Raw genomic sequence first — 115,343 nt, 5'->3', positions numbered from 1 at the left:
GCTGACGGCTGACAAACTTGCCGTTTTCGTCCCGGAACTTCACGATATTTTTAGCCAGCGTCCCGTTGATGCCCGATACATAAGAAAGCAGGGAAGCCGAAGCCGTGTTCACATCGACGCCGACATGGTTAACCGCCGATTCTACGACAAATGTCAAGCTTTCCTCCAGCCGCTTCTGCGTCACATCATGCTGGTATTGCCCGACGCCGATCGCCTTGGGCTCGATCTTCACGAGCTCCGCCAGCGGGTCCTGGAGCCGCCTGGCGATGGAGATTGCGCTGCGCTCGGATACATCCAGATCCGGGAACTCCGCCTGTGCCAGCTTCGATGCCGAGTATACGCTGGCTCCGGCTTCGTTGACGATCAGGTAGGCCAGCTTGCGCGATTTCACTTCGCCGATCAGCTCCGCTACGAACTGCTCCGTCTCCCGGGAAGCCGTTCCGTTGCCGATCACGATCAGCTCTACGCCGTAGCTGTCAATCAGACGCTTAAACACGGCCTTCGCTTCAGCTACTTTGTTGTTGGGCGGGGTCGGGTAAGTGACGGCGATCTCCAGCATTTTACCGGTATCGTCGATGACAGCCAGCTTGCAGCCTGTCCGGTAGGCCGGATCGACGCCCAGCACGACCTTGCCCTTCACCGGCGGCTGAAGCAGCAGATTGCGCAGGTTTTCCGCAAACACCTCGATGGCCTTCTCTTCGGCCTTATCCGTCAGCTCGCCGCGCACCTCGCGTTCGATCGAAGGTGCCAGCAGACGCTTGTACGCATCCTCGATGACGGCTGTTAACGCGTCACGCGTGACGGACGGTCCTTTGATAAGCTGCTTGCCGATGAAATCGTGAATGCGCTCCGCCGGCACGTCAAGCGCCACCTTCAGCACCTCTTCCCGCTCTCCCCGGTTGATGGCGAGTATACGGTGAGGCGGCAGCTTGCGCACAGGCTCCTGGTAGTTGTAATACATCTCGTACACCGATTCCTGACCCGCCTTGCGCTCCTCTGTACGCACAATCCCCTGCTCGAACGTATAACGCCGCACCCAAGCTCGGATTTTGGCGTCGTCGGCTACCTGCTCGGCTATAATATCCATCGCGCCTTGAAGCGCCTCCTCCGCGCTTTGTACGCCTTTATCCGTATCGATATACCGGGCGGCTTCGGCTGTCAGATCGCCTTGTCTGGGCTGGGAAAGCAGCCACTCGGCGAGCGGTTCCAGCCCCTTTTCCTTGGCTACGCTCGCACGCGTCTTGCGCTTCTGCCGGTAAGGACGGTACAGATCCTCAACCTCCTGTAGCTTGCCCGCCTGCTCGATGGATGTGCGAAGTTCGCCCGTCAGCTTGCCCTGCTCATCGATCAGACGCATGACCTCCAGCTTGCGGCTCTCCAGATTGCGCAGATACGTCAGACGCTCCTCGATATCGCGCAGCTGGTTTTCATCCAGCTCCCCGGTCATCTCCTTGCGGTACCTCGCGATAAATGGGATCGTATTCCCTTCATCCAGCAGGTCCACCGTCGTTTTGACCCGTCCTCCGCCGATCTGCAGCTCAGCTGCAATCTGCTTGACGATCCGCTCCTGAATTGCCGCTTTTCTTTCGTCGGTCAGCTCTATGGACGCCGCAGCCGTTGTTTCCTCCGCCGTCAGTTGTTTCCCTTGCACGCTTTGCTCTTTCGCCATCCGTCCGTCTCCTCCCGGGACCGAGAATAAGTACTCCCTTAAGTGAAGTCAAGTCTTGCAGCGAATGCCTATTACTATCGGGAGGGTCCCCCTATTAACTGCCATTTACAAGCTATTCTTCCCGCTTACAGCAAAAAACGAGGGTATCAGACCCCCGCTCATGAACCGCACCCTCAGAACTCGATCAGCCCTACGCTAATCTGCAAAGCATCGTCGACCTTGCGCATCGTTTCATCGTCGAGATGTGTGATCTTGTCGGTCAGACGCTGCTTATCAATCGTCCGGATCTGCTCCAGCAAAATAACGGAATCTCTGTCAAACCCGTGCGCTTCCGCATCAATTTCAACATGCGTCGGCAGCTTGGCCTTCTGGATCTGTGCCGTAATCGCTGCCACAATAACCGTTGGACTGAAGCGATTGCCAATATCGTTCTGGATAATCAGCACAGGCCGGATCCCTCCCTGCTCCGAACCGACAACAGGTGAAAGATCCGCGAAAAAAACGTCGCCACGTTTGACAATCACGGGCTACACCCCGCTAACGAGACGGTCAAGCGTAAGATCCGCTTCTTCTTCCGCCTGGAAGGCTTCCGAGGCCATGTTGAGATTGATTTTCGCCATCTCCATGTACCCGCGCTGCATAGACTCCCTGAGATGACGTTTCTTGCGTTCGCCAAGGTACAGCTTCATCGCCTGACGGATGAACTCGCTGCGGTTCGAATTTTCCTTTTCCACCAAGTGATCGACTTCCTCAAGCAGATAGTCCGGCAGACTGATCATGATGCGCTTCGTGTTATGAGCATTGGCCACCTGTTCATGCACCCCCAAGAGACATACAAAAAGCTTATTTCCATTATGGCAATCTTCCAGTAAAAATATACAAGATCAATATATGCTTCGGGTATATCCATTATGCTATACCGTCCGTGATCTTCCCAGTATGCTACTCCTACATATTCGCGGCAAAGGAAGAAAATCCTCTCAGGTCTCCTTAAATTATGGAGTGGAAATTCCATCCAAGCGAGAGCCCTGCCGATCCTGCGTCGGCTTGTTCCCGATACGCCCCTTCTACAGGGGCAGCGCCCGTTTCCGGCTGCCGCTCCAATCAAGCCTCCTGCTCCCACAGATGGCGAAGCAGCGGGTTCACCGACCGCACCACCGAGCCGTTTTTCACATACACGCGAGGAACACGGTGAGAGATCATACAGACAATCTCATAGTTAACCGTGCCCAGCCAGCTTGCATGCTCCTCGGCTGTAATCGCCTCCCCTCCCTGCGTCCCCAGAATAACGACTTCTTCTTCTAGAGGAATATCGGCAAGACCGGTCACATTTAACATACATTGATCCATGCAAATTCTCCCAACGACCGGAACGCGCTGCCCTCTTATCAGCACCTGAGCCTTGCCTGTCAGCAGCCGGGAAAAGCCGTCCGCGTAACCGATCGGCAGCGTCGCGATCGTCTCTTCTCCCTTCGTCCGGTAGACAGCTCCATAGCTGATTCCCTCTCCTACCGGCACCTGCTTCACCATCACGACGCCGGTCTTGATGCTCAGCACAGGCCGCAGCCCGATCAGCGTCTTGTTTACTTCTTCCGAAGGATACAGGCCGTACATCGCAATCCCCAGCCGGACCATATTAAAGGTCAGCTCGGGCAGGTCAATGGCCGCCGCGCTGTTGCCCGCATGAATCAAGGGAAAGGTGATGCCCCGGTCCTCGAAATGGCGCACAACTTGAGCAAATCGGTCAAACTGCCCGCGCGTATGGGTCTTATCCCTTTCATCGGCACAAGCATAGTGGGTGAACAGCCCCTCCACCTCAATGCCAGGCGTATGGCGCGCACGCTCAATGAAGCGGACGGCCGCCTCCGTGTCCCCTATTCCCAGGCGATTCATGCCCGAGTCCATCTTAATATGAATACGGAGAGGACGCTGCGCGGCTCCTGGCGGCGCCACACGCTCCCATGCCTCCAATATGTCTTCCGTGTAGACGTTGAGCGCGATGTCCTGCTCCCAGGCTGTCAGCAGCCCTTCCGGCGGCGTATAGCCCAGAACCAGGATCGGAGCCTTAATATCGGCTCTGCGCAGCTCCAGTCCCTCGTCCAGGAAGGCTACCGCAATATATTCCACACCGCAGCTGAGCGCCTCCCGGCATACTTCTACAGCCCCATGCCCGTAAGCATCGGCCTTCACTACTGCCATCATCCGCACCGCTTCCGGCAGCGCTCCGCGAAACGCCTCCAGATTATGGCGCAGCGCGTCGAGCGATATTTCCACCCGCGTCGACCGGTAAAATGAATCCACTTCCTCCACCTTCTTCTGCCTCATTTGATGCAATATCCCCATGTTAATGCGCCTATCCGGGACTGTCAACCGATGGATCACTGATATATCGGTTATCCGTTCGGTCCAAGCGAGACCTATTTACCTGAACCGCCCCATCCATGTATACTTATTCTCCAAGTCCCTCATTTATTAGTCTTCAGGAAAGAAGGACATGCCATGAGCGAGCAGCTGCTTCGTTTGATATTGGAGGAAGTCAAACAAACCAATACCCGGCTCGGCAGATTGGAAGAATAAGCAAGCCCCGCAGTCCCAGAGGGAACCGCGAGGCCGTGATTTTCCTTATCAGAGCTATTTCCCCATCTCGCCTTGTACCGCCTGCGCCACCTTGATCATTTCCGTATCCGGAAGATCGCCTGTAGAGAGTCTGAACTCCACTCCGTCATATGTCCAGGTCAGCGTCTTCTTCGCATCACCCGTTACTACTCCCAGTGTGAAGCCCAGGTCCATAATTTCGCCCGGCAAAATTGAAACTGTCTTTTCCTTCGGACGCGACTCGATCAATGTATAGTTATAAGTGCCGGCGTAGCGAATCATCACCGCTTTATCCTCGCCCAGCTTGATCTCCGTCATATCCTGCTTCTTCACGCCGCTAGGCATATAATTAGGCTCGATGATGCCGAAGGAAAGCTGGTTGCTTGCTCCGCCTGCGCCAGAAGCCGATTTGCCTGCGCCCGTTTGCGTCGTACCCGTCTGCCCCGCTGGCGCTTGGTTAGTTCCAGTCGTGGCTTTGCTCGTCTCGGTTGCTGCTTTATCGCCGCTTGCATTGTCTTGTTTGCCCGTAGCTTGCGACGTGGCGCCTTGATTCGCTCCGCTTGTCGCCTTGCTCGATCCTGCTGCTGCTTTATCGCTGCTTGCATTGTCCTGCTTACTCGCAGCTTGCCCATTAGCCGCTGCCGTTCCCTTGTCGCCGGTGCCCGCCGCCCCTGCTTTATCTGCGGCCCCATGATCATGGCCGACCGTAGGCAGCGTCTTCATGCTCGAGCCCGTCATATTGCGCTGCATATCGAATTGATCCTTCTCGAACTTTGTGCCGAATTCAAACTTGTCAAACTTCACGATCACCATCACATTATTGTTCGCGTCGGCAACTTCCACATGCTGCGGAGCATAATTTTTCTTATCCAGCCATACCTTCTGACGGGCAAGCGAGCCGTTCTGGTAATTGGCCGCGACATCGAACACGTAAGAATTTTCATCCGTCGTGAACTGACGTTCATTATCCATCAGAATCGACTGGACCAGCGACTGATACAAATACACCTGGCCTTGATTTTCCGGCCAATCGCTTTGGAAGCGGAAGCTTTTGTTCAGATGAGGTGTGAGCACGAATACTCCATCATCGTTGCGCAGGACAATCTGCGTAATATCCTTCTTCGCGTTCGTGAGCGAGATCCGATAGTACGAATCCGCCATAAAGCATACCTCAACCGCATACTCTTGAGGCTCTGTGCCGGTATTCAGCGTCATTCGCCCTTCCGCATGATAGCTGTCCAGCTTGCCTACCACCCCATCCAGATCCTTCACAATCGAGCCTGCATCCTTCTTACCCACCAAGCCGCATCCCGTAAGCACCAAGCTCAGACACAGCATGACCGCCACCGCCCATTTGAACCGCCGCATAGCCTTCATCCCTCCACGCCATTATCAATTTGCATCTGATAACATGTCTATGTGGGGGGTTGTTCGATTATGCAGACAAGGTTGGACCTGGAACTAAAAACTCCTATAACCAATAGGCTATAGGAGTCAGTAAGCATTTTTATTGATAAAGCCATTGACAATGGTCTTCCAAATGATGCGGATATCGAAAAGAAAAGTCCAATTTTCAATGTAGAAAATATCGTACTTAATCCGGTCCTCAATCGACGTATCGCCACGAAGCCCGTTGGACTGAGCCCAGCCCGTAATTCCCGGACGAATATGATGCTTCACCATATACTTCGGAATCTCTTCCTTGAATTGATCCACGAAATACGGCCGCTCCGGCCGCGGTCCCACCACACTCATATGCCCGAACAGCACATTGAAAAACTGCGGCAGCTCATCCAAACTCGTCTTCCGGAGAAACGAGCCGAATTTGGTCTTGCGCGGATCGTTCTCCGTCGTCCATTTCGTATCGGAGCTGTCTTCACTTTGGACGCGCATCGAACGAAACTTGTACATCATAAAATGCCGTCTGTTCAACCCGACACGTTCCTGCTTGAAAATGACCGGTCCCGGCGACGTGAACTTGATCCCTAGGGCAATCAGAATCAATAACGGCGAAGTCATAATAATGGCCGCCAAAGAGAACGCTATATCGAACAGCCGTTTAAAGAACCGGTTGCGCATCTCGTCGAGCGGAATATCCCGGACGTTGATGAGCGGCATGCCCGCAAAATTATCGAAGTACGGCCTTGATGGCAGGAAATCGAAGTAGTCGGGAATAATCAGCGTCTTCACGCCGGCTTTTTCGCAGGTGTTGATGATTTTGCCGAACTTGGCATGCGCCTCAAGGGGAAGAGCTATCACAACCTCATCGATCAACATCGAGTCCATCAGGCCCTCTAAATCATCGATTGTTCCCACGATAGGACTATAGTGCTTATGCTCTAGCCCATGCTCGAGTTGATGGTCATCCAGAAATCCAGCGACTTCAAACCCGAGATCCGGATGCTGCTGCAGATTCTCATAAAATTGCCTCCCCAAGGTTCCCGCTCCAAGGATCAGAATGAACTGCTTGTTATAGCCCCTCTGACGCAAATGTCTAAGCGATGACTTTACCACATAGCGATAAAAGCTAGTCGCAAGAATGTTATTTATCAGAAAGAGCAGCAAGTACGATCGCGATACATGAACTTCCTTGAACACGAATAAGATACCCAACAGTATTAACAGACTGGCCACATGAATCTGAATGATCTTAAATACTTCGTAGGAGAACTGCTTCTTACGCTTGGAAGTGTAAAAGTTTGTATAATAGCTTATTCCCACAGCAATAATTCCATAAACGCAACTCCACAGCAGGTAATTCTTTATTGAAATGGGAGTATCGAACGGTATCCACCCGCTCTTAAACTTCAACCACCAGGAGAGTAAGAAGATCGCTTGGATCACCGTAAAATCAACCAAAACATACATCTGAGACAGAAATCCTTGACTTTGGCGAACCAATTCATTCACCTCGCGAATCTTAATTTGATGCAATTTCAAAACAGGAAATTCACGCCAACCCCGCCGGTAAACATTAGTATTAGCGACCCAAGATTGTGCTGCGAGAATGGAACAGAATCATGGCCCCACGGAACTAATAATTGATTAAGGAAGGCTTGCGGGTACTGCCGCGCCCTATGACTGAAAGATACTCGTTCGGGGATAGTAATCACTCACCCAACCGACCTGTTTGATCCGGCCCAATATCCTCGCTCTTCATAAGAAATCTTCATTCAGCATCCCAACAAGCTCGATGACCGCCCCTCTCACCAGCATGAACACACCGACTAGGCAGCTAAAATGGGCACGCCTTAAGCGGATCCAAGTAACTCATCTAATATTAATTCTAACGAAGGACCGAAGAAAAAGTTTTAATAATCCGAACGCATAATAAGTTGAAGCCGACGCAACCCGTGCTTACACGCGTTGTCCAGCGATCCATCCGGAAAAACAATTTGCAGCCAATTGCTCCGACCTCAGGGTGTTGGTCCGTGAACAGAGCATCATATCAAGCGTACCCAGGTGCACGGCCGTTTCAGAATTTATTGTTAATATATATATCTTTCTCTCGATGCCTTTATCCCTTTAATTTTGTCTTGGAAAAGCCGTACGCTACGTTATCGACCGGAATCACTCCATATTCGTACGTTATATGCGACGAAAACGGGTTAACCCCTAGTCTGGACACAAGCCACGTTCAGTCTTGAGATATTGCATTGTAGCGCAATTTGTTATGGTATTATCGTTCCTGCGGACACCATCCGGAGGCATTCTCTAGGTGGCCAGTCTCTAAGACTACCATGAATGCGGTCATTATTATAAATAGCGGTTAAACCGATCTACTTCGTTTTAAAGGTTTCCTCATAGTTCTCGAAACAATTACGCTTCGGCGTCTGATTGGGAATCCGTTCGTGCCCGATGCCAGCCTTCTCACAAAAGGCATAGAAGGCCTTACTAATAAATTGAGGGCCGGTATCGGTTCGAATGACCAGTTTGTCTTCTTGCGCAATTGTCGTTCAGTAGCCCCTTTCGAACGGTCAGCAGAATGTTATGAATGCTGCAAGCTTACCTCGATGGTACTCTACATGCATAGCCATATTTAATATCCAGCTGTCTTGTTGGTTGGGGCCGACAACCACCCGGTTGTTTGCCAACCTTCTTGGGCACAGGATTTGTGGCTTCTCGCTACTGGGTAAGGATGCCTATCTCCTTGCAGAGCCGATACACCTTCTGATTAATCCGTATTTTCGCCGTAACAAGATCGTCAATTTCCGATAGCCAAACGCTGTATAAGGACCGCGGATAAGGCGTCTTAAATATCCCTTAATTCGGTTATCTAACTAGTCGCGGGAATACCCTGGGATGGGTGAGCAGCTGCTCACCGGCTGCTGACGTTCTGAGTGCTTGAGGCATAGTGATAAGTTGAACGAGACACTCCACAGATACGCAATACCGTACGAACCGGATAGCCTAGGTCGATCCAATAGTAAGCCATTTCCATCTGGGTAATTATTTTTAACTAAATTTCGAAGGATGGTGTTTTATAATTCTTTCTCGCCTAACAATTTTACAGATTTGTTGTACTACGTTTGAAGCTCCTGAAGCTTGGGCATCCTGCTTGAGTTTTTCTGTTTCGTCACGATTTTTCGTCATGAGATTACTCACCTCATCCTGATACTGGCGGATCCAGTTGCTTAAGGTTTTAGGAGACATACCGTGCGGGCTCACACCTCTGTACAGTAACCGGACAGTACCTCCACTACAAACTCCTTCTTTACTTGAACTGGGCACCTAAACCGTCTTTTCATAGATACTTCCCTCCAGTAGTTTAAGTGTTACTGAAGTGGTTAAAAAGTGTCAAGTGGATTAGGGGCTAGCTGCGTGAGTTTTTTATTATTGTAGTTTACGAAAATCATGTTGAGTTCTAGCGCAAGCACCCTTCCCTTGTAATCTCGACAATTATTATACCATGAATCTATGAAAAAAGAGAGAATCGTAGACATTTTACAAAGAGCATTTAGAATCATATACTATGGCAATAGCGTATGAGGTGGTAGGATGAGTGGAATGGAATCGTGCGTTTGATAACGATTACTTACAATTATTTGCCGAATCCAGAGATGACGCTCTTGACTATAAATGTACTTACGATGACAATCAAAAGAACTGTTTAGCGATGTTATGAGGGATTAGATGCATACCTATGTCTAGCCAAGCGATTCGAACCGATCCCACGATAGGAGAGCAGAAGTCAGGCTCAAGAGAAAATTTTACGAGAAATTGAAACACTAACTAACAGCTGGTTTCTAAAGCAGCTGATGGGCAGCTTCTGTTATTCAATCTACCGTTTTTTAGAGGATAGCAGGAATGGCGTTCGTTGCTTGATCGTACCCCTTTGCTTTGATCGACTGAAGGTTTCCAATAAACCCCAACCAAGTGCCAAAAAGCTAATGTTGGCTTATTAGGGGATAACCGAAAGTAGCTATTACAGAGTCTGTAAAATAAATTGCGTAAACTCCCAAAACCAATACAATGGAATAAGAGGAAAGGTTGGGGAGCACACATGGGAGTATGGACAAAAGAGCAGCTGCGGGCGTTTACCAAAGAGAACCAGTTGGTGACGGCGCAGAATGCCCAAAATGCGTTGAAAAATCTGTTTGCCGAGACGCTGTAGGAGATGCTGGAAGCAGAAATAGATACGCATCTGGGCTATGAGAAGCATGACGCGAAAAGCAAACAGACGACGAACAGCCGCAACGGCAAGAGCCGGAAAACGGTCACCAGCGAATACGGCGAGCAGGAGATTGCCGTTCCTCGTGACCGGGAAGGCGCCTTCGAGCCGCTGGTCGTGAAGAAGCATCAATCGAATGTCACCGGCATTGAAGACCAAATTGTGGCCCTTTACGCCAAAGGCGTCAGCACGCGGGAGATCCAGGATCATCTGCAACAGCTGTACGGCATTGAGGTGTCGCCGACCCTCATCTCCAATGTCACGAACAAGATCGTTCCGCTTATCAAAGAATGGCAGAATCGGCCGCTGCAGAGCGTATACGCCGTCGTATTTCTGGACGCTATCCACTTTAAAGTCAAGCAGGACGGCGCGATTGTGAACAAAGCGGCGTACATGGTGATCGGCATTGATCTGGACGGGAACAAGGACGTACTGGGCATGTGGATTGGCGAGAACGAGTCGGCGAAGTTCTGGCTGATCGTCTTAAACGAATTGAAGAATCGCGGCGTTCAAGACATCCTGATCACGTGTGTGGATAACCTGACCGGATTCACCCAGGCGATCACGGCTTGTTATCCCCAAACCGAAATCCAGAAGTGTATCATCCACCAGATCCGGAATTCGACGCGCTATGTATCTTACAAGGATCTCAAGAAGGTCACCGCCGATCTGAAACCGATTTACAAGGCCGCCACGGAGGAAGCCGCAGTCGTGGAACTCGATCGCTTTGAAGAGGTCTGGGGTACGAAGTATCCGCTCATTGTGCGCTCCTGGCGCAGCAACTGGTCAGAGCTCTCCACCTTCTTCAAGTATCCGCCGGAAATCCGCAAGTTCATCTACACCACGAACATCATCGAGAGCTACCATCGGCAACTACGCAAGGTGACCAAGGGCAAGAGCATCTTTCCCTCCGATGAGGCACTGCTCAAAATGCTCTATCTCTCGACCATGGACGTGATCCGGAAGTGGACTGGCCGCGTCCAGAACTGGGGACAGATGCTGCTCCAACTCCCCGTCTTTTTCCCGGACCGCGTCGGGCAGCACCTTCGCTGACTCCCCCCCTAGGGGGGGATACCCTAAATGAGTTTACACAAAATTCTTGACAGACCCATTACAGACCCATCAGCGGCATCATAAGCTTTCATAGTAGGACGGCATTTCATTTTTGACCATCATTTTGATCATCATGAGACTGGTATGCCCTCGGTTAAATGCCTCCGAGTCTTCATAATCATGAGCCCAGCACTGTCAACCATAAAGTGTGCCACCTTGAACAAGGGAAGCCCTGCCGCGCTGTCGCGTTAAGGCTCCTTCTTCATGGGGTTCGCCTGCGTCTGAACAAAGTTATAGTCCGACATCAGATCAACATTCGTGGAAAAATCAGGAAGTAATCGCTCGATATCTTGCGAGTCCCTTGATTGTGAACACCTGCGAAGCCATTGTTTTCGGTATATCGGTATGAAACGAATTCGACCCGACCACATCGATTAAAGGGTTACTGTATAACTGTTAAAAATGTTATATTCACATCTATAATACAGTCTCTGCTATTATTTAAGAAACAATGTATACGCTGAAGCTATTTGTGGCATGATTCTTGGATTTTGTGTGATCATTTACTTTGCGATACAACAGCGCTAAGAGGAATTTGGCTAATTCCACAGCTTAGGTTGGAAAATACCACCTTTCCATGTACGTCCTTCAGTAAATCCTTGCCAAGCTCATAAAGGATCGTCTTCACAATTTACATATTCGTTCGCTCGTTGTTGCTCCCGATGTTATAAACATCGCCATCTACTTTTATGAAGAACGAGAGCAATCGCGCTGCAGTGATTCTAGATACATCTCATCTAGCATATTCTACCGTCTCCATACAACGGCAATGGCAGGCCATAGACGTTCGAACAGCGCATAGTTTTGACAGAAAACCGATCATCCCAAGATACGCACGTACATTCAGGATCGGCTACGCATAGCTAACTGCTACATTCCAAAGGGAACAGTGCCTTGAATTATGAGTAAGCGTCTTTGGTTTTCAAGAAAGTTATTGTTTCCCCCTAAATCGTTCTAAAAACCGATATCTATGTCTGAATGCATTAATTTCATGTTCTAGAGTTGAACATCTTTCTTCTAATTTCAACTTTTCTATCATTAAATTCTGTTTCTCCATATTAAGCACTTCTAAATCTTGGAGTGTTTTCACCTTCTCTTTTTCCAACTTATCTTTTTCTAAACCAAGGCGAATAACATTATCGCTTTGTACAGAAATATTATCTTTTAATGTTGTAATATCATCTTTTAATGCCGCAATATTTTCTTTTGATTCAGCGAGAGTATCTTGTAGTGAAGTAATCATTTGATCTTTCGTCAAACTCTGATTTTTTTCTAGTAATAATTCCTGAGATAAATCAAAATTTTCTTTTTCACAATTTAATTTCTGATTATATAAACTGACGTTTTCTGCTTTTAAAAGCTGAATTACTTGATCTACTCTCCCCATAATGCTTGGTACTAGGTTCTCTTTGTTGTTAATAAGTGACGGCCAAGTTGTGTCACTTAACTTTTTATTTTTTATTGCCCAAAAAGCTCCAAACGGCTCTTCAAGTTTCTGACCAATATTATTATGCGAATGAAAATTTTCGCAAGCAACAATGTCCCAAGTACCATCAAATTCTTCTGGAACCCATCCTGATCTATGCTTTTGCCACTCCGCACCATTCAAGCCCCAAGCATCTTTTCCGTCCTGCATAGTTTCATTCTCAACAAATCCAAGTGGAGTAAAGATCACAATTTGTTTTCTTGCAATTCGTTCTGTCCTTGCTAATAATTGTTTTCCAGTTTCTTTATCAAGATGTTCGATAACATCCAGTAAAAAAACGGTGTCAACTGATTCATCAGCAAAATGATTGACAACTGCCTCCCAATCATAGTTTAATACTACAAAAATAGTATTTGTTTTCTTATCGATTTTTTCATTCAGGATCTCTATATACTCTTGATATGGCTCGCAGCAAATGTAAACTTTGGGCAATATATAATCGTCATGTGGCACAATACCACACCCGATATCCAAAAGTACATCTACTTCAATAATCCGTTCAATTCCTTTTTGAAGGAATTCTTCCGGTTCTGTCCAAATAACATTTCTAATATCATTCATTTAATTGTTTCCTTTCGCAATTCATAGTATTTTCTGTAACTTAACCTACCTAGCTAATTGACATAGATTATGCGTTTCTGAAAGCAAACTGTATTAGATAGAATTTATGCTTTTGGAAAACTCTATTTCATGATTAAATTCGTTGATGTATAAAATTCGAAGAAGCTCTACTTTTATTAAGGCTTATACTTGATTCACCTCAATTTTTTTACATTTACAACTTGTTTTTGATTTTCACAATTATTTTTTTGATGGTACTTTTTAATCCATTTTCTTTTAGCGATCTCAATGTTAATCTAAACAATCGCAATGGCTTTGTTACTTTCCAGGATAAAGATTTTTGCATCCTTGCAATCTCTAGCTCATATAACTCTATATTATTATTGGTGGCTAAATAAACAATTTCAGTATTATCCCTATTTTGGTTGTCATTTTGGGGTTTTATATTGCTGTAAAAATGTATTTTTGAAGTAAATTTATCATATTCCTGGATAGCTTGTCTAATAAAGGATTCTTGATTCTTGACGGGGTACATAAATTCATCTTTTAAAAGTTGAGACAGCTCGAAATCACTCATCTCTAAAATGGCATTTATTAGTTTTCTCCATTTGGCAATTATTTTATTGGGTTCGTAATATAAGCATATTGACTTGGCATTGCCACTCATATTTTTTAGTAACTCATCATCTTTTAGCAATTCAATTGCTTTTTCAGCCATTGCAGAGAAATCATCCATTGGGACTATAAATCCAGACTCCCCATCTGAAACAATATCGTCCATACCCGAGCCTTCAAATATAATTGAAGGCAATCCATAAAAAGCAGTTTCAGTTACTACAAGACCAAAACCCTCGTGATGTGAAGGCGCTAGATGCACACAGCTGCTATTCAAATATGGTGTAATGTCTTTTATCCATCCTGTAAAAATAATTTTTGTATCAGGAATATCTAAGTTCCGAATTAATTTATTGTAGCTCAAATTTCTATTTGTGGAAGTAGGCTGTGATAAGTCATAAGATCCTACGATATATAATTTTGTTGATGGGATTTCTTTCAAAACTTCCGCGAAAGCATAAAGCAATTGTTCTAGTCCTTTTTGACTATCATCAAAACGACCAATAGCCACTAAATTTTTAGGTCTTTTTTCTATTTCAACCATTTCATTCTCGTTAAGATGGCTAATTGTAACTGGATTTGGTAATATAGCTGCATTAGAATTTAACAATGCATAGATATTAGCGCTAAAACTATTTAGCCAAATAGCTACATCTGCTTCTTCTAAGTATTTAGTTCTTGACGGAATATCTTTATATAATTCTTCTTTAATATGAGGTAAAAAGTAGAATTCATGATTCCATGCAATTGTTTTAATATTATACATACGAAGAACAGGGTATAGTCGTAAAAATACCTCATTACAGTTATGACTAATCACGGCTAAATCAATATTATATAACTTTAACCGCTTGGCTAGCTCATTCTCTGAATCTTTTGTAGTTACATAGGTATTATAATTCAAAATTTTTATATTATCAGAATACTCGTAACCACCAATTAATTGCTCGCCAAATAGATTAATTATAAATACATCGAAATGCTCACTTAACATACTTGCTACACTAAGCAATACTTTTGTCAGTCCACCAAGTTCTGTTAACGCACCGCTTAAAAATGCAATTCTTTTTTTATTATTTGTTTTTGTAACTTCGCTGCGATAAACATAATATTCTTTTTCTGTAACGCCCACACAACTTAGTAAATCTTGCAATAATTCTGTATTTTTAGGATTATTAATCATTTCGTCTCTTGCCGTCTCTATAAATTTAGAGAGAGAATATATGATTGCTTTTTCATATAATGTTACATTCTTAAGGAAATTATATATATTTTTATAAAAAGAATATTCGGAACCGTCTATTAAACATTTTTCTTCATAAGTTAGTTCCTTCATCATATTAATCCATAATTGATTACATTCTTCAACATGAACATTGACTAATTTTCTACTATCTTGTTGATCGTGTACACGTGATTTCACATGCAAGCCTTTATGAAAATGAATTTTTTGCCCCCTGAGCATCCGAAAGAAAAGATCATAATCCTGTGTTGTAGGTAAATTTGTATTAAAAATCCCTACACGTTCGAAGTGGCTTTTATGAATTAATATTGCACACCCATGAATAGCTCCACGCAATAATGGGTATACAGTATTCTCCAAATCCTCTATCATGTGATTATTCAAAGGATCTACGTCATATAAATATTCACCACTCGAATTTACTACTACGTATCCTCCCGTTACTAAAGTTTTTTTATCCTCTAATTTAGAGAGTATTTCAATTTGATTTTCAATTTTATTGTTTGTATATAAGTCATCATGACTTAGCCAAGAAAAATATTCACCTTTCATTTTTTCAATACCTAAATTTAGCGCACTCGCCACGCCACCATTTTCTTTTCTAAAGTATCTAATCTTATCACCATAAGACAATGCTATTTTCTCTGTTTGTCCATCATCTTTAGATCCGTCGTTAATTACGATAACTTCAATATTGTTATAAGTCTGGTATAACGCACTGTCAATAGCATCTCTCATATAATTCGAGCCATTATAAACCGGTATTATTATAGAAACAAGCGGATTGTACATCGTTTTTGTTTCCTCTCCGCGCAGAATAAATTCTTCTAAACTAGCATAATCATGATCAACTAAAAATCTTCTAAATTTAACTAAGTAAAAGCTATTATAATCAGTATGCGTAATAAAAAGTTGTTTTAGGTATGGATTTTTATCTGTTTGTAGAAACCTCAAATCTTTTATAATTTCACAAATAGACATTAGTATCTTAAAACTAAAAGAAGGATCTTTGATATTACGGATTGTTTCTATATAACTACATAATTGAACAAATAATAGCATAGCATATTCATCAGATACTTTTAATTCAGCTAATTTACTTAAAGTCAGTGCATATGAATTAGCAACATCTATTCTATTTTTGTAATCCAGTGAGCGTTCTAAAGAATTTTCGGATTGTACGTAATTGTAAAACAATTCAGGAATATAGACTATTTTGTTTGCACATGCTATAACAGGTATTACAGCCGGCACATCATCACAAGCGCCTTCATAAAAAGAATATTTTTTTATTAATTCGCTTTTAAAAAGCTTGTTACTTGCTGATGCAGCGGACCAATGACCAGCAATTATAAGCCCATCAAGCACTATTTCTTCCGCTTTTTGATTAAATTTTATTTGGTTAAAGTCTACATACGTGTTGTTTTCTAACAAAAATGATGTCTGAGTAAATTGTGGATACACTAGTGCAATATTCACACATGCTATATCAGCATTATTTTTCTTTATTACGTCATACATTTTTTTATAGTAATCTTCTGAGAGATAATCATCGGAGTCAACGAACCCAATATACTCACCGGTACATTTTGAAACACCAAGATTTTTAGTGTAACCAGCACCCCGATTAACATTGTTTGAGAACACCTGTATTTTACTATATTTGTTTTTATAATCATTTAAAATATTTAGTGTGTTATCTTTTGAACCGTCATCAATAACGACAATCTCAATATCGCTCAATGTTTGATTCAATATAGAATCTATACATTTTTTTATTGTCCTTTCGGATTCGTATGCTGCAACTACAACAGAAACTTTAGGCATTTTGTTATCCAACCTCACCAACTTAATATTATTTAATAATTATTCTTCAAATAGAAAAGAGATCGCTTATTCGTTAAACTTTTCCTTATAGATTGAATAAATATCGCGTGAGAATTTTTGATATTTTCCTTCTATGTTTTTTCTATTTTTTTCTGATGAACTATAGTAAAATTGTTCGTCATTTAACAATTTTACTATGTGTTCAACAAATTGCATTTTGTTCTCCGCAATAAAACATACATAATTGTTTTCATTTAAGTCTCTATGACTTTCAATATTGCTAGCTACTACAGGTAATCCTGCCGCGTATGCTTCCAATACGGAATATGGTAACCCTTCCCATTGCGATGTTTGGAGAAAAACCGTTGAGTCTCTAAGATATTCAACAGTTTTATCATTTGAAAGCCATCCCGTAAAGAATACATTAGTTTTCAGTTCACTATTCAGCTGCTCACATTCTTGTCTCAGTGAACCATCACCAACCCAAATTGCTTTAATTGTGGCATCAATTTTTTTGAGTTCAGCAATAATTTCGATAAACAGTTTAGGGTCTTTTTGGTGTTCCATTCTCCCTACACCGATCATTTGCTTTTTATATCGAAAAGAAAATTTTCTGTCGTTTTCATTTTGAAATGGTTTTATACAATTCTCTAATAAATAATGTTTATGAAGAGGACTTATTTTTTGTGCATACTTATATTCGCTTTTGGAACAAGCAATGATCTGACCATTTATTTGTGATAATATAAATTCCGCTAACCAGTATGTCATTTTTACTAATTTCATTTTATTTGTCATTAAAAAACTATATCCATGTGGAGTATAGAATACTTTAACTTTTGGAAACCAAAGTGAAACTAATCTTCCTATGAAACCTGCTATTGAGGAATGCAAGTGTATTACATCAGGTTTAATATTACTAATTTGTACATACAAAGCTTTCATACTTTGTATAAAACCATATTTGATTTTAATGTTTACCTCAATCAACGTAACTGTAGAAGGAAAAAGTTTGTCCAAATCTACCGGCGTATATTCTCGGTTAGGAGAATATATAATAAAATGTTTCACTTCCTCGCTGTTTCCAGCACCAACTACTTCTCGAAGATATTTTAAAACCCCAGAAGCCATAGTTTCTGTTACATGTAGAACTTTCATCTTGACATGTCTCATTCCATGCTAGCCATATACTCATCGCAAACTATTTCTGCTGGACCAACATTAATCAAGTGCCCCTTATTTAACCATGCAACGTGAGAGCAAATATCCTGTACTTCTTTAATTGAGTGTGAGACCAATATTACTGTTGCGCCGCTGTTCATTATTTCTTCCATTCTTTTCTCGCATTTTTTTTTGAACTTGTAATCACCGACTCCCAAAATTTCATCTGCAATTAAAATATCCGGTCTATTTACAGTAGCAATCGAAAAGCCCAGTCTTGCTACCATACCAGAAGAGAAATTTTTAATCGGCACATCAACAAAATCCCACAACTCAGCGAAATCCATAATTTCTTCGAACTTTTCTTTCATTTCAGCTCTGCTATAGCCAAGAATAGCCCCATTCAAGAAAATATTCTCTTTAGCTGTCAGTTCAAAATCAAAACCAGCTCCTAGCTCAATAAGTGGAGCTACCGAACCATAGACAGAAATGTTCCCAGTAGTTGGTTTTAAAACACCTGCAATAATTTTAAGGAGAGTACTTTTCCCACTACCATTTAAACCAACAATTCCCATCGACTCTCCTCTCTTTATATTAAAAGATACATTCCTCAGCGCCCAAAATTCCTCAAAGGTTAACTTTCCCTTAATAAAACGAACAAAATATTCCTTAATATTATCAACTTTTTCTCGACTTAGATTAAATAGCATGGAAACATCATTAATTTCAACAATATTCTCTGACAAAATGATCTCCCCCATAAACTAACTTAATCAAACATGCAATATAAATTTATTTTGACATTTATAGAAGGTAATCAAACCTCCTATTAGCGTCAAAATTCCTATTGTGAAACAAACCAAATTATCAGCAAGCCCTGGAAATTTACCCTCGATTATTACGTTGCGAAAAAAACTAATATAATAATACATTGGATTATATTCGAGTATCCATTTGAATTGATTAGGAATAATAGATGCTGGGTAGAAGATTGGTGTCATATAAGTCCACAAAAGAGTGAAAACTCCATATAAATGGTTAATATCTCTAAAAAATACCGTCATCGCAGATAAAATTAAGCTTAAACCGGTTGTAAATAAGGTTAAGTAAAAAATAGGTATAAAGAATAGAATACATGTTGCTTGGAATGGTGCCCCCTCTATAACCATTACCAATAGTAATGCAACAAAAGCAAACCCTAAATTCACCATACTTGATAGTACTCTAGACAAGGGAAATAAATATTTGGGAATATACACCTTTTTTATAAGACTGGCATTTGAAATAATTGACATAAGTGCTTGCGTTGTAGCCTCAGAATGAAAACTGAATAAGATGCTACCTGTAAGAAAATAAACCGGAAAATATGGAATATTTGTTTTAAAAAGTGAAGAAAATATCATTGTCATTACTAACATCATTAATAATGGGTTTAGCAATGTCCAAAGAAGTCCTAGTACGGATTTTCTGTAACGGATTTTTATATCCCTTACCACTAATTCTAACAACAAGTTGTTATACTTAAAAAAACCACTAAACATTATCAATAATTTATTCATAGTGATATAACCCCTTATGCTCTTTCACCCATACAGCCATTTCTTTGATCATATCAGGGTAAGTTGGTATTACATGATCAAAGTCGGTACGTGTATTAATAAGTGTTTTATCAACTACATAATTATCGAAAGGTACAATTTCTACGTTTTTCTTCTCAAACTCTTTCTGAAATAAACACAATAAATCGTACTTGTTGATTTTCCCATTTGGTGTTAAATGATACAACCCAGATATGTTTTGCTTGATAGCCGCATCAATGGCCTTGGAAAGCTCTATTGTTGTTACCCCATTCCAAATGGCTTCAGAATATCCCTTCGTGACTCCTTGCTGCTTCATAAACCAGTTAAATAAACCAGTTCCATTTACATCAGTATCTGGTCCAATGATGGACATACGGAAGGTTAGATCTTTTTCATTTACAACCTCACCTAAAGCTTTAGAACGGTCATACATAGTCATACCATCCGCAAATGAATCTTCTGTATATCCTCCCGTTGCTCCTGAGAATACGCAGTCCGTACTCAAATGTATTAACTTGGTTGGACAATCTTTGAAATGCTGTTCTAATTTACGGGGAAGGTAAGCGTTCAACTGAATGGCCAAATCCGGGCGAGCATCGGCTTCTTTTTGCAAGATCCCGATTGAATTTACAATCACGTCAGGTTTTATTTCTTCAAGCCATGCAATTAAACTATTGAAATCAGTTGCATCAATCTGAACATTTTTATCAGACGGTGCAATACTTCTAGACATCCGATAAACATTATAACCTTGCTCCTCAAGGAATAAGGCAATGACATGACCAGCCATTCCTGTAGCACCGAGTACAGCAACATTTTTCATAGTAATCTATCCCTCTACTGTTCTTTTTTCCAAACTGTTCGATTAATATAATCTGTGTAACTTAGAATAATTCTTACGACTTTTTTAGAAACGTTGTCTGTATCATAATCTTGAACGGTTTTTAACGGCTGTTTACTCTCGGCATATTGAGAAACCACAAGATTGATTGCATCTAAAACATTGGTTTTCTTCAACCCGGACATAACGAGAGTTCCTTCATCCATTCCCTCCGGCCGCTCATGCGCTTGTCTAATCGTAATGGCTGGGAAGTGCAATATGGAAGATTCTTCTGTAATTGTACCACTATCCGAAATTACACAAAAAGCATTTTGCTGAAGCTTTATATAATCAGCAAACCCTAATGGCTTCATTAATTCAATCAGTTTATGAAATTTAAAATTATCACGCTCAATCAATTTTTGCGTCCTAGGATGAGTGGATACGATGATTCTTTTTGAATAAGTTTCTGCAATCGCATTAAGGGATTCAACCAAATCGCTGACATTCTTAGGAGAATCTATATTTTCTTCACGGTGAGCGCTAACAACAAAATAGTCTCCATTATCGAGCTTTAATCTTGTCATCACATTACTGTTTTTTATATTCTCCCTTTGTCTTTCTAGTACTTCTTTCATAGATGATCCAGTTTTAATAATGGTTTCAGGTCTAATTCCTTCATCAATTAAATATCGACGCGCATGTTCAGTTAATGTCATATTAATGTCGCTTAGCTGATCAACAATTTTACGATTGATTTCTTCGGGTACCCTTTGATCAAAGCAACGATTACCGGCTTCCATATGAAATATAGGTATTTTGTTTCTTTTAGCTGAGATCACTGCCAAGCAAGAGTTGGTATCCCCATACAATAGAACGGCATCGGGCTTCATTTCTTTAAACAGTTCATCCGTTTTAATAATAACATTACCAATGGTTTCTGCTGCTGTGTTACCGACAGCTTCAAGAAAAATATCAGGTTTACGAATCCCCATTCCTGTAAAAAATATTTCATTTAGTTCATAATCGTAATTTTGTCCAGTGTGGACTAAAACGTGCTGTGTATATTTATCTAACTCTTCGATGACACAACTTAGTTTAATGATTTCTGGACGAGTCCCAACAATAGTCATAACCTTCATTTTAATAACCCTCACTATATGTCTTAGTTTTCAGTTCGTTCTGTATATAATCAAGATTTTTCAGCATTTCGACCATTTGATCTTTACTTAATCTCTCCGTATTGTGAGAGTTATAATCTTCTGCTTCTGTTATTACTTTTTCACCATCCACGAAAAACTTCCCGTAATTTAAGTCCCGGTCATCCATAGGAACTTTATAGTATCTCCCTAAATCAATTGCTTTCACATTTTCCTCACGCGTTAAAAGTGTCTCATACAATTTCTCGCCATGACGAGTTCCAATACAAGTGATGTCAGTGTTTGTATCAAAAACTTCTCGCATCGCCTCGGCCAATACCTCTATGGTAGCAGCTGGAGCTTTTTGTATAAAGAGTTCCCCACCCTTAGCGTGTTCAAAGGCGAACAAAACCAAATCAACAGCATCATCTAAAGACATCATAAATCTGGTCATTTTAGGGTCAGTGATTGTTATTGGCTGTCCTGTCTTGAGTTGTTTGGTAAACAACGGAATAACGGACCCTCGAGATGCCATTACATTACCGTACCGCGTGACGCAAATAACGGTATTGTGATTCACTCCCATTCTCGCCTTAGAGACAGCAATTTTTTCCATCATAGCTTTGGACATTCCCATAGCATTAATTGGATATACGGCTTTGTCTGTGGACAGACATATTACTCGTTCTACTTGATTGGCTATTGCAGCATTTAGAACATTTTCCGTTCCTAATACGTTAGTGCGAACTGCTTCTAAGGGAAAAAACTCGCAGGAAGGCACTTGTTTTAAGGCCGCAGCGTGAAAAACGTAGTCAACGCCTCCCATAGCTGTTTCTATACTTGAATATTCTCGAACATCCCCAACATAAAATTTAATTTTGGGATTTTTATATTCATTCCGAAGATCATCTTGTTTTTTCTCATCGCGGGAAAAAATTCGAATTTCTTTAATATCACTGTTCAAAAACCGTCTTAAGACAGCATTGCCAAAAGAGCCTGTACCACCAGTAATAAGTAGCGTTTTATCTTTAAACATATACTCACTCCTAAATTCGTAAAATTGATCCCAGCTAAAGATTTAAGGAATTAAGAAACAATTGATACATGCTTTGCCATTGCTAAGCGTCCCTATTTACCAAGCTTTCGTTTGATTTTAAGAATTGTTGTCGACAAACCTTCCTGGTTGACATTTTGAATAAGTCTTCGGATTAATTGTATTTTATTCCCACTCAACATGAATAAAGGCGGCTCTTTTTGACCAATTTGTAAGTGGTTTTTGCCCAACTTTAACGCTATCTCATTTGCCAGCTTCCTTGCATGTTGCTCCGCATTGCGGTAATTGGAATGTCTCTTTAGATATTGGGCTGTTCGATAATAGAAGAGATAAGAATCCCCTTCCATCTCCGACATTTCTTCTTCCTTTACCTGATCCAGCATTTGAATCCACAGCTTATCGCATTCTTCATCATGCTGAACATTTGTCCTTCCGTTTTGCATCGAATGAACACGGGATTGGACATAAAGTCCCGGACAAAATCTTACTTCAGCAATCCTGAACATTCTGAACCAAAGATCATAATCCTGAGTGGTGCGTAAACCTTCATTGAACCTACCCGATCGTTCGAAATGGCTTTTGTGAATTAACATTGTACAGCCATTTGCAAGGCCCCTAAATACGGAGAAAAGAGGGACATTTAGCTTGCTTGTCGGATATAACTTACCAAAATCCACGTCTCCGATTTTTTTAGATTTAGCATCTATTAATTCATAACCACCATATATAATGGTATCAATGTTATGGCTTTTTTGAAGAAATTCAACTTGCCGCTGCACCTTTTCTGGCTTATACACATCATCATGACTAAGCCACGCGAAATAATCGCCTCTCATTTGCTCAATTCCAAAATTAAGCGCCGAGGAAACTCCCCCATTTGTTTTTGCGTAATAACGTATTCTATTGTCATAAGATAAGGCTATTGATTCAGTTGCGCCATCGTCGTTCGAACCATCATTAATGACGAGAACCTCGATATTGGGATATGTTTGTGATAATGCACTATCTATCGCCTCTCTTAAGAAATTTGAGCCGTTGTAAACCGGAATAATTATGGATACTTTCGGGAATGAAGCCGCATCTATCATAACCCACCTGCTTTTTTCCGATTGTAATAAATGTCTTTAGCCCGTTTAAGCAAACCTTGCGGAATAATTCCAACAATAAGCGGCTTAACAACATATATATAGCCTGCCGGCAATAGACCAAGGGCTTTAAATCCTTTATATCTCACAAGTACCTCATCAATTCTAAAACGGTACTTTCTTCGTTTATACGCGGCCTTATCTTCCCGGACCAAGTACAACACTAGCGCAAGATTTGCCCCTTTACTGCCGTTAGCGTACAAACGCATAAACAAATCATAATCCTCGGTTCGTGCCGTCTCCCTAGCTACACGATAGCCACCTATCGCTACTAGAGCATTCTTGCGGAACAAGACTGAAGCATGAACAAACGGCAACACAAATAAAAAATCTTTATTCTTGGGGAAATTTTCATACGTCCTTCGTCCCCAAATACCTCTCTCATCGAACAAATCTGCACTGCTTCCAACAAAGTCATAGTCCTCGTATTGTTCAAGAAAAGCAACTTGCTTTTCAAGTCTATTTTCAGCGGAACAGTCATCGGCATCCATGATTGCTACATATTTCCCTTGGCTCAGAGAAATACATCGGTTACGTGAGGCAGCTGCCTTTAAATTTGTATCGTTTTTATAAAGCCTAATTCGACTGTCGCATTTGCAAATGTTTGCCAAAATATCATAGGTATCATCGGTCGAACCGTCGTCACAAATGATAAGCTCAAAATCAGCAAAAGTTTGCACCAATATGGACTGAATAGAAAGCTGAAGCACTTGCGCATCGTTCGTATTATACACACTCATAATAACAGAAACTGTAGGCATTGTACTTTCCCCTAAAAAAACATATTCAAAAAACCGACAATTATTTTATATTACTCCAACCGAGTGTAGCACTTTGAATACAAAATTTCTACCTCCATTTGTTACCCCTCTTGTTGTTCCCATTGGGTGTTAGAGATATATATTAACTTGAAGTTGATCTCTAAATAGAGTTAGCCCATTTGAGCATTTTCCTGCGGTTATCCGTAGAATAATCCACCACCTAACATCATTTGGCGTGACAAACAAAATATGATAAAATCTTGTAGTACATTATAGAAAGTATGAGACGGATAAGGAGTAATAGACATGGGTTATAAAAATCCCCGTAAAGGATATTATGGAACTAAAGATAAGACCACTTCTCCGAGCAGTTCCAATTCTCTTATTTTTTGGACTTTGATGATTCTTACATCCATATTTCTCTTTTGGGCACCTTTTCAAAGAGGATTATTTAACGGAAATCAAGCTGATTTTGAGGGCCCGATTTTTTCTTCATTGTTATGGACGTGTATACTTCTATTTTTGTTTTCAATTTATTTATTTTCCCAATGGAGGATAGAACATCAATCCGATCTTCTCGTAGTAGCAATATGGCTTATGCCGTTATCATATTTGATCTCTATGATTTCTGCAGCCTCTTCCACATTTGCTTTTAGTATGCTTTGCATTCAGATTGTATACGTTACCTTCTTTTTATTAGCATACTATATATCCAATAACAAATCAGGTCTTATACTTCTTAAAAATGTTATCATTTCCTCAGCATACTTCATTGTCATCTTCGGCCTCATGAACTGGTTGGGGCTGAAAGAGATCGCGTACAGTATAGTTAAATGGTTTATCTACAACCCTGGAGCTTTAAACTATTACAATCATGCGGTTTATTCTGATGAAAATGGCTCTCGACTCACTTCAGTATTTCAATACGCCAATACGTATGCCGGATTTTTAATTGCTGTACTATTGGTTGCTGTTTATTCTATCGTCACTTCTAAAAAATGGTACGCAATTGCCATTCATACAGCAATCATGGTTCCTATTATTATATCACTTTTACTGACCCTATCGCGGGGAGCATTAGTTGTTCTACCCGTTATAGTCATACTCGTTATTCCCTTTTTGAACATCTATAAACAAGCAACCTACTTGCTCCATCTTATTATCTCTTTTGCTCTAACCATCGTCATATTGAATAAGATAACAAACGCAGGGTTGCAATTAGTAAACGGATATGATGCTTCACTTGTGCTCGGCAGTTGGACAAGCTTACTTACCATCATTACAATTAATATTATTTTAGCCGTGCCTCTACAGCTATTCGTTCAGCCTCGGCTTGAGAAAGCTCTTACTAAGCTTCAACAAAAGCGTTTGTCCCAGGTCATGTTTCCGGTCGCCGTTGTTATCGTCGGATCCATCGGTGCCGTTCTGCTCCTGACCGATACCGGCTTAACCAAAGCTTTACCAGAAAACATCCGTACAAGAATTGAAAATATCAACTTCCAGCAGCACAGTGTCTTGGAACGAGGTACTTTCTACAAGGATGCCATCAAAGTATTTATCGACCACCCTGTTATCGGGGCCGGCGGCGGCGCTTGGTCAGCACTCTACGAGAAGTACCAGAACAACCCTTATACGAGCAGACAGGCTCATAGCTTCTATCTGCAGTATCTCGGGGAAACGGGTCTCGTTGGATCGCTCATTCTCGCTTGTATTCTTATTGCTATCTTTTATATCTATATCCGCAATTATTTGCGACAAACCGAAGAACAGCGCGAGCAACGGTTTATATTCTACATCGTAGCGATCGCTCTGCTCGTCCACAGCTCCTTGGACTTCAATCTGAGCTATGTGTACCTGGGATTGCTGGTCTTCTTATGCTTGGGAGCCATGGTGTCCGGTGACGCCATTGAAATTAAAACAAACTGGTTTCAAAAGGTAGCGACCTATAAATGGGCATTCCCTTCGGCCATGGCCTTGATCGCGCTGGTGATGTTCTTCACATCGGTTCAACTCGTCAACGCTAATCGCAGCTTTAAAGAAACGACGCGCCTACTGACCAACGGGGTGACTGACTATAACCAAATTATCGCGCCCCTGAACCAAGCGTTGGAGACGAGGCCAACTCAGCCCGAGTATGTGCAGCAGAAAACGGCCATTTTGTTCCAAGTGTACAACCAGACCAAGGATGAAAATTTTTATAACGAAGCCGTTAGCTTGCTCGATAAAGCACGGGCTAAAAATCCCTATGATTTCGGCTTGATCTCTCAGCGTATCCAAAGCTATTTGATGAAGGAGGACACGCAAGGAGCCTTGGATCTGACAACGGCGGAAATTAACAATTTCCCCTGGAAAGTGGAGCTTTATCAAACGGCCATTGATCTGAATACGCGCCTGGGTCTGCAAGCCTTCGATAAGAAGGACCAGGCGACTCAGGACAAATACTGGACGCAGGCGATCCAACTGTACTCAAAATTTGATGCCCGTCAGCAGACGCTCGCCAATCTTCCTAAAGAACAAGCTCAGGGCAACGCCTTCGCGGTTACGCCGCAAATGAGCATGTCCTTGGGACAAATTCATTTCCTCCAAGGTAAATACGATCAGGCGGAGGCTATGCTGAGATTTGGATTGAATGATAACCTGGGTGATGCCTTCACCCGTCAGTTAACCCGTTGGTATTTGGCCGCTCTGCAAAAGCAGGGCAAAAACGATCAATCGCTCTATGATAAGCTGATTGCATCCGATGCCAATGAAAAGAATGAGATTCAGCAGTTGTTGAACGTAAAACCATAAATAACCCGTCCTGAATACGAGAATGCAGCTTACCGATAGTGCGTTCTACTATGCCTCGTATGGTCAGAAACTTGGCTGGATACAGGTGTATACTCAGGAAAAACCAACAGCCCCTGCCCTCCAATCGGAGAAGCAGGGGCTGTTTCGTGCGTCTCGCCGTACTGCGGCTTAACCTTCCTCGCGACGGGCCACCCGGCCCACCAAAGTATACAGCTGCTGCCAGCCCGGCGACATATCGCGCAAATGAGGCGCCGCTTCGAAATCGAGCTCGCCCGACCAATCGACGGCCGTCTTTTTCTTCGCGGAACCGCGTTTTTTCTTGGTTTCAGCAGTGGATTCACCATTAGACTGGGACTTCGAAGAGTCAGCCGCCGCGGGGGCAAAGTCGCTGGACGTACGCGAACCTTTGCTTGCCTTGTTTTGAGACGTCGCCGCTAACGTGGAGCCTCTAGACATACGCAAGCCTTTGGTCGCCTCGTTCTGAGATGGGGCCTCGGTACCGACATTCTTAGGAGGCCTCCCCCGGCGCTTGGGAGCGTCCGATCCAGGAGCCGCGGATTCCCGAGTCTGCGAAGCCGCATCGGTTGCAGCGGTTGATCCCGTTACGCGAGCTGACTTAGTGCCGCCCGCTTGACTGTTGTTCGCCGACTTGTTGCCAGATACGGCAGCGCCGCCTTGGATCACTGTCAGTTTTGCCCCGTCGACGTCGTTGCTGCGGTTATGGCGGCGCTCTTTGGCTTTCATTTTATCCCGCTTTCGTTTGGACATTCTATCCACCTCCAAAGCTACGTTGCGCTTCGTATAACCCCATTTGCCGGATGTCCCTCGCGGACAACATTTGTAAATAACGGCTTTTCTGCCTATAAAGTGTGAAGTCCTCATCCACTAAAAAAACGATACAACCCGACACACATCCTGGTCTTTTACAAAAGTGACGAGCTTCTCCTCTACAGCTCTCACGTCTTCGCGATCCACTCTCGGCGCAGCGCGAACATTTCACGCAGCTCGTCTGTGGACATTTCGGTCACCCAGTTCTCGCCTGCGCCAACGATCTGCTCGCTGAGTCCGAGCTTGCGCTCGATCATTTCATCGATACGCTCTTCCAGGGTGCCGAGAGTGACGAATTTATGCACCTGCACATTGCGTTTCTGTCCGATGCGGAAGGCGCGGTCCGTCGCCTGGTTCTCCACAGCGGGATTCCACCAGCGGTCAAAGTGAAAGACATGATTCGCTGCGGTGAGATTAAGTCCCGTGCCTCCCGCTTTCAGGGAGAGGATGAAAATCATCCCGCTGGAGGGCGTGTCCGCTTTCGCTGCTGCGGAGGCTGCTGCAGCCCCTGCCTTTTTCTGCTTGGACACGGTCTTCACCCCAGCCTCTTCGCTTGCAGATTGTATCCGCTCCGAGGAGTTCTCTTTGGGCGCAGCGAGTTCCGCTTGAAAGCTCTCGATCATCTCGTCACGTTGTTTTTTCGGCACTCCGCCATGAAGAAACAACACTCGCTCTCCCCGCTCGCGCTCCAGAGTCTCCTTGAGCAGATGTCCCATCTCAACAAATTGAGTGAAAATCAGGCAGCTGTCGCCCTCCTCCCTCAGCTCGTCGACCAGCTCAAGCAGCCTCTCCAGCTTGCTGGAACGGTCCTGCCAGGCCGCCGAGGACGGCTCTTTAAGGAACAGAGCCGGATGATCGCAAATTTGCTTCAGCTTGGTCAGTGTGGCCAGAATAAGGCCTTTTTTCTCGATGCCGGCCATCGTATCAATCCGCTCGAGCATATCCTGCACGGTGTTTTCGTACAGCGCCGCCTGTTCCAGACTGAGAGGCACGTATACCTTCGTCTCTGTCTTATCCGGAAGGTCGAGCTGGATGGCCGGGTCCTTTTTCACCCGACGCAGCAAGAAGGGCTTAATCAGCTTCTGCACCTGACCCACCAGCTCATCCGCACCCCCCTTCTCGATCGGATTCACATACTTATGAGTGAAGCTTCCTAATGTGCCCAGATAGCCGGGATTTATAAAATCAAAGATCGACCAAAGCTCGGTGAGCCGGTTCTCAATCGGCGTCCCGGTCAGCGCAATGCGGTGGTGTGCATCCAGCTGCCTTACCGCGGCCGATTGCTTGGTATGGACATTTTTGATATTTTGCGCTTCATCTAACCCGATCACGTCCCAAGTTACGCCGGAAAGCTCTTCCTCGTCCATTTGAGCCAATGTATAGGAGGTGAGAACGAGATCATAACCTTGAACCGACTGGGCAAACGCATCTCCCTTCGCCCGCTGCGGACCGTAATGCAAATGCACACGCAGCGTCGGTGCAAACCTCGCTAACTCCTTCTGCCAGTTGCCCAGCACCGAGGTCGGGCAGATAAGCAGGCCGGGGGGACGGCCCTGTGCGCTGGCCGGGGTCAAGCTTGCCGGCGATACTGCCGCGGCTATCGGCGCTGCTTGGCTTGGAGTTGAGGCGACGGAGCTGTCTACCCCCGCTCTCAAGACCGCCTCTCTGTCCTTGCTAGGAGCCAGATTCGCCGAAACAGTCGTCTGACTATCGGGAGCTCCAGCCTCCGCCAATACCGTTTCTGCCTTACGGGGCCTTCCCGGCCGTCTCCGGCCTTTTCCTGCTTGGTTTGCCTGATCTGCCTGAGCCGCTTGATCTGCCTGTCCTGCTTGTCCTGCCTGAGTCGCTTGTCCTGCTTGATCCGCTTGATCTGTCTGACCTAACTGGTCTTCTTGGCTTGCTTGACCTGCTTGACCTGCTTGGCTTGCTTGACCTGCTTGACCTGCTTGACCTGCTTGACCTTCCCGTACCCGTTGCCCCTCCTGTCTCGCATGAAGCAAGTACCCGATAAATTGGATCGTTTTCCCAAGTCCCATATCGTCGGCCAGACAAGCGCCCAGACCGAATCTGCGCAAGAACAGCAACCAAGACATACCCTCCGACTGGTATTTCCTAAGACTTGCCTGAAGCCCCGCTGGAGCCTTCACAAGAGGGATACGGTCCGTATGCTGAAGCTGTCCGATCAGCCCTGCCATATGGCTGTTTAACTCCACTTCAATGCGCAGCCGCTTCTCCGCTTCCTCAGCCGTCGTTTCAGTCAGGAATTCCGATTGGGCAGTCTGCCCGGCAAGCTCGCTCTCCAGCAGATGAAGCTCCATAATCTCGCGGAAAGACAATCCGCCGCCCTTGCCTACCCGCTTCATAGCTTTCCGTACGGCCTCAATGAACACGGGGTCCAGCTGAATCCATTTGCCGCGTATACGCATGAGGCGTTTGTTCTCCGCAGCAAGACGGCTAAATTCAATATCCGACAAATCGGTGTCGCCTATCGCAATCTTCCAATTAAACCGGATCAGCTGATCGATCCCAAACAAGGATCCCGAGCCTGAACCGGCTGAAGAGGATTGCAGCTGCGCTCTCAAGCGAGGCTGTGTTCTCCGCAGCTCCTCCCACCAGGAAGGCAAAAATACCTGGAAACCGGCCTGCAGCAGCATAAGGCTGTCTTGCTCCAAAAACCGCCAAGCCTCATCGTCTGTCAGCCGGCCCTTGAAGGTGCTTTCAGAAGACGCGGATGCGCCTTCCACCAGCTCTGGAACCATGAGCGCAATACGCTCCAGATCTGCAGCCAGCTTGCGTTTCAAGGCAGCAGTCCATTCTGCCGGAATCCCTTTGCGGCTGGACACGGCTTCACACAGCTCCTGCACGGATTCGTCCTCCAGCTCCTGCTCGAATACGATCGCCGGGTTCTGCTTGTCCTGCAGCACCAAGCTCAGCGTCCACGCTTCTTCTTCCAGCATCAATTGCTGCCCGGTCTCATCCTCGCTGCTCTCTGGCTCAGCGAATTGCGGCTCGACCAGCTGCAGCGCCACACGAAACGGAATGTCGTCCTTCTTCCAGCCGATCGAAACGAGCCAGGCTTCCTCGTCGAATCCGACAGCAGCGCCTGTTACCGATGCGACTGCCGCTGCTGGGTCAGCAAGAATAAGTGCGTTGCCAAGAGCGGCATCGCCACCCTTACCCACGGCAGCAGTTGCAGCCTTAATTCCAGCTGTTCCGGCAGGCCCAGCAGCTTCACCAGCTCCAACTAATCCACCCTGTCCATCCGCGGCGTTCTCCCCGCCTGCCCGGCCCTTGCGGCGGTCCGTCTTCGTCCGCTCAATCTTCAACGCTTCCGCGTCCTCGCGGTAGCGCGCCAGCAAGGGCTCCTGCTCCAGCAGCCCGCTCCAGGCTTCCGCCAGGGCCGGCTCCTCCGCCAGCAGCTGCTCGACAGCAGCGGAGAACCAGCTGCGCAGATCAACGCCTTCAGGAGCTAGCCGCCGCTCCAGCCAAACCAGCGCCTCCTCCCGATCCTCAGGAAGCAGCAGCTTCCACTCCAGCTCCCCGCGCTGCCAAGCGACCGGATCAGGGCGATACCAGCCCTTGTCCAAAGCCTGCCGCAGCAATCTCGCCGCCGCTTGTGCGCTTTGCAGCGTCTCGCTCCATTCGACAGGCAGGTACAGCGACGCGCCAGGCTCGGCCAAATAGTCCAGCGCATCATAAGCAGACAGCCTTAACGCTTCGCTGCGTTCGGGAATCCCCTGATCCAGCAGCACGCCGTACATGGAGCGCTCATGCCAGGGAAACAGCCTGGAGCGCAGGCTGTCGGCCGCAAGCTGCCCGCCCCGGTCATCGGCGTCAGACCATAAAGCCCAGCCGCCCTCCGCCAGAGGCTTGCCTTGTATAAGATAACTTCTCGTGTTCAGCATCTAGGCTCCCTCCTTCCGCAGCACCTTGAGCTCTTCCTGCAAAGCGCGGAGCCTCGAATACTTCACGCTGACATGCTCCAGATACAGCTCCCACCGGTCTATCCGCTTCAGCTTGCCGTACATGGTTCTCAGCTTTTTCATCAGCTTGACGGCCTGCTTGTAAGCAACCCGGTTCTTCTCCGCGATCAGCTTCTCGACGCTGTGATGGAACCAGGGGAGCAGCAGATGCTTCTGCTTCTGCTCGATCGGCTTGTAATCACTGACGCGGAGCTCCAGCGGCGTGTAGCCGAATGCCATATGCAGGTCCACCCATTCCCGGAACCTTTCCTGAGCCATGAGCTGATCGAGATAATATGGAAAGCTGTTCGGCAGCAGTTCAAGCATGGTTTTCTCCCATGCCTCTCTGAGCTTGCCCATGTCAGGATGCTTGTCCAGCAGCGTCTTCCAAAATTCATAGTACGTCCTATCGGGCTGCCCCCACTGGCTCACAAAGATCGGCGCCATCCGCTCCAGCCATAGCTGCAACCGGGCCCATTGGGCCGCATGCTGAAAGGCATACAGAAACGGATATATACGTCCGTGCCCGCGCAGCTTGAACTGCTGCAGCCTACTCAGCCCCGCCTCATCTTCCCCCGCGTCGATATCGAACATAATCCGAGCGGTCAGCAGCTGATCGTGCTGGCCCGAGCTCACGCCTTCCTGCCGAACCGCACGGCTGAGACGGGCAATCTCGCGCTCGGCGGCAGCTTCGGTTTCAAGCAAGCCTCTCCATAAGGAGATGTACACAGGCATCCAGGGAACAAAACTGCTCGAAGCCGGGAAAGCGTGCACGGCCAAATAAGCGATTGTCTCCTGAAGACGCTCGGGGTATAAACGCCATGCCTCGGCAGGCTCCATCGAACGGATGACATGCACCAGCCGGTTATAAATCTGATCGAACGTGAGGGACAACGCTTCCTGCATCGTATAGTAATCATATCCGTAAGCGTACCGGTAACCGGCCCCTGACAGCTCGTCAAGCAGTCTCATGGCAAACAGCAGCGTATGCAGCTCATAAAGCTCTTTCAGCGCAGGAGGCCAAGCCGAGCCCGAGGGAGCCAGTCCTCCGTACACCGTATTGTACAGCGTTTCGATAGCCCGCGAGCCTGACAATTTTTCGGGAGGAAACCGGTGCCGAAAATAGCGATGCCAGTCCTCCACGCTTGAGGAGGGGCCGGGAGTCTGTGCCTTGGCCTTCTTCATAGAGACTGCTTTCGATGCGGGTCTCTCCCCCTGTCTCAAAACGGCTGACTGCGCTCCCGTAAAAATGCCCCCTGAGCCGCCCCATGCATTCCCTCCCGGTCTGAAAATTTGCTGCGAATCAAGACCTAGCTCCTCTTCAAGATAAATAAAGGCAAGAGCAGCAATATGCTCGCAAGCGCTCCTTTTATGGCAAGTACATTCGCTGTCCGTGAAGCTTTCGAATCCGAAGCTGGGCTGCTCGTAAAACCCCAGGCTTCCTTCGGGTTTGGATACATTACCATCTACAAATCCCTCATCCGGATCCAAAACATATTCAAGGACGCATCCCGTCTGATACAACTGCCAGCCCGTCTGCATCGCCGGAAGCGTAAAGTAGCTGTAAAAAAGCCGTGTCCAATCCTTTAAGCCGCATTCCTGCATGGTTTGTCCCACTCCTTAATGCTCGCTGATCTTGCTTGATCGATGCTGCATCTTTCCTTTGCTTCTTATGAAAATTATCATAACATAATCTCGTTTCACCGCGAATCCCTGCCGCACCAACGCCAAAAAGCGGCATCCGCAGGGGATGCCGCTCTCTAGCCTTGCCGTGGCCGGATGGATTAGAATCCGCCCATGCCGCCCATACCACCCATGCCGCCCATATCAGGCATAGCCGGTTTGTCCTTCTCTGGTTTGTCTGCGATCACAGCTTCGGTCGTCAGGAACATGGAAGCGACGGAAGCGGCGTTTTGCAGCGCGGAACGCGTTACTTTCGCCGGGTCAACGATACCCGCTTCGATCATGTTCACCCACTCGCCGGAAGCGGCGTTGTAGCCGACGCCTGTCGTTTCTTTCTTCAGACGCTCAACGATGACGGAGCCTTCTTGACCAGCGTTAGCTGCGATCGTGCGCACAGGCTCTTCCAGAGCGCGCAGCACGATGTTAACGCCAGTTTGCTCGTCGCCGGACGCTTGAACGGCTGCAACTGCGCCATATACGTTCACAAGCGCCGTACCGCCGCCTGCTACGATGCCTTCTTCAACTGCCGCGCGCGTAGCGTTCAGAGCATCTTCGATGCGAAGCTTGCGCTCTTTCAGCTCAGTTTCGGTAGCTGCGCCGACCTTCACGACTGCTACGCCGCCAGCCAATTTGGCCAGACGCTCTTGCAGTTTTTCTTTATCGAACTCGGAAGTTGTTTCTTCCAGTTGAGCGCGGATTTGCGAGACGCGAGTGCCGATATCCTTCTTGTCGCCTGCGCCGTCCACGATGATTGTGTTTTCTTTTGTGATGCGGACTTGACGAGCGGAACCGAGCTGCTCCGGACGAGTAGCCTTAAGCTCAAGACCGAGCTCTTCCGTAATAACTTGGCCGCCGGTAAGAGCAGCGATGTCGCCCAGCATAGCTTTGCGGCGGTCGCCGAAGCCTGGCGCCTTGACAGCAACGCAAGTGAATGTGCCGCGCAGACGGTTCACGAGCAGAGTCGCAAGCGCTTCGCCTTCCACATCTTCTGCGATGATCAGCAATTGCTTGCCGGATTGAACGACTTTTTCAAGGATTGGCAGAATCTCTTGGATGTTGCCGATCTTCTTGTCTGTGATCAGGATGTGCGGGTTATCCAGAACAGCTTCCATCTTGTCCGTATCCGTGATCATGTACGGGGAGATGTAGCCGCGGTCGAACTGCATGCCTTCAACCACTTCAAGCTCAGTTGCGAAGCCCTTGGACTCTTCAACCGTGATAACGCCGTCCTTGCCAACCTTCTCCATAGCTTCGGCGATCAGTTCGCCTACTTCGTCGTCAGCAGCCGAGATTGCGGCAACTTGAGCGATGGATTGTTTGCCTTCGATTGGCTTGGCGATGCTAGCCAGCTCGTTCACAGCCGCTTTGACAGCTTTCTCGATGCCCTTGCGGATAACCATCGGGTTAGCGCCAGCCGTTACGTTCTTCAAGCCTTCGCGAATCATCGCTTGAGCCAGAACGGTAGCGGTCGTCGTGCCGTCACCGGCAACGTCATTCGTTTTGGTTGCTACTTCTTTAACCAGTTGAGCGCCCATGTTTTCGAATGCGTCTTCGAGCTCAATTTCCTTGGCGATCGTTACGCCGTCGTTCGTGATCAGCGGGCTGCCGAATTTTTTCTCCAGAACGACGTTGCGGCCTTTAGGACCAAGCGTTACCTTAACAGCGTTCGCCAGAGCGTCGACGCCGCGAAGCATCGAACGGCGAGCTTCTTCACTGAATTTAATGTCTTTAGCCATGAATAAACCCTCCCGAATGGAAAATGTATGGTGCGGCGCGGTTCGATAAGCCTCCATTTGCCTGGAGCTTATGGAACTTGCACCTATATTGAACAGGTTCGAATATTTCTAAGTAAGGTTGCCAAGCTTAAGTATGAGGCGCAGTTTTGCAGCCTTAAGCCAATACGGCCAATACGTCGCTTTCGCGCATGATCAACAAGTCGCGGCCTTCGAATTTCACTTCGGTACCGGCATATTTGGAGAAAATGACACGGTCGCCTTCCTTGAGCTCGAGCGCTACGCGTTCGCCATCCTTGAGTGCACCGCTGCCGACTGCTACAACTTTACCTTCTTGCGGCTTTTCCTTCGCCGTGTCAGGCAGTACGATTCCGGATGCGGTCGTTTCCTCCTTAGCGATGGCTTCGATAACTACGCGATCACCCAATGGTTTGATCATGAGAAAATGCCTCCTTTAAAATGTGGTACGAGTTTCGATTAGCACTCGGTTGTCTCAAGTGCTAACAACACTATTTATGATAACCACTTCGCATTCATTTTGCAAGTGGTTTTACAATTTTTTAGGCGCCCTATCCATTGTCTCCCCGCCCCTTACCGAATATACCCGCAGGCTCCTTCAGCCGGAAAAGAAGGGTTTAACCGGCTTATCCATGTCTAAGCAGGCTTTACGCCTTACTCGGGCCTTACTCGGGCCTTACTCGCCATAATTCGCCGTGTATCACAGTATCTTGCCATAATACAGGGCATCCCCAATCATGGCACATACTTCCCGGAGCGGCCACAGGGTTCCATGGACACGACGAAGCTCCCGTCTGCACAGCAAAAAAGCCTGTCAATCGACAGGCTTCGGCACGGCTTCTTCTCTCCAGCTCTCATCTTGGAGCTGCTGCTTATGGTAAATTCTCGCCGACAGGTAAACGCTGAATTCATACAGGATAATCATCGGTACGGCCACGACGATGGCGGATATCGCGTCGGGCGGCGTAATCATGGTGGAAATGATGACTAGAATCAGGTAGGCGAAGCGGCGCACCTTGCGGAGCAGCTTCGGATTCAGCAGCCGGATTTTCGTTAGAAACATCACGACGATCGGCAGCTCGAAGACAAGCGCGATCGGCAAAATAATATTAAACATAAATCCGAAATATTGCGCAATCCCGTACGTTTCGCTAAGCTGCAGGCTTTTGGCGATGGAGGTAGTAAAAATAAAGGCCATCTGAAAAACGATAAAATAGCCGAAGGCCAAACCAAGCAAAAACATCAGAAACGCGAACGGCACGTAGAGCAGCGACGCCTTCTGTTCCACCTCGCGCAGCCCCGGCTTCAGAAACGCCCACAGCTGGTACAACGTAAACGGAAGCGTAATCAGCAGCCCCATGACAAGCGCAAAATTCATGTACATTTTGAGCGGATCCCAAGGGGAAAATGCATTCCAGTTGATGCCGCTCGCCGGAGGTACCGACTTGAGGAACGTAATCAGTGGATTGGCCGCGAACAACCCTATGGCCATCCCGACGATCAAGACGACGACGGTCCATATAATCCGCTTGCGCAGCTCCGTTAAATGCTCGACTAAAGTCATGCCCTCGTCCTGCAAAATTGCTCACCTGCCCTTTCCGTATCAGGACTTAGTCCGGCAGTCTCCTGGGGTTGCTCCGGGCCGCTCGCCCCGCTTCTCCTCCACCGGAGGAAGACGGCGCGTCCTGCAGCGGGGTCATCCCTCCCACAGGATCCGGGACCGGCGGCACTGCGGCCTCCGGTAGCCTGTCTCCCGCGTCTGAGCCGGCAACAGTCTCAGGCGCGCTATTGGCGGCAGACGCCGGCGGCGTCTGTGCGGACTGAGCAAGCGTTCCTTCCTGGACCGCCTGCTCGGCAGCCGTTTCGACCGCCTGCTGAGCGGAGGCGGCGGCAGCCTGCCGCTCGCCCTCTGCAGCCTCAGGAGTTTGCGCTGAAGACGATGCAGGCGGAGTCACGTCCTTGCGTTCCGCTTTGACAGGCTCGTCGCTGAGCAGATCGCGGGCTCCCTGTTTGAACTCGCGGATCGTTTTGCCCAGCGAGCGGCCAAGCTCCGGCAGCTTGGCCGGTCCGAATATGATGAGGGCGACAACCGCTATCAATATAAATTCGCTCGTTCCAATATTGCCTAACATGCAGCCTCCCCGACCCTTCTTCACTAACTTCCCCCACCAAGTGGGGCGCGGCTTCAAGCTACTGCACATACCAAACCGCGAGCAAGCATGCGTCTCTCCCGCTGCCGCCAGTTGTCTTGCGGTCTGCTGCGCCAGTCTCTAACAGTTCCGGAAGTTCTAACAGCTCTCATAGCTCTTACAGCTCTTACGGCTCTTACAGCTTTAACAGTTCTCTCAGCACTCTCAGCTTTAACAGTTCTAACAAAAGTTCTGACCAAACAGCTCTAACAGCCCTGCAGTCCCCCGTATCCAAGCTCCGAAATATCCTCGCGGACGATGACTTCACCGGCGCAAACGCGGGGAAGCAGCACATCGAATGACGTATACGGATCGTGCATCACACAGCCGGGCAGCCCCATCACGGGCACGCCGTCCAGATAGCCGATGAGCAGCATCGAGCCCGGCAGCATCGGGGTTCCGTAGCTGACGATATCCGCGCCCGCCTGCTTGATCGCGCCGGGCGTCCTGTCATCGGGATCGACCGACATCCCGCCCGTAAGCAGGATAAGATCCGCCCGGTCCTCCTCCAGAAAGCGGCGTATTTCCCGTGCGATGACGTCGCTGTCATCCGGAGCGAGCCGCTGCTCGATGATCTCCGAGCCCAGCGCCTCGACCTTACTCCTGACGACCGGGCCGAATTTGTCGGCGATACGTCCCTTGAACACCTCGCTGCCCGTCGTGATCAATCCGACCCGCATGCGGCGGAAGGGCTTCACCTCGATCAAGGGGGCTGTCGAAGCGGCTATGATCGCTTCCGCTGCGGCGACGCGCTCCTCTTCGATCACAAGCGGGATCACGCGAGTCCCCATCAGGGGCCGCCCGGGCAAGACGACAGCGTTCGAGCGGATCGTCGACATGATGATCTGATCCAAGCTATTAACCCGGTCAATCCGCTTCTTGTCGAGCTTGGCCAAGCCATGTATCGTCGACTTCAGGGTAATTTTGCCTTCGTGAGGAGGGGTAAGCTCAATATGGGGCCCTGCAGCAGCCTGTGCCAAGCGGAGAGCCGCTTCATCCTCGTGCAGGAAGCCGGATTGAAGCCGCAGCGTGTAGATATGCTCCTTGCCAATGCTAAGCAGCGCCGGAATGTCCTCCTCGCGGATGACATGGCCTTTCTTGAAGAGCCTTCCCTTGAACTGCCCGGGGAGAATTTGCGTCAGATCATGGGCCAGCACCAATCCGACCGCCTGCTCGACCGCTACTTCCTCCAGTATGCCGTCAAGCTTCTTCATCCCCATGCTCCCCTTCGCGCCCGGACAAAATGGCCAGCGCGTGCGGCAGCTGATCCATGATGGCGGACAAGTTCTCCGATACGCCCTTGGGGCTGCCAGGCAGATTCACGATCAACGAACGGCCGCGAATGCCGCATATGGCGCGCGAAAGCATCGCACGACGCGTCTTCTGCATCGAATACATCCGCATCGCCTCAGCGAGCCCGGGCACCTGCCTCTCGATGACCTCAAGCGTTGCCTCCGGCGTGACATCGCGCACCGCCAGTCCTGTACCGCCCGTCGTAAGGATGAGATCGGCTTTGAAGTAATCGGTCATCTCGATCAAGGCTGCCATAATCTCGTCCTTCTCATCGGGCACGATTCGATACTCGATAATTTCGCCATGCATTTCTTCTTCGATCAATTCCCGAATAACCTGTGCACTAGTGTCTTCCCGTTCTCCGCGCGATCCGCGGTCGCTTGCGGTCAATATCGCCACTTTCCAGCGCATGTAGCCTACTCCTCCCCATTTGGCATTCATCTTCTCCCGAAGCCGGAAGTCCGGTGAACAACGCGCGGCCTGCAGCCGATCGGGTTTCCACCCGCTGTTTTCCACTCCCTATCGGCTCTCCGGCCTCCTGTCCACCGGACCTCTAGCTCTACGCATCGTGCCGGTAATCGCCGCTCTTGCCGCCTGTCTTGGCCAGCAGCAGCGTCGGTCCGATCCGCATCGATTTCTCCGCCGCCTTGCACATGTCGTACACCGTAAGCGCAGCGGCGGACACGGCTGTCAGGGCCTCCATCTCGACGCCCGTCTGCCCCTTCGTCCGAACGGTCGCTTCTATGTACAGCTCTCCCTCGCCGTTATCGGTAAATGCAATATCTACACCGGTTAAGGAAAGCGGATGGCACATCGGGATCCAATCCGACGTCTTCTTGGCCGCCATGACGGCTGCCACCTGAGCAACCGCCAGCACATCGCCCTTCTCTATGCGCCCTTGACGAATCCGCGCAAGCGTGGACGGCTGCATTGAAATCGTCGTGCGGGCCGTCGCCGTCCGGACCGTCTCTCCTTTGTCGCTGATATCGACCATACGGGCCCGACCTTGTTCGTTGAAATGAGTCAGCCGCGGCTCGCCCGGCCCGGGCTGCGGCTGCTCATCCGCTTTGCGTCGTTCCTCCGTCATCTGATCTCTACGCCTCCCTCCAGGATGCGCCTGGACTCGGTAACCAGCTCGTTAATGCGGAAATCGAACAGTCCCATAGGCACCTCGTCGATAATCTGGGCATCGAAGGCAGCCGCTAAAATATAAGGCTTCGGCAAGCCTGTCCGCACATACTGCTGCATGAAGCGGTCGTAGAAGCCTCCGCCGTAGCCGAGCCGGCCCATCTTCAGATCGAAGGATAAACCCGGCACGAGCGCCACATCAATCTGGCGGATATCGAACAGCTGCGGAGCTTTGGCTACAGGCTCCCGGATTCCCCAGGTGCCGCGCTCCAGATCGGCATAGGATTTGATCTCATAGAGCTTAAGCTGCTTTTGAGCCGGGATGACCTTCGGCACGACGACGCGCCAAGGCCGCTTCCAGCAGGCCTCCAGCACGGAGGTGACGTCCACCTCGGACTTGACGGGCATATAAGCGAACAAGGTAGGCTTGCGCCGGACCGCAGGATCGGGAACCATAAGCTCCTCCAGCCTCGCGATTAGCTTGCGGCTGATCTCCTCGGACTTCCGGCGGCGTTCCTCCTCGCCGATATCGGATCGGACCGCCTCGGCTTGCCGCCTCAGTTCAATTTTTTTCTCTTTAATATTCATAAGAAACGGCCTCTTTTCACGAAGCGATAAAAACTTGGCAGTTGGGACAAGTTCCGTTTTGCAAATCAAAACGCCATTTTCATCAGTTTACAATAAATGTTCAATAAAAAAAAGCATCGGCCCGAAACCGCAGTCCCCCTGCCAGCCAAGCATGATCGGATGGACCGAAGGAGCCTGTCCGGCCCGGCCCGGTCCAGCTCAGGTGAGCGCTGGCCAGCAGCTGGTCAGCCGAGGCCCCGCCGACCAGCGTCGGGCCTACGGACTGCAAGGGCTCCAGCCGCAGGCTGTTGGCCAGTCCCTGAAGCAGCGGATCCTGGCGCCCGGTATTGAAATCGCCGAGCAGCACAAGCGGCCCCTGCACCCGGCTCAGCCTGAGCTCCAGCTCCGCCAGCTGCTTTTCCCTGGCCGATGCGGACGTGTCTAGGTGCACGGAGGCCACGGTCAGCTCGCCTTGGGGCAGAAGCACGGTGGCCAGCAGCAAGCAGCGCGGCTCCTTGCCTCCGCTGAGCCTGTAGAGCTCGCTGTCCTTCACCGGATAACGGCTCAGCAAAGCGATGCCGTACTGGGAGAGTCCGGAGCGAACCGCCGGCGCAAACAATACATGCATCCGCAGCGTCCTGGCCAGCAGGGCCGCCTGATCCTGCAGTCCGCTGCGCAGGCGGAACCTGTCCACCTCCTGCAGCGCGATAAGATCCGCCTTCTCTCCGGCGAGCTCGGCGGCTATAGAGGCAGGACGAACCCGGCCATCAAGGTTCTCCGCATGATGAATATTATAGGTAGCGATGCGTACGGTCGCGGCATCGTCGTCAGCGGCATAGACAGCGGATGCGGCCGGCGTGCCCGCCGCGCCGGGGCCGCCCCCATAAGGCATGTATAGAGGTTTGTCGCCCGGCGGGTGAAGCAAGGCGGCAGCGGCGGCCCAAGCCGGCAGCAGCGCCAGGAGCAGCAGCGCCCGCCGAATTAATCCCCAGCCGGCGGGCTGGCGAAGGATGTCTTTTGTCCGGTCAGGAATAGGGTGCATGAGCGCAGCGCCTGCCTCTCAAAGTGGAATTGTGCAAGGGAGGAAAATCTCAGCATAACGCGACATAACCGCTTCTGTAACCGGGGAACCGCTGGAAATCGAAAAATACCGCCGATTGTGCTACACTTATAGCATCTATGTGCAGCTACCGGCCGCACGTGTAACCTTGTCGCATCAGGGAGGCTTTAACCATTATGCTTTTGCAAGTCAGCAATATCGCCAAGAGCTACGGCGTCACAAGCGTGCTCTCTCATATAACGCTCCAGATCGAAGCCAGGGAGCGGATCGGACTGGTCGGCGTCAACGGAGCCGGCAAATCGACGCTGCTGCAGATTATCGCCGGCGAGCTGTCCTATGATCAAGGAAACATTTTTAAAGCCAAGGAAACGAAAATCGGGTATCTGAAGCAAAACTCGGGCCTTCACTCCGACCGTTCGATGTGGGACGAGCTGATCAGCGTATTCGCAGGCGTGCTGGAGACCGAGTCCGAGCTCAGACGGCTTGAGGCGCGCATGTCCGATCCCGATGTCCTGGCTGACGAGAAAAAAACCGAGGACACGATGCGCCGCTACGCCGAGCTGTCCGACAAGTTCCGCGCGTCCGGCGGCTACGAGGTTGAGGCCAAGGTACGCGGCGTGCTGAACGGCATGGGCTTCGGCCATATGGACCATGCCACCCCGGTACAGGCGCTTAGCGGCGGGCAAAAAACAAGGCTGGCGCTCGCCAAGATGCTGCTGGAAGCCCCGGATCTGCTGCTGCTCGACGAGCCGACCAACCACCTGGATATTCCGACCCTGACCTGGCTGGAGCAATATTTGCGCTCTTATCCGGGCGCTATTCTGGTCGTATCGCATGACAGGTATTTCCTCGACGCGCTGGTGGATGCGATCTATGAAATCGAGCGAACCTCCTCCAAGCGGTACACAGGCAATTACTCCCGTTACATCGAGCTGAAGCAGGCCAATTACGAGATAGAGCTGAAGCAGTTCGAGAGGCAGCAGGAAGAAATTGCGAAGATGGAGGAATTCGTACAGAAAAATATTACGCGCGCCTCGACGACCAAGCGGGCCCAAAGCCGCCGCAAGGCGCTGGAGAAAATGGATCGGCTGGACAAGCCGCTCGGCGACCTGAAGCGCGCCAGCTTCTCCTTCGAGGTCGAGGTGCCCACCGGCCGCGAGGTGCTCGACGTGCGCGGGCTGTCACTCTCCTATGATAGAGCCAAGCCGCTGGCCCGGAACATCACGTTCCAGTTGCGCCGCGGGGACACGGCGGCCTTGATCGGACCGAACGGCATCGGCAAAACGACCCTGCTGCGCACCCTCATCGGTCAGCATCAGCAGGACCGCGGAACGTATCAATGGGGAGCCAACGTGAAGATCGCCTACTACGATCAGGAGCAGACCGGGCTGAATCCGAACCAGACCGTGCTGGAGGAAGTTTGGAATGCCTTTCCTCATCTGGAGGAAGGAAGGGTTCGCACCGTGCTGGGCAGCTTCCTGTTCAGCGGCGAGGATGTGTTCAAGAAAATCGGCTCGCTAAGCGGCGGCGAGAAGGCCCGGGTCTCGCTGGCCAAGCTGATGCTGCTTAAAGCGAACGTGCTCATTCTAGATGAGCCTACCAACCATCTGGACTTATTTTCGAAGGAAGTGCTGGAATCGGCGCTGATCGATTACGAAGGCACGCTGCTCTTTATCTCCCATGACCGTTACTTCCTGAACAAGATGGCCGAGAATATGCTGGAGCTGTCGCCTGATGGCATCACGGCATACCTGGGCAATTACGATGATTACGTGGAGAAAAAGCTGGAGCTGGCCGAGATCGAACAGCAGCGGCTCGCCCAGGAAACAGCGAAGCGAGCAGCGGCTGGCAGCAGTTCCGCCAAGGGCGCCGAGAAAAGCGGAAGCCCCGGACACGCCGCAGATAACGGGCCTGCGAATTCCTATGAATCGGGCAAGCTGGCCAAGCGCGAGGAACGGAGCCGCCAGCGCAAGCTGGAGCAGCTCGAAGCCCAGATCGCGCAGCTGGAGGCCGACATCACGGAGCTGGAGGAGGCGCTGGCGCTTCCCGAGGTATTTAACGATTATGTGCTGGTCCAGGAGAAAAACGAGCAGATCGAAGCCAAGCGCAGCGAGCTCGCTTCCTGCTACGAGCAGTGGGAACAGCTCGCAGAGTAGCCGGTTGGGATCGCAGAAAGGAAATAAAAACGCCTGCAGCTGAAATGCCCGGCATTGTTAGACCTTATCTAACAGTTGGCGGGCAATTCGAGCCAGCAGGCGTTTTTGTTTGGTTGGGGTGGAGGGCCGCTCCCCCTGCTGCGTTATGACGCCCGGGATAATCGTCTACACCTCCGCTTCAGCGCCTTTTTCCTGCAGGCAGAGCAGCAGCAGAGGCACGCTGCCGTATACGATCATGGCCGCTGCGGCCACGATGCCGGAATCGTTGAGCACGAGCGCGGCAAGCGAGCCGAGCACATTGGCGCAGCACCCGTGCATCAGAAACGGGTAGCGCTTCTCCCACGCCCGAAGCCGGCCCTTCGGGCGCAATACGAGCGCGGCCATGACGAGCAGGCCGGTCAGCAGCACCTTGCTCCAGGCCGATACCTGGAGCAAATGAAGATTCATCGTCAGCTTGCGTCTGACGATAGCCGCGATGTCGTCCCAGCGGCCTTGCCGCAAGGACGCAAAGGCCCGTCCGATGTGGGTGCTGCGCCCCGCATCGGACGGCAGCAGGGCGCTGCCGGGCTCGGCGGCTGCGGCAGCCACTGCGGCTGCGGCAGAGCCGCTCTCCCCCGCCGGGGCGGGGAGAGCGGCGGCGTTCAGCAGCCACAGCCCTGCCAGCGCGGCGGCCACGGGCAGCGCCAGCGCCAGGCTGAGGCGGCGCCAGCGCAGCGGCCCGCCGGAGGCAAGCCGCGCGGCGAGCACGCCGAAGCCGGCGCCTGCGGCCAGGGCGCCGCCGGCGTTGGCGCCGACCGCCGGCGCAGCGAGCGCCGCGGTCGTCAGGCTGCCGACCGCGGCGGCCGGCCAGGCGGCAAGCCAGCCGGGCTGCCCCGGCGCAGCGGCCCGACGCGCTGCGGGCGCCGCTCCCCTTTTCGCCGCCAAACGAATCCATGCCGTCCTTGCGCTCACCTGGATGCCGCGCAGCAAGCCCCGCCGCCGGGCATCCTTTTTCCGCCTGCCGCCATGCACAAGCTCCAGAGCTGCGCTCAGGCCAAGCAGCGAAGCCCCGAGCAGCACCCCCATGCATTCGTTGCCGATGCCATAATAACGCGCTCCGATCATCGCATCGTAACCCAGTACCGAGCGCTTCATCAGCGGAGCCCCGAGCAAACCGTCGGCCACGATCAACAGCGAGACGCCGATTCCGCACAGCGCCAATATCCGGATCAGAGCTGACCGGCGCCCGGCTGCAGCGCTTGCCCTCCAGCTTGCCGCGCTTGCAGCGAGCACAAGCAACACAAGCCCGAATCCCCTCGCCCCGCTGCCATTCGCCCAGCCCAGCGCGATAAGCAGCGCCGGCATCCAAAGAATGGAGAGCAGCAACAGCTGCAAGCCTCTGAACAAGCCGCGGCTTCCGCCGAACAGCATCCAGGCAGCCGCTAGCCCCAGCAGCATAACCGCAATTTCATACACGGCAAGCCCGTACAGAAGCGGGGGCCTCAGCCGGTAAATGCCGCTTAACGAATCCATTTCGCCGAGCAGCCAAGACAATGCGCGCCCCTCTCCCTCTGCAGCACTCTGATTCATAGAGGAAGTCGGTGTGCCGCCCGGATTCCGGGCCAGGCTGCGAATCGGCTGCCCGATCATGTGTCGGGTTGCGGACAAGCCAAATTCGGCCAGCAGAGTTGGAGCCAGATCGGACGCTGCAACAATCCCTTCCCGATAGGTTGTAGCAGAGGTCATAATCCTCGGCCCGGTCCATATTCCTACAGAGTCATCCTCTCTGGATCGGCTCGGACTCCAGCGAAATACAGGGGTCAGCAGCTTTTTCTCCCGCACCGCCTCCGGATGGACGGCCGGACTGACGAGCCACAGCATATGACGCTCGGCCGGTCTTTGGCGGCTTCGGATAACGACAGCCGAACGGACAAGCGCCACCAACCGCTCGACTTCTGACAACGCCAGGCGCTGCTGATCCCCGGGTTTAACCACTTCCTCGTTCCCGGCCGCCCCGCTCTGTCCTGTGCCTGCATATGCACGAGCAAGGCCGTCGTACTCAAGCACATTCAAGCTGCCCTTAGCGAACGATGGAGCATCGCCTGCCCCGACCGGCCGTCTCGTACCTCCAGCCTGCAGCCAGCTTTGCCTCAGCAGCCGGGAAGCATCCGCAACCGTCGCGTAACCCCCGCCCGGCACATGGCCCAGCTCATCCGTCACCATCAAGGCGGCCTGCAGCGAACGGTTCTCCTCGCGGCTCCGGTCTGTGAAGCCAGCTCGCCCCAAGCTCCAAGCCGCAGCCCTCACTCCCTCATCCCTCAGCGCTCCCCCCAGCGTCCCTGGCGCCGAGCGGAATCCGCCCGTCTGATTCCTCGCCTGCAAGCGCTCTATGCCCGGCACCCTCCAGCCCCGATCTTCGGCTTTCCAACCGTTAACTTCCCCGATCGCCGGAAAGGCCCCTGGCATGGCACGTACACGTCCTTCCATCCCTGCCGCGTTAGTCTGATTAGCATGAAACCAGGGTCCGCCGCGACTTAAAAATTCGAAGCGTGCGGGACGCCGCCAGCCGCTTGCCCCTGCGCCCTTGGCCCGAACGGGAGCTCCTGCTCCCCAGGTGGCGTATACGGATGCAGTGCCTTTGTCCGAAAGCCTGACGTTCATAGCCGCAACATCGCTTTCCATGCTGAGGCTTCGCAATGCCGGATAGCGATCCAGCATTCCGGGCGCAAGCTCCAGAAACGACAACCCGGGCAGCGACAGGATCGTGACATGCGTCATGACGCTACCCCGATTCGGCTCCTCCGCTGCCAGACTGTTTCTTTCCGCTTCTTCAATGCCTCTCTCCGCTTTGTCGTCCGCCTTCTCTGCTTGTTCGTCCACTCTTTGGGCTTGTTCGTCTGTCCTCTCCGCTTGTTCGTCCGCACTCTGCGCTTGTTCGACGGCTCTCGCCGTCTCCGCCTGCCACACGCTGGCGCTGGCTGTCGAAGCCAGCAGCCCTCCCGACATGATTAGCAGCAGAACAACACGAACAACGTGCTTCACCTTCCGTCCTGCCTGGGTAATTGTAAGATATCCACTGTGCATAACTATCCTCGATTCAGGTCTCGGCCTTTTGACATGTACGATGAAATAACGCCCTATTCTCCGTACTTTTCCCAAATCGAAGGACATTATCCAGCATGTGTATAACCAAGGAAGGCAGTTCATATATCCACAGGATTATCCCCAGAAAAAAATGTCACTTTCCCTAGAAAATTCGGCGTTTTTTTCTTCATCCACAAAGTTATTCACATTATCCACAGCTTCATGTTAAAAAAGTTATTCAGCATCCCGGGAAAAATCCGCTATGCATCCCGCCTTATTTCATAGGCTTTTTTGAAGTTATCCCCTGTTATACACAAGCCCTGTGGATAACTTTTTCCACAGGGCTTGGTAGCTTCTTCTCTGTCGCTTATGGGGTCGAAATTCCAACTTCTGCCGCCGCCTCGGCTAGTCTCGCCTCATTGTTCGCTGGAGAGCTCTGCTGCTTCTCCCACTCCCTGGCCGCCTGGTTGCAGGCCGCCATAAATGCATGCGCAGCCGCCAATATAATATCGCGCTGGGCGGATACTCCCCGGTACGACTGCCCGTGAGCCAGCACGGTTACGATCGCTTCTCCGCTGGCTTCCTCACCCGAGGAGAGCGAGTACAGTTCCAAATCGGCGAACTCGGCCTCAAACGGCAAAGCCTGCTTGATGCCCGATACGACGGCTTCTACCGGACCTTCGCCCGTACCGATGTACACCTTCTCTTCACCCGCAGCTTCATCCCGGATCGTACACGAAGCGACGCGGTGCCCGGCATTGCCCGTAACCACCTGGACCGAGGTCAAGGAGTACGGCTCCATCACCCGATTCACCGCAGCTCCCACAAGCTCCAGCAGCTGATGATCATGCACAACCTTTTGCCGGTCGGCCATCTCCTTGAACGCCGCATAGAAGCTTTCCATCTGCTCTCCGTCCAGCTGTACGCCCAGTTCGCTGACCCGATGCTTGATCGCATGACGGCCGGAATGCTTGCCCAGAATAATCATGCTGCGCGGAATCCCGAGCGCCTCCGGGTCCATGATCTCGTACGTGTTGCGGTTCTTCAGCAAGCCGTCTTGATGGATGCCCGCTTCGTGCTGGAAGGCGTTGCGTCCGACAACCGGCTTGTTGAACGCGATCGGGAAGCTCATCGCCCGGCTGACCATCTGGCTCGTAGCGAAAATATGCTCGGGCTGAATGGCGGTTTCCGCGCCCATGGCATTTTTCCTTGTGTCAAGCGCCATTACCAGCTCCTCCAAGGAACAGTTGCCGGCGCGTTCCCCGACTCCGTTCACGGTCACCTCCACTTGGCTGACTCCGGCCTTGATCGCAGCCAAGCTGTTCGCCACCGCAAGCCCCAGATCATTGTGGCAATGGGCGCTGAAGCGAACCCGGTCCGAACCGCGGACATTCTTCATGACCCGGGTAAACATGGCCCCATATTCTTCAGGCAGCGCATAGCCTACCGTATCGGGAATATTGATAATCGTTGCGCCTTCTTCGATAACCGCTTCGATCACCTCGAACAGAAATTCATCCCCGGTCCTTGTAGCGTCCATCGGCGAAAATTCGAATTCATCGACAAATTGTCTGCCGTACGCGACCATCTCTCTGGCCAGCGCCACCACCTGCTCACGCGATTTTTTCAGTTGGAAATCCAGGTGGATATTGGACGAGGACAAGAACATGTGAAGCCTGCGCTTCCCGGCGTCCTGGGTCGCCTTGACCGCTGCGTCGATATCGATCTTCACCGCGCGGGCGAAGCCGCAAATCTCGACGTTCTGCAGCTCGCGCGAAATCTGCTGAACTGCCGCGAAGTCGCCGGGGCTGGAGATCGGAAAGCCCGGCTCGATCACATCGACTCCCAGCTTCGCCAGCTGGCGGGCAATGACGATTTTCTGGGCGGGCGTCAAAGTCGCACCCGGCGCCTGCTCCCCGTCGCGCAGCGTCGTATCGAATATTGTGATCGGTCTGTAGATTTGGGTTTGAGCTTGAACTTGATTTTGTACATGTTCCATAGTGAACAGTCCTCCTTGGGTTTGGGTTTTCTTTCTATGGGGACAGCATGTCGTTTACTGTTTAGGCTAACAAAAAAAGCCCGCGTCTCTTTGGAAATAAGAGACGACAGGCTTATAGGCCAATGCCGCGGTACCACTCTTGTTGGATCTGCTCTCCTGACAGTCGTGCACTACCGTCATAAGGCCGATCCCGCTTGAAACGTTGATCACGGAGACTGCTCCGTCGGAATCTGGGTCATAAACTGAGCCGTTGGCAGCCGTCAGCCTCGTGGGCCTTCGAGCTCTACGCGTCATCGTTATGCTCCGTCAATTCCGCCGCTCCCGGGCGAGCTTCAGTCGATTCCCCTGCTGCGTCGCACCACCCCGCAGCTCTCTGTTCAGGCGAATATCGCTTACTGTTCCCGTTCTTAGCGTGTATATTATTCAGTTGTCCGAGCGGGGCGCCCGCTGAAACCAAAAAAGCCCGCCGTCTCTGTAAATAAGAGACGACAGGCTGTTCCTATCGCGGTACCACTCTTGTTGACATTGCTTAAAATCGCCGGAGGCGATAACAATGTCCGCTCAAAGCCTGATCACGGTGGCGAACCGTCCAAACCTGCTGTCCCCTGAAATAAAGCGTGCAGCGCTGCGCGCAGGACGATCAGTCTGGCCGCTCCCGGGTGAGCTTCACCTTGTACCTATACTGCGTTGCACCATGCCGCAGCTCTCTGAGATAGGTTGCCGGTTACTGTTCCCGTTCGTTGCGTTTTGATTTGTTAGTCATTATATGCCGGCCCGGCGGAAATGTCAACAGGACGAATGGACGCATTTACGAAGCATGATTTCAGCCCTCGCTTACTTTTCCTGTCCGTATACCCGAATTTCCGCTACCTCAGCCCGGGCGCATCCGTTCGTCAGCTCCGCGACAAGCCGGATTTTCCCTGCAAGCATGTCTTCAGGCAGATGGTGTACCCGCTTGCGCTTGCGGTTGCCCTTCACGGCGACCACCGTCGTCCAGCCGGAGTCCTCCCGCCACAGCTCGATCCGGTAATCGCGAATAAGCTCCGGAATGACCTCAAACGGGGTTTTGATAAAGTGAAGATTGATCAAATATTCGTTGACGTCGTCGTTAAAGGTGACGTGTATCTCCCGGACTTGCACCGGCTGCTCCCAGTCCAGCTCGAGCCAGGCTTCCTCCCCGGACCGGAGCGGCTCGGATGCCCACATGTGGGGCGAGCCGTACGGCCGGCTGTACCCATCCGTTGCTCGGTGCGGCGCGTAAGCCTCCGTCTCTTCGGCCAAGCGGAAGCAAAATGGCTGCCGGACGAGCGATTTCATGCTCCATTGGATCACCGGCTGGTCGAGCCGCCGGTCTTCGAGCCCGGAATCGACTTCGGCATGCGCCGAACGGGCGAAGGACAGTACCCCCGTTAACGGCTCATCCGACACGTGCAGCGCCGCATCCGGGTTCGCTTTGATAATCAGGAAGCCGTTTTGCGGCCGCTCCGGCCTCCAGGCGATCGGCAACGTGATCCACTGGCGCTCACCGGCAGACACTCCGGCGCGCGCCGCAGCAACCAGCGTATGGGGAATATAATTTTCCGCCAGCCCCGTATCCCAAAGCTCGGCTTCGACGACGGTCGCGGCCGCGGCGTCGACCAGCAGCTCGATACCGTCGATATGGGGATCGATCGGCAGCAGCAGAGCCGCATCGGTATGAAGCGGGAACAGCCGGCAGGAGCGCTCGACACGAAGACGTCGCAACGTGCTGGAGGCTGCAACCGCCGCCCCTCGGGCCCAATCGGCCGGGTCGATATGGCGGATGCCGATGACGGCCGCATCCTGACGCAGCAGCGTCTGCTGCAGCCGCTCCATATGGCCTTGAGCCAGCTCTCTGGGCGTCAGTCTGAGTTCCGCGCACAAGGCCGCGCCTGTCCCGGCGGCTTCGCCCATGACGGCGCAAGTCGCCATTACCCGCGTCGTGCCGAACGCGATATGCGTGGCGCTGATGTTGCGTCCCGCGAACAACAGGTTATCGACGTTGACCGAATACAGCGAGCGGAACGGGATATGGTAGATGCCGTCCGGGTGGAGGTGCTTGGACCCGCCCTTGGCCGAATACATCCCTTCGGGCGGATGCAGATCGATCGACCAGCCTCCGAACCCGATCCGGTCGGCGAACGGCGTTTGCCCGGTAATATCGTTCTGATGCAGCATGTAATCGCCTATAAATCTGCGGTATTCCCGTTTCCCCGGAAGCGAGCCGACCCATTCGAGCGTCAGCGTGTCAGCGTCGAATTTCCCGGAATTTTTAATATAGTCCCATATGCCGTAAATAGCCGCCCACAGCTCGTCGCGAATTCGCTCGTTGTCGTGCACAGTGTCCAGCTCGCCGCCCCATTCAATCCACCAATAATGACAGCCGGAATCGCCGCTGCGGATGATGCGCCTCATCGGAATGGACGTCTGCTCGATATTTTTGGCGAAGGACGGCGGCACATATTTCACCGGATAACCGACATCCTTCGTATAGAACAGAATCGTGCTGCCGAGCGTCACCTCGTCCGCCTTCTCCGGAGCGAGGCTTTCGCCGAATTCATGCCGGGCCTCCCGGCCCAGACGATACCGCGCTCCCGCAAGAAAGCCGACCAGCCCGTCTCCCGAGCAGTCGAGAAACAGCTCGCCCTCGAAGCGGATGCTCCGCTCGGAGCCCATCATCCAGCCGTGTACGGCGCGGATGCGACGCGAGTCAGAGCCGCCCTCCGCATCGACCTGCCTAACATCCGTGTTCAGGAACAACTCGATGTTGCTTTCGGCCCGTACCGCTTCCAGCACGACCATATCCCAATAATACGGGTTGCCGTCCGGGTTGCGGAACTGATTCTCCAGAAACAGCTCTCCCATAATGCCTGTCTCACGCGCATACCGGTTGACCCCTGTGGCGCAAGCCCCGCTCACCCAAACCCGCACCTCGCTGCTCGAATTGCCGCCCAGAACAGGCCGGTTGTGCACGAGCGCCACCTGCCGGCCCAGACGCGCGGCCGAGATCGCCGCACAAACCCCGGCAAGGCCGCCGCCGATGACGACGATCTCCTTGCGCACCGTCTCTTCTCTCATCGTCTCCGCCCCCTAGCCTCGTTCTATTTCCGCTATCATTCGCTCGTATAGTCTCCGCACCTGCGACTTGCCTTGCTCAGACAGCGGAGCAAGCGGCGCGCGAGGCTCGCCGCAGTCGATGCCGCGCAGCCGCACAAGCTCCTTGATAGTACCGAACAAGCCGTAAGCGCGAATCTCGGTAATAAATTCGTTCACGACGAACTGCCACCGCTGCGCCTCTGCGATGTCGCTGCTCAGGTAAGCCTGCTCGATGCGGAGAAACAACTCCGGCATCGCGCCGTACGTTCCCCCGATGCCTCCGCTCGCGCCCATGACGCGTCCAGCCAGGTATTGCTGATCAGGACCGTTAAACACCATAAACGAAGGGCCGCCAGCCGCTTTGAACTGCTGCAGCTCATAGGTGCTGAAGCTCGTCGTTTTGATGCCGGCAAGCTGGGGATGGGCGCACAGTTCCTTCAAAAACGCCGTCGTCATCGTGAAACCGGTCGCCGCCGGCACATTGTAGATGAGAAACGGAAGCTTCGCCGCCTCCATCATCGCGAACCAGTGCCGCTTCACCGCTTCCTCCGAATAGGCATAATAAAACGGCGGCACGGCGGAAATCGCATCCGCCCCCGCTTCCTCCGCATGGGCGGCAAGCCGCACGCTGTCCTCAGTCGTGATTGCCCCGACATGGGCGATCACGGGAATTGCGCCGCCGGTTTCGGCGACGACCGCCTCCAGCACAAGCTCGCGCTCTTCGGCCGTTTGCAGCATGCCTTCGCCCGTTCCGCCGCCGATATACAGCCCGCCGATACCGCTGCCGATCAGCCAGCGGGTCAGCTCACGCACCGCTTCCGGGTTCACCCGGCCCTTGCTGTCATAGCAGGAATTCATGGCGACGATCACGCCGGAAAACGGGGCTGACTTATCCCTGGATCGTTCGTTCATTTCCTAAGCTCCTCCTCTATAAGAGCCGGACATGCTCTCAGGGCAGCGAATCCCCTAGGCATGCCCGGCCAAACCTTTAATAAACGACAATATCATCCGCCAAAAACGTTCCCGTGCCGGCTCCCGTCGTATTGATACGCAGCGTCGTCAAAGCCGATACCGGATTGCGGTACGTATAGTTCGATGCCGCCAGCACGCCGTTTATATACACGTCAAACTTTTGCGTCGCCGTCCGGGCTACGATTTTGATCTGATACCATGTTCCCGCCGTGTACGACGGAAGCGTCGTTTTGACGGAGCCGTTGTACGTGTACATCTTGCCGTTATTGTCAAAGGCCACCGTAAACCCGTTCGTTCCTGCCGCATCCGTCAAGCTGACACCGAGTACTTGATTCGTCTGCTGCGGCTGCACGTTAAGCTGGAGCTCCACCGTACCCGAGGTGGACGCGAACCCTTTGGTCGCTTCGACCAGCTGGCTTGCGCTCGTATCCTGCAGCTTGAGCGCCTTATCGCCTGCCGCCGGCAAGTTCTCAACAGTGACCGTCCCTCCGGATGTTCCCGTTGTCCATCCTGTAGGAGCGCTTCCCGTCGTCATGCCGTCGAAACGCTCGTGCAGCCGCCATTTGAGCTCATCCCACAACGCCTCGTACCGGACAATATTGGGCTGATCGGAGGACGAGCCTTTTTGATAGGTGACGATGCCGATGTACGTTTTGCCGCTTTTGGTTATAAAATAAGGCTCGGCATAATACGAATCGGCGGCGGAATACGAGTTGCTGTTCAGCGTGGCGACCGATTCCAGCTCGAGCGTGTCTGGGTTGATCCGGTACAGCTTCAAATAGTTGGTCGTCCCTTGAATGTCCCGGCACAGCAAGTAATAGTTTCCTCCATCGACAAACAGCTTGGGTCGGCCGATATAGTTGATCTCGGAATAAGAAGACGACAATGTCTTGGAAGCGACCAGATTAAAGCTCGCATCCGTCTTGAACAGCCGGGTCGAGTGATCATCTCCCCGGGCGATCACCAGATAGCCGGACCCGTATTTCTCCAGCGAGCTTTCGTTGAAGGCAAACCCGAAGGTCGACGTCAAGTTTTTGACATACGTCCAGTTGCTTCCGTTGTCCGTCGTCTTCAGCACATGGACGGCCCGCGCGCCGCCGGTCAGCTCGGGAAACGACATCGCGAGCATATACACTGTCCCGCCATCGTCGTAATCGTCAAACATATAGCCGTACCGGTAAGACCCGACCTGCGGGAAAGCTCCTTGATCGGCGAACGTATCGCCCCCGTCGGTCGATTTAAACATGCGGGCGCCCAACCGGGTTTTCGTTCCTCCTTGCTGCTGATCGACGAAGTTATACACATCGCCGTTTGGCATGCGCATCAGCTCGGGATTTTGATTGATCACGCCGGCCGTCTGATCCGTTGCCGTCCGGCTCGTCACCGTGCCCGTGGACGGATTGTAGATCATCGTCTCGAGGCTGGCCTCGCTCTCCATGTAATGCGCATCGCCGCGCTTGTACGAGATGATCACCTTCGTATCGCTTTGCTGGAGCAGGGTGGGGAAAGCCAGATATTTATCGACACCCGTCGGATCGGCGTCGAATAACGTCTGCAGCTGAACGCCTTCCGGCGTCACCGTCACCGGCAGCCCCGGATTCGGGGCCGCTTCGGCGCTCCCGCTCATCAGCAGAGGCAGCAGGCAAACTGCCGCCAAACAACTTACTGTCAAACGTTTGAACATGGATGATACCTCCTTGTTATGGGACGGCCTCTCAATCTATCCGTTTCTCTTTACTTATGCGATGCGTAATAGGCGTTGTATTCGCGGGTGACCTCTTCCCAGCCAGCGGCATATACTTCCTTCAGGAAGTCGTCCCAAGCGGTCAGCGGCAGATCGCCGTAGATGATTTGGGCGGTTACTTCGATAAACTTTTTCGTGTACACATCTTTTTTGTAGAAATCCGCTTCCTTGTCGGAGACAAGCCCCAGCAGCCCTTTTTCCTGGTAGTTCTCAGGAACGTACTTAATGCTCTTGTCGAGCCATTCCTTCTGGTATGAGTACACATCGGGAACCAGCTTCTTCAGCCACAGATCCTCGTCGTTCGGTCTGCGGAACATCATTGCATGGCCGATCCATTTGGAGAAGTTGCCGTATTCCGGCTCGAGGTACGTCAGCTTGTCGCCTTCTTTTTTGTAATGGACCCCTTCTACGCCGTTTTTCAAAATATTCCAGCCCTCATCGCTCAACATCCAGTCGAATACGCGGATAATTTCTTTCTCCTTGCCCTTCGCCTTTGTCGTCAGCGCCCATGTGTTGTACAGCCCGGAGTTGGTCGATACGAGCTTCTCCTTGCTGTAGGAAGCCGCATTCGGAGCGGTCGGGAAATCGACAAGCTCCACCTGGGCAGTCGGATGAATTTTGCGCATCACGTTCAAATACGAATCGATTTTGCCGGCGAACATCCGCATGGAGCCCGTCACGCCTTTGTTGAACTTGTCTTCCTTGGCCGCAATTCCTTTATTCGTAATCAGATCGGGGTCGAGCGACTTGTCCTGGGCAAGCTGCCTGTAAAATTCCAGCGCCTGCTTGAACCGTCCGTCCTTGGCGAACACGCCGAAGAACACTTCCCCGCTGCCGTTGTCGTACCATTGCTTATCCGCATGCCACGCCCGGGCGAAATACTCCAGATTAATCGTCCCGGACAACGCCATCAGCTCGCTGGATTCGGTAACGCCGTACGTGTCGGCTTTGCCGTTGCCGTCAGGATCCTGCGTCGCGACGGCCTTGTAGAACGCCCGCCAGTCGTCAGTCGTTTTCGGCACCGGCAGCCCCAGCTTCTCGCGCCAATCTTTGCGGATGCCCATGAAATCTTCCCGCACAATCGTCGAACGCGGCACTTGATACATATGGCCGTCCGGATCGCGAACCGCATCCAGCGAAGCTTTATTCGAATATTTCATGATGTTCGGAGCGTCCTTCAACAGATTGTCGACAGGCAGCAATACCTTGTTTTTGACCATCTGCGCGTACAGATTATCGTTGGGCGTATTCATGATGATGACCTCGGGATAATCGCCCGACGCCATCAGCACGTTGCGCTTCTCCCACACATTGGCGATCGGCACGACCATCCATGTAATGTCGGCGTTCGCCCGCTTGTTGATTTCCTGCACCCACGGGTTGTTCTGCGGATCGAACTCCGACCCGGCGCGCAGCAGCACCGTGAACTTAACCGGCTCCTTGCTGCCGGCGGCGGCAGGAGCTTCCTTGCCGGCCGGAGCCGGACCGCTTCCTTGACTGCAGCCGGTAAAAGTCGCGGCCAGCAGGGAAAGCGTGATCGCCATACTTGTTTTACGAATCCGTTTCATACGTCTGAATCCCCCTTATATATGCGCTGTGGCCAAGCGTCATTGCTTCACCGCTCCGAGCATAATGCCCTTGATGAAATACTTCTGCAGGAAAGGATAGCTGAACAAGATCGGAAGAATCGTCACGATAATCGTGGCGCACTGCAGCGTCTTCGGATAAATACGTCCGCTGTCGGCGGCCGGGTCGGTCGAGCTGAACAAGTCCGTGTTCTCCGTAATGATTTCCCGCAATAAAATCGTCAGCGTCCACTTGTCCCGATCGTTCAAGTATAACATCGCCTCGAAAAACCGGTTCCAGTTGGCGACGCCGTAAAACAGGCATATCGTAGCCATAAGCGGCAAGGAAAGCGGTACGACGATTTTGAACAGCACGTACATATGCCCCGCTCCGTCGATTTTGGCCGACTCCTCGAGACTGTCGGGAATCGTTTCGAAAAACGTCCGGACGATAATAAAATTGTACGTGCTGATCAAGGTCGGTAAAACAACGGCCCACAGCGAGTTGTACAGATGCAGTCCTTTGACGACGAGAAACGTCGGGATCATGCCCCCGCTGAACAGCATCGTGAACACGATGAAAAACATGATCGCCCGATCGCCGCGAACTTTGGCCTTGGCCAGCGGGTACGCCGTCAGCACCGTGACGGTCACATTCAGCAGTGTTCCGCCCAGACAGACGAGCAGCGTATTGCGGTAGCTGGTCAGCAGCAGCTTGTTGGCGAAAATTTGCTTATACGCATCCCAGTTTAGCTCCGACGGCAGCACCATCAGCGGGCTGTTCACATAAGCGGCGTAGCTGCTCATCGAGATAGCCAGCACATTCAGAATCGGATACAGCGTTACGATACCGAGCAGCGACAGCAGCGTGTAGTTGGTCCAGTCAAACAGCCTCTCGGCGGACGCGATGCGGATTTGCATTTTAGAAAATCCCCCTTTCGCCGAACCGGCGGGCCATGGTGTTGGCCAGCAGCAGCAAAACGAGCCCGACGCAGGACTTGAACAAGCCGACCGCCGTCGAATAATCGTACCGCGCCTCAATCAGCCCCATCCGGTAGACGTATGTTTCGAAGACGTCGCCCACCTCGTACACCAGCGGATTCGACAGCAGAAACATTTGCTCGAAGCCGTTGTCCATCATATGCCCGATCTTCATCAGCAATAAAACGACGATGGTGCTGCGGATGCCGGGCAGCGTAATATGGAACATTTGCCGCAGACGGCCCGCTCCATCCATCTTGGCCGCTTCATACAGCTGCGGATCGACGCCGGTCAGCGCCGCCAGGAAGATGATCGTGTTCCAGCCCATCCCATGCCACAAATCAGACAGTACGATGATGGACCGGAAATACGCTTTGTCCGCCAGGAAGTTGATCGTCTCGAAGCCCGCCGACTTCAGCAGCATGTTGACGACCCCGCTCGACGGCGACAAAAAGTTGATGACGAGACCGGCGATCACGACCCACGATAAAAAGTAAGGCATGTATACGATCGTCTGGATCGTCCGCTTGAACGCCATTTTGCGAACCTCGTTCAGCAGGACAGCCAAGACGATCGGTACAGGGAAATTAAATGCAATTTTGTACAGGCTGATCAGCATCGAGTTGCGGAGAACAACGCCAAACGCCTCGGATGCGAACAGCTCGCGGAAATGCTGCAGGCCTATCCACTCGCTGCCGTTAATGCCCCCGAACACGTCGTACTCCTTGAATGCAATCGTAATGCCGTACATCGGGATGTAATGAAACACGGCGTAATAAAGCAGCCCCGGGAGTAAAATCAAATAAAGCGATACGTTCGTCCGCATATGCGTCCATACGCCCGAAGGCAATCGCGGACGCATCGCAACCATACGAGCGCGAGGCGCCTTGTCGGTCAAAGCCATGTCGTTTGTCACCCCATCTTTGTGTAGGATTGCCGGGACCGGTCCTGCTTTCATGATAAAACGTTTTCAATCGGCGCGAAACGGCGGCTTCTTGCAAAAAGGGTTCGGATTATATCCGGTTTTCGCGGCGTCAAACGCCTCCGCAGTCTCTTTATGCGGCGCAGGCGTTCGAAAAATCGCCTTTCGGTTCGTTTTCTTGTTTTTCACCGCTCCGGTGTGGACAGTTATTTGGGCTATGCGGCATAATGAGTGAAAAAGGAGGGGGCGACGTTGCCCTATACGATACTCATCGTAGATGACGACAAACGAATCCGTGACGGGCTGACCCGCCATATCGAATGGGAAAGGATCGGCTTCTACGAGCCGCTGCACGCTTCCGGGGGGTTCGAAGCGCTCGAGCTGTGCCAGCGCACGCCCGTGGATGTCATTATCACCGATATTAAAATGGCCGGCATGTCCGGGCTCGACTTTGCGGAGCGCATGATGAGGTTTCGCAAGCAAACGATCATGATCATCTTAAGCGGATTCGGCGATTTCGAATATGCGAAGACGGCGATGAAGTTCGGCATCCGCCATTATTTGACGAAGCCTACCGATTTGACGCAATTAACCTCTGTTCTGGAGGAAACGGCCAGCGAGCTTGATTCCCGGCTTCGCCAGACCGAATCGCTTAAAGCGATGGAGGAGCGCTATCGGGAGGCGATCGATCTGTTCGCCGAGCAATTTTTGCTGCGGCTCGCTCACGGACTGGCCGACTCGCCCGAGGCGGTTCATGCTTCCGTACGCGAATACCGGCTAACGCTGCCGTACTCCTCGTATGCCTTGGCCTCGCTAGCGTCCGCGGACCATGCGGCCCTGGCGCAGCAGATGCGCCGGATTCGCCGGCGATGCGCGCTGTGGCGCGAGACATCGGACCTGTCTTGTTATCCGTTCGTCCACCAGGAAGAGGAGCGCATTTATTTGCTGCTCAACTATGATGACCGGGAGACCGCGCTGCAAGCTCTACGGCAGCTGCGGGAGAGGTCCGAGCAGCCTCAGCGAGAGCGGGCGGACCTGGCGATCAGCGGTCCGGTTGCCCAGCTCTCGGACATCTCGCTCTGTTTCAATCAGCTGCGGCATTGGCCAGGAGCAGCCGGACCGATGCAGGTTGGCGGGTTCGCCGATTATGCGGAGCATGAGAACGAGCGCCCTGAGCCGGTCTATCCGGCAGCCGAGGAGAAGCGGCTCGTGCTTGCGATGTCCTCGGGCGATACTGAGCGGGCCGCGCTCTGCCTCGAACGGATTTTTGCCGAATTGCACGCTCAGCAGGCTCATCCGGAAAAATACCGGGAGTATTTCGTCAAGCTGTTTTTCGCGATGGAACGGGCCGTCGCCGAATTAAAGTCCGATATTCACCGCATCCTGGGCGAGCGCATCTACCCGACACAGAAGGCGCAAGAATTCAGGCAAGCCGGTCCTATGCTCGAATGGCTGCAGCGCGCGTGCGCCGAGTGTACCGAATATTTGACCTCGCATTCGCTTTCATACACGCAGAAATTCGTCGAGCATATCAAAAGCTATATCGAGAAGCATTACATGGAGGACATTTCGCTGCATTCCGTGTCCGCCGCCGTCCACCTGAGCCCGACCTATGTCAGCAAAATTTTTAAAAAGGCGACCGGCCGCAATTTTATCGATTACTTGACCTCGGTGCGCATGGAGATGGCCAAGGCGATGCTGGGTAACGTCAACAACAAAGTGTATGAAATCGCTTCCAATGTTGGGTATCAAAGCACAAAACACTTTTCCCAGGTGTTTAAGGGAAACACTGGGATGACGCCAACGGAATACCGCGACAAAATTCACTGGAGCAAGGAGTCCGGCCATTGATGCATGCCATCAAAAAAACGACGTTTTGGCGCAACTTCATCTGGCTGATTTTGCTGGTGCTGACCCCGATCATGCTGCTGAATACGTACTATTTCTTTTATTGGAGTCATGACATCAAGCAGCAGGAAATGGACAACGATACGAAATTTCTAACGCTGGCCGGACAAAGCCTCGATACGATTCTCAACGATATCACCCAGCTGATTTCTTTGCTCGAATTCGACGATACGCTGAACGATGCGATCGAAGGGCTGTTTGACGCCAGAGGACAGATTTCGCCCGCCAAATACATTTATTTGAACAATGTGCTCGAAAACACGTTCCGCACCTTTATCGGCAAGCCCTACATCCACTCCGCCTATTTTTATCACGAGAAAAACGACAAGTTTATTTTTACGACGGAAGGCATCCGCAATCTAAGCGAAATCGCCGATAAAAGCTGGCTGGACTCCTACCAAAATACGGACGAGGAGGCGAAGTATTGGGCCGAGCTTCGCCCTTTTCCGTCCCCGAGCGCGGCCCAAGGGCATGTCGACATGCTGTCCCTGTTCCGCAAGGTGCCGATTTTTTCCGACTACGGCAATGGCGTGATCGTGCTCAATCTGAACCGTACTTATTTCGATTCGCTGTTCCAGAATATCCCGAACATTCGCGACAAAAAAATATACATGATGGACGGCAATCATAAAATCTTATACGGAAACACCCCGGAACCGATCGGCGAGGTACTGACGGAAGCGGATCTTTTGCAGCTTGAGCAGCGGCAGCATCTGATCAAAAAGAACGGCAAGGATACGTTCCTGGTGTCCTATGTGGAATCGAAGGTTTACGACTGGAAGTACGTGTCGATCCTTCCGACCGTCACGCTGCTCGGCAAGCTCGAATTTATGAAGAAAATGAACCTGCTCATCCTGGCGCTTTCTCTCGTGATCGGGCTGCTGCTTGCGCTTCGGTATACCGTAAAAACGTATCGGCCGATCCAGATGATGGTCCGAATTATCCGCCATCACAACGAAGGGAAAGAAATCGGTTCGTTCCGCGTCAACGAAAACGACGAATACGGCTTTATCACGCTTAACATTATCCGCAGCTTTCTCGCCAAAAACGATGCGATGCGGCAGCTGACCGAAAGCATGCTGCTGCAGCGGGAAGCCGAGCTGCATGCGCTGCAATCGCAAATTAACCCGCATTTTTTGTACAACATCCTGGAGACGATCAATTGGGAGGCGATGAATCTGCTCGGCCGGGACAATCTGATCTCGGCCTTGATGCTGCGGCTTTCGTCCAATCTCCGCTATGTTACCGACAGCCGCCGGTCCGTCGTTTCGCTGGAAGAAGATTTGCGGCATGTGCGCGACTATATCTACATGCAGGAGATGCTTCACCAACACCGGTTTTCCGTCATTTACCGGGTAGATCAGGCTGCTCTTAACCGGCCGGTCTTGAAGCTGCTTATCCAGCCGCTTGTCGAAAACAGCGTGCAGCATGGCATGGCGGAGCGCGTGAGCGGCGGCCGAATCAAGCTCGCCGTCGAACTGCGAGCCGCTCTTGTGCGCATCCGCATTATCGACAACGGCGGCGGCATGGCCAAGGAGAAGCTGGCGCAGCTGCGCGCTGTTCTGGCTGCCCCTTCTCCCTCGTCTCCAACGGAGGGGCGCAGCGTGGGCATCGCGAACGTGAACCAGCGGCTGAAGCTCAAATACGGCGCCGGCTACGAGCTGCGCGTAGTGAGCACGGCCGGGCGCGGCACCGCTGTCACGCTGGAATTCCCTTCCGAGACAGCGGCCGAATAAGGGGGATTTTGCTGGGAGCCATGCAAAAAAGGCTTCGATGCCCGACCAAATCGGATACCGAAGCCTTGGGAACACAGTGAGGATAAACGCCCCGATCTTACTCCGTAATAAACATGTACCGCAGCACAATCAGCACCGCAAGCACCCACATCAGCCAGTGAACCTTGTAATTGCCCTTGCCGCCGAGACGGGCAGACGTCGCCAAGACGACATAGCTGACGATACCAAATGAAATACCGTTGGCGATATTATACGTAAACGGCATAAACGCTACGATGAAAAATGCCGGAATCCCGTACACAAGATCGGAGAAATCAATTTCCTTCACGGATTGCATCATCAGCACGCCGACAACGACCAGGGCCGCCGCCGTAGCCGAGCCAGGGACTAGCGCAGCAAGAGGAGCCAGGAAGATCGCGAGCAGGAAGCAGACGCCTGTCGTAACCGCCGTCAAGCCGGTACGGCCACCCTCGGCGATACCCGCCGAGCTCTCGACGAATGCCGTCACGGTGCTTGTCCCGACCAAGGCGCCGCCGCTGACGCCGATTGCGTCAACCATCATCGCTTTGCCGACCTTCTTGCGGCCTTCTGTTTCGTTCTTCATAATCCCCGCACGGTTCGCCGTACCGACAAGCGTACCGAACGTATCGAACAATTCCACGAATGTGAAGGTAAGCACGACCGAGATAATCCCCGCGTTCATCACGCCCGCGAAGTCAAAATCCGCGAAAGCCAGCTTGGTCAGATCCGGTACCCATGTCGTCTGGTTGCTGGTCAGATTCGCCAGATTCACCACGGGAGAGCCGTCCGGGTTATTCATGAAAATTCCGACTACTGTCGTCAGCAGAATGCCGAACAGAATCGCGCCGCGCACACGCAGCACCATCAGAATCGAGATTAAGAACAGACCGATGACCGTGAGCAGCACATTCACATTATGCATGCTGCCGATGTGGAACACCGTTTCGAACGAAAGCAGATCCGTATATTTGCCCTTGGGGACATCACCGGCCAGCTCGACGGCAACCGTCAGCAGACCGCTGTTCTTCAACCCGATAATCGTAATAAACAACCCGATACCGACTGTAATCGCATGCTTCAGGCTGTCCGGAACCGCGACGAGCAGCATTTGGCGAACCTTGGTTACCGTCAGCAGAATAAAGATAATACCGGAAATAAATACCGCGGTGAGCGCCATCTGGTACGTAAATGTACCGTTTGATGCCAAAATGACTGTGGCAAAATAAGCATTAAGTCCCATCCCCGGCGCGAGCGCAACAGGGAAATTGACGAACAACCCCATGCAGATGGTTACAACGCCAGCTGCGATGGCCGTAGCCAAAAATACAGCCGTCCAGTCCATACCGGTAGCTCCCGAGCCGAATGCGCTGAGAATGTTCGGATTGACGGCCAAAATATAAGCCATCGTCATAAACGTGGTCAGGCCGGCCATCACCTCGGTACGTACCGTCGTGCCGTTCTCCTTCAGCTTAAAAAAACGATCCATCTTTCCAAAATCCCCCTCAGTAAGAGTGTTTTGGGAACAACGACGAAGAGCCCGATTACCTCACGGTCCGGGCTCACGAGAAACCGCGCTCCGCCGGAATTCCTGCGAAGCGTGCTTTCTTGTTCGTAGCCAGATCATTTACGGTGATCTCGTAGAGACTTCCAGGCCAATTCCCGGAATTATACGAAACGGTTATTCCTTGCTTTAACTCCCTCCATTCTAAAAGCGGGCACGGCGGTTGTCAATGGATTTCCCGAACATTCTCAAACTTTTTGCCGATTTCGTTCGGCTAGAGCTCGATAATCGGATGAGGGCGGGACCGTTTTCGCAGGAAGGCAGACCGTCACCCGTTTTGAGCGGCAGATGGCCGATCTCGGCATCGATCTGCGGGCCGAAGACATGCTTATATCGAACATACAGCCATACAAACGGATCGGATTCGCTGGTTCGCTGCACTGAATTTGATAGAAATGATGCGGGTGGAGGAGGTCTCGATAGATGTCATTGTAAAAGCCCCTGCAGAAGCAGTCAATGGAGGAAATGCGAGGAGTAACCGCGAATTACCGCATGCTCGGAAACGTATTTTTCCGTTCCTACTAAGAAAGAGGAGTATTGCCGATGGATGGCCAATACCCCGTAAGGTTACAGCGTGGCCAACGGGATGGAGGAAATGCGCGAATATGTGCAGTCAGGGTCCATCGACCTCGCCTCTCTCCGCTATGTCATGCTGCTCACCGATGGACTGCTCCTGCCTCGCTCGGATCAGGAAGCCGGACGCAGGCCCGACGACAAGCTTGCGTGCTGCTGAAGTTTGATTAGTAGGAGAAGACCGTTTGACGCATTCTGCCTCCGCCCGTGTCTCCGTATTGCTGGAGGTGTGAGGCGGAGGTTTTTATACGACAGGACGGCTGAGCGCACGGCGCTTATGTACCCGCAGCCATGCAGCTTTTTCATTTTTCAGAAGCCATACGCTTGCACGCCTTCAGCTTCTCCCTATCCATAGACAGATCAAAGCGCATATCCATGAAATGCAGCCGAATATCATAACAATTTTGTTTTCGCTCCAGCCGTATTTCAAGCCGAAATGGTAATGGATAGGTGTCATGCGAAAAATACGAAGCTTGGTTTTTTTGTAGTACCAAACCTGTAAAATAACCGACAGTTGTTCGGCAAAATATACAAAAAACAGGATGGGAACTAAGAGTTCAACCTTTTCAATGATCGCCATAAAGGCCAAAGAACCGCCAATCGCGAGCGACCCTGTATCCCCCATAAAGGCTCGGGCAGGATAACTATTATATAAAAACAAGCCTAACAAGCAGCCAATCATGACTAATGAAAAGGTTTGAACACCTATTTTGTCAGAGATCATAAAGAAGAAAAGATAAGTTGGAATCGCTACGGAAATCAGCAAGCCGTCTAAGCCGTCGGTAAAATTAATCGCATTGGCCGAACCGACAATAAAAAGCATCATCAAGAATAAGTAGAGTACGAAAGGAAGCTCTACAGAGTTATCGCCAAAGATCGTGATGCTTGGACTAAGAGAATGCACACTGTTCAGGTACCAAAGAAGCAATCCGGTGAATGCAAATTGAAAGATGAGCTTTGTTTTTCCTGAAACGCCGGAAGGGTCCTGGAAGTAAGCTTTTTTCCAGTCATCGCCAAAACCTATGAGGCAAAATAAAATGAAAGTTGTGTTAAGGAAAGAGGCTAGCGGATCCGGTCTGTTTAGAGCGATTACTAAAATACCTGTTAGAAGTACAAGTCCGGCCATTAATGGAGTTCCGCGTTTGGCATGATGGTCGGGAGGCAATTCCGTTCGGATTGGCTGGGTAAGTTTTAATACCCGTAATCCCCAAATGAGAATAGGACACAGAAGCGCTACTACAAAGAAAGAAAGCATGGATATGCCAAAGATGGATTGCAGCATGTCCTATCTCCTTTTGGATTGGATTTATTGTACCGCTTAGAATAGTGTATGTGGATTCCTCCCTTTTTAAGTTCGTTTTGAACAGCTCACAATCTCATATTAAATAAAAAATAGGAATGCTAAAAAGAGAAAAGTCATGGGAATCTATTTCCTATTTTAGTTTCATGCCTGATTAACATTTCCCCCCTTTGAGTCAGCTCTCCAACCGCGCTGATAGCGGAAACTAATAGCGTCTGTGGAGCGCATGCCAATTCCTGCACATCCTTTCTTGATTTTTATTTTGCCCCCGTCAAGTTGTTGGATTTTCGGCCATAAAAATACTCCCTTCCACCTGCTAAACAACGCAGATAAAAGAGAGTTCTTTTTATAAACTATTGTGGCAAATATAGCTAGCTGGAGACTCAGCTATCAATGTCCGAGACCTATGCCAAGATAGGCTTCCAATACATGGACAGCATTCTCCCCTTCGCCTTTATTCCCACTCGATCGTAGCCGGCGGCTTCGACGTAATGTCGTACACGACCCGGTTGACGTTGTCTACTTCATTCACGATGCGCACGGAGATTTTCTCCAGCACGTCCCACGGAATACGCGCCCAGTCGGCGGTCATGCCGTCGATGGAGGTCACGGCGCGGATGCCGACGGTGTAGGAGTACGTACGGGCGTCGCCCATAACCCCAACGCTCTTCATGTTCGGCAGCGCCGTGAAGTACTGCCAGATCTCGCGGTCAAGCCCCGCTTTGGCAATCTCGTCGCGAAGGATCGCGTCGGATTCGCGCACGATCGTCAGCTTCTCCTCCGTTACTTCTCCCAGCACGCGGATCGCAAGACCCGGACCCGGGAACGGCTGACGCCAGACGATGGCGGACGGCAGGCCGCACTCCTCGCCGACCTTGCGCACCTCGTCCTTGAACAGAGCCGACAGCGGCTCGACCAGTTTGAACTTCATATCCTCAGGCAGACCGCCGACGTTGTGGTGAGATTTGATCGTCTGCGCTGTTGCCGTGCCGCTTTCCACGATATCCGTGTACAACGTGCCTTGCGCCAGGAAGGCGAAGTCGTCGAACTTGGAGGATTCCTCCTCGAATACCCGGATGAACTCGTTGCCGATGATCTTGCGCTTCTGCTCCGGATCGTCAACTCCGGCCAGCTTGCCGAGGAACCGCTCGCGAGCGTCGATCTTGACGACCTTCATGTCGAATTTGCCGACGAATGTCTCCATAACGCCTTCAGCCTCATCTTTGCGCAGCAGGCCGTGGTCGATAAACATGCAGGTCAGCTGATCGCCGATCGCCTTGTGAACCAGCATCGCCACGACCGAGGAATCCACGCCGCCGGACAGCGCGCACAGCACCTTCTGATCGCCGACCTTCTCGCGAATTTCGTTTACCGTATCCTCGATGAAGGTCGTCATGCTCCATGTGCCTTCGCAGCCGCATACATGGTAGAGGAAGTTGCGGATCATATCATTGCCATATACGGAATGGCGCACCTCGGGATGGAACTGCACGGCGAAAAACCGTTTCTCCGGGTGGCTCATCGCTGCGATCGGCGCATGCTCCGTGCTGGCGTCCACAATAAAGCCCTCCGGCGTCTGCACGACCAGATCGCTATGGCTCATCCAGACGGTTTGGCGTTTCTCCAGACCGTGCACCAGTCCGCATGCATCGGTAAAATCAACTTCCGCCTTGCCGTACTCCCGCTTCGAGGCTCCTTCTACCTTGCCGTTCAACTGGTGAGCCATCATTTGCATTCCGTAGCAAATGCCGAAGATCGGCACCCCGAGATCGTACACGGCCGGGTCGACCAGCGGCGAAGCTTCCCCGTACACGCTGGCGGGACCGCCCGAGAAGACGATGCCTCGCGGCTGCAGCGCTTTGATTTTGTCGGCTGGAGTATTATACGGCAGCAGTTCGCTGTATACGCCCAAGTCGCGGATACGGCGTGCGATCAACTGGTTGTACTGCCCGCCAAAATCGAGCACCACAATAATTTCATTCGGCTTGTCCATGGATTTAACGTTCCTCCTGCTTTATAGGCGTTCATTTTTTCAATGACACCTATTATAAGGCTATGCCGGGTAAAGGGCAATGCTTGTCTTTGAGTTTGGTTGCTGTCCTCGCCGACTTACTGCGAAAACGGCTGCGCCGTGGGACCGAAATGATGCTTCTCCGGCGCCAAATGTGGAGCTCCGGCAGGTCCCGCGTTCTCTACTTATGGGAACTGCGGCAAGCGTACTCAAAACTCCGCCCGGTAAGTTTGCCTTGCTCAGAACCGCCGGCTTCGTCTAAGCTGCGTCCACGCCTTGCGCAGCGCTTCGCGCGTAACTCCGTCCGGCTCAGCCGCGTAGCCATCCCCGTAGCGCTGTGCCTCCAGCAGCCGGGTCAGATGCATCAGCGCTTCGCGCTGCCGTACGCTGCGGCAGCTGCGCGAGGCGGCATATTCACGCAGCGTCTGCGCCGGTCCGGCCTTGCCGTAAGCGCGCTGAAGCTTGCGCCATAAGCGCTGGCCGAGCCGGTAGGCGGACAGACGGCGCAGACTGGGCAGCAGCCCGGCAGGCGGCAGAGCAGGCGGCAGGGAAGGCCCCTTGCCCCCAGTCCGCAGGCGGCGAAGCCCAGCCCGGCGCAGATCGAGCAAGCGCAGCAGAACCGGCAAAGCCAACATCCCTCCGGCGAGGAGCCACCGCCATCCGGCGGCGGTCGCCTTAGCCCATATTTCCGGCCATTGGCCGGCGGCGGCAGACATCCATGCTTGTGCCATAGCGGGCAGCTCCGACAGCAAGCGGCTGAAGGCGGCGAGGCGGCGCTGCGCCGCTCGCATCCATTCGCCGCTCAAGAGGGAAGAGGCCGGAGCGCTGACGGCGGCAGCCGCATCCTCCGTCCGTTGAAGCGGATGAGCGCCGTCTTTCGCAGCTGCTCCAAACCCAGGCGTCGGCTCGAACGGCACCCAGCCTGCGGCAGGGACGTACACCTCCACCCAGGAGTGCGCATCGCTCTGGCGCACCTGCACGTTATACAGTATGCCGGCGTCACCAGCTGTTGTCCCGGTCACTTCGCCTGGCGCGAAACCCTTGACCCACCGGGCAGGAACACCGGATGCACGCAGCAGCACGGTCATGGCCGTAGAAAAGTGATCGCAATAGCCCTTACGCGTCTCGAACAAAAAGCGGTCAACCAAATCCTCGCCATCCGCCGGAGGAGCGCCTGGATCAAGGCTGTACGTATAGCTCTCGCGCAAGTACGCTTCTATCGCCTCCGCTTTGGCATAAGGCGTCGATGCATCGCCCACAAGATCACGGGCAAGTGAGCGTACGCGCTCCGGCAGGCTGCCGGGCAGCTGCAGGAAGCGTGCGGCGATATCCGCCGGATATTCGGCGCTAGGCAGCGCGGCCAATGCGGCCCGGTCCGGGGCGACTTTCGCCTCCACCCGGTAAGATGCCAGCGGCTCGGTTAATGCAGGCACGGTGTAACGGTCGGTTTCGGCCTGCCTCCATACCCATTCCGAAGGAATGGTATCCCCTTGCGTCGTCCGCAGCTCATCCACCCGAGTGATGACGCCGCCGGCGAACAGCAGCCGGTCCAGCGACCGGTCGGCCAGCGTAATCGCCTGCCGTACTGTCTCTCTTTCGTTTGCCGATTCTTGGATCGGCGGAGCCTCGAACCGGCCCGGCTGCAGCGAAGAGTCGTAGGTCTCCCAGCCGCGGCCTGTGTAGGCGGATTTGGATTCCCCCCGCCAATAGGTCGGCTTGTCCGTCACCGCCGTGAAGGCTAACCGATGATCCGGGACCAAGGGGGCTCCGAGAAAGCGATCATCGGCCCCATACCCGGTGCGGGCTTGTCCGCTCTGCAGCCGGCTCCCGGACGCGCTTCCGCCGATAAAGCGTTGTTCCCAGGCTTCGACGTATTGCTTCCAGTCGGGCGCAGCCGTCTGCTGGGGCTGCAAATAAGCGCCCAGCCATCCGATGCCCAGCGCTGCGGCTATAAGCAGCAGACCGGCTCCTTGAGCCCGGACGCCGGCAGAGTGGACTGCCGCCCCTCTTTCCCGGCTTCCGACGGCCGAAGCCGAGGCCCGGGACGGCCTGTCGTCCTGCCATCTGCGAAGGAAGCCCGGCTGAAGCAGCCACTGGAGCAGCAGGCCGAAGATCAGCGTTCGGCAGGCCGACGCAAACGCGTCCATCCCGAAGGCCGTCTGTAGCCATATAGGCAGCGCCAGCGTCAGCAGAACAAGCGCGTGCATTTGCTTGCGCTCCAGCACCAGCGACTGCAGGACAGAGATGAAGAAAGCCCATCCGCCTACAAAAAGCAGGGTTCGCGTAGATGGCTCCCAATCGGCAAGTCTCCCCTGAGCGCCTTCCCGTACATCCATCGCCAGCTCCTGCCCCCAAAGCATCCAACCGTTCAGATCGGGGAATGCTCCGCCGTGATGCAGCCATACCGTCTGGCCGACCATCCAGCCCGCCTTGAGCAGCCAGGACGGCTGCCAGCCCAGCCGAAACGTATCGATCCCCACAAACAAAGCGAAGGTCCAGACGAACGGCCCAATCGCATAGAGCTCCGTGATGCTGGCCAGCTTGCCCAGCGGGTACAGCCACTCCAGGACCAGCAGCAGCAGGAGCGTGCTGAGCAGCGCATCCTCCGCCCACTGAGAGCCTGAGCGGCCGGAAGGCAGCCTGCCGGAGGAGAGAGAACGGCGCGCCCCAGGCTCCGCCATCGCCGTGCGGGCAGACGGAGCAGAGTCGTCGGTTGAAGCTGGCGGAGCGAACGGCGGAGCGAACGCTTCAGGCGTGATCTGTCCCGTCCGTCTGGTCGATGCTGTCCGTTCAGACGATGCTTGCGATGCAGCCGGTGGTGCTAATGATGTCGATGGTATTGGCGATGTCGACGGTGTCGGCGATGCTGATGCTGTCAAGACCGCCGGAGCGGCCGGATGCGCCAAAGCCGGATTCCCGGCAAGAGAGATATCGCTCACCCCGGTTGCACGGGCCCGTTCGGCTCCATTCTCGAAACGTCCCGGTCTCCCGTTGAGCCGCTGCCTGTTATTTTCCTGTCCCGGCAACGCCTTCACCCCCTTGCATGCGACCGGCTCCGGCCGCTTCAGGCTTATCGGCCGTTATCGTGGAGGTGCGGCAGCCGAGAGCCAGCAGCTCTCTCAGCCATCTGCCGACAGCCGCTTCGTTGCCCGCCGACCACGGCCCTTGGACAAACAGCAGCTGAACGGCTCCCTTGGGCATGCGTTTGACTGCAGCCGTCAGCCGCGGATCGATCCGGGCTGTGACGAGCAGTACGCTCCCGGCGCCGGACCTGGCCGCTTCGCGAAGCGCCGTCTCGGCCCAAGCCCCCGGCCGCGGACTGCCCTGCGGCACGGCCGCCAGCAGCGCCAGCAGCTCCCGCTGCCTGCCTTGGCCTTGGACCAGCGCGGCGCTGCCGCGGCCGTCGCTTACGGCCAGGCGCACGGCCATGCCTCTGGCGAGGGCGCCTGCGGCTGCGCCAGCCGCGGCCTCCACCGCCGCTGTCAGCGCAGGGTCCGCCCACAGGGCGGCCCCCGCGCTGCTGCCGGCTCCGGCCGCGTCAAGCACGATGAGCCGCCGCGTACCGGCAGGCGGCTCCGTCTCCTTCGCGCGCAGCTCGCCCGTGCGAGCGCTGCTGCGCCAGTGGACCCGGCTGAGCGGGTCCCCTGGCGCGTAAGGCCGCGTGCCGACGACCTGCGGCACGCTGGGCTCCAGGGCCTGCCGCCGCGCGCGGCCGGCCGGCTCTTCCCCGGCTGCGGCCCATGCCGCAGCCGGAGCGAGGCGGGGCAGCACCAGCAGCTGCCCCTCTGCCCGCTGGCGGCGCCGCACGCGCAGCAGCCCGAATGCGTCGCTGACGGTGACAAGGCGCTGCTCGGGGATATATTTGCCCCGGGGCAAGCCATCCACCGTTACCGTCAGCCTTGTTTCCGTGCGCAGCCCTGCCGGCGCATACGCGCACAGGGACAGGGGCTGCCCGGTCCCCTCATGGACCCATGTTTCCTCCAGCCTCACCCAGGCGCCTGGCGCCAGGAACGGCCCGAGCTTCAGCCGGAAGGCGCAGGCGAACGGCTGACCCGCTGTCAGCAAGCCGTTCTCAGCGCCTCCTGCCTGATCGGAATGGCCGGACGGCAGCCATTGCCGTTCCGCTCGCAGAGCAGGGCGCAGCGTGACGTAAAGCCACCATTCGTAGCCGATTATCAGCAGCATGACGCCCAGTATCAACCAAGATGTCCTGCCTCCCCAGGTGAAGGCCCACCAGGCGGTGAGCGCCAGCAGTCCCGTTTGTCCGAGCAAGCTCCACATAGCGGCCCTCCTCTTTAAACTGCCGCATGGCGGCGTACGGGAACCGGGGTCGCCGCCAGGATGGAAGCGAGCACCGCTTCGGCCTCTCTTCCATTCAGACATGCGGAAGAGCTCGGGATCAGCCGATGAGCCAGCACCGGCAGGCAAAGCCCTTTGATATCGTCGGGAATCACATATCTCCGCCCGCATCGGTAAGCCTCGGCCTGAGCGGCCCGCATCAGCGCAAGTGAGGCGCGCGGACTGGCTCCAAGCGACAGCTCCGGATGCTGCCGGGTTGCGGTGACGAGCTGCACGACATACTGCCGGATCGTATCGTCGACATGCACCGTTCGCGCTTCCTGCTGGAGGCGGGTAAATTCCTCCCTCAGCAGCACCGCACGGATCTGGGTCAGAGGGGAGGACTCCTCCATCCGGCTCAGCATCTCCACCTCGTCCTGCGGCTCGGGGTAGCCGATGCGAAGCTTCAGCAGAAACCGGTCCAACTGGGCCTCAGGCAGCGGATACGTCCCTTCGAAATCAATCGGATTTTGCGTAGCCAGCAGGAAGAAAGGCTCAGGCAGCGGATACGTATGGCCGTCTACCGTTACCCGCTTCTCCTCCATCGCCTCGAGCAAGGCGGCCTGCGTGCGCGGAGATGTCCGGTTCAGCTCGTCGGCGAGTACAATCGGCGCCAGCAAAGGACCCGGGCGAAACTCGAACTCGCCCGTCCGTTGATTATAGATCGAGATGCCGGTCAGGTCGGACGGAAGCAAATCCGGCGTACATTGAATTCGTTTAAAATCGCATTCCAGCGTGCGGGCGATAGCGCGGACCAGCATCGTTTTGCCGACGCCGGGCACATCCTCCAGCAGCACATGACCGCCTGCGAGCAGTGCCACGAGCAGCTTCTCGATGACGTCCCGTTTGCCGACGATTGCTTTCTCCGCTTGATATACAATTTTTTCCAGAATGACTTGAGGGGGATCGGTTAGGGATGAGGACGAAGCCATACGAATAACCTCCTGATAGAAGGCGAGCAGCCTTCATAGACTTGTATTCTATGATGGCTAGTATCGCCCGCTTTGCGAGATTTTAGACTTTGCTTCGGTCATGTTCAGCTCCTGCCCCGCCCTGCTGAAATAAATCTCTTATATCCGGCATCAGTCCCGGAGGCAAAGCAGCCTGTACCCGTGCCGGCCCATGGCCGCCAGCCGCTTCGTAGTCAGCAATCCGTCCTCCCAGCCCCTCAACCGCCGCGCGCAGCGGCACATACAGCTTCCCATCCCGCAGCTCCATCTCCGGCAGCGAAACCTTCCGTGAGTGAGCGGCCTGCGACTGCAAATCCGCTCCCCCAACCCAACCGGATCGCAGCTCCAACCGGGCCAGATCATAGGCCAGCTCCCTGGTCCCCAGTTTGACAACCGCTGTCCGCTCATCCGGGTTCCACGCCACATCCGCTTTCATCGCCTCTGCCAACTCTCGAAGCGGCACGATGAACCGGCCATCCTTCAGCCGAATGGATGACAGCCCGAACTCCGCAGCCGGTTTGTCGGCCTGGAGCTGCAGCTTCGTCTCCGTTCCGGCAGCCCGCACTAAGGAGCTCGGCTCCTGGACTGCTCGTTCCATAACCTGCACGCCTGTCCTCCAGCGCGTATTCACATAAAACAGCAGGCCCGCAACTGATTTCTTTATGCCGGATCTTTCTATACCTGTCCCGGCTCCTGTACCCGGTCCCCCCTGAGCACTTGCCTCATTCTCCGCGCCTGCTTCTGTCCCTATCCCTGTTACTGTTCCTGTCCCCGCCCCCGCCTCTCCTTCTCCTCCCGTTCCCGCTCCTGCCGCCTCTCCATCCCCATACGCCCAGCGACTCTCCTCCATCATTCCTTCTGCTGCAAGAGCCTGCTCCCCAGCCGCGGCAACCTCCGACACGAACGGACCTGTTCCGGCGCTTCCCGCCCATACGGCCGTATGCTGCCTTACGGCCGCCAACTGCTCTTGGAAGGAAAACAGCGATGCTGTACGGGCCCATTTGCAGGCCGTGACCCCGAATTGCGCTGGCTTAACTTCAGCTGATAAAGGGGCGAACCGATAGCCGCGTTCCTGAAAGCTGCGAATAATTTGCGGCAGCGCTTTCAAAGTTTCCTCATGCCCGGCCCCATCATGCAGCAATACGTTCACTTCGTGCCGGAACGGCCCTTTCTCCACCATGCGGACAATTTCTTCGGCCTTGACCCCAGCCCTCCGCGCATCCCCGCTGTCTATCGACCAGTCAAATACCGTATATCCGCCTTGCTGCATATAATAGTGATAGAATTCATCGTAATTCCCCGCCGTCCCGCCCGGAGCGCGTACCAAAGGAGTACGAACCCCCGTCAGCTTCATAATGGCGGCCTCCGTCTTCTGGAGCTGCTCCCAATACCCGTTGAAATCGGAGTAAATTTCTTTATATACATGATTATACGAATGGTTGCCGATAGCGTGGCCTTCGTCTACGATGCGCTTGACTACGTCCGCTCGTGCCTCCACATGTTCACCGAGAACAAAAAACGTCGCCTGAATCCCTTCCTCACGCAGCAAATTCAATACTTGAGGGGTCAACCCGCTGGGCCCATCGTCGAAGGTCAAATAGACGGTCGGCTGTTCCGGGGCCATGTACGGCTTCTCCGGGGTCAGCCGATTTCCCTGGGACAACAGGCTGAAGACCTCTCCGGCCTCTGACCCTTCCGCCGCCGGCTGCCTAAGCGCAGACAGGTCGGCGGCAGCCAGCCCTTGCGCGGCCGCACCCAGCCAGATTATGAGGGCGAGCAATGCCGTCATCCACCCTTGTTTTGTCCATCCATCCCGAGCCAGCCATCCCAGCTTCATAATAAATCCCTCCGTCTAGTCTATGAATGATTCCATTTGCTAGATTATATGGAGCGGCGCGGTCTTTTAGACCCGGATATGAAAAGTGGGCGAGAATAGGGTGAAAACAAGCTTATTTCATCTGGCGGCTTTCTCTTTTCTGAGCTGCAGCCTCCTTCCGTGTGCGTGCAAAATGAGCCCTTTTCGGGCTCTGCCTAATAGCCAGGCCATTTCCGGCCGTCATTAAGCTAACGGCATCCTTACCCACTGACGGAAGGTGGAGGGCGTTCGCAGAACGCTAAACGGAAATCAGCAGCCTTTAGCACCGCTTTTCTCACAACCTTGCCATTCTTACGGAACTCTGCGAGTCTTAGACAGGCAAAGTGAGCGAAAAATGGACCGCTTGGCTTTCCAAGGGACTCCAGGTTCCGTTACAACTTACATGCAACCGATTTCGTGCGCTTACGGTCCCGGACTTCCGTTACAGCTCCGCTCCCCTGCTTCCCGTATCATCTCCTTGTTGAAAGGTTTTAGATGCAATCCGAATTTAAAAGCTCAATAAATAACTTTAATCTGCTGCTACGCCAAAAAGGCCACGCCTCCGCGCGGCCTCAGCCTTTTTCCCGCTTATTCCTTGCTCACGACTCGCACCTTGCTGCTTGTCCGTTACTTGCTCCTTGCCCGGCAACACTCGAGCCTTATTTGTTCCCTGCTCCTTGCCGCCAGCCGTTCGTCAGCCAGGCATCCACCGACGCCTACCGCCTACATCTGGCCTTTCTCAAACTTGCTTTTCTTCATCTGAGCCAGCTGAAGCCGGAACTCCTGCTCGATCAGCACAAGCTTACGGGTCAGCACCTGGAGCCACTCCTTGTCTCCGGTTATAGAAGCGGCGTCGATATAATTGTGCAGCTCAGCCAGCTTTCTTGCATAATTCGCATTCGCCTGCAGGCAAATGGACAGTTCATTTTGCTCCTCTACCGTCAGCTCCCTGTTTTGGTGATGCGTCCAAATTTCGGCCATGCGCAGATGAAAAGGCAGCATACTCTCACTCTCCCGGAATTCGATATGATTACCTCCTCATTGTTGACCGAAAAAAGAGATTTTAGACTCCTTTAGCCTTGCATGGCTGCACGCGTTATTTGGAAAATAACACGCATGCCGGACGCGGAATCGTCAGGGAAAAGCCTGTCGGGGTAAGCGTTCCTTGTTCGGGATCGACCTTATAGGTAACAAGAGAATCCGAGTTTTGATTGGCCGCCACCAAATATGCTCCGTCCGGCGTCAGACCGAAGTTGCGGGGAAAGTCTCCTTGCGTCGGCTCGTGCTGCAGCAGCGTCAGCCTGCCGGTAGCCCGGTCGATTGCGAATACGACGATGCTGTTATGCCCGCGATTGGAGCCGTACAGCACCTTCCCCGACGGATGAATATGGATATCCGCGCAGTAGCTCGTGCCCGCGTAATCTTTCGGCAGCGTCGGAACGGTCTCGATGGCCGTCAGCTCTCCGGCCTCGGCCTCATAGCGGTAGGCGATGATCGTATTGCCCAGCTCATTGATCAAGTAAGCGAACGGCTCCGTCTCGTGAAACGTCAAGTGTCTCGGACCTTGACCGGCTGCCACCTTCACAGCCCCCAGCCTCTTCAGCCGCGGGCCGGAAGCGTCGAAGCGGTAGCGCACGATCTCATCCGTTCCGAGATCGGTCACATATACAAAATCTCCCTTCAAGGCGACGCAATGCGCGTGCGGTCCTTGCTGCCTGTCCGTCATGCTGCTGCCTTCATGCTGCTGAACATCGCTGGCCTCCCCCAGGCTGCCGTCCTCCAGCACCGGGAAAACGGCTACGCTGCCGTTCATATAATTGGCCGCGATCAATGCCCTTCCGCCGCCGGCTAGCGCCAGATGGCAAGTAGCGCCTCCATGAGCAGTCCGTGTGCCCAGCAGGCTCAGCTCGCCCGAGTCCCGATCCACGGCAAATGCCGTCACCGAACCTCCCAGCACCCCGGACTCGTCCACATGCTCGACTACCCCGTAAAGGCGATCCCCCGCCTCATTGCGGATCAGAAAGGACGGATTGTCAGTCTGCGCATTCGCGGATATCCGCTCCAGCGCGCCCGTCTCCGTATTCAGCTGCAACCTGAATATGGAATTCGCCCCCTTCTCCTGATAGGTGCCCACGTAGACAGGAAGCTCCTTGCTCCGTTCCATTGGCATATGACCATAACCTCCGCTTAATTTAGGATTAGGATTAAAACGAAGCCCTTCATCCATTTTATCCCTTTCCTTGCAAAAAGCAAAACCGGCGGCTGACTTCCTGTCCCTTCATTCGGCGCTTGATTCTTGCCCGATCTTCACCCTTATAGCGGGCGCATTCGGTGTGATCCGGATGCCTTCAGGTACACCTTCGGCTTCTCCGCCTTCAACGGAATCAACGCTCTTCAGGCCGCGCAGCACGATCTGCCACGGCTTGCCGGCGCCTCCCGTCGCGACGATATCCAGCATGTCTCCCGCGCGCGAAATCTCCACGTCCAGCTGACGTTCCCCCGACAGGTCGTGCAGCGCAGCGGCAGCCGTCGCCCCGCTCTCCAGCTCGAACAGATGCAGCTCCGTTCCGCTGACGTAGTCGTAGTCGGGGCGTTCCCGGTTCGCGCCCAGCGCGATCAGCGAGTTCGGCCGGACAAGCAGCGGCAGCGTCATATAGCCATGTCGCTCGCGGTGCCATCGGCCGCCCGTCACCGTTTCACCGGTCAGCAGATTCGTCCACCGGCCCTCAGGCACATAATAGGCAACACTGCCCTCCGTATTGAAGATCGGCGCGACGAGCAGCCTCTCTCCGAGCATATACTGACGGTCCAGATAATGGCAGGTCATATCCTGGGGAAACTCCAGCACCATCGCGCGCATCACCGGCAGTCCCTTCTGCGTCGCTTCCACGGCATAACCGAACAAATACGGCATTAGCCGGCATTTCAGCTCCGTGAAAAGGCGCAGGACATCCACCGCTTCCTCATCAAACAGCCATGGCACCCGGTACGATTCGTTGCCGTGCAGCCGGCTGTGCGAGGACAGCATGCCGAATGCGACCCAGCGCTTGTAAATATCCGGCGGCGCCGTCCGCTCGAACCCGCTGATGTCGTGGCTCCAGAAGCCGAAGCCCGACAGCCCCAGCGACAGTCCTCCGCGCAGCGTCTCGGCCATCGAATCATAAGTGGCCGAGCAGTCGCCGCCCCAGTGCACGGGATACTGCTGGCCTCCCGCCGTAGCGGACCGGGCGAACAGCATCGCCTCATGCTTGCCGCGATGCTCCTCCAGCACCTCGAATACAGCCTTGTTATAGAGATGAGTATAGTAATTGTGCATGTTTATGGGGTCGGAGCCGTCATAGTAGACCACATCGGTCGGAATCCGTTCGCCGAAGTCCGTCTTGAAGCAGTCGACGCCCATCTCCAGCAGACGCTTCAGCTTGCTCTGGTACCACTTGACCGCTTCCGGGTTCGTAAAGTCGACCAGGCCCATTCCCGCCTGCCAGCGGTCCCATTGCCAGACGTCGCCCTCCTTCGTTCGGACCAAATATCCATTTCTCGCTCCCTCTTCGAACAACGGCGACTTCTGGGCGATATACGAGTTAATCCAGACGCATATCCGCAAGCCCCGTTCCTTTAGCCGGCGCAGCATCCCCTCCGGGTCCGGAAACATGTCGGCATCCCATTCGAAGTCGCACCACTGGTATTCCTTCATCCAGAAGCAGTCGAAGTGGAATACATGCAGCGGGATGCGGCGCTCCGCCATCCCTTCGATGAAGCCGGTCACCGTCGCCTCATCGTAATCGGTCGTGAAGGAGGTCGTCAGCCACAAGCCGAACGACCAAGCGGGGGGCAGGGCAGGGCGGCCGGTCAGTTTCGTATAGTTGTTCAATACATCCTTCAGCGTCTCTCCGCCGACTATCATATACTCCAGTGTCTCGCCCGGCACGCTGAACCCGACCTTGGAAACAACCTCGGAGGCGATTTCATAGGATACCCGCCCGGGATGGTTCACGAATACGCCATAGCCGGCGCTGGACAAATAGAAGGGCACATTTTTATAAGCCTGCTCGCTGCTCGTTCCTCCATCCTCGTTCCAGATGTCGACCGTCTGGCCGTTTTTGACGAAGGGAGTAAATCGCTCCCCCAAGCCGTAGATTTGCTCGCCGATGCCTAGATCGAGCATTTCCCGAAAATAAGGGCTGCCGTCCGCAGCTCGGACGTATGCGGCTCCTTTATTCGCCGTCCCTGTCAGCCGTCTGCCGTTATAGAAAAATTCCAGTCCCCATGAGGGCGAGCGGCGGATGACTGCCTGCAGCCTTCCGGCTTGCATGACGATCCGCTCTTCCCCGGACGCGTCTACAGTGACAGCCGAAGCCTCTTCGTTGATCGCAAATGCCGGTCCCCTGCGAAGCTTCCCCGCATGATGCGTCCAGCGGACACGGATCACGTCCGGCATCGGCGAGCTTAGCTCTGCCGTCAGCAGAGCGCCGTTCAGGGTGTGACCTTTGCGCTCAACCATCCGCGTTGCGGCATAAACGGTTACTCGTTCCCCATCTGTCTGCACATCTCTCACAGCTGTCGGATACTGCACGTCTACTCCTTCGCGAATTCCCCAATACCCGTCCGTAAACTTCAATTGCGATCCCTCCTTCGATTTGATTATAATGATATTGACTTTTTTAATCGTGTTCCAACGGAATATTGACCAATATTTATATAATATTGACCTTTTTGCTTATAACACGTATATAATCGCTGAAAGGAGCGATTTCGTGAACAAGGATTGGGCATTAAAAGAAAATCGCATCCATGGCGATCCCAATTATCCGGCCAGCGTATATGCGGTCCGTTGTCCGCCCGAGGAGCGGCTGCTCGATCTGCATTGGCATGAAGAACTGGAGTTTCTGATGATCACGGAAGGCGAAGCCAAGCTGCGGATCGGCGCACGCGACTATTTCCTGAAGACGGGGGAAGCCGTCTTTGTGAATGCGGGCGAGCTTCATTCCGGTCAGGTGGCTGGCGGGAATCCATGCTCGTTTCTGGCTGTCGTCTTCCATGCCAGTCTGCTGGGCAGCGGTCCGCTTGATGTCATTCATGAGCAATACTTGCTCCCTCTCATCCGCAAGGCCTACCGAGTTCCGGTTCATATTACGCTGCAGTCGGAGCCGGAACGCGAGCTGCTGGCGATGCTGAGGAGGCTGTTTCAGGCGGGCAGCTCCCGGGAGCCCGCGCTGGAGTTGACCGTCAAGGGATTGCTATGTCTGGCGGTGTCCGGCCTAATCGGCATGAAGGACGCCGCCGAAGACGAAGGCCCCTCCGGAGGCGGCAGCGACGAGCGGTTGAAGGCGGCGATTATTTATATCGAACAGCATTATTCCGAGCCTATCACGCTCAAGTCACTGGCCGAAGCGGCCGCGATGAACGAGTCCTATTTCTGCCGGTTTTTCAGGAGAATGACTTCCATGACACCGGTGAAATACATGAACCTGTACCGGGTAAGGCAGGCCTCTCTGCTGCTTCAGCGCTCTGACAAGAAGGTGATGGAGATCGCCCTGAACACCGGCTTCAACAGCCTCAGCTATTTCAATGTCATGTTCAAGCAGCACTTCGGCTGCACGCCGGCCGCTTACCGCAAGCGCGCAAGAAAAAGCCCAAGCGGCAGCTCCGCCCCAGCCGGGGCTGCCGCCGCCTGGGCCAAGGAGGACATACGCCGCCATGCATCATTACCGCATTAGCGCCGAGCTCGCGCAGACGATCGTCGATTCGGCCAAGGAAGTCATCGGCTACGATATCAACTTGATAGACTCGGACGGAGTCATCATCGCCAGCACAGCTTCGGAGCGCATCGGGACCTTCCATCAGGCGGGGCGTTATGCCTCCGGTCAGGAGCATCCGGTTGAAGTCCGGGATACGGAGCCTTGGCAGGGCTCGCGGCAAGGCATTAATTATCCGATCGTCGTGGACGGGTACCGCTTTGGAGCGATAGGCATCTCGGGTGATCCGGAGGTCTGCCGCTCCTCGGGATTTCTGCTGACCAAGATTACGGAGGTGCTGATTCGCGAGCAGCTGCAGACGCATGCCAGGCAGTCGCTGGATGAAATCCGCTCGGCCGCTGCCCGGCTGCTTCTGTTCGGAGAGGCTCCAGGGCTGGAATTTTCCTCCCTGCAGCCGGCTCTTGAGCAGTTGGAGGTTTCTTTGCATGAACCCTTGTTCGTAATCTTGCTGGAATGCACGGGATGGTCAGGAAGCAGCGGTGCCTTTGACCCGCCGCTGCCCGAGCTGCTTCGAAGCTCGGAATCGAGGCTTTACGCTTATCTGTTTCCGAACCGGTACGCCGTGATCGCCGGGCAAAGCCGCTATCCGGCCGTCGTCCGGCTGCTGGAGGACCTCGGCCGGGAGGGCTCCGCGGTGCGGGCAGGCATCGGCGATTGCCGCAGCTGGCGCGAGGCACAGCTATCCTACCGCCACGCTCATACCGCTCTCAGCTATGCGGCCGCCCGCGGCTTGACTTGCCAGGCTTATGGCAGCATGCGTCTGGACATGCTGCTTCACCAGCTCCCCGATTCGGTGAAGCGCGACTTCACCGAGCTTCGGCTTGGCGCCTTGACGGAGGAGGACCGTACGATGCTGCGATCTTATTATCGTCATAACTTATCCTTGAAGGAAACGGCCAAGGCGCTCTTCCTGCATAAAAATACTTTGCAATACAGGCTCGACAAAATTACGGCCAAAACCGGTCTGGACCCGCGCGAATACCGCCAGTCCATTGAGCTGTACGTCGGTCTGCTGCTGGATAAAACTTCGCCTGACCAAGAGCCCGGGGCAGGCTGAATCCGGCCGATTGGCTTCCGTTTCCGCGGCTTCGGCCTGCCGGGCCGTCCAACCCGGCAGCAAAGCAGGCCGGATCGCTCCCGATCCAGCCTCAGCTTGCCCATTGTCCGCCGTTTTGGTATGTCTGCCAAAATCGCTCCCTCCCTTTCAGCCTTCCGAACATAGCCTGGTTCCTTGTCCGGATTGTATAATTCGAAGTAGCTTAATTAGATCAGGACAGGAGGACAGGAAGATGAAGGTTGTCATTGCAATCGATTCGTTCAAGGGCAGCGTGACCTCTCAGGAGGCTAGCGCCGCCATTGCAGAGGGCGTCCGCGGCGTATATCCGGAGGCCGACATCGTGTCCCTGCCGGTAGCTGACGGCGGCGAGGGGACGGTAGAGGCGCTTGTAGCCGCAAGCGGGGGACGGCTTGTACAACTGGACGTCACCGGCCCGATCGGACAAACCGTGACCGCCGCATACGGCGTGCTGGACGATGGGCGCACCGCCGTCATCGAGACGGCGGCCGCCTGCGGGCTTACTCTGGTGCCGGAGGCCGAGCGCAATCCGCTGCGCACGACGACCTTCGGCGTCGGCGAGATGATACGGACCGCCGTCCGCCAAGGCGTCAGAGAGTTTATTATCGGCCTGGGCGGCAGCGCCACCAACGATGCGGGCGTCGGTATGCTGCAAGCGCTCGGGTACCGTTTTCTCGATGCCTGCGGGACGGAGATCGGACGCGGGGGAGCGGCCCTGCTCGATATTTGCTCCGTGGATTCGTCCGGGGCTCTGCCTGAGCTGCAGGACTGCCGCTTCCGTGTCGCCTGTGACGTGGACAACCCGCTGTATGGACCGGAAGGCGCCGCGCATATATTCGCTTCGCAGAAGGGCGCCGGCCCAGCCGACATACAGCTGCTGGACCAGGGTCTCAGACAATGGGCCGATGCTGTCCGCATCTGGTCCGGAGCAGACATCGCCGACGTACCGGGAGCCGGAGCCGCCGGAGGCTTGGGCGCAGCCTTCGTCGGCTGCCTCGGCGGCACGCTGGAATCCGGCATCGGCCTGATGCTGGAGATGATCGGCTTGCCGGCCCGCCTGGAGGGGGCGCAGCTCGTGATCACGGGAGAAGGCAGGCTGGACGGACAGACCGTCCGGGGCAAGGTTCCCTTCGGAGTGGCACGGCTTGCCGCCAAGCTGGGGGTACCCGTCGTAGCTTTGGCCGGTGCCGTAGATCCCGCAGCCGAAGCCTTGAACGAGCATGGCATCACGGCCTATTTCCCCATCGTCGGCGGCCCGCTGCCGCTGGACCAGGCGATGAACCCCGAGTATACCCGGGAGCGTCTGCGGACGACGGCCGGGCAGCTGCTTCGTCTGCTGAAGGCGGCGAGATAGCCAAGCCGTCACGGAAGGGGATATCGCTCATTGCTCAAGAAGCGCGCAAAAAAACATGCACAGGCGAGTCGGCACCTGACTCGCCCATGCATGTTTTTCGTCCTCGGAGCGCTGCCCCGATTCTGCGATTACCTGCTTTCGAATGCCGCATAATCTCCAGCGGCTACCGAAAGGATGAAGAACGTCGTTTGCGGCTGTCGAATTATCGGGGGCCCTGCGAGAAAATTGTTCCACATGGAACGAATTTTGTCGAACCTCGCGGTAACCTTACTCCCGGTAAGCTTTATACAGCGCCTGGGTGCCTTTCTCCGCATAGCCCTGATCGGCAAGCCGACGATAGATCGATTCAGCCAGAGCCAGCCCGGGCAGCTCCAGCTTCATCTCCTTGGCCGCTTCCAGCGCGATGCCCATATCCTTGATAAAATGCTTGATATAGAAGCCCGGCTCATAATTGCCGTCGATAATCCGAGGCGCCAGATTGCTTAACGACCAGCTGCCTGCGGCGCCTGTCTCGATGCTTTTCAGCACCTTCTGCGGCTCCAGGCCGGAAGCCTGTGCATAAGCCAACGCTTCGCAGACGCCCAGCATATTCGACGCGATCGCGATCTGATTGCACATTTTCGTATGCTGGCCGGCTCCGGCTTCTCCCTGCAGCACGATATTAGTCCCCATCGTCTCCAGCAAAGGCCGAACCGCTGCGAAGGCCTCCTCGCCGCCTCCGACCATGATGGACAGCCTCCGCTCTCTTGCGCCCACGTCTCCTCCCGACACCGGAGCGTCGAGCGCATGCAGTCCGCGCTCGGCCGCCGCTTCATAAATCCGACCGGCCAGCAGAGGACTTGAGGTCGTCATGTCGATCAGATAGGCGCCTTGCTTCGCATGAGCGATCAGTCCACGCTCGCCGAGGTAGATCTCCTCCACATCCTTCGGATAACCCACCATCGTGAGGACGGCATCGCAAACTTCCGCCAGCGCCGCGGGAGAATCATGCCAGACCGCTCCCCGGCTGACAAGCTCCTCCGCTTTTTCCGGCGTCCGAGTGTATACATGCAGCTTATATCCGGCCTCCAATAGATTCCCGGCCATGCTTTTGCCCATAACTCCAATTCCGATAAATCCGACTGCGCTTCCAGGCTGCAAAGCCATAACCAAGTCCTCCTTTATAATTGCGCTCTGCACATAACTATATAACACTCATGCTTATATCCATGTTGTACTTTCGTCGGCGAAGCCTCGCTTAACCAAGGGATGCTGTTAGCCGGTAGCATTCCGCCCGAATCCGCCGCCCGGGCATCCATAGCAGCCTGCGGACTCCGATTAAAGATGAACGCCAGGCTGCTCAACCCGAAAGGTCTTACCGTTTGGACAGCCTATACTGCTTCGGAGACATCTGCACGAAACGCTGAAACGCCCTGTTCAGATTGCGCTCGGAATAGCCGACGATTTCGGCGATCTCCACCACGCTGCGGTCGGTCTCGCGAAGCAGCTGCTTCGCCTTCTCCACCTTGTGCTCCATCACATATTCGATGAACGAGACACCCGTTTCCTTTTTAAACAAGCGGCTCAGGTAAGAAGGGCTTACCCCTACTAGCTCCGCGCATTCGGACAGCGAATGCGTTCCGTCCGGATGATTGGCAATATGGCTGCGTACGCGCTGGATCAGAAGCCGGGTTGATTTCGTACGGAGCTCGTGACTAATCTGCTGATACAGCGGGAACAGCACCTCGATGAACCAGTCATGCATCTCCTGAGACGAATGATTGCCCTTTAGCTGGTCGAACAGGTTGTCTCCTAGCAGCTCCAGTACGCCAGGCCCCTTCTCCTCCAAATGCTGAATGATCGAGGACAGCAGCACCTGATAGCATTGGAACACAATATTGTACGACTCTGCCGCACGCATCCGCTGGGCAAACTGCTGAAGCGCCAGCTCGGCGGGTTCCAGGTCTCCGGTCCAGAGCAGCTCCAGGATGCTTTCTTCGATTTCCCTCGGGTAGATGAACATCGGATGACGTTCGATTCCGATCATATCCTCGTAGAATAAGATCGTATCCGCATCGTGAAGCAGCCGGAACTGCAGCGCATGACGGGCCGCCTTGTAGGAAGCGTTCAGCTCCTCCAGCCCGGCAGGCCGGCCGATCCCCGTCGACACGGTGAACGACAAGTAGTCCGCCAATGCGTCGCGCACCTGCTCGCTGTAAGCTAGCAGCATATGCCGGATGGCAGAGGCGGACGTTTCCTCTCCGAAACGAATCACCGCTACCGCCTCCCGCTCATCCTTGTCCACGACGTAGCCGGTCATGTCGGGAAAGCGGGCCAGCAGCTCCGACATGACATTTTTGACTGCGAATACGATCACGGCCCCCTCGTGAGGGAGGAACCGCTTCTCCTTCAGCAGATTCTCCACCTTCGTAATCAGCACGACGAACTGGCCGTCCGCCTCGATATGAAATTTCCGGCAGGCCTGCTCCAGCTCCTTCCGGTTTTTCGACCCCCCGCCTTGAAGCTGCTTTTGCAGAAACCGTTCCCGCAGATCGGGCTGTACATTTTTCACATACTGATCCAGCGACTCCGCCTGCTCGTTCAGATAGCTGAGGCAGGAACGGATATATTCGATTTCGTTGCCCTTCGGCCGCTCATCCGGCCCGCTTCGGCGCAGATGCTCACCGTATTGCAGCAGCTTCTGGATCGGATTATAGGCAAGCTTGGAGGAGAAGAAGGTGAGCAGCATGCCGATCAGCAAAAATATCGACACGGAGAACACGATCAAGGCCCGGATCCAGCCGAGCTGCTCAATCATCTCCCGCTCCGGCAGCAGCGACACATAAGTCCGCCCGTAAGCGTTCTTGTCGTACGCGATCAGCTCGCGGCCTTCTTCCCGCTCCAGCACGTACTGCCCGGTCCGCTGTTCGCCGACCAGCGCCCGGTTCAAGTCCGGGTCTTCGGCGGCGTCGCGTCCCAGCTCTTCTCTCCCCGAGGTGTCCAATATAATCCGGTTGTGGGAATCCACGACCTTCACCTGCTGATTCATCAAGCTGATCGAATAGCTTCTCAGCAGCTCCCGAAGCGCCTCCTCCGGCACTTGAATAATAAGCAGGCCTTGCGGATTGCCTCTGTCCATTATCGGCAAACGGCGTATATACGAGATATAGCCATGGCTACCGGATTCAGGCAGATACAGCCAGCCGGCCGGCTCCTGGCCGCTCAGCAGACCCCGGATATCCTCCGCTTGCGGAAAATCGTCCAGTCGGGCTAGTCCGTAATAGCTGGAAAGCGCCGTGGCCGAGCGGTCATCATAAAAAATAATTTCCTGAATGAGACTGTTCGTATTTTTGTGCAGCTGGAAAAAGTCGAGCAGCTCCACCTGGCTTATGATGTCGGAGCCATAGTCCGGCCGGCCGAGCGAGCCCTTAAGAAGCGGATGGCTGGCAAGCTGCAGCGACTCATGCTCGATGCCCGTCAATGCGCTTTCTACCCGATCCTTCAGCTGTCTGAGCGAGGCCCTGTTATCCTCCTGAAACTGCACGGTCAGCTTCTTCATCGAAAAATGATAATAAGCGCTTCCCGCCAGTACGATGGGGATGGCTACCGAGATGCATCCTAACCAAATCAGACGTTTCAAATAATTATGGGTTGGCAGCAGCCAACGGAACAAAGCTTGGACCGCAAGAAGCGTTGACTTCATTAGGCTCACCCCTTTGCCGGAAAGCTTTCCCTCATTATAGCTGATGTCAGGTGTCGAGCGAAATGCGGATGCATTCCCAGACGTCAAGCCTTGGGACTGTGAAGCGCAGCCTACCTTCTTCTATCCGGCTTGCCAGCTCCTGCCCTTCGATCAAAGGCTGCACCCGGTAAGTCCCGGACGGATGCTCCACGAGAAGCTCAACCTCCAGGTCATGCAGCGGGAGCGTCGTCCGAAGAGGGCGGCGCCCGGCTCCATTAACCAGATGCAGCAGCAGATCGCCGTCCTTGCGGAACAGGGTGACCTGAAGCCCCTGATAAGACGTGATACGAAGAAGACGCTCCTCGCCAAGCGCCAGATGGATGCCGTTCTCCACCAGCTTGTAATGCTCCTCGAGCTTATATTCGTTAATCAGATGGCTGACCGAGAACGGAAAGTAAAGCACTCCTCCCGTGCCCGTACGGTTCAGCAGCGCGAGCGGCAGATCGGTATGGCTGACCGGCAGAGACGCGCGCTCCGGCGGAGCTCCTACACTCTCCAGCGGAGAGAAGGGCGGGACAAGCGTGGCCAGTACGCGGCAGGAGGCGCTTTCCGGACGGCAATACACGACCCGGCCCCGGTGGGCGATCAGCTCCGTCTCTTCCAGACCGGCCTGCAGCGGATTGTGTTTTCCTTCAAATCTCAGGTAAGACGCCGTCAGCGGCTCACTGACGCAAATATCGCCGCTGATTCCAAGCAGCTCCGGCAGCCCCTCCGTTCCTTCAGGCAGCAAGCCCTCCGTGATCACATAGCCGCCCTGATTGACGTAGTCCTCCAGCGTCCGAACGAAGCCTTCCGGATAAACGAAGCCTTCCGGGATAAGCAGCGCCCTGTATCGGACCAGCCGCTCGGGCACCGCCTGCTCGGTCAGCAGCACGTCGAAGGGGACTTGCTTGTTGATCAGCGCATCCGCCCAGCCCTCCGCCGAACGGTCGGCATTCCACAGCAAGGCGACCTGGGCCAGCGGCTCGGCCCCGTCCATATGCGATTCGACCCGGGCGACATGCGCGTTCAGCTCCGCCACAGTGCTCAAGATTCGCTTATCGGTTATTGTATCCGGCACGCCGGTCAGCGAATGCCAGATCTGACCGCCGCCGGCTGGAATCTGCGCCAGCCAGAACCGGTATTCGGCCACCGGCAGACCCGTATGCCGCCAGTCCATGCCCGGACAAGAGTGGACAATGCCGAAAGGGGCGGGACGCTCCGGCAGCGAACGTCCCAGCTTGATGCTGAGCGCCGGCTTCCAGAATTCCGGGATATGGGCCTGGCCGAGCGACAGGATATCCTGCGGCTCCGTGCACAGCAGATCCGTAGTCTCCGCCCGCTCGTACAAGTTGTCCCGGTACAAATTATAGTACAGAATCATCGCCACTTCGGGACGGGTTTGCTTGATCAGCCCATGCAGCAGCTCCATATTATCGCGCATGCACCGGGAGGCGAAACCCGGCTCCAGCTCTGCGCTGTAGGGCGGAAGCTCCTTGCCGTACAGCTCCCTGTACTTGCGGCCGCACCGCGCGCAGCGGCAGAACATATACCCGGGCGCGTTGAAGAAAACGCCGTCAATCTCGTAACGGCTCAACACCTCGCGCAGCACAGGCGCCGCCACGCCGTCATTCCGGTAACCGCTGTTGATGCACGTATTCATCAGCAGTGGCCAGGGTCCGGGCCGACCCGCACCGACAATCTCGGGCTCCCCTCCCTCCTTGCGGACGAACCACTCCGGACGGCGCAGATAAACCGAATCCTCCGCCTTGCTGAAGTCAAACCGGGCGATAAAGCGGATTCCCTCTTCATGACAAGCCTTGATTACATTATCCAGCAGATCCGTATGAGGCGGCAGATGCCCGTTGACCGTATGAAACGGCACCTTGGACGGATACCAGGCATAGATGCCTCCTACATTAAACACAATCGCGTTCGCGCCCATGTCCTTCATCTGGGCGGCCAACCTGCGGGGCTGAATCCGGTCCGTATCCCGGACCTGCAGATTAGGCTGAATGATCCGCAGCGGCTTCTGCCACCAAAGCTTCTGCGTCGGCTGCACTCCTTCTCCTCCTTCGTGGAAGACGGCACGGTCCGGGCACTCCCTTCGGCCTGCGAACCGTGCCGCTTTCTCCTTAATCCGTTCGGGCACTCTTGTTATTGGGCAAACTGTTTATAGGCGGCGGCCATGTCCAGATACGCCTTCTTCATATCCGGAAGGTTATTCAGCTTATCGACATACGCCTTGTACTCCTCCATCGATATTTGCCCGACGATCGCCTTGGTGACCATCGACTTGAATTCTGTCTCATACTTCGGCCAAGTGCTGATCCATGCATCGCTGGAGATGATCCGGTACGGGTCGATTTTACCGACTTCGTCGAAGATTTCGACTTCCTTGATCTTCGCGTCGTTGTAGGCCTTGTCGCCCGATGCGCTGATGACCTTGCCCCATTTGGCATAAGCGAGCACGCCCGCGCCCTTGCTCGTCGTGTTGACCTCCTTCACGCCCTGCTCCGTCAATACCTTCTGACCGTTCACCACGGTATGATGAATATCCGGCAGTCCGTAATAAGCGAAGTCCGTAATTTCCTGGGAAGCTGTTTTCTCGAAGTAGTCCAGCAGCTGCTTAACCTTTGCTTCCGGCACCTTCTTGGAGATGTAATAGCCTCCCGCGACTCCCGTCTCCAACGCTACGGCGTCGCCGCCCGGTCCCTTCAGATGCAGGTTTAAAATTTTGGCGTCCGGCTGACCAGACTTCTTCATCGCGTTCTCCCACTCGTGATCCCACCAGATCGGACGCCCGTATGAGGCGGCGCGGTTCGTCTTGAACAGCTCCTCCGCCTGCGACTCCTTCATAACCGCATACTCCTTGGACATCAAGCCCTCCGCATACAGCTTGCGGAACCAGGCGACCAGCTCGGTATATTGAGGCGTCAGACGCGGATTGATGAAGCCGCCCTCCTCGTTGTACTTCGGATCAAGCACGCCGAAGGCCGCCTGAAAGGAAGCGACGGGATCATTGATATACAACAGGCCGACGGTATCCTTCTTGCCGTTGCCGTCCATGTCGCTGTCCACGATTTTCTTCAGAGCCGCTTCGTATTCGTCCAGCGTTTTCGGGACCGGGATGTTCAGCTTATCCAGCCAGTCCTTGCGAATCTTGATGCCGCCGTCCACCCGGGAGCGGGAACGCGGAACCGCATAAATCTTGCCGTCGACGGTCAAATACTTCAATGCGTCCTTGGCCAAATTGTTCTTCAGGTTCGGATACTGGCTTAAGTCCCCCAGGAACGGCGTCAGATCCCAGAAGGCCCCGTTCTTGATCGCATTGACCAGCGTCGGCCGGTTATTGTCCTGATACGCGACCACCTCGGGCAAATCGCCGGACGCCAGCAGCAGATCCAGCTTATTGTTCAGATCGCCGGAGGGCACCCATTCCACATCCAGCTTGGCGTTCGTCAGCTTCTCCCACTCTTTCCAATAAGCGTTGTTCATATCCGGTACTTCATTATATAACCCCGCGAACATTTTAATCGTAAGCGGCTTGTTCCCCGCGTCTCCCGCAGGCGGTGCGCCTGCAGCTCCTTCGCTCCCCGCGCCGGAATTGCATCCCGCCGCCATCGAAACGGCGAGCAGAGCAGCTACGCCGGCTGTCCAAGTTTTAGTTCTGTTTCTCATGTGAGTCCTCCCTTTTCTTGTGTGAAGTAAAGCGATTTCATTAAATCCTGAAGCTTGGCTTGCCGTCCTTCTCCCTTATCGTAATCGGCTGCCAGCAGGCAGCCTACAGACAAAACTTGACCAAGAGGTCTCGATACAAAAAATGTCCGCTTCTGCAACTACCTGCTCCAGCAGGAACATAGAAGCTCCCGGCTGGCCGGAAAAAGATGTCCGCCGCACTCCGATAATCCACTGCCTACCCTTTGACAGAGCCCAGCATAACTCCTTTGGCAAAATGCTTCTGCAGGAATGGATAAACGATCAGAATCGGCGCCATGGCGAGTACGATGGACGCCATCCGGATCGTCTCCTGCGGCACGACGGCTTCATCGCTTGCGCCCGCCTGGGCCACGGCCACGGAGTTGGAATCGATGACCAGCGTTTTGACCAGAATCTGCAGCGTCCATTTCTTGGAATCGGCAATATAGACGAGTGCATTGAAATACGTATTCCAATGGGCTACGGCGAAAAAGAGCGTGAACGCTGCTATAGCCGGAAGCGAAAGCGGCAAAATGATTCGGGTAAACACGCCGATGTCGGAGCATCCGTCGATACGGGCGGCGTCCTCCAGCTCGGACGGGAGCGAATCCATAAAGCTTTTGATTACAATCAGACTCCAGGCATTCGTCAGACTCGGCCAGATCAGAGACCAGTAGGAATTCAGCAGGCCCAGCTCCTTCACCAGCAAATAATTGGGTACGATACCCGCACTGAATACAAGTGTAAACACCACGCAGCCCATAATCCATTTATGGCCCGGCAACGTCCGCTTCGTCAAGCCGTAAGCCATCGTAAAGGAAACGATAATATTCAGAATCGTACCGACCACCGTAATGAAGGTCGTGCTTTTCAGCGCATTCAGAAAGCTGTTGGTCGATAGGATATATCGGTACGACTCCAGCGACCATTTGTCGGGAAATAAGTAAAACTTGAGCGGCACATAGACCTGCGGGTCCGTAAATGACACGCTGAATACATACAGGAACGGGAATATGCAGGCCGCAGAAATGAGCGTGATCCCGCTGTAATTGACCCAGTCGAACAAGGTCATCCGTTTTTTCTGTACAAAGCTCATGGGGCTGCCTCCTATTCGGTTCAACGGTTTGCCAGCATTTTGCCGGTCTAGTAAATTCCCTCGTGACCCAGTTTTTTGACGATATAATTCGAGGTCACGATAAATACGAGGCCGACCACTCCTTTGAACATGCCGACCGTCACTCCTACGCTGATCTGCCCGCGCAGGATGCCGTGGGTATACGCATACGTATCGAACACCTCGCCCACAGACAGGATAAGCGGATTCATCATCAGCAGCACCTGCTCGAAGCCGATATCGGCCATGCTGCCAAGGCGCAGGATGAGCAGGATGATGACCGTCGGACGGATGGCCGGCAGCGTGATATGCCAGATCTGCCTCATCCGGCTCGCCCCGTCGACCACGGCCGCTTCGTAGCGCTGCGGGTCGACGCCGGCCATCGCCGCCAGGAAGATGATCGTCCCCCAGCCGGCTTCCTTCCACATGTTCTGGGCGGTCAGTATGCCCCAGAAATAATTAGGATCGGACAGAAAGGAAATCGTCTCCTGACCGGCCGCGGATATGACCTTGTTTACGACACCGACGTCAACCGACAGCATAAAGAAGGTAAGGCTCGCCACAACGACCCAGGAAAGGAAGTGAGGCATGTATACGATCGACTGGTTGAAGCGCTTGAACGTCTCATGCCGTATCTCGTTGAGCATCAACGCCAGCAGAATAGGCAACGGGAAATGAAAGATCAGCGCGATCAGATTAATCGCAAACGTATTGCGCAGCATGAGATAGAAGTTAGGATCCGCAAACAGCGAGGAAAAATGCTTCAGGCCGACCCACGGACTCCCGGCGAAGCCGAGAAACGGGTTATAATCCTTGAAGGCCAGCAGCAGCCCCCACAACGGAACAAATTTAAACAGCAGAAAATAAAGCAGACCGGGCAGCACCAGCAGATAGATGGCCCTATGCTGCAAAATACGGGCAAGCAGCCCGCCGGAGCGGGCCAGACCCGCTCCTCGCGGATGTGCGGCAGCATCAGCTTTCATGTCCAAGCACCTCGTTTCAAGTTAAGGTTTCTCTTGTGTATTCGATAATGAGGGCCTCGTATACCTCAGGCAGCTCGACCGTGACCGCGATCCCCGCCTCCGTCGTCTGCCAAGGCACCGGCTGTCCGGTACGGAGGGAGTATACCCGCTGCGGAACAGGCAGTCCGCGCAGCTCGGCCCGCATACCGTCCAGCGGCAGCGGCCGGCTGTAGGTGGTGCCGTTGAAGCCGGACAAATTCAGCGCCTGCAGCATGTGGCTGCCATCCGGCTGCCGGTGCAGAAACCACTCGGTGCAGGGGGGCGCTTCGACGGACAGCCGCAGCTTGCCGGACAGCAGCCGGCTCAGCACATCAGTCACAACCAGCTTGTGATCCTCGAACCCATGGCGCGCATACAGCGCTCCCGGGTTCCACGGATAATAAGCGCCGCTCCCGCCGCGATTCGCGATGCCCAGCCCCCGCCATTCGCTTAAGGCATGTCCGTAAGCCCGCTCCGGCGGACCGAATGAAGCCGGTGATATATAAGGCATCAGGCACTGCGCTCCCGGCTCGAACGTCATATAAGCGAAGGCCTGCTCGGCGATGATCCAGTCCCGCCGGGCCAGGCTCGGAAACCACTGTGTATCCGAGACATCCAGATAGGAGCCCGGCTTGACGTTCGAACTGCCGCTGTAGGCTGCTCCGAACAGCTGCTCCAGCGAAGCCTGGTCCTGCTGCAAAGCCCGGCCGGTGGCGATCAGATGAATCCCTTCGCGCTGCAGACCGGCCAATGTCTCCCTCTGCGCATCGTTCAATTCCGCTATAGCAGGCAGTATGATCGCCTTAACCCTCTGAAGAGCCTCCCGGCGTTCGGTCAGACGCTCCTGCAGAACGACGTCGAACAGGATGCGCGACTCCTTCAGCATCTTGAACAATCCCTCGTATTCCTTCTGCGCCTGCCCGTCCCCCGCCGACTTCGGCTTGATCAGCGCCACGTCCGCCATCGATTGCAGCTCGCCGTACCGGCCTTCATGCCTGGCATGGAATCGGAAGACCGCCTTCGCCGCATCCAGATTAGCTTTATCCGGATAGCCGTCAAACGCTCCGATGATACAGAAGTCAAGCCCCGACCCGTTCGCTATATTTTCATAAAGCCGTATCTCCACTTCATGCCTGGATATTCCTGTGAAGCGGTACGTCAAGTCGATTGCATTGATGCAGCAGTTGCTGACCAGCTTGTCGTCCCAGTTGTTCTGAACCGACGCCACATTCTCGGAAGCAGAGTATAGCCAGAGCGGCAGGCTGCGGTGCAGCGCCGTATTCGATTCCTTGCGGATGATATCGACATAATCGGGAAAATAAGTGCAAATCGCCACATCCGGTCTCGCAGCCTTCACTTCCGTCTGAATCCTCTGCAGAATCTCGCGAACCGTTATCTCCTGGAAGGTCTTATACTTGCTATGCAGCTCATGCTCGGGTCCTTCGTACTGCATAAGATCAAGCCCGTACATCTCCTGGAATCGCCGCTGGCAGTTGCCGCAGTAGCAGGGACCGTAGTGGTTGCCGCTGTAATCCCAGTGCTGGTACCCGAACATGTTGAAGAAAATGCCGTCCACCGGATAGTTCGTAATCACCTCGTGAATCATCCGAAGCGAATGCTGCTGCTGGTACTCGCTGTTCAGGCAGGTATGCACGATTCCGTCATAGTTGACCTCCCGGTTCGTCCTTGTCCGGTAAAACCATTCCGGCCTGCGCTTGAACAGGCTTTCATGCGCCTTGCTGAAATCAAACCGGGCAATGAAGCGAAGCCCGTTAGCATGCGCCTTGGCCACCGCCTCGCCGAGCAAATCCTTTTTCAAGTAAGGCGTCACATACTGGCAATCAAGCTTTGTAGGGTAGAAAGCAAACATACCGCCAGCATTCATCATCAGCACATTGGCTTCATACTGTTTGACTTCCGAGATCAGCTTGTCTACATCCATATCCGCATCGGCTTCTCTCAGATTGTTTTGAATCAGACGAAGCTTGTTCGATGACCACCAATTCACCTCTTCAGCCTCCCTTGTCTTTCGTTCTGGTCTCAGTGTAGAACTGCTGCGGGCAGCGCGGTAGAGACATCTTTTGACCGGCAAGCGCCGGAAAAAAATGTCCCGCCACCCATTATGCAAGCCCCAAGCCTCGCGGCGGATGCCGGATCACCGGGAGAGCCGGCGAATACCCGTATGCAAATTATGTCCGGTAGGCCGATATTAAAAAAACCGGCTCCGCGGCAATTGCCGCCGGAAACCGGTTGCGTCAAACCATTCTGCTAAGATTCAAGCTCCTTCACGGCCTGAAGCACCTGCTCCAGATGCCCCTTCACCCGAATGCCGCGCCATTCCTTCGCCAGCCTGCCTTCCTTATCGATCAGGAAGGTGGAGCGAACGATGCCCATATACTCCCGCCCATACAGCTTCTTGAGCGCCCAAACTCCGAACAGCTCCGCGACCTCATGCTCGGGGTCCGAGAGCAGCGGGAACGGCAGCTCGTATTTGGCCGCAAACCTCTGGTGCGAGCGAACCGGGTCCGGACTGATGCCTATGACTGACGTATTCAGCCGGGAGAACTGGCCCGAGTAGTCACGGAACTGACATGCCTCCTCCGTACATGCGGGCGTCATGTTCTTCGGATAAAAGTACAGCACGATATGCCGCCCTCGAAACTGGCTGAGCGAAACATCCTCCCCGCTCGAGGCAGGGAGCGTAAAGTCGGGGACAGACTGTCCTATGGTCAATGCTTGCATTGTCTGTTTCTCCTTCCTGACAATCCAATTCGCCGCATTATACAACCAGGCCGTCCGATTTGGCAAGCGGACGGCCTGGTTGTACCGCTGTTTAGCGGACTTGAATTCGGAGATTGCAACCCGTCGCAAAAATGATGCGCGCGCCTTGCGGCCGTGCAGTCTCCCTGGGTCGCCCTCAAGATCCCGCGCCGCGGTACCGCTTGACCCCGTAATTCCAGACGGCCAGACCGATGGAGAAAAACACAACGCCCACGATCGGCGTAAGCAAAGCAAAATCTCCCCAGTTCTCCCGGTCCAGGAAGTAAGCTGCCGGATAGAAGCCGACGAAGCCGAACGGCAGCACCCAGGTCAAAGCGAACTTCATGACTCCGTTGTAGATGGTCATCGGGTAACGCCCGTAGTTCTGCAAATTCCACAGCAGCGCTGTAATGCCGGTAGGCGCGTCGGAGAAAAACGACAGAGCGGTGAAGAAAACGTACACGCCCGCATAGATTAGAATAGAGCCGAATACCAGCAGCAGGAACAGAAACGGATCGGACCAGGTGAAATCCAGACCAAGCTGCGGCCACGTAAAGCACATGATCAGCAAACCGACGAGCGCGCTGAACAGCGAGGACGGGTCCATGTTCTCCAGCATCAGCTGCACCAGATTATGAGCGGGCCGGGTCAGTATCCGGTCCATCTCGCCCTTCACAATATACTTTTCGCTAAAGTTCCATAAGTTGAAGAAGCTGATGAAAATCCCGTACGGCACCATAAAATAGCCGTATATAAACAATACTTGCTGCTCGTTCCACTGATCGATGGAAGCCGTATGTCCGAATACAACAAGAATGAAAAATAAGTTCAGACCGTTAAACAATAAATCCGACAGCACCTCGATCCAGAAGTCGGAGCGGTAGGTCAGGCGCGTTTTCATATAGTTTTTCAAGTAATCGACGACAAGTCCCGTATAAAAGAACACAGCTCTACCCTCCCTGTACGAACAATCGCGTCCGGGCGCTTCGCCACAGGATGTACAGCGGCGCCAGCAGCAGCACGACCCACAGGATCTGCACCAGCAGACCGTGATAGGCTGCGCCGCCGGAGACCGCCCCGGTGAATACCTTGCCGGGCAAATACGTAATCGCCTGGAACGGCAGCAGCTTCAAGATGCCTTCCGCCCAGCCCGGGAAAAACGACATCGGCACGACCAGACCGGAGAACAGATCGACGGCGACCCGCTTCATCCGCATCAAGCCTTCATTGTTTTCCAGGAAAAATGCGCTCAGGCCGGTGATAATATTCAGCTGCGTATTGATCAGGAAGCTGAAGAACAGCATGATGAGAAAGATCACCCACAGCTTCGGGTCGGTCGGCAGCTTCACGGAGAATAGCAGCGACACGATGACCATACCCGGCGTTGAGAACAGCAGCAGCCGGAACAGCCCCTCTCCCAGCCCCTGCATCAGCTTGACCAATATATAATTGTAGGGACGGATAAACTGGACCGCTACGCTGCCGTCCTTGATTTCATTCGCAATCTCCCGGTCCAGGTTGTTGAAGTAGAAGGCGCGGGCCATCCACCCTACCGCCACATAGGTGGTCATCTGTTCCAAGGTAAGTCCCCCCAGCACTTCCTTAGTGCCGTAGATCGCCTTCCATAGAAAGTAATAAGCGCCGATATTGAGCGCATAAATAATAATGCCGCTGTAATAATTCACACGGTAGGCCAGCATCATCAGGAAGCGGATGCGGATGATTTCCAGATAAGCGTTAGACATGCGAAGCCACTTCCCGTTCGCTATCCGCCTTAGCCTCGTCCGTCTCCGACCTGGTCTCGGCCGAGCCGGACTTGTAGATTTCCCGCACGATGTCGTCCGTGCCGGTCTCCACAATTTTAATATCCTCGATGCCGACGACATGAACGACCCGGGCCAGCACTTCGGATACGCCCGCGCTCTTCTGCGGGATCCAGACTTTGGCCGTAAGCTCATTCTCAAGCGACCACTCGACATCAAGCCCCTGAGTCAGCCCGCGCAGCTGCTCCAGCCGGACGCTTTGCGCGAAGCGCAGATGCACTTCCTTGCCCTTGCCCCAACGCTCCTTCAGCTCCTCCAGCCCGCCGTCATAGATGATGTTCCCGTCATCGAGCATGATCACCCGGGAGCAGAGGGCTTCGATATCCTGCAGGTCATGGGTCGTCAGCAGGATCGTCGTTTCGTAGCGGCTGTTCAGCGACTTTAGAAACTCGCGGATTTCCGTCTTTACCACGATGTCCAGACCGATCGTGGGCTCGTCCAGAAACAAAATCGACGGGTTATGGATCAGCGATGCGGCCAGCTCGCACCTCATCCGCTGTCCGAGACTCAGCTTGCGTACCGGGCGGTTCAGCAGCTCGCCCAGCTGCAGACGGTCGATCAGCTCGTCCATCCGCAGCTTGTAATCACCGTCCGGCACCCGGTATACCTTCTTCAGCAGCCGGAACGACTCCACCACTCCGAGGTCCCACCAGAGCTGGCTGCGCTGACCGAACACCACGCCGATCCCGCGCACGAAGGCCTCCCGCTCTTTATGCGGAATAAATCCGTTGACCCGGATATCCCCCGCAGTCGGGACGAGGATGCCGGTCAGCATCTTGATCGTGGTCGATTTGCCTGCACCATTTTCCCCGATATATCCGCAAATTTCGCCTTTCGGGATTTGAAAGCTGATGTCTTTGACGGCTCTTACATGGTTATACTCTCTTCTAAACAGATCGCGGAAAGCGCCCTTGAGCCCTTCGCGGTTTTTCTGAACCTGAAATTCCTTGCGCAGGTTGTGCACGTCGATGGCTAGCGACATAGGTGGTAGCCTCCTGTCATAATTTGCCGAAGCTTGCGGTTTTACTGCGTTACCCGGTATAATGAAATGAAATTTTCGGGAACCTATAAACCGTCACTACGTTATGATACACGAACCCGGGCAGCAGGAAAAGCATCCAAAAGCGAAAGAAGGGATTCCACAGATGGCACGTACAATCAAGCGTTTGTTTGTCGTCGTCCTTATTCTGATACTTGCGGGCGTAGGTTATTATACATATGGATTTATGAAGTTCGCCAATAATATCCAAAGCAAACCCGAATCTACCAAATTCCCCGCGCTTACGACTAAAAAAACGGGAGGCGTCAGCGCCGAATCCTTGATTCCGCCCAAGTGGGAGGGCAAGGAACGGGTCAATGTGCTGATTCTTGGAGGAGACTCCCGCGGCCTGAAAAAAAATGAAGTCCCGCGTTCCGATTCGATGATGGTCGCCTCAATCGATCCTGTTACTAAGCAAGCCGTGCTGCTGTCCATTCTGCGCGACACTTATGTCAAGGTGCCCGGCCATGGCGATGACCGGATCAATACGGCTGTAGCCCTCGGCGGACCTCATCTGGCGATGAAGACGGCAAGCGATCTGCTTGGCATTCCTATTCAATATTATGTATACACGGACTTCCAAGGGTTTATGGCACTGGTGGATGCGATCGGCGGCATAGAGCTTGATGTGGAGAAGGATATGAAATACCGTGATTCGGAGGAACCCGAATTCGACATCAATCTTAAGAAGGGGCTTCAGCAATTAAACGGCAAGACGGCCCTTCAGTATGTCCGCTTCCGTCATGACGCGCTCAGCGACTTCTCCCGGACGGAGCGCCAGCGCAAATTTATGGCCGCCGTCGCCCAGAAGATGCAGACGACCAGCTCGCTCATCCGGATGCCGATGATTTTGAACAGCATCGATCCGTATATCGAGACGAATCTGGCCACCGGCGACATGTTGAAGCTCGGCACTCTCGCTTTGGAGGCGAAAACGGAAGGCATGGCCAGCTCCCAGATTCCACCCGCAGAGCTGCTCGTCGAGAAGCGGATCGGCGGTGCCGCAGTGATCAGCGTGAACAAGGATAAGCTGCACAAGTATGTGCAAGACTTGCTCGCCGGACGCGACCCCTTCGCCGAGCCTGCGAAGAAAGCCGGCTCGGAAACGGCCAAGCCGGCGGCCAATGCGAATACAGGCAAGAAATAACTGCAAGCATTACCGCGCACCATCCCGCAAGCGTCCGTCGGCCCCTCCGGCGGACGCTTTTTGCCGTACCTACAGCCAATTGTTGGCGAACAGCTCATCTTGCTATATAATGAACCAAATAAAAATGATCGAGCCGCCCCTCAGGCTGCCCGGATGATTCCAACCCCGGATGATCGCAACAAAGAAAGGATCGGATTCGTTATGGCTTTTCAATCTAAACCTGCAAGCAAGCATAAAACCCGCTCGGAGCTGCTGTATGGAGAAGCGCTCGAGCATATCGTAGGAGGCGTCAATAGCCCGTCGCGGTCCTTCAAGGCTGTCGGCGGCGGCGCTCCGGTTTTCATGAAGCGGGGATCGGGCGCTTACTTCTGGGATGCGGACGAGTATCGGTACATCGATTATCTCGCCGCTTACGGCCCTATCATCCTGGGGCATGCCCATCCTCATGTCACCGCGGCGATCTGCCGCGCCGCGGAGAACGGCACCTTGTACGGAACGCCGACCGAGCTGGAGATTCAGTTTGCCCGGATGCTGAAGGAAGCTATCCCGTCGCTCGATAAGGTCCGCTTCGTCAACTCCGGGACGGAGGCGGTCATGACGACGATCCGCGTCGCCCGCGCTTATACCGGACGCACGAAAATCATCAAGTTCGCCGGCTGCTACCACGGCCACTCCGATCTTGTGCTTGTGGCGGCGGGCTCAGGGCCTTCTACGCTCGGTATTCCGGATAGCGCCGGCATCCCGACCTCCATCGCCCATGAGGTCATCACCGTGCCTTACAACGATATGCCCGCGCTCGAGCAGGCGCTGGATCGCTGGAGCAATGAAATAGCCGCGGTAATGGTCGAGCCGATCGTGGGCAACTTCGGGATGGTCATGCCGGCTCCCGGCTACCTGGAAGCCTTATGCGCCGCGGCGAGGCGCAACGGCTCGCTCGTCATCTACGACGAGGTTATTACAGCCTTCCGCTTCCATTACGGTACAACGCAGACGTTCCAGGGATTGCCTGCAGGCACCGACTTGGCGGCGATCGAACCGGATCTCACGGCGCTCGGCAAAATTATCGGCGGCGGACTGCCTATCGGCGCATACGGCGGCCGGGCCGACATTATGTCGCAGGTCGCCCCGCTCGGGCCCGCCTACCAGGCAGGGACGATGGCGGGGAATCCGGCCTCGATCTCGGCAGGCATCGCATGCCTGGAAGCTCTTCGTCAGCCGGGCACCTACGAGCATCTGGACCGGCTTGGGGGCCTGCTCGGCGACGGGTTGGCCAAAGCCGCGCGGACGCATGGCATCCCGCTGACGGTCAACCGCATCTGCGGCGCGCTCTCCACGCATTTCTGCGATCATCCGGTAACGAACTATGAGGAAGCGCAGGCTACGGACGGCGATCAGTTCGCCGACTTCTTCCGGTTGATGCTGGATCAAGGCATCTGCCTCGCCCCTTCCAAATACGAGGCCTGGTTCCTCACAACGGCTCATACCGAGGAAGACGTTCATTTCACTTTGGAAGCGGCGCAGTTTGCTTTTGAGAGGATGTCCAGAGGGTCGGCCGAAGCGAAACGGTAATAAAAACCATTTATCACCCAAATCACGAACTATTATCAGTATTTGATGATAGTTCGTTCGTTTTTTACACAGTCTTTATTTTTGACTTAAAATTGCCTTTATTCACCAGTTATACAGCTTGGATAGCGCTTACATATCATTGAAAGGTGGAATGTTCTATTGTCTATCGTTAAATTTCATGTTATTCTAGTACTACTCTGAAAATGAAAAAAACGGCTCTATGTAAGGTTTTTGTTAGGTTTCACCTTGAAGATATGCAGGTTTTTTGAGGCAGAAGCCATCATTAATTTTAGCTTTTCCGCACTTATACGCATAGCTTTCAGAAGACGGTTGGAGCGAAGCCAATTACGGTTATACAGAATAAATGTATTTTTATTCATAACACTGTACGTTCGGTTTGTCCGCTTTCTTTCCAGCATGCAAGGTCCTGGATTTACCATGAATCCGACATTAAATTTACCGGGAGGTGAAGGTCAGCCTGCTGACCAAGAGAATGAATCAAGTAATGCGTGATGAAGGTCGCTTTCAAAATTTACTTGCCACAGAGCATGACAGCTGCGGCATCATTTGTATCGTTGAGAAAGACGGGTTCCCGTCCCGCCAGAATATCCAGAAAACGATCGACGCCCTGGTAAAAATGGAGCATCGCTCCGGCTTTATCAACGGCGAAGGGGACGGCTGCGGCATCTTGACCGACATTCCGCGCGCTTTGTGGGAGAAAAAGCTGACGGAAGCCGGTTTGGACGGCAAGCTGGCTTATGACGAGCGCTTCTCCGTCGCCCATATTTTCGTGCCGCGCAAGCTGGATATCTCGGTTGCCGAGATGCAAAACGGCATTCGCGGGCTGTTCGGTCAATTCGAAGTGAGCGTTTTGCTTGAGCAGGAGAACCAGGTTGACAGCAGCGTGCTCGGACCGAACGGTCTGAATGACGAGCCTACGTTCTGGCAGATCGCCGGCCTTTGCGACAAGCAGGGTGTGAAGACCGCCGACCATCTGTTCGAGCTGCATGTTGCGATCGAAGCGAAATATGCCGTGCATGTCGCTACGCTCAGCAATGTGACGGCCGCCTATAAAGTGATGGGCGCCGCGAGCATTCTCCCCAAGTATTACAATGATACGCGCGACCCTCTGTTCGCCGCTCAGGTAACGATTGGTCATAACCGTTATTCCACCAATACGCAATCCAGCTTCTTCCGTGTACAGCCGTTCTCCCTGCTCGGCCACAACGGAGAAATCAATACGGTCAAGAAGCTGCGCATCGAAGCCGATATGGTCGGCGTTCCGCTCGTAGACGGCGGCTCCGACTCCCAGGATATGAACCGTACGATCGAAACTTTCATTCACCGTTCAGGCGTCAGCTTGTTCGAGGCTATGGAGATCGTGTTTCCTCCCATTCACAATGAAATGAAGCTGTTCCGTCCCGAAATGCAAGACTTGTATGTGTATTACCGCCAAGCCTGGGGCCATTATGCTCAAGGTCCGGCAGGTATCGTGTCCCGTTACGGCAACGAATGCATCTTCAGCGTCGATGCGCTTGGACTGCGTCCCGTCTGGATGGTCGAAAGCGAATCGTCCCTGTACTTCTCCTCCGAGCAAGGCGTTATTACGGTAGGCGACATGGTGGCCGAGCCGAAGCCGATCGCACCGGGCGAGAAGATCGGCGTCATCCTGACGCCGGGCGAGCATGTGCAGGTTATCCCTTATTATGAGGTCCAAAGCCTCGTGCTGGAGCGCGCTAAGGCTCGCATCGGATTTGAAGGACTGCGCAAGCATCTGTATAACGAAGTGCCGGCAACTGAAGTTGAGGCATCCGCTGACATCGTGCCTTCCGATTCGCTTTACAGCGCGTACGGCTGGGACCGCGACGGCATTCAGATGATCGAGACGACCGCCGAGACCGGAGCAGAGCCGATCCGCTCGCTCGGACATGACAGCCCGCATGCGGCGCTTGCCTGGGAGCGCGTGAATATACCGGACTACATCAAGGAAAGCGTAGCCGTCGTCACCAACCCTGCGATCGACCGCGACCGCGAGATGGAGCATTTCTCAACCCGCGTCGTCGTTGGCCCGCGTCCTAAAGTATACGGCCAGCCGGATCACCGTCTGCGTCTTGAGCTGCTTTACCCGGTCGTTCTCGAGGGCAGCAACGGCGCAGATTCCTTGTCCGAGCTGAAGCAGCCAAGCTATGAGCAGCTGAAAGCTATGTTCGGCGATTCTGTCGCTACCTTGTCTACAACCTTTGCCCGCGGTACTTCCCTGCAGGCGGCGCTGGATCAGCTGGCGACGGACGCGATCGAAGCCGTCCGCCAAGGCGCGGCCCTCCTGATTCTGGATGACGCCGGCTCACATCAGAACGACCGTCTGTGGATCGAGCCGCATCTGGCCGTGTCCAAGGTAGACATCGCTCTCCGCGGCGAAAAGCTCGGTTATGGGGACAACCTGCGCCGTCAGACGACGCTCGTCCTTCGCAGCGCAGCTATCCGCAGCCTGCATGATATCGCGGTAGCCTGCGGCTTGGGCGCCGATGTGCTGTCTCCTTACCTGATGTTCGCGACAGCTGCCGCCAAAGACGGCGCGCCTGCCGCCCGCAAAGTATTTATAGCGCTGATGAAAGGTCTGGAGAAGGTCATCTCCACGATCGGAACGCATGAACTGCGCGGCTATACCCGCTTCTTCTCCTCCATCGGCTTGAAGCCGGAGGTGGCGGAGGTGCTCGATATCGTCAATTACCTGGGCAGCGAGAAGGCCGGGACCGGCTTTGCCGAGCTCGAAGCTCAAGCGGAAGCCCGTTACAACGACTTCTCCAACCCGAAGGCCAAAGCGGCGAAAAACTTCCGTTTCTTCCAGCGCATGTGGAAGGCTCTCGGCGATGCTGCCTCCGGCGTGGCGCCGTATGCCGATTACCGGGATAAGCTGCGCGAGGAAGAGAAGAAAAACGGCATCTCGATCCGCCACGTAGCGGACTTCGATATAGAGAAGGCGCGTGCCGAAGGCCGCAAGCCGCTTGATCCGGCTGACGTGCATATCGGTATCGGGGGCCATGATCTGCCGATGCTGATCTCGTCCATGTCGTTCGGCTCGCAGAATGAAACGGCGTTCCGCGCTTATGCCGAAGCCGGCGAGCGCCTGAACATGGTCACGATGAACGGCGAGGGCGGCGAGATCAAGGATATGCTTGGCCGCTACAAGCGTACCCGCGGCGCCCAAGTCGCTTCCGGCCGCTTCGGCGTCAACGTGGAGCTGGCTACGGCCGTCGCATTCCTGGAGATCAAGATCGGCCAGGGCGCCAAGCCGGGCGAAGGCGGTCACCTGCCGGGCTCCAAGGTTACGGCCAAGATCGCGCTGGCGCGTAATGCCACGATCGGCTCCGACCTGATTTCGCCGTCGAACAACCATGATATTTACTCGATTGAAGACTTGGCTCAGATCATCTCCGAGTTGAAGGAAGCAAGCGGCCGTCAAGCGAAGATCATCGTGAAGATTCCAGTCGTTCCGGGCGTAGGTACGATTGCGGTCGGCGTGGCCAAAGCAGGCGCGGATGTCATCACCCTGTCCGGCTTCGACGGCGGCACCGGCGCGGCGCGCATTCACTCGATCACGCATGTCGGTCTGCCTACCGAGATCGGCACCAAGCTGGCTCACCTGGCGTTGATCGAAGCAGGTCTGCGTCATCAAGTTGAGCTTTGGTCGGATGGCGGTATGAAATCCGGCGCAGACGTTGTCAAGATGTTCATGCTCGGCGCCAACCGCGTCGGCTTCGGATCGATCGCCATGCAATCGGTAGGCTGTACAACCTGCCGCGGCTGTCATCTGGATACTTGCCATGTCGGGATCGCCACCCAGATCGATTCGTTGGAGGAAGCCGAGGAGAAGGGCCTTCGCCGCTTCGTGCCTCGGGTATATGACACCGCCGTCGATTCGCTCGTTCGTCTGTTCGGCGGTATCGGCCAGGAAATCCGTGAAATTGTCGCCGAGCTGGGCTTCAAGGATGCCCAGGAGCTCGTCGGCCGCTCGGATCTGCTGAAGCAAGTCAGCCATCTGGAGCGCATCGATCTGTCCGACCTGCTCCGTCCTGCACCGCTTTCCTTCGCCGCTGCCCAGCAAATGGCGAGAGAAGCCGAGGAGCAAGTAGCCGCGGCGACCGTAGTATCGTCCGATATCCGGATCGCAGCCGGCGCTGAAGGGCTCGACCTGTTCCCTGAATCGGTCTCCTTCGATGCTCCGGTAGAACGCAACTGGACGAACATCGACGCCGAATCGCGTATTCTCGGCAGCCGTTACTCCAGCCACCGGGTCAGAGACCGCTTCGACGGCAGCTACGACCAGTTGCCGAAGGTCAGCATCAACATCACGGAAGGCTCCGTACCGGGCAACGGTCTGGCTGCCTTCAACGCACGCGGCGTCGATATTACCGTACATGGCGGCGCTGAGGACGGCGTAGGCAAAATGTCGCTCGGCGGTAAAGTAGCCATCCTGAAGGCGCCAGGCAAGCACAAGCAGTTTATCAACGGTTCGGTCGGCAAGTCGTTCGGCTATGGCGCTCAGAAGGGGCTCTTCCTGATCCAAGGCAATGCCGATACGCGCGCCTGCATCCGTTTCTCCGGCGCAGACGTCGTATTCGGCGGGGAAATCACTTCCCCGCTGCAGGATGAGCTGGGCGGTCTGGCTGCCCGCGCCAACCTGAAGGGCTTTGCCTTCGAGTACATGACCAACGGCCGCGCTGTCGTGCTCGGCGACCCGGGTCCATGGATCTGCGCAGGGATGACCGGCGGCGTGATCTACCAGCGTCTCGTCCCTGAGATGGGACTGGACGAAGCTGCTCTGCAGCGCCGGATTGCCAAAGGCGCCAAAGTTAAAGTCGAGCCGATCGGCTTACAGAGCGCCAAAGACTTGACCGAGCTGCTCAGCGCTTATCATGCAGAGCTAGTGAACTCCGGACAAGAAAACGCCGCCGCGGGCATTCAGCATCTGCTGAACAATCTGCAGACCAGCTTCGTACGGATTGCGCCTGTCGGTCTGCAAGCCGATCAATCCGTCGCTACGGAGTAGTTCATCGGGCGCAGGCAAGTAAAAACGGTATAATGGAAGTCGGCCCATTAAATAAAGAGACCTTTCCGATTCACTTCGGAAGGTCTCTGTTTTTTTGGAATTTGATTTGCCGCTACATATAAACGCCCTATCTTTTTTTGCATCCTTTCCCCAATCATGCAAGGATTCCGAATACAAAATTAAGTAAAGGGACCGCACAAGCGCAATTTGCGCCATGCGGTCCCTTTTTTCCTCTCCGAAACAGAGCTCCTATTTCTTGCCCGAATACCGATCGTACGCCGCTTTGTAGATAGTCAAGTATTCATCAAGCCCCATCTTCTGCACGGCAGCCACATATTTGTCCCAGTCGTCGAACGAAGCGGTGCCGTTGATCAGATTGGCCTCCATCTCGGTAATATACTTGTGAATGTCGGCTCCCTTAGAGGTCATGAAGGCCGTTTCTTCCTCCGTGAAGTTGAAGCCGTACCACATTTCCTTGATGAGATGCTTGGAAGCCTTCTCTCCGGCCTCCAACGATTCGGGCAAGCTCTCCGAGCCCTTGAAATATTTCTCCTGCACATAACCCGGATAACTGCCGCCCGGCCAGGTGAAATGTCTTGCCGCCGCCTGGTCCAAGGTCAGACCATTCGGGTTCTTCTTAATGTCGTCCACGTATTCGAGCGAACCGTCCGGCTTCTGCGTATAGGTGACATCCTTCTGTCCCATGAAATAGAACGTTGCCCCCTCATCGCCGTAGAAATGATCCATCCAACGGACGGTCGCTTCCGGACTTTTGTTTTTGTCGGTCAGGACGAATGCGCCCGGCCAGGCTACCGGATTTTTAACCGAAACAAACATCTGGTCGCCATGAGGCCCCTTGAGAGCTCCAAGGCCCACATAGCCCGTCTGGTTCATGACCGCCTGCGGATGCGGCACGAAGGTTGCGCCGAGCAGACCTTTAGCGCCTTTGGCATACAGGGCCGCGTCCTTGATCGTGAAGACCTCCTTGTCCAGCAGCCCCTCCGCATACAGCTTATGCATATACTGCAGCACTTCCTTGTATTTAGCGTCGGTCCGGTAGAATCTCAGCTTGTCCGGAGCGTCCGGATTCACATCCACATACGGATGCACCACGCCTCCGCGGTTGCCCAGACCCCACGCTCCGGCGATATAACGCTGAATCGTGATTACGCCGAACATCCCGCTAAGCGGCACTTCATCCTTTTCTCCATTGCCGTTCGGGTCCTTCTCCTTCACCGCCTTGAGGTATTGATAGAACTCCTCCGTCGTCTCGGGCTCCTTCATCCCGAACTTGTCCAGCCAATTTTTGTTGATCCACATCGGCGTACCGATCAGCATCGGCAGAAATTCCGGACTGTAGAACGTCGGGAAGGAATAAATATTGCCGTCGGGCATCGTCAGCGCCTTCTTCAGATCCGGGTATTTCTCCATCAGCTTCTTGAGGTTCGGAGCATGCTGCTCGATCAGATTATTCAACGGGATAAATACGCCCTGCTTGCCATACTTCATCATGTCCGCCGCCGGTACGCGGGCCGAATAGAACGCATCCGGATAATCGCCGCTGGCCAGCGCCAGGTTGCGCTTCTCCGTCAAGCTCTCGAACGGCACGAGCTGGAACTCTACCTCAATATTCGACTGCTTGGCATATTCCTTCCAGACCAGCGTATCCTCGAATTTATTGCCGGTTTGCGGCGACTTGCCGGTGAAAAACTTCAGCTTCAGCGGTTCATTCACGATCGGCATGCCGGACGGATTCACCGCTGGACCATCCGACTTGTTCGCCTCCCGGCTTGCGCCTGTCCCCGCTCCCGTGCCCCCGCATGCAGTGAGCAGACCTGCTGTCATGACCGCCGTCAGAAGAGCTGCCGTCGTTTTCTGAGCTTTCATCCTATTCATTCCTCCTGTATTTGTTTGATTTATCCTTTAAGGGCGCCAACGAGCACGCCTTTGGCAAAATATTTTTGCAATAGCGGATATAAGAGCAGTACCGGCAAATTCGCTACGATCACAATCGCATATTTGATCGATTCGGCATCCAGCAGCGTATCGGTAAGCGAGCCGTCCGCGACATCGACCATGTCCTTCATTTCCCCCTGCACGAGTATCTCCCTTAAGATCAGCTGCAGCGGATACAGCTCCCGGTCGGACAAAAAGATCAGGGCGTGAAAATACGCATTCCAATGCCCCACGCTATAGAAAAGCACCATGACCGCCAAAATGGGAGCCGACAGCGGGAGCACGATGCTCCACAGCGTCCGCATAGGGGAGCTGCCGTCGATCGTGGCCGCCTCCTGCAACTCGAACGGCACGCCGTTCTGAAAAAACGTCCGCATCAGCACGATATTCCACACGGATACGGCGCTTGGCAGCAGCATCGCCCACATCGAGTTCAACAGGCCGAGCTGCTTGACCAGCAGATAGGTCGGAATAAGACCTCCGCTGAAAAACATCGTAAATACCATCATGCCCATAATCCAATGTCGGCCGGCCAAGTCCCGCCGCGACAGCGGGTAAGCGGCCGCTACCGTTAACGCCACATTGATCGCGGTGCCGAGCGTTGTGTACAGAATCGTATTGCCGTAGCCGCGCAAAATCTCCGCATTGTCGAGCAGCTTCGTATAGCCGCGGACCGTCAGCTCCTGCGGGAGGAGCGTGATGTGACCGCTGAGTACCAAATCCGGGCTGCTGATTGAAGCGATTAAGACGAAATAAAGCGGATAGACGACCACCAGCACAATAAGCGCCAGCACCAGGTAAATAACGGCTGAAAACATGCGATCCGACGGGCTTGCTTTCATCTCGGCCCTCCTCTCCCTCACTTGTTGTTTGACGGCTTCCATTCTCAGCGCTGTCCTTACCACAGGCTCGTTTCACTCACCCGTCTTGCGATCGCATTGACCGTCACCAGTATGGCGAAATTGATCACGGAGTTGAACAGACCGATCGCGGCGGAGAAGCCGTATTCCGCTCCAAGAATACCGCTTCGGTACACATGAGTCGCGATGACGTCCGAAGCCTGCATATTCAGCGCATTTTGCAGCAAATATATTTTCTCGAAGCCTACTCCAAGCACGCTGCCCATGTTCAATATAAGCAAAATGATCATCGTCGGCCGCAGTCCCGGCAGCTGAATATGCCAGATGCGGCGCAGTCTGCCCGCTCCGTCCATCTGGGCCGCTTCATGCAGATGCGGATCGATCGCCGCCAGCGCGGCCAAGTAAATAATGGAGTTCCAGCCCATCTGCTGCCAGACGCCGGATAGCACATAGACATGCTTGAACCAGGCCGGGTCGGTCAGAAAGGCGATGGGCTCCAGCCCCAATGCGCCAAGCAGATGATTGGCAAGCCCCGTCTCGGGCGACAGAAAAATAAACAGCAGCCCTACCACCACGACCGTGGACAAAAAATGCGGCGCGTACAAAATCGTTTGCACCCACTGCTGCAGCTTTTTTTGCCGGACCTCATGAATCATCAGCGCCAGCAGAACCGGTACCGGGAACCCGGCTGCGATCTGGTAAATCCCGATCAGCAGCGTATTTCTCAGCAGTCTCCAGAAATAAAAGCTTTCGAAAAAACGTTCGAAGTGGCGAAAGCCGACCCATGGACTTCCCCAAATTCCTTTGGTGGCCAAATAATCCTTGAATGCAATTTGCACGCCGTACATCGGTACATAGTCGAAGACAATAAAGTACAGCATGACCGGAGCCAGGAGCGCATATAGCTGCCAATTGCTCCAAATTTTCCTCCAGCGGTTCGTTCGTCTTCCGCCTCGTGCCTTCTCTGTGCGATAATCCTTCGTCTTCAGCGTCGCTTCGTTCACAAGCATTCACCTCCCTCGGCGCCGTTTACGTTCTCGATACTAGCTCTTCGCCAGCCAAAAATAAATTGACCCTTTTTTATCCGGCATACCGTTTCTTCCTTCCTCTCTTTCGGCAATCCGCCTAATGCTGCGCCATTGCTGGATTGTCCGTCCATCAACGGCTTTGCTTTAAGGTTTTGTAAATGGGTTGCCTGATGGAATTACAACCTGTTAGCATCAAGATAGCATCCTCTACTCAATAAGCATGGATGAATTCGGGAGGGACTTCTATGGAATCAAGCTTAATGAAGCGCAGAACCTTGCTTGTCCGCTTGTTCATGAGCTTCCTGACCATTATTGTGCTGTTGTCCGGATTTAATCTGGTTGTATTTTCTTACTTCCAACGCATCATTCAGCAGGAGCTCATCAGCACGAGCCATAACGCACTCCGTCATGCCTCCGCCGGCTACCAGGCACATTGGGAACGGCTGAGAACTGTCTTATTTCAGGCTTATTATGAGCCTTCCCTGGTCGCCTTCAACAAGCAGCTGCTGCCGGAAGAAAAGGCCGATGCAAACTATTGGCTTGTTGTCGATATCGTCAAGCGTCTGCGGGAGTCCGCAGCTAATCCGATCTATTATTTGGACAACCTTATGGTACTGTACCGCTCCAATTCATTCATGGCGGATAAACAGGGAAGCGCCAGCTCGGTTACGCTTGATGCTCTGCCTGCCTTTCATCCGCCCTATACATCCGCCTACTGGCAGGAGCAATTTGCCGTGACCGGCGGCAGCTACCGGCTTCATCCGGCTCAGAACTATCCGCTCGATTCCTTTGAATCGAGGACCAGACCGCTTCTGCCGTTTACGTTCCAGCTGCCCGGCAGCAATTATATGATAATCGCGATGATCGATATGGAGCGGCTGACTGCTTCCCTGCTAGGCGATGCTCCGTTTCTCATCGAGTCTGCGGACGGTCAACCGCTGTATCGTTCCTCATCCTCGTTAGGAATAAGCGATTGGCCTACACTGGAGCAAGGAGAATCTGCCCGTCTTGCTGGCGATTGGTATTTCTTCACCTATACCGATCCGAATGATGGCTTGCGTTATGCGACAGCCGTGCCGTATGCCGCTATCGCCGCCCAGGTTAGCAAGCTCCGGACCGTGCAGACGAGCGTTCTGCTCTTGTCCTTCATTCTTGCGCTTGGCTTATCTTATTGGTTCAGCCGCAGACTCCACTTGCCCGTCCAACAAATTCTCGCCTCGCTGCAGCAATCGGTCAGCCCTTCTCACCGGGTACGGACAACCATCCGGGAGTTCGATACGATCAGCCGGCATATAGGAAGGCTGACGGAGGAGCGCGAACAGATGACAGGGGAGCTGCGCAGCCATGAAGCGCTGCTCACTCAGTACAGCTATTTGGCGAAGCTCAAAAGTCTGCATACCGGCATCACCGATTGGCGGGATTTTGTGGATGCGGAGGGCCCTTTTCTAGTGGTGCTCTACCAGATGCAGAGCAGGCATAAAGAAGCGTTGAGCAAAGCCATCAAGCGCCGCATCAAGGATCGGGCGGAGTCGGCGCTGTCAGGCTGCGGCCGGCAGCTGCATACGTTTCAGATTGAAAATAACCAGCTGATCTCCATCGTATTCACCCGGAGGCCCGAGGACCGGGCGGATATTCAGCTGCGCTTGGCGGCCCTGAAGGACGAGCTCGATCAGGATCGTCAGCTGTATCTGGTCTCCGTCGCTGTCAGCGCCTTATTCGAGACAGGCTCGGCGCTTAGCGCCGCCTACAGTCAAGTGTCGGCCATGCTGCGGCAGGCGCTGCCCCGGGATGAGACACAGATCATGACCTCTCTGGATCAAATACCCGCTTTATTTGTCTTCTCGGGCGAGCAGGAGCAGCAATTACTTGAGCATATACAATCCGGTCATGAACGGCTGTGCTTGGAGACGATCCACCGGATGCTGAATGCCATGGAGCGCCGGCACGCTACCCTGCTGCAGGTCAGACTGTTTGCGGAGCATGTAGCTTCCCGTCTCGCCGTAACCCTGGAGCAGCAGCAGGTGGCTCCGGATAACCTGCGCCGATTGACGGATTGTTCCGAAGACCTGCACAGCTGCCTGACGATGGACGAATTCCGGGCTGCGCTTGATTCCCTGGTTACGACATTCGGCCTTATTCGGCAAAGTCATAAGAAGCCGAAGGACGATGTTATCGATTACGTCCTCCAAACGATCGAACGCGGGTATGGCGACGATATTTCCCTGGATCAGATCGCAGAACGGCTGCAGCTGTCCAGCGCCTATTTATCCGTCTATGTCAAGGAGAAAACGGGCCGCAATTTCATCGATCACCTGAATCGCATCCGCATCCGAAAGGCCAAAGAGCTTCTTGTTACTTCCGAGCTGAGTATTCAATCGATCGGCGAGCATATCGGTTACCGTAATGTAACCTCGTTTATCCGCATGTTCAAAAAGTTGACGGGCGAGACGCCCGGGGAATTCCGTAAATGCCACGCGTAAACGCAAAAAAGGAACGTTACCCCTTCTCGGGTATAACGTTCCTTAATTTATTTGACGGACAATTTTCTTATGCCTTGGCTGTCCGATAAGCTTCGATATATTGCGCCGCTCTCTTCGCCACGAGGCTGTAATCGCCCGTCTTCACGGCTTCGCTCGTCAGATCCGAGCCGATCCCGACCGCTACCGCTCCGGCCTTGATCCATTCCCCCAGATTGCCCAGAGAAACGCCGCCTGTCGGCATGATGTTAGCCTGCGGCAGCGGCCCCTTGATCGCCTTGATCATAGCCGGGGAATACAGATTGCCCGGGAACAGCTTCACGACGTCCACGCCCAGCTCCAGCGCCTTCTGAATTTCCTGAATCGTCATGACGCCCGGCATCACGGGTACGCGGTACCGGTTGCATAAGGTGACCGTGTCCGGATTGAGGGATGGGCCGACAACGAACTCCGACCCGCTGAGGATGGCTGCCCGCGCCGTCTCCGGATCAAGTACAGTGCCAACGCCGATAATCGCATATTTGGACGGATCGGCCGACGTACTGGAGTACGTTTTGGCAAGCCTTTCAATAGCCTGAAGGGCGAAGGGAACCGTCATAGTCACTTCAATGACCTTGATCCCGCCGGCAATCGCCTGCTCGGCCATCTCCACCACTTCGTCCGGCGTATCTCCACGCAGAACCGCTACTACGCCTTCCTCTACAATTTGCTGCACCAGCTTCAATTTTTTCATTGCCTGATTCTCTTCCCTTCTTTGGTTGCCGATTCTATCCTGCCATGTTTCCGGATGTGGAGTAGCCTGCAGGGGCTTCCCTGTACGACTACAGACACGTTCGTTATCTCTGGCAAAGGCAAAGAGGCTTGACCTTGCCGGATTTCTCCGTCGCATGCTTCAAATAGCTTTTCAATTCCACCGCTTTAGCGTTCTACATGCTTCTCATTGTTCAAGTAGGCCTCAACCTGTTCCCACGTCGGGATTCCTTCCCAGTCTCCCTCCGTCTGCACGACCATGCAGCCGATCAAGTTGCCCAGGCGCACCGCTTCCGGCAGCCCGTAGTCCTTCAGCAGACCGACAAAGAACCCGGCACAGAAGCCGTCTCCAGCCCCTACCGTATCTACGACGCGCTCTGCCTTGAAATAGGGCACTTCCGTGAGCGAAGTCTTCTCTACAATGTAAGTAACCTCATCGCCGCCCTTCACGATGGACACGCCGGGCAGCTCACGCAGCTTGGCCGTAATCTCGTCGAAGTTCTCCGTCTGGTATAGCAGCTTCAGTTCATCGAGTCCCGGCAGGAAGAAATCGGCTTCCTTGGCCATTTCCAAAAGCTCGCCGCGCGCCTCCTCGATTGTCCATAGCTTAAGGCGCAGATTGGGGTCAAAGCATACACGTACGCCATGCTTCTTGGCAAGACGTACCGCTTCCTTCACCGTTTCCCTCGCCGACTGGCTTAGAGCCATGGTAATCCCCGTTACGTGCAGGTACTTCGCCTGCTTGATATAGGCTTCATCCAGATGCTCCGGTCTCATCAGGCTGGCTGCAGAACCTTTACGATAGTAGTAAACGGAGGTTTTCCCCGATACGACTTCCCGCAGCATCAGCCCTGTTGGAGCTTCAGCCGTAAGCTCGGCACGAGATACCTCGACCCCTTCGCCGCGGATCTTCTTGAGGATCATCCGGCCAAACGGGTCCTTCCCGAGTCGTCCGAACCAGCCGACCCGGCGTCCCAAGCGGGAAACGCCGATGGCGACGTTGCTTTCAGCACCGCCAAACAAGGATTGGAACTGAGAGGAGTACTCGATCCCCTTCGTATTCTCAGGCATCATCAATGCCATCGATTCGCCAAACGTAATAATTTCCGGCTGAAACATCTGCTCCTGAATGCTGTTCCCTGGTTGGCTCATTATCTGCTCATCCATCCGCCGTCTACGCACAGCACGTGACCGCTCATATAATCCGAAGCTGCCGAGGCAAGGAATACAACCGGGCCTTGAAGATCTTCGGGCGTTCCCCAACGTCCGGCAGGAATACGAGCCAGAATCTGGGCGTTCCTGTCTTCATCCGCCCGGATAGCCGCTGTGTTGTCCGTTGACATATAACCTGGGGCGATCGCGTTGACTTGTACGCCCTTCCCAGCCCACTCATTGGCAAGAGCCTTGGTTACCCCGGCGATAGCATGCTTAGAAGCCGTGTAGCCAGGCACGTTAATGCCGCCTTGGAAGCTCAGCATCGATGCGATGTTAATAATTTTGCCTGATCCTTGCTTAATCATCTCGCGTCCTACGAGCTGGCATAGGAAAAACGCCGAGTTCAGATTAAGGCTTAATACATCATGCCAGTCATTGGCCGCATGATCTGCAGCAGGCGTACGGCGAATAATACCGGCGTTGTTAACCAAGATGTCGATTTTACCAAAAACCGACGAAGCCTCTTGAACGACGCCCTCCAGCACACTTTCGTCCATCAGATTGGCAACGATTGTATGCACCTTGCGGCCCATAGCTTCGATCTGATCCTGAACCTCACGGGACCGGTCATTGCTGGTGATGATGACTATATCCGCTCCAGCCTTCGCGAGTCCGAGAGAAATTCCTCCTCCTAAGCCAACAGCTCCTCCCGTTACTAAAGCCACTTTTCCAGTCAAATCAAACATGCCAACGCCGCCTCTCATTCATAATTGAAACGTTTAAATTAAATGCAGAGCTCTACCGGAGCCTGCGCTTTTCTTTCATTATACGTGAATTCGCGAATGATTGCCAGACTGGTCTTGTCTTTCTTCTACTGGCGGATCATGCCGTTGTCCGCTCAAAGCCCTCTGAACCCCTAGCTCCTACAGAGAATACGGCAATATGAAATACAATTAAAAAACCGCTAAAGCCCTTATACATCAAGGCTTTCAGCGGTTTATATCATAACCGTTATTTATTAGAATGGCGTCCCAGGAGGGATTCGAACCCCCGACCGACGGCTTAGAAGGCCGTTGCTCTATCCAGCTGAGCTACTGGAACTTGAATATGGAGCGGGTGATGGGAATCGAACCCACGCTATTAGCTTGGAAGGCTAAAGTTCTACCATTGAACTACACCCGCGTGTAAGTATCGGGACGACACGATTTGAACATGCGACCCCCTGGTCCCAAACCAGGTGCTCTACCAAGCTGAGCTACGTCCCGATAATAATAAGTGCCGGTAGAGGGACTCGAACCCCCACGGTTTCCCTCACGATTTTGAGTCGCGCGCGTCTGCCAGTTCCGCCATACCGGCTTACCCCAATCATGGAGCGGAAGACGGGAATCGAACCCGCGACCCTCGCCTTGGCAAGGCGATGCTCTACCGCTGAGCCACTTCCGCATAGAACACTACAATTTAACCATGAAATTTCTCGTAAATCAAGTGGAAATTTGGAGCGGAAGACGGGAATCGAACCCGCGACCCTCGCCTTGGCAAGGCGATGCTCTACCGCTGAGCCACTTCCGCA

Annotated in this window: 75 protein-coding genes, 6 tRNA genes, 1 pseudogene, 1 riboswitch and 2 other annotated features (1 of these 85 running past the window's edge); of the genes and pseudogenes, 13 read left to right on the top strand and 69 right to left on the bottom strand. The window is 53.7% G+C overall.

Translation table 11 applies throughout. The annotated features are described in order from the left end of the window. From BLR08_RS20970 to BLR08_RS20945, 6 genes are all read right to left on the bottom strand, one after another. Positions 1-1,669, bottom strand: partial view of a Tex family protein gene (locus BLR08_RS20970; RefSeq protein WP_083537159.1) — the 5' portion only. The gene continues 575 nt to the left of window position 1, outside the view; 1,669 of the gene's 2,244 nt are visible here — the first part of the coding sequence; its start codon is at positions 1,667-1,669; the stop codon falls past the left edge of the window. Positions 1,670-1,842: 173 nt separating this feature from the next. Further along, positions 1,843-2,193 carry a type II toxin-antitoxin system PemK/MazF family toxin gene (locus BLR08_RS20965; RefSeq protein ID WP_072331189.1) on the bottom strand — a complete coding sequence of 117 codons (351 nt, stop codon included), beginning with the start codon at positions 2,191-2,193 and terminating at the stop codon, positions 1,843-1,845. Positions 2,194-2,196: 3 nt separating this feature from the next. After that, positions 2,197-2,478, bottom strand: a complete 282-nt coding sequence (locus BLR08_RS20960) for a CopG family ribbon-helix-helix protein (RefSeq protein ID WP_072331191.1) — start codon at positions 2,476-2,478, stop codon at positions 2,197-2,199. A 295-nt stretch (positions 2,479-2,773) separates the two neighbouring features. After that, positions 2,774-3,970, bottom strand: a complete 1,197-nt coding sequence (alr, locus tag BLR08_RS20955; protein ID WP_072331336.1) for an alanine racemase — start codon at positions 3,968-3,970, stop codon at positions 2,774-2,776. Between the two features lie 330 nt (positions 3,971-4,300). Continuing rightward, complete coding sequence (locus BLR08_RS20950) at positions 4,301-5,632, bottom strand: outer membrane lipoprotein-sorting protein (RefSeq protein ID WP_072331193.1); 1,332 nt, start codon at positions 5,630-5,632, stop codon at positions 4,301-4,303. 126 nt (positions 5,633-5,758) lie between these two features. Further along, positions 5,759-7,165 (bottom strand): undecaprenyl-phosphate glucose phosphotransferase, encoded by a 1,407-nt coding sequence (locus BLR08_RS20945; protein WP_072331338.1) that lies wholly within the window; start codon positions 7,163-7,165, stop codon positions 5,759-5,761. 2,602 nt (positions 7,166-9,767) lie between these two features. Between BLR08_RS20945 and BLR08_RS20935 the strand changes: the two are divergent. Further along, positions 9,768-10,988: pseudogene (locus tag BLR08_RS20935) on the top strand (IS256 family transposase). A gap of 991 nt (positions 10,989-11,979) precedes the next feature. Here BLR08_RS20935 and BLR08_RS20930 read toward each other — a convergent pair. The 10 genes from BLR08_RS20930 to BLR08_RS20885 form a co-directional block, all read right to left on the bottom strand. Continuing rightward, positions 11,980-13,095 (bottom strand): methyltransferase domain-containing protein, encoded by a 1,116-nt coding sequence (locus BLR08_RS20930; protein WP_072331195.1) that lies wholly within the window; start codon positions 13,093-13,095, stop codon positions 11,980-11,982. 214 nt (positions 13,096-13,309) lie between these two features. Beyond that, positions 13,310-16,780 (bottom strand): glycosyltransferase, encoded by a 3,471-nt coding sequence (locus BLR08_RS20925; RefSeq protein WP_072331197.1) that lies wholly within the window; start codon positions 16,778-16,780, stop codon positions 13,310-13,312. 66 nt (positions 16,781-16,846) lie between these two features. Next, positions 16,847-17,938, bottom strand: a complete 1,092-nt coding sequence (locus BLR08_RS20920; RefSeq protein ID WP_072331199.1) for a glycosyltransferase — start codon at positions 17,936-17,938, stop codon at positions 16,847-16,849. An 11-nt stretch (positions 17,939-17,949) separates the two neighbouring features. Beyond that, positions 17,950-18,687 carry an ABC transporter ATP-binding protein gene (locus BLR08_RS20915; RefSeq protein ID WP_072331201.1) on the bottom strand — a complete coding sequence of 246 codons (738 nt, stop codon included), beginning with the start codon at positions 18,685-18,687 and terminating at the stop codon, positions 17,950-17,952. Positions 18,688-18,714: 27 nt separating this feature from the next. After that, complete coding sequence (locus tag BLR08_RS20910) at positions 18,715-19,500, bottom strand: ABC transporter permease (protein ID WP_072331203.1); 786 nt, start codon at positions 19,498-19,500, stop codon at positions 18,715-18,717. Next, positions 19,493-20,344 (bottom strand): dTDP-4-dehydrorhamnose reductase family protein, encoded by an 852-nt coding sequence (locus BLR08_RS20905; RefSeq protein WP_072331205.1) that lies wholly within the window; start codon positions 20,342-20,344, stop codon positions 19,493-19,495. The genes BLR08_RS20910 and BLR08_RS20905 overlap by 8 nt, the downstream gene beginning before the upstream one ends. A gap of 14 nt (positions 20,345-20,358) precedes the next feature. After that, on the bottom strand, positions 20,359-21,483 hold the full coding sequence (gene wecB, locus BLR08_RS20900) for a non-hydrolyzing UDP-N-acetylglucosamine 2-epimerase (protein ID WP_072331207.1): 1,125 nt from the start codon (positions 21,481-21,483) through the stop codon (positions 20,359-20,361). A gap of 1 nt (position 21,484) precedes the next feature. Continuing rightward, positions 21,485-22,516: a polysaccharide biosynthesis protein gene (locus BLR08_RS20895; protein WP_072331209.1), complete on the bottom strand. Its 1,032-nt coding sequence runs from the start codon at positions 22,514-22,516 to the stop codon at positions 21,485-21,487. 92 nt (positions 22,517-22,608) lie between these two features. Then, entirely contained in the window at positions 22,609-23,622 is a 1,014-nt protein-coding gene (locus BLR08_RS20890; RefSeq protein WP_072331211.1) for a glycosyltransferase, read from the bottom strand. Then, on the bottom strand, positions 23,619-24,440 hold the full coding sequence (locus BLR08_RS20885; RefSeq protein WP_072331213.1) for a glycosyltransferase family 2 protein: 822 nt from the start codon (positions 24,438-24,440) through the stop codon (positions 23,619-23,621). Before BLR08_RS20885 ends, BLR08_RS20890 begins: the two co-directional genes overlap by 4 nt. A 306-nt stretch (positions 24,441-24,746) precedes the next feature. Here BLR08_RS20885 and BLR08_RS20880 point away from each other — a divergent pair, with 306 nt between their 5' ends. After that, positions 24,747-27,230 (top strand): O-antigen ligase family protein, encoded by a 2,484-nt coding sequence (locus BLR08_RS20880; protein ID WP_083537164.1) that lies wholly within the window; start codon positions 24,747-24,749, stop codon positions 27,228-27,230. Between the two features lie 168 nt (positions 27,231-27,398). Here the strand turns inward: BLR08_RS20880 and BLR08_RS20875 are convergent, their stop codons facing one another. The 12 genes from BLR08_RS20875 to BLR08_RS20820 all read right to left on the bottom strand — a co-directional run bounded on the left by BLR08_RS20875 (position 27,399) and on the right by BLR08_RS20820 (position 41,673). Then, positions 27,399-27,998 carry a hypothetical protein gene (locus BLR08_RS20875; RefSeq protein ID WP_072331215.1) on the bottom strand — a complete coding sequence of 200 codons (600 nt, stop codon included), beginning with the start codon at positions 27,996-27,998 and terminating at the stop codon, positions 27,399-27,401. Positions 27,999-28,186: 188 nt separating this feature from the next. Beyond that, positions 28,187-31,963 carry a DEAD/DEAH box helicase gene (locus BLR08_RS20870; RefSeq protein WP_090586400.1) on the bottom strand — a complete coding sequence of 1,259 codons (3,777 nt, stop codon included), beginning with the start codon at positions 31,961-31,963 and terminating at the stop codon, positions 28,187-28,189. Further along, positions 31,964-33,205, bottom strand: a complete 1,242-nt coding sequence (locus BLR08_RS20865; RefSeq protein ID WP_143014425.1) for a hypothetical protein — start codon at positions 33,203-33,205, stop codon at positions 31,964-31,966. A gap of 599 nt (positions 33,206-33,804) precedes the next feature. Beyond that, entirely contained in the window at positions 33,805-35,439 is a 1,635-nt protein-coding gene (gene groL / locus BLR08_RS20860) for a chaperonin GroEL (protein ID WP_072331219.1), read from the bottom strand. Positions 35,440-35,593: 154 nt separating this feature from the next. Next, a complete protein-coding gene (groES, locus tag BLR08_RS20855; RefSeq protein ID WP_072331221.1) occupies positions 35,594-35,875 on the bottom strand; it encodes a co-chaperone GroES in 282 nt (93 codons plus the stop codon). A 393-nt stretch (positions 35,876-36,268) separates the two neighbouring features. After that, complete coding sequence (gene tatC, locus BLR08_RS20850; protein WP_072331342.1) at positions 36,269-37,018, bottom strand: twin-arginine translocase subunit TatC; 750 nt, start codon at positions 37,016-37,018, stop codon at positions 36,269-36,271. A gap of 46 nt (positions 37,019-37,064) precedes the next feature. Beyond that, positions 37,065-37,586 carry a twin-arginine translocase TatA/TatE family subunit gene (locus tag BLR08_RS32030; protein WP_072331223.1) on the bottom strand — a complete coding sequence of 174 codons (522 nt, stop codon included), beginning with the start codon at positions 37,584-37,586 and terminating at the stop codon, positions 37,065-37,067. 263 nt (positions 37,587-37,849) lie between these two features. Continuing rightward, on the bottom strand, positions 37,850-38,857 hold the full coding sequence (locus BLR08_RS20840; protein ID WP_083537166.1) for a molybdopterin-binding protein: 1,008 nt from the start codon (positions 38,855-38,857) through the stop codon (positions 37,850-37,852). Further along, on the bottom strand, positions 38,844-39,347 hold the full coding sequence (locus BLR08_RS20835) for a MogA/MoaB family molybdenum cofactor biosynthesis protein (RefSeq protein ID WP_072331344.1): 504 nt from the start codon (positions 39,345-39,347) through the stop codon (positions 38,844-38,846). Before BLR08_RS20835 ends, BLR08_RS20840 begins: the two co-directional genes overlap by 14 nt. A gap of 148 nt (positions 39,348-39,495) precedes the next feature. Continuing rightward, positions 39,496-40,023, bottom strand: coding sequence for a cyclic pyranopterin monophosphate synthase MoaC (gene moaC / locus BLR08_RS20830; protein ID WP_072331227.1), 528 nt, complete (start codon positions 40,021-40,023; stop codon positions 39,496-39,498). Next, positions 40,020-40,652, bottom strand: a complete 633-nt coding sequence (locus BLR08_RS20825) for a 5-formyltetrahydrofolate cyclo-ligase (protein ID WP_072331229.1) — start codon at positions 40,650-40,652, stop codon at positions 40,020-40,022. Before BLR08_RS20825 ends, moaC begins: the two co-directional genes overlap by 4 nt. A gap of 100 nt (positions 40,653-40,752) precedes the next feature. Continuing rightward, entirely contained in the window at positions 40,753-41,673 is a 921-nt protein-coding gene (locus BLR08_RS20820) for an endonuclease/exonuclease/phosphatase family protein (protein WP_072331231.1), read from the bottom strand. A 194-nt stretch (positions 41,674-41,867) separates the two neighbouring features. Here BLR08_RS20820 and BLR08_RS20815 point away from each other — a divergent pair, with 194 nt between their 5' ends. Continuing rightward, positions 41,868-43,847 (top strand): ABC-F family ATP-binding cassette domain-containing protein, encoded by a 1,980-nt coding sequence (locus BLR08_RS20815; RefSeq protein ID WP_072331233.1) that lies wholly within the window; start codon positions 41,868-41,870, stop codon positions 43,845-43,847. A gap of 165 nt (positions 43,848-44,012) precedes the next feature. Here the strand turns inward: BLR08_RS20815 and BLR08_RS20810 are convergent, their stop codons facing one another. From BLR08_RS20810 to BLR08_RS20775, 8 genes are all read right to left on the bottom strand, one after another. Then, positions 44,013-46,868, bottom strand: coding sequence for a hypothetical protein (locus BLR08_RS20810; RefSeq protein ID WP_072331235.1), 2,856 nt, complete (start codon positions 46,866-46,868; stop codon positions 44,013-44,015). A 409-nt stretch (positions 46,869-47,277) separates the two neighbouring features. After that, a complete protein-coding gene (locus tag BLR08_RS20805; protein ID WP_072331237.1) occupies positions 47,278-48,909 on the bottom strand; it encodes a 2-isopropylmalate synthase in 1,632 nt (543 codons plus the stop codon). 96 nt (positions 48,910-49,005) lie between these two features. Then, positions 49,006-49,327 (bottom strand) — a binding site (T-box leader). Positions 49,328-49,387: 60 nt separating this feature from the next. Then, positions 49,388-49,659: a binding site (T-box leader), on the bottom strand. A gap of 84 nt (positions 49,660-49,743) precedes the next feature. Beyond that, a complete protein-coding gene (locus tag BLR08_RS20800; RefSeq protein WP_072331239.1) occupies positions 49,744-52,005 on the bottom strand; it encodes an FAD-dependent oxidoreductase in 2,262 nt (753 codons plus the stop codon). 12 nt (positions 52,006-52,017) lie between these two features. Then, positions 52,018-52,935: a dihydrodipicolinate synthase family protein gene (locus tag BLR08_RS20795; protein ID WP_072331241.1), complete on the bottom strand. Its 918-nt coding sequence runs from the start codon at positions 52,933-52,935 to the stop codon at positions 52,018-52,020. A 76-nt stretch (positions 52,936-53,011) separates the two neighbouring features. After that, a complete protein-coding gene (locus tag BLR08_RS20790) occupies positions 53,012-54,679 on the bottom strand; it encodes a hypothetical protein (protein ID WP_072331243.1) in 1,668 nt (555 codons plus the stop codon). A 50-nt stretch (positions 54,680-54,729) separates the two neighbouring features. Continuing rightward, a complete protein-coding gene (locus tag BLR08_RS20785; RefSeq protein ID WP_072331245.1) occupies positions 54,730-56,307 on the bottom strand; it encodes a type 2 periplasmic-binding domain-containing protein in 1,578 nt (525 codons plus the stop codon). Positions 56,308-56,346: 39 nt separating this feature from the next. Continuing rightward, entirely contained in the window at positions 56,347-57,225 is an 879-nt protein-coding gene (locus BLR08_RS20780) for a carbohydrate ABC transporter permease (protein ID WP_072331247.1), read from the bottom strand. A gap of 1 nt (position 57,226) precedes the next feature. Continuing rightward, positions 57,227-58,189, bottom strand: coding sequence for an ABC transporter permease (locus BLR08_RS20775; RefSeq protein ID WP_072331249.1), 963 nt, complete (start codon positions 58,187-58,189; stop codon positions 57,227-57,229). A 270-nt stretch (positions 58,190-58,459) separates the two neighbouring features. Here BLR08_RS20775 and BLR08_RS20770 point away from each other — a divergent pair, with 270 nt between their 5' ends. Then, positions 58,460-60,058 (top strand): response regulator, encoded by a 1,599-nt coding sequence (locus tag BLR08_RS20770; protein ID WP_072331251.1) that lies wholly within the window; start codon positions 58,460-58,462, stop codon positions 60,056-60,058. Then, positions 60,058-61,851, top strand: coding sequence for a cache domain-containing sensor histidine kinase (locus BLR08_RS20765; RefSeq protein ID WP_072331253.1), 1,794 nt, complete (start codon positions 60,058-60,060; stop codon positions 61,849-61,851). Before BLR08_RS20770 ends, BLR08_RS20765 begins: the two co-directional genes overlap by 1 nt. 97 nt (positions 61,852-61,948) lie before the next feature. Here BLR08_RS20765 and BLR08_RS20760 read toward each other — a convergent pair whose 3' ends face one another. Then, entirely contained in the window at positions 61,949-63,358 is a 1,410-nt protein-coding gene (locus tag BLR08_RS20760; protein WP_072331255.1) for an NCS2 family permease, read from the bottom strand. A 106-nt stretch (positions 63,359-63,464) separates the two neighbouring features. Next, positions 63,465-63,565, bottom strand: a riboswitch (purine riboswitch). 463 nt (positions 63,566-64,028) lie between these two features. On the opposite strand from BLR08_RS20760, the gene BLR08_RS31235 reads away from it, so the two are divergent. Beyond that, positions 64,029-64,166, top strand: coding sequence for a hypothetical protein (locus BLR08_RS31235; RefSeq protein ID WP_176835573.1), 138 nt, complete (start codon positions 64,029-64,031; stop codon positions 64,164-64,166). A 174-nt stretch (positions 64,167-64,340) separates the two neighbouring features. On the opposite strand, the gene mraY is transcribed toward BLR08_RS31235, so the two are convergent. From mraY to yicI, 9 genes are all read right to left on the bottom strand, one after another. Then, positions 64,341-65,288, bottom strand: coding sequence for a phospho-N-acetylmuramoyl-pentapeptide-transferase (gene mraY / locus BLR08_RS20755; RefSeq protein WP_072331257.1), 948 nt, complete (start codon positions 65,286-65,288; stop codon positions 64,341-64,343). A 472-nt stretch (positions 65,289-65,760) separates the two neighbouring features. Continuing rightward, positions 65,761-67,299 carry a glutamine-hydrolyzing GMP synthase gene (gene guaA / locus BLR08_RS20750; protein ID WP_072331259.1) on the bottom strand — a complete coding sequence of 513 codons (1,539 nt, stop codon included), beginning with the start codon at positions 67,297-67,299 and terminating at the stop codon, positions 65,761-65,763. Between the two features lie 257 nt (positions 67,300-67,556). After that, positions 67,557-70,343 carry a DUF4129 domain-containing transglutaminase family protein gene (locus tag BLR08_RS20745; RefSeq protein ID WP_143151547.1) on the bottom strand — a complete coding sequence of 929 codons (2,787 nt, stop codon included), beginning with the start codon at positions 70,341-70,343 and terminating at the stop codon, positions 67,557-67,559. After that, on the bottom strand, positions 70,324-71,598 hold the full coding sequence (locus BLR08_RS20740; RefSeq protein WP_072331263.1) for a DUF58 domain-containing protein: 1,275 nt from the start codon (positions 71,596-71,598) through the stop codon (positions 70,324-70,326). Before BLR08_RS20740 ends, BLR08_RS20745 begins: the two co-directional genes overlap by 20 nt. 14 nt (positions 71,599-71,612) lie before the next feature. Next, positions 71,613-72,587 (bottom strand): AAA family ATPase, encoded by a 975-nt coding sequence (locus BLR08_RS20735; RefSeq protein WP_072331265.1) that lies wholly within the window; start codon positions 72,585-72,587, stop codon positions 71,613-71,615. Positions 72,588-72,669: 82 nt separating this feature from the next. After that, positions 72,670-74,442: a polysaccharide deacetylase gene (locus tag BLR08_RS20730; protein ID WP_072331267.1), complete on the bottom strand. Its 1,773-nt coding sequence runs from the start codon at positions 74,440-74,442 to the stop codon at positions 72,670-72,672. A gap of 741 nt (positions 74,443-75,183) precedes the next feature. After that, positions 75,184-75,462: a DUF7667 family protein gene (locus BLR08_RS20725; protein WP_083537172.1), complete on the bottom strand. Its 279-nt coding sequence runs from the start codon at positions 75,460-75,462 to the stop codon at positions 75,184-75,186. Positions 75,463-75,556: 94 nt separating this feature from the next. Continuing rightward, entirely contained in the window at positions 75,557-76,630 is a 1,074-nt protein-coding gene (locus BLR08_RS20720) for a lactonase family protein (RefSeq protein WP_072331269.1), read from the bottom strand. A gap of 108 nt (positions 76,631-76,738) precedes the next feature. Then, complete coding sequence (gene yicI, locus BLR08_RS20715; protein WP_072331271.1) at positions 76,739-79,078, bottom strand: alpha-xylosidase; 2,340 nt, start codon at positions 79,076-79,078, stop codon at positions 76,739-76,741. 136 nt (positions 79,079-79,214) lie between these two features. Here yicI and BLR08_RS20710 point away from each other — a divergent pair, with 136 nt between their 5' ends. The 3 genes from BLR08_RS20710 to BLR08_RS20700 all read left to right on the top strand — a co-directional run bounded on the left by BLR08_RS20710 (position 79,215) and on the right by BLR08_RS20700 (position 82,645). After that, positions 79,215-80,177 carry an AraC family transcriptional regulator gene (locus BLR08_RS20710; protein ID WP_072331273.1) on the top strand — a complete coding sequence of 321 codons (963 nt, stop codon included), beginning with the start codon at positions 79,215-79,217 and terminating at the stop codon, positions 80,175-80,177. Further along, complete coding sequence (locus BLR08_RS20705) at positions 80,158-81,273, top strand: CdaR family transcriptional regulator (RefSeq protein WP_072331275.1); 1,116 nt, start codon at positions 80,158-80,160, stop codon at positions 81,271-81,273. The genes BLR08_RS20710 and BLR08_RS20705 overlap by 20 nt, the downstream gene beginning before the upstream one ends. Positions 81,274-81,505: 232 nt before the next feature. Continuing rightward, positions 81,506-82,645, top strand: coding sequence for a glycerate kinase family protein (locus BLR08_RS20700; RefSeq protein ID WP_072331277.1), 1,140 nt, complete (start codon positions 81,506-81,508; stop codon positions 82,643-82,645). A 267-nt stretch (positions 82,646-82,912) separates the two neighbouring features. Here BLR08_RS20700 and BLR08_RS20695 read toward each other — a convergent pair whose 3' ends face one another. The 11 genes from BLR08_RS20695 to BLR08_RS20645 all read right to left on the bottom strand — a co-directional run bounded on the left by BLR08_RS20695 (position 82,913) and on the right by BLR08_RS20645 (position 97,724). Beyond that, complete coding sequence (locus BLR08_RS20695) at positions 82,913-83,791, bottom strand: NAD(P)-dependent oxidoreductase (protein WP_072331279.1); 879 nt, start codon at positions 83,789-83,791, stop codon at positions 82,913-82,915. Positions 83,792-83,999: 208 nt separating this feature from the next. Continuing rightward, positions 84,000-86,327: a helix-turn-helix domain-containing protein gene (locus tag BLR08_RS20690; protein WP_072331280.1), complete on the bottom strand. Its 2,328-nt coding sequence runs from the start codon at positions 86,325-86,327 to the stop codon at positions 84,000-84,002. 46 nt (positions 86,328-86,373) lie between these two features. Continuing rightward, entirely contained in the window at positions 86,374-88,407 is a 2,034-nt protein-coding gene (locus BLR08_RS20685) for an alpha-amylase family protein (protein WP_072331282.1), read from the bottom strand. Positions 88,408-88,502: 95 nt separating this feature from the next. Further along, entirely contained in the window at positions 88,503-90,026 is a 1,524-nt protein-coding gene (locus BLR08_RS20680; RefSeq protein ID WP_072331284.1) for an extracellular solute-binding protein, read from the bottom strand. A 235-nt stretch (positions 90,027-90,261) separates the two neighbouring features. Next, entirely contained in the window at positions 90,262-91,140 is an 879-nt protein-coding gene (locus BLR08_RS20675; RefSeq protein WP_072331286.1) for a carbohydrate ABC transporter permease, read from the bottom strand. A 47-nt stretch (positions 91,141-91,187) separates the two neighbouring features. Then, entirely contained in the window at positions 91,188-92,141 is a 954-nt protein-coding gene (locus BLR08_RS20670) for an ABC transporter permease (RefSeq protein ID WP_072331288.1), read from the bottom strand. A gap of 16 nt (positions 92,142-92,157) precedes the next feature. Further along, on the bottom strand, positions 92,158-94,167 hold the full coding sequence (locus BLR08_RS20665; RefSeq protein ID WP_072331290.1) for a family 10 glycosylhydrolase: 2,010 nt from the start codon (positions 94,165-94,167) through the stop codon (positions 92,158-92,160). A 260-nt stretch (positions 94,168-94,427) separates the two neighbouring features. Continuing rightward, positions 94,428-94,901 carry a thioredoxin-dependent thiol peroxidase gene (bcp, locus tag BLR08_RS20660; protein ID WP_072331292.1) on the bottom strand — a complete coding sequence of 158 codons (474 nt, stop codon included), beginning with the start codon at positions 94,899-94,901 and terminating at the stop codon, positions 94,428-94,430. A 175-nt stretch (positions 94,902-95,076) separates the two neighbouring features. Further along, on the bottom strand, positions 95,077-95,865 hold the full coding sequence (locus BLR08_RS20655) for an ABC transporter permease (RefSeq protein ID WP_072331294.1): 789 nt from the start codon (positions 95,863-95,865) through the stop codon (positions 95,077-95,079). Positions 95,866-95,869: 4 nt separating this feature from the next. Then, a complete protein-coding gene (locus tag BLR08_RS20650) occupies positions 95,870-96,664 on the bottom strand; it encodes an ABC transporter permease (protein WP_072331296.1) in 795 nt (264 codons plus the stop codon). After that, positions 96,657-97,724, bottom strand: coding sequence for an ABC transporter ATP-binding protein (locus BLR08_RS20645; protein WP_072331298.1), 1,068 nt, complete (start codon positions 97,722-97,724; stop codon positions 96,657-96,659). Before BLR08_RS20645 ends, BLR08_RS20650 begins: the two co-directional genes overlap by 8 nt. Positions 97,725-97,887: 163 nt before the next feature. On the opposite strand from BLR08_RS20645, the gene BLR08_RS20640 reads away from it, so the two are divergent. The 3 genes from BLR08_RS20640 to BLR08_RS20630 all read left to right on the top strand — a co-directional run bounded on the left by BLR08_RS20640 (position 97,888) and on the right by BLR08_RS20630 (position 105,547). Then, positions 97,888-98,928, top strand: a complete 1,041-nt coding sequence (locus tag BLR08_RS20640; protein WP_072331299.1) for an LCP family protein — start codon at positions 97,888-97,890, stop codon at positions 98,926-98,928. A gap of 201 nt (positions 98,929-99,129) precedes the next feature. Then, a complete protein-coding gene (locus tag BLR08_RS20635) occupies positions 99,130-100,497 on the top strand; it encodes a glutamate-1-semialdehyde 2,1-aminomutase (RefSeq protein WP_072331348.1) in 1,368 nt (455 codons plus the stop codon). Between the two features lie 505 nt (positions 100,498-101,002). Further along, on the top strand, positions 101,003-105,547 hold the full coding sequence (locus tag BLR08_RS20630) for a glutamate synthase-related protein (protein WP_072331301.1): 4,545 nt from the start codon (positions 101,003-101,005) through the stop codon (positions 105,545-105,547). A gap of 249 nt (positions 105,548-105,796) precedes the next feature. Here BLR08_RS20630 and BLR08_RS20625 read toward each other — a convergent pair whose 3' ends face one another. The 3 genes from BLR08_RS20625 to BLR08_RS20615 are packed head-to-tail and all read right to left on the bottom strand — an operon-like array spanning position 105,797 to position 109,244. Then, positions 105,797-107,434 (bottom strand): extracellular solute-binding protein, encoded by a 1,638-nt coding sequence (locus BLR08_RS20625; protein ID WP_072331303.1) that lies wholly within the window; start codon positions 107,432-107,434, stop codon positions 105,797-105,799. Between the two features lie 29 nt (positions 107,435-107,463). After that, positions 107,464-108,345, bottom strand: a complete 882-nt coding sequence (locus BLR08_RS20620; protein WP_072331305.1) for a carbohydrate ABC transporter permease — start codon at positions 108,343-108,345, stop codon at positions 107,464-107,466. Between the two features lie 56 nt (positions 108,346-108,401). Then, positions 108,402-109,244, bottom strand: coding sequence for an ABC transporter permease (locus BLR08_RS20615; protein WP_256257652.1), 843 nt, complete (start codon positions 109,242-109,244; stop codon positions 108,402-108,404). A 392-nt stretch (positions 109,245-109,636) separates the two neighbouring features. Here BLR08_RS20615 and BLR08_RS20610 point away from each other — a divergent pair, with 392 nt between their 5' ends. Then, a complete protein-coding gene (locus BLR08_RS20610; RefSeq protein ID WP_072331307.1) occupies positions 109,637-111,871 on the top strand; it encodes a helix-turn-helix domain-containing protein in 2,235 nt (744 codons plus the stop codon). Positions 111,872-111,938: 67 nt separating this feature from the next. Here the strand turns inward: BLR08_RS20610 and BLR08_RS20605 are convergent, their stop codons facing one another. The 9 genes from BLR08_RS20605 to BLR08_RS20560 form a co-directional block, all read right to left on the bottom strand. Beyond that, positions 111,939-112,601, bottom strand: coding sequence for a bifunctional 2-keto-4-hydroxyglutarate aldolase/2-keto-3-deoxy-6-phosphogluconate aldolase (locus BLR08_RS20605; RefSeq protein ID WP_072331309.1), 663 nt, complete (start codon positions 112,599-112,601; stop codon positions 111,939-111,941). Positions 112,602-112,786: 185 nt separating this feature from the next. After that, a complete protein-coding gene (locus BLR08_RS20600; RefSeq protein ID WP_072331311.1) occupies positions 112,787-113,770 on the bottom strand; it encodes a sugar kinase in 984 nt (327 codons plus the stop codon). Next, complete coding sequence (gene kduD, locus BLR08_RS20595; RefSeq protein ID WP_256257647.1) at positions 113,770-114,519, bottom strand: 2-dehydro-3-deoxy-D-gluconate 5-dehydrogenase KduD; 750 nt, start codon at positions 114,517-114,519, stop codon at positions 113,770-113,772. Before kduD ends, BLR08_RS20600 begins: the two co-directional genes overlap by 1 nt. Positions 114,520-114,797: 278 nt before the next feature. Next, positions 114,798-114,874, bottom strand: a tRNA-Arg gene (locus BLR08_RS20590). A gap of 7 nt (positions 114,875-114,881) precedes the next feature. Continuing rightward, positions 114,882-114,955, bottom strand: a tRNA-Gly gene (locus BLR08_RS20585). A 9-nt stretch (positions 114,956-114,964) separates the two neighbouring features. Continuing rightward, positions 114,965-115,038 (bottom strand) — tRNA-Pro (locus BLR08_RS20580). 11 nt (positions 115,039-115,049) lie between these two features. After that, positions 115,050-115,129 (bottom strand) — tRNA-Leu (locus BLR08_RS20575). A gap of 12 nt (positions 115,130-115,141) precedes the next feature. Further along, positions 115,142-115,216: transfer RNA gene (locus tag BLR08_RS20570), tRNA-Gly, on the bottom strand. Positions 115,217-115,267: 51 nt separating this feature from the next. Then, positions 115,268-115,342: transfer RNA gene (locus BLR08_RS20560), tRNA-Gly, on the bottom strand. Position 115,343: the final 1 nt, after the last annotated feature.

The sequence above is a fragment of the Paenibacillus sp. cl123 genome (assembly GCF_900101595.1).
Classification (GTDB): Bacteria; Bacillota; Bacilli; order Paenibacillales; family NBRC-103111; genus Paenibacillus_G.
Note: the sequence above shows the minus strand (reverse complement) of the source record. Positions and strands in the feature narration are given on the sequence as shown.

What these genes read in the sequence shown, in the direction of transcription:
- BLR08_RS20950 (WP_072331193.1), bottom strand. Translation starts at nt 5,632, where the DNA reads ATGCGGCGGTTCAAATGGGCGGTGGCGGTCATGCTGTGTCTGAGCTTG.
- BLR08_RS20930 (WP_072331195.1), bottom strand. Translation starts at nt 13,095, where the DNA reads ATGAATGATATTAGAAATGTTATTTGGACAGAACCGGAAGAATTCCTT.
- BLR08_RS20925 (WP_072331197.1), bottom strand. Translation starts at nt 16,780, where the DNA reads ATGCCTAAAGTTTCTGTTGTAGTTGCAGCATACGAATCCGAAAGGACA.
- BLR08_RS20920 (WP_072331199.1), bottom strand. Translation starts at nt 17,938, where the DNA reads ATGAAAGTTCTACATGTAACAGAAACTATGGCTTCTGGGGTTTTAAAA.
- BLR08_RS20910 (WP_072331203.1), bottom strand. Translation starts at nt 19,500, where the DNA reads ATGAATAAATTATTGATAATGTTTAGTGGTTTTTTTAAGTATAACAAC.
- BLR08_RS20905 (WP_072331205.1), bottom strand. Translation starts at nt 20,344, where the DNA reads ATGAAAAATGTTGCTGTACTCGGTGCTACAGGAATGGCTGGTCATGTC.
- wecB (WP_072331207.1), bottom strand. Translation starts at nt 21,483, where the DNA reads ATGAAGGTTATGACTATTGTTGGGACTCGTCCAGAAATCATTAAACTA.
- BLR08_RS20895 (WP_072331209.1), bottom strand. Translation starts at nt 22,516, where the DNA reads ATGTTTAAAGATAAAACGCTACTTATTACTGGTGGTACAGGCTCTTTT.
- BLR08_RS20890 (WP_072331211.1), bottom strand. Translation starts at nt 23,622, where the DNA reads ATGATAGATGCGGCTTCATTCCCGAAAGTATCCATAATTATTCCGGTT.
- BLR08_RS20885 (WP_072331213.1), bottom strand. Translation starts at nt 24,440, where the DNA reads ATGCCTACAGTTTCTGTTATTATGAGTGTGTATAATACGAACGATGCG.
- BLR08_RS20880 (WP_083537164.1), top strand. Translation starts at nt 24,747, where the DNA reads ATGGGTTATAAAAATCCCCGTAAAGGATATTATGGAACTAAAGATAAG.
- BLR08_RS20875 (WP_072331215.1), bottom strand. Translation starts at nt 27,998, where the DNA reads ATGTCCAAACGAAAGCGGGATAAAATGAAAGCCAAAGAGCGCCGCCAT.
- BLR08_RS20870 (WP_090586400.1), bottom strand. Translation starts at nt 31,963, where the DNA reads ATGCTGAACACGAGAAGTTATCTTATACAAGGCAAGCCTCTGGCGGAG.
- BLR08_RS20865 (WP_143014425.1), bottom strand. Translation starts at nt 33,205, where the DNA reads ATGAAGAAGGCCAAGGCACAGACTCCCGGCCCCTCCTCAAGCGTGGAG.
- groL (WP_072331219.1), bottom strand. Translation starts at nt 35,439, where the DNA reads ATGGCTAAAGACATTAAATTCAGTGAAGAAGCTCGCCGTTCGATGCTT.
- groES (WP_072331221.1), bottom strand. Translation starts at nt 35,875, where the DNA reads ATGATCAAACCATTGGGTGATCGCGTAGTTATCGAAGCCATCGCTAAG.
- tatC (WP_072331342.1), bottom strand. Translation starts at nt 37,018, where the DNA reads ATGACTTTAGTCGAGCATTTAACGGAGCTGCGCAAGCGGATTATATGG.
- BLR08_RS32030 (WP_072331223.1), bottom strand. Translation starts at nt 37,586, where the DNA reads ATGTTAGGCAATATTGGAACGAGCGAATTTATATTGATAGCGGTTGTC.
- BLR08_RS20840 (WP_083537166.1), bottom strand. Translation starts at nt 38,857, where the DNA reads ATGAAGAAGCTTGACGGCATACTGGAGGAAGTAGCGGTCGAGCAGGCG.
- BLR08_RS20835 (WP_072331344.1), bottom strand. Translation starts at nt 39,347, where the DNA reads ATGCGCTGGAAAGTGGCGATATTGACCGCAAGCGACCGCGGATCGCGC.
- moaC (WP_072331227.1), bottom strand. Translation starts at nt 40,023, where the DNA reads ATGACGGAGGAACGACGCAAAGCGGATGAGCAGCCGCAGCCCGGGCCG.
- BLR08_RS20825 (WP_072331229.1), bottom strand. Translation starts at nt 40,652, where the DNA reads ATGAATATTAAAGAGAAAAAAATTGAACTGAGGCGGCAAGCCGAGGCG.
- BLR08_RS20820 (WP_072331231.1), bottom strand. Translation starts at nt 41,673, where the DNA reads ATGCACCCTATTCCTGACCGGACAAAAGACATCCTTCGCCAGCCCGCC.
- BLR08_RS20815 (WP_072331233.1), top strand. Translation starts at nt 41,868, where the DNA reads ATGCTTTTGCAAGTCAGCAATATCGCCAAGAGCTACGGCGTCACAAGC.
- BLR08_RS20805 (WP_072331237.1), bottom strand. Translation starts at nt 48,909, where the DNA reads ATGGAACATGTACAAAATCAAGTTCAAGCTCAAACCCAAATCTACAGA.
- BLR08_RS20800 (WP_072331239.1), bottom strand. Translation starts at nt 52,005, where the DNA reads ATGAGAGAAGAGACGGTGCGCAAGGAGATCGTCGTCATCGGCGGCGGC.
- BLR08_RS20795 (WP_072331241.1), bottom strand. Translation starts at nt 52,935, where the DNA reads ATGAACGAACGATCCAGGGATAAGTCAGCCCCGTTTTCCGGCGTGATC.
- BLR08_RS20790 (WP_072331243.1), bottom strand. Translation starts at nt 54,679, where the DNA reads ATGTTCAAACGTTTGACAGTAAGTTGTTTGGCGGCAGTTTGCCTGCTG.
- BLR08_RS20785 (WP_072331245.1), bottom strand. Translation starts at nt 56,307, where the DNA reads ATGAAACGGATTCGTAAAACAAGTATGGCGATCACGCTTTCCCTGCTG.
- BLR08_RS20780 (WP_072331247.1), bottom strand. Translation starts at nt 57,225, where the DNA reads ATGCAAATCCGCATCGCGTCCGCCGAGAGGCTGTTTGACTGGACCAAC.
- BLR08_RS20775 (WP_072331249.1), bottom strand. Translation starts at nt 58,189, where the DNA reads ATGGCTTTGACCGACAAGGCGCCTCGCGCTCGTATGGTTGCGATGCGT.
- BLR08_RS20765 (WP_072331253.1), top strand. Translation starts at nt 60,058, where the DNA reads ATGCATGCCATCAAAAAAACGACGTTTTGGCGCAACTTCATCTGGCTG.
- BLR08_RS20760 (WP_072331255.1), bottom strand. Translation starts at nt 63,358, where the DNA reads ATGGATCGTTTTTTTAAGCTGAAGGAGAACGGCACGACGGTACGTACC.
- BLR08_RS31235 (WP_176835573.1), top strand. Translation starts at nt 64,029, where the DNA reads ATGCGCGAATATGTGCAGTCAGGGTCCATCGACCTCGCCTCTCTCCGC.
- mraY (WP_072331257.1), bottom strand. Translation starts at nt 65,288, where the DNA reads ATGCTGCAATCCATCTTTGGCATATCCATGCTTTCTTTCTTTGTAGTA.
- guaA (WP_072331259.1), bottom strand. Translation starts at nt 67,299, where the DNA reads ATGGACAAGCCGAATGAAATTATTGTGGTGCTCGATTTTGGCGGGCAG.
- BLR08_RS20740 (WP_072331263.1), bottom strand. Translation starts at nt 71,598, where the DNA reads ATGTGGAGCTTGCTCGGACAAACGGGACTGCTGGCGCTCACCGCCTGG.
- BLR08_RS20735 (WP_072331265.1), bottom strand. Translation starts at nt 72,587, where the DNA reads ATGGCTTCGTCCTCATCCCTAACCGATCCCCCTCAAGTCATTCTGGAA.
- BLR08_RS20730 (WP_072331267.1), bottom strand. Translation starts at nt 74,442, where the DNA reads ATGAAGCTGGGATGGCTGGCTCGGGATGGATGGACAAAACAAGGGTGG.
- BLR08_RS20725 (WP_083537172.1), bottom strand. Translation starts at nt 75,462, where the DNA reads ATGCTGCCTTTTCATCTGCGCATGGCCGAAATTTGGACGCATCACCAA.
- BLR08_RS20720 (WP_072331269.1), bottom strand. Translation starts at nt 76,630, where the DNA reads ATGCCAATGGAACGGAGCAAGGAGCTTCCTGTCTACGTGGGCACCTAT.
- BLR08_RS20705 (WP_072331275.1), top strand. Translation starts at nt 80,158, where the DNA reads ATGCATCATTACCGCATTAGCGCCGAGCTCGCGCAGACGATCGTCGAT.
- BLR08_RS20700 (WP_072331277.1), top strand. Translation starts at nt 81,506, where the DNA reads ATGAAGGTTGTCATTGCAATCGATTCGTTCAAGGGCAGCGTGACCTCT.
- BLR08_RS20695 (WP_072331279.1), bottom strand. Translation starts at nt 83,791, where the DNA reads ATGGCTTTGCAGCCTGGAAGCGCAGTCGGATTTATCGGAATTGGAGTT.
- BLR08_RS20690 (WP_072331280.1), bottom strand. Translation starts at nt 86,327, where the DNA reads ATGAAGTCAACGCTTCTTGCGGTCCAAGCTTTGTTCCGTTGGCTGCTG.
- BLR08_RS20680 (WP_072331284.1), bottom strand. Translation starts at nt 90,026, where the DNA reads ATGAGAAACAGAACTAAAACTTGGACAGCCGGCGTAGCTGCTCTGCTC.
- BLR08_RS20675 (WP_072331286.1), bottom strand. Translation starts at nt 91,140, where the DNA reads ATGAGCTTTGTACAGAAAAAACGGATGACCTTGTTCGACTGGGTCAAT.
- BLR08_RS20670 (WP_072331288.1), bottom strand. Translation starts at nt 92,141, where the DNA reads ATGAAAGCTGATGCTGCCGCACATCCGCGAGGAGCGGGTCTGGCCCGC.
- bcp (WP_072331292.1), bottom strand. Translation starts at nt 94,901, where the DNA reads ATGCAAGCATTGACCATAGGACAGTCTGTCCCCGACTTTACGCTCCCT.
- BLR08_RS20650 (WP_072331296.1), bottom strand. Translation starts at nt 96,664, where the DNA reads ATGTCTAACGCTTATCTGGAAATCATCCGCATCCGCTTCCTGATGATG.
- BLR08_RS20645 (WP_072331298.1), bottom strand. Translation starts at nt 97,724, where the DNA reads ATGTCGCTAGCCATCGACGTGCACAACCTGCGCAAGGAATTTCAGGTT.
- BLR08_RS20640 (WP_072331299.1), top strand. Translation starts at nt 97,888, where the DNA reads ATGGCACGTACAATCAAGCGTTTGTTTGTCGTCGTCCTTATTCTGATA.
- BLR08_RS20635 (WP_072331348.1), top strand. Translation starts at nt 99,130, where the DNA reads ATGGCTTTTCAATCTAAACCTGCAAGCAAGCATAAAACCCGCTCGGAG.
- BLR08_RS20630 (WP_072331301.1), top strand. Translation starts at nt 101,003, where the DNA reads ATGCGTGATGAAGGTCGCTTTCAAAATTTACTTGCCACAGAGCATGAC.
- BLR08_RS20625 (WP_072331303.1), bottom strand. Translation starts at nt 107,434, where the DNA reads ATGAAAGCTCAGAAAACGACGGCAGCTCTTCTGACGGCGGTCATGACA.
- BLR08_RS20620 (WP_072331305.1), bottom strand. Translation starts at nt 108,345, where the DNA reads ATGAAAGCAAGCCCGTCGGATCGCATGTTTTCAGCCGTTATTTACCTG.
- BLR08_RS20615 (WP_256257652.1), bottom strand. Translation starts at nt 109,244, where the DNA reads ATGCTGTACTTTATTGTCTTCGACTATGTACCGATGTACGGCGTGCAA.
- BLR08_RS20610 (WP_072331307.1), top strand. Translation starts at nt 109,637, where the DNA reads ATGGAATCAAGCTTAATGAAGCGCAGAACCTTGCTTGTCCGCTTGTTC.
- BLR08_RS20605 (WP_072331309.1), bottom strand. Translation starts at nt 112,601, where the DNA reads ATGAAAAAATTGAAGCTGGTGCAGCAAATTGTAGAGGAAGGCGTAGTA.
- BLR08_RS20600 (WP_072331311.1), bottom strand. Translation starts at nt 113,770, where the DNA reads ATGAGCCAACCAGGGAACAGCATTCAGGAGCAGATGTTTCAGCCGGAA.
- kduD (WP_256257647.1), bottom strand. Translation starts at nt 114,519, where the DNA reads ATGTTTGATTTGACTGGAAAAGTGGCTTTAGTAACGGGAGGAGCTGTT.